This window comes from Thiobacillus denitrificans ATCC 25259, assembly GCF_000012745.1.
GTDB lineage: Bacteria > Pseudomonadota > Gammaproteobacteria > Burkholderiales > Thiobacillaceae > Thiobacillus > Thiobacillus denitrificans_B.
Genome location: NC_007404.1, coordinates 2532334 through 2645072 on the forward strand (window position 1 = coordinate 2532334; position 112739 = coordinate 2645072).

Here is a 112739-nt window from a genome sequence, read left to right on the forward strand (position 1 = left end):
TTCGGCGGCGGCATGGACCTGACCCCGTATTACGGCTTCGAACAGGATGCCCGCCACTTCCACCTCGCCTGCAAGAGCGCGCTCGATCCGTTCGGGCCCGGGCTGCATGCGCGCTTCAAGGACTGGTGCGACCGTTACTTCTTCCTCAAACATCGCAACGAGGCGCGCGGGGTGGGCGGCATCTTCTTCGACGACTTTTCCGAAGGCGGTTTCGATCACGCCTTCGCGATGACGCGGAGCGTCGGCGACGCCTTCATCGACGCCTACCTGCCGATCCTGGAACGCCGCAAGGACATCGCCTACGGCGAGCGCGAACGCGATTTCCAGGCCTACCGCCGCGGCCGCTACGTCGAATTCAATCTCGTGCTCGACCGCGGCACCCTGTTCGGCCTGCAGTCGGGCGGGCGCACCGAGTCGATCCTGATGTCGCTGCCGCCGCTCGTGAAGTGGCGCTACGACTGGCAGCCCGCGCCCGGCACGCCCGAGGCCGAGCTTTACACCGCGTTCCTGCCGGCGTGCGACTGGGTCTGACGATGCGCAAGATCCCGCGCCGCATTCTCGCCGCGCTCGGCATACTGCTCCTGCTGCTGCTCGTCGCCGCGCTCGTCGCCTACGAACTCGTGTCGTCGGCGGTCGAAGCGCGCTACCTCGTCAAGACGGCGCAGAAGATGACCTGGCGGGTCGAGCCGGGGCCGTCGGAACGCATCCGCTACCCGGGCGACGGTCCCTACGACGTGCGCCTCGGCTACAGCAAACTGCCGCAGTACCTGCCGCGGCTCGAAGCCGCCGGCTGGCAGGTCGACGCCCAGGCCAAGATCAGCGTACAGATGGCGCGGGCGAAGGATCTCGGCCTCTTCCTGCCCTATCACGAGAAGGATCAGGCTGGCCTGATGCTGCGCGACAGCGACGGCAAGCGACTCTATCAGGGCAAGCACCCGACGCGGGTGTACGCGCGCTTCGAGGACATCCCGCCGATCCTCGTCAATGCGCTGCTGCACATCGAGAATCGCGAACTCTTGACCGAGCAGTTCCCGACCCGCAACCCGGCCGTCGAATGGGATCGCCTCGCCCAGGCCCTGCTCGAGAAAGGCATCAGCCTGATCGATCCGGGCCGCAACGTGCCGGGGGGCAGCACACTGCCCACACAGATCGAGAAGTATCGCCATTCCCCCGAGGGAATGACCTCGAGCATGGGCGAGAAACTGCGGCAGATGGGGACGGCGAGCGTGCGCGCCTACCTCGACGGGCCGAACACGCTGCCGATGCGCAAGAAGACGGTCATGGCCTACCTCAATACCGTCCCGCTCGCGGCGGCGCCGGGATTCGGCGAGGTCAGCGGGGTCGGCGACGGGCTCTGGGCGTGGTACGGCCTCGACTTCGCCACGATCAATCGCACGCTCAAACAAGGCCCCGCGGCCAGGAACGGGCGCGCGAAAAAAAATGCCGCCACGGATGCCGCCTACGCGAGCGCGCTCAAGCACGTGCTCTCGCTCGTCGTCGCCGAACGGCGGCCCTCGTATTACCTCGCCGCCAACCGCAAGGCGCTTGACGCTGCGACCGACGATCACCTCGAACTCCTCGTCGGCGCCGGCCTGATCCCGCGCCCGCTCGCCGAGCGCGCCAAGGCGGTCAAACTGCGCAGCACGCGCCAGCGGATCGACCCGCCCGCGCCGCGCTTCGTCGACCAGAAAGCGACCAACGCGCAACGCATCCGGGTCGCGCAACTGCTCGGCGAAGAACGGCTGTACGACCTCGACCGGCTCGATCTCACGGTCGACACGACGATCAACCAGCCGGCGCAGAAAGTCGTCAGCGGCTATCTGCAAAGCCTGGCGCGACCGAGCGCCGCGGCGGCCGCGGGTCTGATGGGCCATCGCCTGCTGCGCCCGGAAAATCCGATCGAGAACGTGATCTACAGTTTCACGCTGTACGAAAAAGCGCCGACAGGAAACCTGCTGCGCATCCAGGCCGACAATCTCAACCAGCCCTTCGACATCAACAGCCAGGCGCGTCTCGACCTCGGCTCGACCGCCAAGCTGCGCACGCTCGTCACCTATCTCGAAATCGTCGCGCGGCTGCACGACGCTTACCGCTCGCTCGAGCGGCCGGCGCTCGTGGCCAAGGCGCGACCGCAGCGCGACGCCCTGTCGCAATGGGTCGCCGCGCGGCTGCTGGCCAATCGCGAGGAAGCGCTCGCGGTCACCCTCGATGCGGCGATGGCCCGCTCCTACTCCGCGTCGCCCGAGACCTTCTTCACCGGAGGCGGCCTGCACAACTTCGCCAACTTCGACCCCAAGGACAACAGCCGCGTGATGGATGTGTGGGAGGCGACGCGCAACTCGGTCAACCTCGTCTACATCCGCATCATGCGCGACATCGTGCGGCACTACGCGAGCGCCTCGCCCGGCGCCGCCGCGCGCATCCTCGACGACGCCAGCAACCCGATGCGCAACACCTACCTGATGCGCTTCGTCGACCAGGAGGGGCGCGTCTTCATCAACCGCTTCTACCAGCGCCACAAGCGCCAGACCGCGGCCGAAATGGCCGACGACCTCTACGACCGCGTCGACGGCAACCCGCGCCGCTTCACCTCGGCCTTCCGCTACCTGAATCCGCAGGCGAACTTCGCCGCCTACGCCGCGGAACTGAAAAAGCAGCTGCCGGCCGCGACGATACCGAACGAGAAGACGCTCGAGGCGCTCTACGAAGCGCATGCGCCCGAAGCCTACAACCTCGCCGACCGCGGCTACGTCACGCAGATCCACCCGCTCGAGCTGTGGGTCGTGAAAACGCTGCGCAGCGCGCCGGCGACCGACCTCGAGGCCTTGTACGAACAAGGCGCGGCGGCGCGCCGCGAAGTCTACAACTGGCTGTTCAAGACCAGCCGCAAGAACGCGCAGGACATCCGCATCCAGTCCCTGCTCGAAGTCGAAGCCTTCGACGGCCTGCTGAACGACTGGAAGCGTCTCGGCTACCCCTTCGACAACATCACGCCGTCGTACGCGACCGCGATCGGCAGTTCCGGCGACCGCCCCGCCGCGCTCGCCGAACTGATGGGCATTCTCCTCAACGACGGCGTGCGCGCCGGCAGCGTGAGCGTCACCGGCCTGCATTTCGCCGCCGACACGCCCTATGAGACCCGGCTGTCGCGCCGCGCGACCGCGCGCGAGCGGCTGCTGCCGGCCGAGGTCGCGCGCACCGTGCGCCGTGCATTGGCGCTCGTCGTCGAAGGCGGAACGGCGGCACGGCTCGCCGGCGCGCTCAAGACAGCCGACGGCAAGCCGCTGACCATCGGCGGCAAGACCGGCACCGGCGACCACCGCTTCGAGCGTTTCGGCCGCGGCGGCGAACTGCTCGAATCACGCGTCGTCAACCGCACCGCCACCTTCGCCTTCTATCTCGGCGACCGTTATTTCGGCACGCTGACCGCGCTCGTTCCGGGCGAGCAGGCCGGGCAATTCGGCTTCACCAGCTCGCTCACCGCGCAAATCCTCAAGAACCTGCTGCCGCAGCTGCAGCCCCATCTCTACCCGCTGGCGCCGGCGCCGAAGCAGGAAGCCGGGCCCCCGGCGGAAGCGCCGGCCGTGCCCGCTGCACCGGCGACGCCCGAAGCGCCTGCCCCCGCGCCGCTACCCGCGCCAGTGCCGGCCGAGCCCACCAAGCCGCGCGCGCCGGTGACGGAAAAACCGGACGGCGCGACGAGCCAAGCCGATCCGCCGGCCAAGGAACCGAAGGCCGAGGGTGGCTTCCCCGAGGACCTCGAACCGAGCGTCGTCGTCCCCGTCCCGGCCACGCCGGCGGCGCCGACGCCGGCGCCCTGACGGCGTTTGGCTTCATATGCGAATGGGAATATGCTGAAAGTCTCCGCAGCAGATCGCCTGATGAAAGACAACACCCATCCCCTCGTCCAACACCCCGCGCGCGACGCTGCCGAGGTCAGCATCCCGGCGCTGCGCGTCCTTTCGGAAATCACGACCAGCCTGTCGACCGACGCCAACGTCGAACAGCTGCTCGGACGATTCCTCTCGACGATGATCCGCCTTGCCGGCGCTCAGGGCGGGGCCGTGCGCGTGATCACCGACGACCGCACCCACCTGCGCCTGATCGCCTCGGTCGGCCTGCCACCCGACCTGGTCGAGCACGAGCACCTCGTCAGCGTCGACTGCGGGGTCTGCGGCAAGGCGGCGCGCGAGGTCTCGGTCAGCAGCTGGAACAACGTCGCGTACTGCAAGCGCCAGGCCAACGATCCCTACTTCAGCGGTACGTGCAGCACGGTCGTCGCCGTGCCGCTGATGCACAAGAACCAGGTCATGGGCGTCTACAACCTTTTCCTCGAAGAAGGCCACGTCGTCCCCGAGGACGTCCGCCTGCTGTTTCGCTCGATCAGCGAGCATCTCGGCATCGCGCTCGAGAATGCGCGGCTGACCCGCGAGAACATGCGCATTTCGCTCATGAACGAGCGGCAGATGCTGGCCAACCAGATCCACGATTCGCTCGCGCAGACACTCGCCTACGCCAAGATGCGGCTGACCGTGCTGTCCGACGCGATGCGGCACGAGGACTACGCCAAGGCCAACCGCTTCCTCGGCGACGTCGAGGAGGCGGTCGACCTCGCCTACGCCGACCTGCGCGACCTCATCACCCAGTACCGCGATCGCATCAACCCGCGCGGGCTGGTGCCCGCGATCCAGGAGCTCGCCAAGGGCTTCCGCAAGAAGGCCAATGCCGATGTCGATTTCCTCAACCTGGTGCAGGACGTCACGCTGACGCCCGACGAGGAAATCCAGGTCTTCCACATCATCCAGGAATCGCTCTACAACATCGCCAAGCACGCGCGGGCGCGCCACGTCGTCATCACCTTCGACCTCGAGAACGGGCAGTACATCGTCAACGTCGCCGACGACGGCGTCGGCGTGCAGAAGAAGCACGACGAGTCGTCGACCCTGGGCAAGAGCTTCGGCCTCACGATCATGCGCGAACGCGCTGCGCGACTGAACGGCAAGCTCGTCGTCGAGTCGCGACCCGCCGGCGGCACGGTCGTGCGTCTGGTCTTTCCGCAGCGCGCCGCCTCCCACCAAAACAGCGAGCACGCCGCATGAGCCTGACCCGCATCATCCTCGTCGACGATCACACGCTGTTCCGCAAGGGGCTCGCCGAGCTGCTCGAACAGAGCGGCGAAATCGAGGTCACCGCCTTCACGGGCAACCCCGACGAGGTCGCGATGCTGCTTAAGGCCCATCGCCCCGACGTCCTCATCCTCGATCTCAACATGCCCGGGACCGACGGCATCACGCTGATGCAACAGTTGCGCAACGCGGGCTTCGCGCTGCCGATCCTGATCCTGACGCTGTCGGAAACCGAAGACGACCTCGCGCGCGCGCTACGCGCCGGCGCGAACGGCTATCTGCTGAAAAGCATGGAACCCGACGAGGTCGTCGACGCGATCCTGCGCGCGCAGCGCGGCGAGACCGTCGTCGCGCCCGCGATGACCGCGAAGCTGGTCAAGCTCTACGACCAGAAGGGCCAGGACGCCGGTTCCCTGCTCGACGCGCTGACCCCGCGCGAACGCGAGATCCTCTCGCATCTGTCACGCGGCGAGAGCAACAAGGCGATCGCGCGCACCCTCGACATCAGCCACGACACGGTCAAGCTGCACGTGCGCCACATCCTCGCCAAGCTCAATCTGTCGTCGCGCGTCGAGGCCGCCGTATTCGCGGTCGAACACAAGGTCGCACCGGGCAGCCGCAGCGACGGCCGGTAAGCGTGCGCGCGGCCGTGCGCAAGCGCGGCCGGCCCCGAGATTCATCGCAGTCACAACAGGAGATACCGGATGTCCAGCGTTGGCTATCATGAACCCATCGGCGAACTCTCCGACGAAACGCGCGACATGCATCGCGCCATTGTTTCGCTCATGGAGGAACTGGAAGCGGTCGACTGGTACAACCAGCGCGCCGACGCCTGCAAGGACCCGGAGCTCAAGGCGATCCTCGCGCACAACCGCGACGAGGAAAAGGAACACGCGGCGATGGTGCTCGAATGGATCCGCCGGCGCGACCCCTGCTTTTCCGAACAACTGAAGGACTACCTCTTCACCGACAAGGCGATCGCGCACGAGGCGAAGAAGGACAGCTGACGCGTGCATGAACACGCCGCGCAGCGCGGTCGGGAGACGCTGCGATGGAGCGTGTTGCACTCGCATGCTGGGACGATTTCGAGGCCCAGCTCAAAAAGCTCGACGAAGAAGCGAACGCCGTCGAGGACGCCCGCGGCGACGTGCGTGCGTCGGGCTATCTGTTTCGCGGTCACGGCGACGCCGACTACCCGCTGCAGACCTCGCTCGAGCGCTTCTTCGCCAGGCCACTGAGCCTCGCCGACTATTACCGGCTCGCGCTGGTCGCCAAGCCGCGCCTCGAAGCCTTCACCGGCAGGCGCTGGGAGCTGCCGTCACAAGAGGCGTACGCGGCGTGGCTCGAAGGCGCGGCCGGATCCACGCTGGACGACTACCCGGCGTACGACTACCTCGCCTACCTGCGGCACCACGGCTTTCCCTCGCCCTTGCTCGACTGGACGCAGTCGCCCTACGTCGCGGCCTTCTTCGCTTTCCGCTACCCGCTGCCCGGGGCGAAAGCGGTCGCGGTGTACGCCTACCGCGATGCGCCGGATGCGAAAACGGCGTCGTCGGGCGCCGCGCGCATCCATCGCCAAGGCCCTTACGTGAGTTCGGACAAGCGCCACTTCCTGCAGCAGAGCCAGTACACCTTCTGCACGCGGACGGACGACGCGGGCGTCGTCGGCTACATCGGCCACGAGCAGGCGTTTCGCGACGTCTCACCGGCCGACCGCATACGCAAGTTCCTGATTCCGCTCAGCGCGCGGCGTCAGGCCTTGATGCAGCTCAATCGCATGAACATCAACGCGTTCTCGCTATTCGGTTCGGAAGACAGCCTGGTCGAGACGATCGCCATCTCCGACATCTATCTGCGCGGCGGCGACCTTTAGCGACTGCCCAGCGGTCCACGCGACCGCACGACCCGACGCGCGAGCCCCGAGCGCGCAGCCATCAGGTGCGCAGCGTCAGGACCACACGCCGGGCTGCGGCGAGAAGCTGTCGAGCACGCGCAGATAGGAGAGCCGCGCCATCGCTGCCGGGTCGAGCAGGTTCTTCTGACTCATGCTGCCCTTCAGCTGCGCGACCGACGCGTAGTCGCGCTCGCCCATCCAGCGCTCGATGTCCTGCAGTATCCGCGTCAGCCTGGCGGGGCCGTGCTGAAGCAGGCAGGACGCGAGGTGAATCACGTCAGCGCCGACCAGGAGCATCTTGAGCGCTTCGTCGTGGCTGTGGACGCCGCCGGTGGCGGCGAGCGTGAGGCCGGTGCGCCCGTGCAGGATCGACAGCCAGCGGATGCGCAAGAGCGCTTCGTCGGGATACGAGAGGTGCAGGCGGTCGACGACGCAGAGCGTGTCAAGGTCGATGTCGGGCTGATAGAAGCGGTTGAATAGCACGACCCCCTGCGCCCCCGCGTGTTCGAGCCGCTTGACGAAGTTCGGCAGCGACGAGAAGAACGGCGACAGCTTCATCACGATCGGCAGCTTCACGGCATGACGCAGATCGCGCAGCAGGCTCAGATAACGGGCCTCGACCGCCTCGCCGTTCTCCCACATCTCGGCGGCGACGTGATAGACGTTGAGTTCGAGCGCGTCGGCGCCGGCCTCCTCGAGCGCACGGCCGAGTTCGACCCAGCCCGAGCGCGACACGCCGTTGAGGCTCGCGATGACGGGGATGCCGAGCCGTGCCTTGAGCTTCTGCAGCTGCGACACATAGCGTTCGAGCCCGTCCTCGAACGGCGCGCTGGGCAGGAAGTTGGCCGCTTCGCTGTGGCCGAAGTCGGGGCAAGTCAGAAAGCGGTCGAGCATCGCGTCTTCCGCCCGCAGTTCCTCCTCGAACAGCGAATACATCACGAGCGCCGCCGCACCCGCGTCCTCGAGGCGCAGGGCGTTGTCGAGGTTGCGCGACAGCGGCGACGCCGAGGGCACGAGCGGATTTTTCAGTTTCAGGCCGAGGTAGTCGGTGGATAGGTCGATCATGTCAGGGTCCCGCTTGAGGTTTATTGTCTGGGTTTAACGTCATTTCCTGGTACAGCTTGAAGCGGCGCTCGGCGTCCTGCTGCGCCTGCGCGAGAAAACGCTGCGCCGCTTCGGGGTGACTGCGCGCGAGCATCGCGAAGCGCGTTTCCGACTCCATGAAGGCGCGGATCGGCTGGCTCGGCGGTGCCGAGTCGAGCTTGAACGGGTTGCTGCCCGACTCGGCAACGCGCGGGTCGAAGCGGAACAGCGGCCAGTGCCCGCTCTTGACCGCGAGCTCCTGCTGGCGCTGGTTGTAGAGCATGTCGTAGCCGTGCGCGATGCAGGGACTGTAGGCGACGATGAGCGAGGGTCCCGGGTAGGACTCGGCTTCGCGGAACGCGCGCAACGTCTGCACGTCCTTGGCGCCGTAGGCGACGGTCGCGACGTAGACGTGCCCGTAATCGCTCGCGAGCTTGGCGAGGTCTTTCTTCGCCGTGGTCTTGCCACCGGCCGCGAACTTGGCGACGGCGCCGAGCGGCGTCGCCTTAGAGGTCTGGCCGCCGGTATTCGAATAGACCTCGGTATCGAGCACGAGGATGTTGACGTCGTAGGGCAAGGCGAGCACGTGGTCGAGGCCGCCGTAGCCGATGTCGTAGGCCCAGCCGTCGCCGCCGATGATCCAGACCGAGCGACGGATCAGCCATTCGGCGACGCTCGCGAGTTCGGCGGCGCGCGGGTGTGCGGACTTCGCGAGCTTTTCGCCCAGCCGCGCGACGCGGGCGCGCTGGGCGACGATGCCGGCTTCATCGCGCTGGTCGGCGTCGACAAGTTCGGCCGCGAGGTCGCCGCCGACTGCGCCGGCAAGGTCGCGCGTCAGTTGCTTCGCGTAGTCCATCAACTGGTCGGCCGCGAGCCGCATGCCGAGGCCGAACTCGGCGTTGTCCTCGAACAGTGAATTGCTCCACGCCGGCCCGCGCCCCGCGCCGTTCACGGTGTACGGCGTGCTCGGCAGATTGCCGCCGTAGATCGACGAGCAGCCCGTCGCGTTGGCGATCAGCATGCGGTCGCCGAAGAGCTGGGTCGCGAGCCGGATGTAAGGCGTCTCGCCGCAGCCCGCGCAGGCGCCCGAAAACTCGAACAGCGAATCGAGCAGCATCGAGCCGGGGATGGTCGTCGGGTTAATCAGGCCGCGGTCGAACTCGGGCAGGCGCAGAAAGAACGCGAGGTTGTCGCGCTCCTGCTCGCGCAGCGGCCCGACCGGCGCCATGTTGACGGCGCGCCGCCCGATGTTTGACTTGTCGTGGATCGGACAGGCCTCGACGCAGTCGCCGCAGCCGGTGCAGTCCTCGGCGGCGACCTGGTAGCTCACGCGGGTGCCGGCAGGCAGTTCCTTGCTCTTCGCCGCGACGTGCTTGAAGGCGGGCGGCGCATCGGCCGCGGCCTCGGCGGGAAACGCGCGCGCACGAATCGCGGTGTGCGGGCAGACAAAGACGCACTTGCCGCACTGCGTGCAGAGGTCGGGCTCCCACACCGGGATCTCGAGGGCGATGTTGCGCTTTTCGTATTTCGCCGTGCCGAGCGGAAACGTCCCGTCGGCGGGCAGCGCCGAGACCGGCAGGCCGTCGCCGTGGCCGTGGTAGAGCGGCAGCGTGAGCTCGCGTACGAAGTCCGGCAGGTCTTGCGCCGGGGCGGCGGGCGCGCGCGGCGGCTGGACGGAATCGGCGGCCGGGATGTCGACCCGGTGCAGCGCGCCCAAGGCGCTATCGATCGCGCGGTAATTCAGTTCCACGAGGCGGCGGCTCTTTCTGCCGTAGGTCTTGTCGACCGCCTGCTTGATCGCTGCAATCGCCTCGTCCTTCGGCAGGACGCCGGAGATCGCGAAGAAACACGTCTGCATGATCGTATTGATGCGTCGCCCCATTCCGCTCTCGTTGGCGACCGCGTAGGCGTCGACGACCCAGAGCTGCAGCGCTTTTTCGCGAATCTGCGCGCGCATCGCGGCGGGCAGCGTGTTCCACACCGCGTCGGGCGCGGCGTCGGTGTTGAGCAGGAAGACCGCGCCCGGTGCGGCGTGCGCGAGCAGCTCATAGCGCTCGACGAACACGGGCTGGTGGCAGGCGACGAAGCCGGCCATGCCGGGCTCGACGAGATAGGCCGAGCGGATCGGTCCGGCGCCGAAGCGCAAGTGCGAGACCGTGACCGCGCCCGATTTCTTCGAGTCGTAGACAAAGTAGCCCTGCGCGTCGAGCGGCGTGGCCTCGCCGAGGATCTTGATCGAGTTCTTGTTCGCCGACACCGTCCCGTCCGAGCCGAGCCCCCAGAACACCGCGTGCTGCAGCGTGCGCGACGCGTCGGTGCGGAACTCGGCATCCCAGGGCAACGAGCGCTGCGTCAGGTCGTCGTGGATGCCGACTGTGAACTCGCGCATCCGGTCTTTCCCTGGCTTGGCGGGCTTCGGCGAGGAGCGGCCGAGTTCGTCGAAGACCGCCTTGACCATCCCCGGCGTGAATTCCTTGCTCGCGAGCCCATAGCGGCCGCCGATCACGCGCGGCATCGTGCGCATGCCATCGGCACTCGCCTGCGCGAGCGCCGTGACGACGTCCTTGTAGAGCGGCTCACCGTCGGCGCCGGGCTCCTTCGTGCGGTCGAGCACGGCGATGCCGGAGACGCTCGCCGGCAAGGCCGCCAGCAGTGCGTCCGCCGCCAGCGGTCGATACAGGCGCACCTTGAGCACGCCGACTTTCTCGCCCCGCGCGCACAGATGGTCGACGGTCTCGTGCACGCTCTCCGCGCCCGAGCCCATCAGCACGATCACGCGCTCGGCGTCCGCGCTGCCGACGTAGTCGAACAGACGGTAGCGCCGTCCGGTCAGCGTGGCGAAGCGGTCCATCGCATCCTGCACGTGCTGCGGGAAGGCGTCGTAGTAGGGATTCGCGCGCTCGCGCGACTGGAAGAAGACGTCGGGATTCTGCGAACTGCCGCGCAGCACCGGATGCTCGGGCGACAAGGCGCGCGCGCGGTGCGCGGCGATGTGCGCGGGGTCGAGCATCGCGCGCAGGGTCTCGGGGTCCACCGCGACGAGTTTCGCGACCTCGTGCGAGGTGCGGAAGCCGTCGAAGAAATGGATCACCGGAATGCGGCCGGCGAGCGTCGCGGCCTGGGCGATGACCGCGAAGTCCTGGGCCTCCTGCGGCGAATTCGACGCGAGCAAGGCGCAGCCGGTCGCGCGACACGCCATGACATCCGAGTGGTCGCCGAAGATCGACAGCGCGTGGGTCGCGATCGCCCGCGCCGCGACGTGCAGCACGAAGGGCGTCAGTTCGCCGGCGAGCTTGTATAGGTTAGGGATCATGAGCAGCAGCCCCTGGCTGGCGGTGAAGCTCGTCGCCAGCGCCCCCGAGGTCAGCGCACCGTGCAGCGCCCCGGCCGCCCCGCCCTCGGACTGCATCTCGATGATCTTGGGGACCGCGCCCCACAGGTTGGTGCGGGCCTGCGCGGCCCACTCGTCGGCCCATTCCCCCATGCTCGACGCGGGGGTGATCGGATAGATCGCGATCACCTCGTTGGCGAGGTAGGCGATGCGCGCGACCGCCTCGTTGCCGTCGATCGTGAGCGCGTGACTCATGGCAAACTCTTTATAGGACAAACTAATCCTTTATTGTAGACCTGCCGCGGAAATGAACCACCCTTGCCGGCGCGGGGGCGGCGGCGCCCGCGTTGCATCCGGTACACTCGGACGACCTCGACGAAAGGGTCTGGAATGCACGGCACGGATCTGATCACCACCATCGCCGCGGCTCTCGGGATGGCGCTCGTATTCGGCTTCCTCGCGGTACGCGTCAAGCTGCCGGCCTTGGCCGGCTATCTGCTCGCGGGCATCGTCATCGGCCCCTTCACCCCCGGTTTCGTCGCCGACACGGCGCTCGCGAGCGAACTCGCCGAAATCGGCGTGATCCTGCTGATGTTCGGCGTGGGGCTGCATTTCTCGCTCGATGACCTGCTGTCGGTGAAGAAGATCGCGCTCCCCGGGGCGATCGTGCAGATCGCCGCGGCCACCGCCATGGGCGCGGCGCTGGCGGCCTGGTGGGGCTGGAATCTGACGGCGGGGATCGTGTTCGGGCTCTCGCTCTCGACCGCGAGCACCGTCGTCCTGCTCAAGGCGCTCGAAAGCCGCGGCATACTCGCGACGCCAAACGGGCGCATCGCGGTCGGCTGGCTCGTGGTCGAAGACCTGGCCATGGTGCTCGTCCTGGTGCTGTTGCCGCCCGTGGCCGAAATCGCCAGCGGAAACAGCGCCGCGAGCCCCGGCTCGCTGGCAGGGACACTCGCGCTCACCGTGGGCAAGGTGGCCATGTTCATCGCGCTGATGCTCGTCGTCGGCCGACGTTTCTTCCCCTGGCTGCTGTGGCAGGTCGCGCGCACCGGCTCACGCGAATTGTTCACGCTCTGCGTCGTCGGCGCCGCGCTCGGCATCGCCTACGGCTCCTCCGCGCTGTTCGGGGTCTCGTTCGCGCTCGGTGCCTTTTTTGCCGGGATGGTGCTGCGCGAGTCGGCACTGAGCTACCGCGCCGCGGAGGAGTCGCTGCCCTTGCGCGACGCCTTCGCCGTCCTGTTCTTCGTTTCGGTCGGCATGCTCTTCGATCCACGCGTGCTGGTCGAACAGCCGCTGCAGGTCCTGGCAGTCGTCGCAATCATCGTGTTCGGCAAATCGCTCGCCGCGTTCCTGCTCGTGCTCGCCTTCCGCTATCCGCTCAATACCGCGTTGACCGTTTCGGCGAGCCTCGCGCAGATCGGCGAATTCGCCTTCATCCTGGTCGGCCTCGGCGTCGCGCTCGGCATGTTGCCGGTGCAGGGCCAGAGCCTGATTCTCGCCGGTGCATTGATCTCGATCGCGCTCAATCCGCTCGTCTTCCGCGCCGTCGAGCCGGTGCAGGCGTGGCTGCGCCGTCACTCTGCGCGGGCGCGCCGACTCGAGTCACCCGATGACCCTTTGGCCGAGCTTCCCGCAGACGTCGCCGCGGATACGCTGACCGATCACATCGTGCTGGCGGGATACGGGCGCGTCGGCCGGCGCATCGCCGACGCGCTCGACGCCGAGGGGCTGCCCTACATCGTCGCCGAACAGCAGCGCGAGGCGGTCGAGAAGCTGCGCGGCCGTGGGCACAAGGCCGTCGTGGGCGACGCCTCGGACCCCGGCGTGTTGATCCAGGCGCACGTCGCCCGGGCCCGGCTGCTCGTCATCGCCACGCCGGACAGCTTTCGCGCGCGCAAGATGATCGAGATCGCGCGCACCCTCAATCCTGCCATCCGCGTCGTGGTCCGCAGCCACAGCGTCGACGAAGCGGCGTTGCTGCGCCGCGAGCACGCGGCCGACGTGCTCGTCGGCGAAGAGGAGCTTGCGCAGAGCATGGTCCTCCGCGTGCGCGCGCATGCGCGGCAGGCGGGGGCCGACGTGTTCGCACAGCCATGAGCGCCAGCTCCGTGCGCGCCGCGCGGAGCAATGCCTGAGCTCTGCCGCGGGCTTGCGCCCCGCACACCCAGGAACGGATGAGGCCAGCGGGGAACGGAAGCATGGCGCCTCGCTTTCTCGGCGGCGCGAGAGAAAGCGCGCAGCCCCCGAATGAACACCGCATCGCGAGCACGCCGAGGCGTCATGCCCGGCCGGCGCGCCCCCGGCACTGACGCGCCAATTCACCGTAGCACGCGGTCTTGACGACGTCGCGGCGGCGTAGGGCGCGCGGAAGGCGGCGCGCGATCGCGACCCAGGCGGTGCGGCGCATCAGACGCGCGACACCGTCGCGGACCCGTGGCGTCTCGTTCGCCAACGCGGCCTCGATTTCCGCGCACAGTGTGGCCATATCGGTCTCGAAATAAACTGCGGTCGAGAAGAAATACGGTATCCAGTCGCGCATCTGCGCCTCGTCACGGCGCATGACGGCGAGCGGGTCGTCCTCGAAATCGATCGCGCCGAGCCCGCCCTCGGGCGACCAGACCAGATTGCGCGCGAAAGGCTGGCCGAGGTATTGGCCGGCCGCATGCACACCGTGGATATAGGCCGCACCCGTGCGCCAGTGCGCGAGGCGCGCCTCGCCGCTTGCGTGACGGAGCAGCGATTCGAGCGTGGTGCGGCCGATTCCCGATATCAGGAGCCAGTCCGCGCCGCGGGCGAGCACCTGCGGCACGTGGGCGCCGGCTGCGGCAAGCGCGTCGAGCCGGGCGGCCTCGTTGCCGATTCCTGCCGTGCCACCGCGCGGACGGACCGGCTGCAGCGCCGAGAGGCCGAGCAGGCGCGCGACGGCCCCCTGGATCTGGTAGCGCCAGGCCGGCGGCTCGGCGACGGCGAGCTTGAGCCACGCCGGCGCACCCTGCCAGGAAACCGGCGCGATGTGCCGCCCGTTCCCGCGCATGGCGGCGACCTCTGCTTCGATCTCCGGCCGGCTCTCGAGCCGCGGCGGATCGGTCGGCATCGCCGGGTCAGGCGAGGTGGTCGGGGGCTTCGAGCGGAGTGGCGGCGGCCGCTTCGCCGGCGGCCTGCGGCCGGTACCAGGCGAGCTTCTCGCGCAATTTGACGACGTTGCCGACGATGATCAGCGTCGGTGCCTTGAGGCCGGCCTCCACGGCGAGCGTCGGCAGCGTCGCGAGCGTGCCGGTGATGACACGCTGCGTCGGCAGCGTGCCGTGCTGGACGATCGCCGCCGGCGTGTCGGCGGTCAGCCCGTGCTTGATCAAGGCTTCGCACAGCATCGGCAAGCCCTTCAGCCCCATGTAGATGACGATCGTCTGGTCGCGGCGCGCGATGCCCTCCCAGTTCATGTTGAAGGTGTTTTCCTTCAGGTGACCGGTGACGAAGGCGACCGACTGCGCGTAATCGCGATGGGTCAGAGGAATGCCGGCATACGAGGCGACGCCCGCCGCCGCCGTGATGCCGGGGACGACCTGGAATGCCACGCCGTGCTCGACCAGCGTCTCGATCTCCTCGCCGCCGCGGCCGAAGATGAACGGGTCGCCACCCTTGAGGCGCAGCGTGCGCTTACCCTCCTTGGCGAGGCGCACGAGCATCATGTTGATTTCTTCCTGCGGCACCGCATGGTCGTCGCGTTCCTTGCCGACGTAGATGCGTTCGGCGTCGCGCCGGCACATGTCGAGGATGGGCTGCGAGACGAGGCGGTCGTAGACGACGACGTCGGCCTGCTGCATCAGGCGCAGCGCGCGGAAGGTCAGCAGGTCGGGGTTGCCCGGACCCGCGCCGACGAGGTAGACCTCGCCGCGCGCCGGCTCGTGCGCGGCGCTGTCCTTGATCATCGCCTCGAGCTGCGCTTCGGCCTCGCTGTCGCGCCCGGAAAACACCATTTCGGCGACCGACGAGAGGAAGACCTTTTCCCAGAAGGCGCGGCGCTGCCCAGGCTGGATCGCTTCGCGCACACGCGCCTTGTAGCGCGAGGCGAGCGCCGAGAGCCGGCCGTAGGCGGCAGGAATCAACGTCTCGAGCCGCGCGCGCAGCAGCCGGGCGAGCACCGGCGATTCGCCGCCGCTCGAGACCGCGACCATGATCGGCGAGCGGTCGATGATCGACGGCAGGATGAAGCTGCACAGCGCCGGCTTGTCGGCGACGTTCACGGGCAGGTGACGCGCGCGCGCAGCGTCGGCGACGATCTGCGCCGCCGCCGCATCGTCCTCGACGACGATGACCGCATCCTTGCCGTCGAGCAGCGCGGGGCTGAAGGTGTCGGCGACACGCGTGAGCCGCTGCCGGTCAGGCAACTGCTCGAAGCCCGCGTGCAGGGCCGGCGCGGCGACGGCGACGTGCGCGCCGGCGCGCAGCAGCAATTCGGCCTTGCGCGCGGCCGTCTCGGAACCGCCCACGACAAGACAGTGACGGTCGCGCAGGTCGAGGAAAATCGGCAGATAGTTCATCGCTTCACTCGGCAGGAGCGGCGGCGTCGCCGGAATCGGCCGAATACGGCGGAATGAAGATGAAGCGCATGTCGCCGGGGTTCATCTCGACGAAGTCGAGCGTGACCCCTTGCAGGTAAGGCGTGCTCTGCGGCGCGATCAGGAGCTGGATGCCGTTGACGATCAGATGCTCGTCGGCCTCTCGCTCGATGTCGAAGCCCATGCCGTAGTTCACGCTGCCGTCTTCTTCCTGATAGGCGGCTACCCGGAGAATCATCTCGAAGACGTCGGGATTGTTGTTGGCTGCGCGGATTTGCGCGGCAGCGGCGTCGGTGATCTTGATCATAAGGCGATCCTTTGCGTTAAGCGGAAACGCGCGCCTTGTGCGCGCGTACCTGATTCAGAAACGGGACGATCCAGCCGCGCGCCCCCGCGCCGCGGCGATGCACGTAGCCCGCGAGAAGATTGTATTGCTGATAGCCGTCGTGGCGGCCATCGATGCCGTGGCCACGCTTGACGTCGTAGGCAAAGCTCGCGTCGGCGGGGAGGTTTTCGAGGCTCGAATAATGGAACTCGTGCGCGGGAATCGCCGCCGATTCCTGCCAGTGGTCGGCGCCCGTGGGTTCGAGCCGGGCGTACCCGCGGCCGACCGGCCGCTCGTGCATGACCGTGTCGCCCGGCACCACGCCGACCATCAGCCGTGTCTGCCCCTGCCAACTCAGGGTCTTCGACAGATACATCAGCCCGCCGCACTCGGCGTAGGTCGGCAGGCCCGCCTCGACCGCCGCGCGCAACTGGGCACGAAATGAGGCGTTGTCCTCGAGTTCGCGCATGAACATCTCGGGAAATCCGCCGCCGATGATGAGCCCGTCGAGCGCGGGAAGGGTCTGCGCGTTCAGGGTGTCGATAGGGACGAGTTCGGCGTTCGCCGCACGCAGGGCGTCGAGGTCCTCGCTGTAGTAAAAGCCGAAGGCCTGATCGTGCGCGACGCCGACGCGGACCCGCTCCGCTGGCGCCGGCGCTTCCGCGGTCGGCGCGATGTCGAGCGGCCTCGCCCCGTCGGCGATCGCGAGCAGCGCGTCGAGATCGACCTGCGCGGCGATGCGCTCGCCGACCACGCGGATGCGCGCGCGCGCGGCGTCCTGCTCGTTGGCCGGGACGAGCCCGAGATGGCGCTCGGCGATCTGCAGTGCGGGGTCGTACTGCACCGCGCCGATGACGTCGACGTCGGTGTAATGCTCGATCACCGCGCGCAGCTTCGACTCGTGGCGGCTGCCGCCGAGGTTGTTGAGGATCACGCCTGCGATCTGGATGTCGCAGTCGAAGGCCTGGTAGCCGAGGATCAGCGGCGCGACGCCGCGCGTCATGCCGCGCGCGTCGATCACGAGAATGACGGGAATGCCGAGCAGCTTGGCGAGCGCGGCGTTGCTGTTGCTGCCGTCGAGATCGAGCCCGTCGTAGAGGCCCTTGTTGCCTTCGACCAGGCTGACGCGCGCATCCTGCGCGGCGCGCGCAAAGCCGCCCTCGATCTCGGCGCGCTCCATCATGTGGAAGTCGAGGTTGTAGCAAGGGCGGCCGGCGGCCATGCCGAGCCACAGGGGATCGATGTAGTCGGGCCCCTTCTTGAACGGCTGCACGGCGTGGCCGCGGGCGTGCAACGCCGCGCAGAGGCCGAGGGTCAGCGTCGTCTTGCCCGACGACTTATGGCCCGCGGAAATGAACACGCGGGGCATGGGGACCCCGCGTGCGCTTGTGTCGGTGGAAGAAAGGACGGCCCGGCTCATGGCTGGCTTTCCCCTGCGGGCCCCACTGGACCCGGCAGGATCATGCGCTCAATGTTCGAGCTTGGCGACCGTCGCGTCGTCGAGGCTGGCCGGCAGCAGGCGCAACACCTTGACCGCGAACGTCGTGACCAGCAGAGCGATCGCGACGCCGCCGAGTCCGAGGAAGAACTCCGGTACGCTCGGCGCGTAGGCGTGGATCTCGCCGTCGAAGAAGCTGCTCGTTTCGTCGAGGCCCGGGAACATGTCGAGCGGATACGCCTGGGCACCGATGATGGTGACGTACATCTGCGCGACGCCACCGAGGATCACGAGCGCGCAGGCGACGAGTATCCATGCGCGCTGCCTGCCGAGGCCGCTCAGCAGGATCACGAGCGGAACGACGCCGCCGATCACGATCTGGCCGACCCAGAACAGTGTCGTGAAGATCCCACCGTCGCGCAGGATGAACGCCTCGACTGCATGGTACTTGGTGAAGTACAGGTTGGTCAGGTGATGCACAACGACGAAGTACAGCACCGCGGCGACGAAGACCGCGAGCAGGCTCTTCAGGCGCATCATGACCGCATCACCCAAGGTGCGGCCGCTCCAGGCGTAGGCAGCAACCAGCACCATCAGGTAGATCGCGAGACCGTAGGCGAAGGACATGATGATGAACATCGGCGCCAGCATCGCGCTGCCGTAGAGTTCGCGCGCGACCAGAAAGCCGAACAGCGAGCCCGTACCAGTGGTCAGCAGCAGCCGCCAGATGAAGGCCGCGGTGCCCGCCGTCTTGGAATAGGTCTTGACATTGCGGTCGAGCATCGTCCACAGGTACACCCCGACCAGGGCGAAGAAGCCCGAGTAGAGGAAGACGTTCCAGGTGAACATCGACTTGAAGTTGAAGTTCGTCATCGCGACGATCAGACGGTCCGAACGCCCGAGATCGAGCACCAGAACCAGCAGGCCGCCGAGCATCAGCGCCAGCGCGAGAATCGCCGACAGCGGGGCGAGCGGCTTGTAGAGCGGCTTGTTGAACACCGAAGCGATCGAAGCGACGTTGAGCGCACCAGAGGCGGCGACGATCAGGAAAACCGCGAACACATGCGGCAGGCCCCATACGATCTGGTTGTCCATGCCGCTGACCACATGCCCGTGATGGTGCATGTAATTCCAGGACAGCGCCCCGAACAGGACGAAGAGGCCGAGGCCACCCAGGAGCAGCCAGTACTTGAGGCTGCTGCCCTCGACTTCGCGGAAGGTAATGCTTGCCATATTATTTTAGATTCCGTGATAGCGAACGCCGGTATTGAGCTTGAGGTCGGCACGCACCTGCTTGGTGGGCAGTTCGCGCAAACGCTTCGAGATCTCGCTATCGGGGTCGTTCAGGTCGCCGAAGACGATCGCGTTATGACCGGCCGCGGAGCAGGCTTCGGCGCACGCCGTGGTGCCGTCGCCGCGATCGACCTTCTGCACGCACAGTGAGCAGGACTCGACGCAACCGACGCCGCGCGGTACGTCGGCCTTCTGCGTGTCGTTGAGGGGCTCGTGCACGAGGGAGCGTGCCTTGTAAGGACACGCCATCATGCAGTAGCGGCAGCCGATACAGGTGTGGCGGTTGACGAGCACGATGCCGTCGGCACGCTTGAACGACGCGCCGGTCGGGCAGACGTCGACGCACGGCGGCTCGGCGCAATGCTGGCACATCATCGGCAGATTGGTTTCCATCTGCGTCAGCGGATCCTGCAGCTCGAGCTTGCGTATCCACTGAGGCGCCTGCCGCGGCTTGGCGCTCTCGGCGACCGGCGTCCAGCCGTTTTCGGTGCTGCACGCGGACACGCAGTCATCACAGCCGGTCGCACACTTGGTCGCGTCGACCAGCATGCCCCAGCGCACGGCGCTGCTCGCGCCCTGCTCCTCCGGACGTGCCTGTGCGACCTCGATCAGCTTGATCCCCGGCGCGATGGCAAGACCGGCCGCGGCGGCGGCGAGCCCGCCGATCACCCGGCGGCGCTCCGCCGACTCGGGCGTGTTGTCAGACATCGGTTTCAATTCGCTCATTGGACAATCCCGGCCATCTCTTCTGCGCTCACCTTGCTGTTGGCCTGGGCCGCCAGCTTGTGCCTGTAATGCGCGGTTTCCGCGTTCAGCGCATGCTGTGCCACCGAACCTTGCGGCTTGGTCGAATGGCATTCGAAGCAATCGATCTTCACGGCAGCGTAGCTGTGGCAGCTGACGCAGAAGTCGTCCTTCGCGGCCGCGACGCTACCGGTCTTTTCGCTGGCGTGGCAGTTGATGCACTCTTTCAGGCTGTACTTCTTGGTGCGGATGCCCTCGACCACGGTTTCGTCACGATGATGGTTCAGAAACTTCATGTGGTCGCGGCGCATGATGTCGGTATCCTCGACACATTGCTCGCCCTTGACGGCCTTGGTGATCACCGGCTTCGGTGCGCCCGCGACCTTGGTCGGGCTGCCGGCGTCGCTCCCGGCCCAGGCAAGGGCCGCCGTCGTCATGACGGCCGCACCCAATGCCAGCAGACGTTTGAACTTGGGCGTCACGCTCAGTCACCCATCCCCATGACGATGTAGCCGGTCGGGCAGACGTCGGCACAGATGTGGCAGCCGATGCACTTGCCGTAGTCGGTATCGACGTAACGGCCCACGGTCGGGTTGTCCTTCTTCTTGACCTTGAACACGGCCGTCTGCGGGCAGTACACCACGCAGTTGTCGCATTCGAAGCACTGGCCGCAGGACATGCAGCGCTTGGCCTCGGCGACCACGTCCTTCTCCGACAGCGCGTGCAGACGCTCTTCGAAGTTGCCGAGCGCACCTTCCTTGTCGAGCACCGTCACTTCACGGATGTGGCGCGCTTCGTTGGGGAAGTGGCCGAGGAACAGCTCGTTGTGCGGAATGACGTGACGCTGCGAACGGTCCTCGAAGTTGTGCAGGATGTCCTTGCGCTCGGACGTGCCCCAGATCTGACCCTTGACCTCGCTGTACTCGTGGCCGGATTCGAGCCACTTGCGGATTTCGTCGAAGTGGTGAACGTCGACCTTGGGACGCTTGTCGAGCTCCTTGCCTGCGAGGAAGGCGTCGATGCCGTCGACGGCGATCGAGGCGTGGCCGATCGCGGTCGTCAGCAGGTGCGGACGGATCACGTCGCCACCGACGAAGACCTTCTCGTTGTTGGGGAAGCGGTAGTTCTTGTCGGCCTTGATCAGGCCATTGTTGTTGTTGAACTGCTCGAGGCCGGTGAAGTCGACGCCTTGGCCGATCGCAGACACGATCAGGTCGGCCGGCAGATCACGCTCGGTGCCTTCGACGATCTTGGTTTCCTTGCCTTCCATCACGAAGTCGGCGACGCGCAGTGCGGTCGCACGGCCATTGGCGTCGACGACGACGGAGACCGGGGTCACGCCGCCGATGATTTCGATGCCTTCCTGCTGGGCGTGCTCGACTTCATGCTTGTTGGCGGCCATCTTGTCGACCGTGGCACGCGACACGAGCACCACTTCGGCACCCTCGCGGGCGGAAATCGACGCGACGTCGGAAGCCATGTGGCCCGCGATCACGGCTTCGGGACGGTCATCATGGGTGCCAGACTTTGTGACATTGCCGAGGCGGCGCGCAACGGTCGCGACGTCGATCGAGGTGTCGCCACCACCGATCACGACGACGCGGTTGCCGACGTGCTGCAGACGACCTTCGTTGAAGGCACGCAGGAACGCGACGGCGGTCACGCAGTTCGGCGCTTCGGCGCCGGGAACGGGCAGCGGACGACCCGCTTGCGCGCCCATCGCCATGAAGATGGCGTCGTAGTTCTTGTCGAGCTCATCGAAGCTGATATCCGAGCCGACGCGCGTCTTGAGGCGGGTCTCGACGCCCAGCGCGATGATGCGGTTGATTTCCGCGTCGAGCATTTCACGCGGCGTGCGGAAGCCCGGGATGCCGTAGCGCATCATGCCGCCGAGCTCTTCGTGCTCGTCGAAAATGGTCACGCCGTGTCCACGCAGGCGCAGCTGGTAGGCGGCCGCCAGACCGGCCGGGCCGGCGCCGATGATCGCGATCTTCTTGCCGGTTTCGGCAGCGGTCGACGTGTAGGCCATGTTGTTTTCGATGCCCCAGTCGCCGATGAAGTGCTCGACCGAGTTGATGCCGACATGGTCTTCGACCATGTTACGGTTACAGCCCGATTCACACGGAGCGGGACACACGCGGCCCATCACGCCCGGGAAGGGGTTGGCTTCGGTCACGCGGCGGAAGGCATACTCCTGCCAGGTCACGCCTGCTGGCGGCTTCTCGATGCCGCGCACGATGTTGAGGTAACCGCGGATGTCTTCACCGGCCGGGCAGGAACCCTGGCAAGGCGGCGTGGAGAGCATGTACTCTGGGCACTTGTGCGTCCAGCTCGACTGGAAAATGCGGTCCTGAGCCGAACGGATGTTCGCTTCCGACTCGCCATCCTTGTAGCGACGCCACGTCATGCCTTCGGTCTTTGCTGCTTTGTTCGTCGTGACAGCCATGTTGGTTCTCCTAACGCCTACGAATTGAATAAGTTGTCAAATATGGTCAGTCGAGCTTGATCGCCTTGCTGACCAATTGATGCACCCCGCCCACCATGCTCATATCGAAGCCGTACTTGGGCAGAACCTTGGTGAATTGCGCCTTGCAGATCGCGCAGATGGTCGCCATGAAGTTCACCTGGTGTTCCTTCACCACGTTGTTCAACGCCGTCATGCGCGGCATGGCGCCCTTGACGCGGACTTCCATCAGATCGTCGGTCAGCAGGCCGCCGCCGCCGCCACAGCAGAAGGTCGATTCGTAGATCGTCTCCTCGGCCATGTTGTGGAAGTTGTTCGCCACCGATTGGATCAGTTCGCGCGGGATCGCGAACTGCCCGCCGGGCTCGTCGCCCATGCGCGACGCACGCGCGACGTTGCACGAATCGTGATAGGTCACGACGAGATCGTCGTTCGCCGAGGGGTCGACCGCGATCTTGCCCTGCTTGATCAGATCGTTGGTCAGTTCGCAGATGTGCTGCGGCTGCGGGTAGTTCGGGTCGAGCTGCTTCTGCAGTTCGATCGAGAACGGATCGTTGCCGCCGTAGCCGATGCCGGTCAGCGTGTTCCAGAAGCTGTACGCGACGCGCCAGGCGTGGCCGCATTCGCCGACGACGATACGCTTGACGCCGAGTTCGAGCGCGGCGTCGCGGATGCGCATCGCGACCTTGCGCATGGTCTCGTAGTTGCCGTTGAAGAGGCCGAAGTTACCGGCTTCCGACGCGTGCGACGACAGCGTCCAGCTGATGCCGGCGGCGTGGAACACCTTGGCGTAACCGATCAGCGACTCGACGTGCGGCTCGGAGAAGAAGTCGGCAGACGGCGTGACCAACAGCACTTCGGCGCCCTGCACGTCGATCGGCAGCTTCACCGGCACGCCGGTGTCGGCCTCGATGTCCTCTTCCAGACCTTCGAGCGTGTCTTCCAGCGCGGGGCCGGGCAGGCCGAGGTTGTTGCCGATCTTCTGCACCTTGCCGAGGATTTCGTTCGAGTACTTCTGACCCATGCCGACGTGGTTGAGGATCTCGCGGCCGGCCATCGTGATCTCGGCGGTGTCGATGCCGTACGGGCAGAACACCGAGCAGCGACGGCACTCGGAACACTGGTGGTAGTAGCTGTACCAGTCGTCCAGCGTCTCCTTGGTCAGATCCTTGGCGCCGACCAGCTTCGGGAACAGCTTGCCCGGGGTCGTGAAATAGCGACGGTAGACCTGACGCATCAGATCCTGGCGCGCGACCGGCATGTTCTTCGGGTCCGACGTGCCGAGATAGTAGTGGCATTTGTCGGTGCAAGCGCCGCAGTGGACGCAGGCGTCGAGGAACACCTTGAGCGAGCGGTATTTGCCCAGCAGGTCGCCCATCTTGTCGATGGCGCGCTCTTTCCAGTCTTCGCTCAGTTCGTGGGGGTAACCCATGAAATCCTGAACGGGCTTCGGCGCGAGGAACGACTTGGCGTGCGCCATCGAGCCTTCCCTTATCTTGGGAACTTCGATGTCGTCCTTCAGTTCCGGAACGTCAAATTCAGCAGCCGCCACGTGAGAGTCCTTTGTCCTTGCTTAAATGCGCGTCGATCGCTCGACGACTCAATTGCCTTGATCCAGCCTCGCAGCCCAGGCCGCGACGTGGCGACGTTCGCGCGGATTGTCGGCCTGGTTGCGGGTCGGGCTGAAGAACAGGCCGGGCGCGTGCAACAGCTTGCTGATCGGAAAGATCACCATCAGCAAGGCCACCAGCGCGAGGTGGACCAGCAGCGCCGGGTCCTGCGGCAGGGGCTGGATGTCCAGATACATGAGCCCGAGGAAGAAGCCCTTCAACGCGATGATGTCGGTGTGCGTAACGAAGGTCATCATCATGCCGGAGAGGCCGATCGCGAGAAGCAGCACGAGCATCAGGTAATCCGACGGCGTCGAGATGTAGCGCACGCGATCGACCAGGAAACGCCGCGCGAGCAGGCCGCCCAAGCCGATGACCATCATGATGCTGGCGTATTTGCCGAAAGGCTGCAGGATGTCGACCCAGAACCAGACCGGCTGAGTGAAGTAGCGCAGGTGACGCAGCAGGACCAGCAACAGACCGAAATGGAAGAGCCAGCCGAACACCCAGATCCACTTGTTGGACTTGAACAGGGATTCGAACAGCACGACTTCCTTGGCCATCCGGTAGATGACGCCCTTCTGGGTGGTCGGCGCCGGCGTGGTCGGGATTTTCAGCGGCGCAGGCGTGCGGCTGTAATCAAAAATCTTGTAGACCAGGCCTGCCACCAGCAACAGCGTGGCGATGTAGAACATCCCGGCGTAAATGATCGTCACAGTAGACAAACCTATCCCCTAACAACGTTTTGTTTGCAAATCGAACGCGAACCGAATTCGATTTGGAAACAAGCCGGAATCGGCGCCGTCCGCTAAGCGGACGGCCCGATGGCTACAACTTCTTAGATACAGCCGGTCGGCTTGGGCAGGCCAGCGATCTTACAAGCCTGCTTGGCGGGGCCGTAGGGAAACAACTCGTACAGGTACTTGTTGTTGCCCTTCTCGGGGCCGAGCTTCTTGCCGATAGCCTTGGTCAGAACGCGGACAGCAGGTGCGATCTGGTACTCGGCGTAGTACTCACGCAGGAAGTTGACGACTTCCCAGTGGCTGTCGGTCAGTTCGACTTTTTCTTCGACGGCCATGTACTTGGCGATGTCTTCGTTCCACTGCGACAGGTCGACCAGATAGCCTTCTTCGTCGACTTCGACTTCCTTACCGGCGATGTTCACCATGGGCATAGCAATACTCCTTTTGTTAAGTTACAGCCAAGACTGACAGTTGCGGTGTTCTGCGACCAGATCCACAAAACCGCCGTAATCCACGACATTGACGCCGTCCAGTACGCGCCCGGCCATGCCGCGCGCCGCCAGATCGGGACCGAGTGCGTAAATCTTGAGGTCAGCTGCTGCTGCCTGGATTTTCGCCGCCACCGTGTTGCCCTTGGTTGCGGCGTAGACCGCGTCCTCGATCAGCAAAACGGCAGAACCCTTGGTGGCCAGGCGCAGGCAGCTTTCCAGCGAGCCGCGCTCAGAGGCCGATTTATTCACGATATGCAGCATGTCTGTCCCCTTAGAAGCTGATCACGACGTCTTGCTCGTCCATGAGATTCTTCATCTCATCGTCGGAGAGAACGCTTACGTCGACAATCAGATCATCCTCGGTCAGGCCACGCGCTTCCATCGAGGAGCGATCGACGTAGAGTTTCTCGATGTCGTAGCCTTCCAGCGCACGATAGGTCTTCGAGAAGTCCTTGACCTCGATGCCCTTGGTGTCGATGCCCTTCATCAACTGGTAGATCCCGTCGTCGGTGAACACCAGGCTGACGTCCTGATCGAAAGCAGCCGTAATCAGGACCACTTCCAGACCTTCCAGCGCGTACACGGTACCGTGAGGCGCCTTGCGGTTCAGGAACATGAATTTCTTGACGACGCCGGAGCCGTCTTCCATCTCATCCATATCGCTCATCTCGCTATCCCTTAATCACCGAACGTCACGAGACGATCGTACTGAATGCCCATCTCGACCAACTGACCCAGTCCGGAGATCCGGAATCCGGGGGCAAGGAGTTCGTCCTTGATGCCGCGACGCAACGCTGCTGCCACGCACACCACCAGATCGATCCCATGCTCTTCGGCCAGTTTGGACCAGCGCGTAGTGACGTTGCGATCGTCCTGCGGGGGCTCGCCCATGCGCGTGGAATTGTTCACGCCGTCATGGTAGAAAAAGATACGCGGTACTTTGTGACCCTTCTCGATCGCGGTGCGCGCGAAGAGGTATGCGGAGTCACTGGCCTGATGGTTGTAAGGCCCTTCGTTTACAAGAATGCCGAATTGCATGGCTACTCAAACTCCGAAAAATCCAGTCATTGTTATCGGGGACTCGCCGGAGCCACAATGGCTCCGGCGAGCGTGACTGCCTCCCAGCCCGCTCAGAAGCGGATGTGCGCAGACGCGTTCAGGTTGTAGCGGCCACCGCGCCAGTTATCGATGTGATACTTGGTGAAGGGCAGACCGGTCTTCTCGAAGAACGCGGGCCAACCGATACGGTCGATCCAGTCGATCATGCGCTCCCACGGCTTGCCGTCTTCCTTGTAGGTCGCGAGGATCTTCTTGACCACTTCGGCGACTTCGGGCCAACGCGGGGCGTTGTTCGGCAGGCCGGCAGCGACCAGCTTGTGGAAGGTCGGCTTGGAGCGGGCGTTCGAGTTCTTGCCGCCAACCCAGATCGCGATCTTCGAGTGCTCGGGATCGTTGATCTGCATCGGCGGGCAGGGCGGGAAGCAGGCGCCGCAGCAGATGCACTTCTTCTCGTCGACTTCCAGCGAGGGCTTGCCGTTCACCAGAGCGGGACGGATCGCAGCAACCGGGCAGCGGGCAACGACGGACGGACGCTCACACACGTTGGCGACCAGATCGTGGTTGATCTTCGGCGGCTTGGTGTGCTGGACGATGATGGCGATGTCAGCCTGGCCGCCGCAGTTGATTTCGCAGCAGGAGGTCGACAGCTTGACGCGGTTTGGCATCTCGCACTTGACGAAGTCGTCGTACAGCTCGTCCATCAGCGCCTTGACCACGCCGGAGGCGTCGGTGCCGGGGATGTCGCAGTGCAGCCAGCCCTGGGTGTGGGCGATCATCGACACCGAGTTCGCGGTGCCGCCGATGGGGTAACCCTTGTCGGAGAGCGCCTTGATCAGCGGCTCGACCTTGGAACCGTCGGCCACCATGTATTCGATGTTGGAACGCGCAGTGAAACGCACGAAGCCGTCGCCGTATTGGTCGGCGATGTCAGCCAGTTCACGGATCGTGTAGTGATCCATCTGACGCGCCGTACCGGCCTTGACCGTCCAGATCTCATCGCCGGACTCAGCACGGTGATACAGAACACCCGGCTTGGGGTGGCTGTGGAAAGCCCACTTGCCGTAGTTCTTCACCATCACGGGGTGCATGTAGGGCATCGGATCGGGCGCGCCGGATTCGATGGGCGGACGTAGTTCAGCCATGTTATATCTCCAACTGGTTAATGCACGGCCCCCGTGTCATCGGGGGCCGGGTTAGGCGAAAACTTAAGCAGCGGTCTGCTTGTACTCGTTCCACTTCTCGACTTGCTCGTCCCAGTCGTCCGAACGGAAGTAGGGGTTGGAACGCGGCGCGCTGATCATGTTGGGGTCGACCGGGATGTCCAGACCTTCGAGGAAGTTGGTCAGGCCGATACGCTCGATCATCTCGCCGGTACGCTCGTGCTCCAGCGCGTTTTCCGCGAAGAAGTCGATGATGTTGCGGGCCAGATCGTTCAGCTTCTCGAAATCCTCTTCCGACTCGAGCTTCATGAACGGGATCACGACGGTGCCCATGGTCGCACCGATCTTCAGCACACCCTTGCCGCCGACGAGGATGCTCACGCCCTTGTCGACACCGGGACGCAGGCCGCCGGGGATGACGTTCAGGCAGTGCATGCAACGCACGCAGTTCTTGTTGTCGATGCACAGCGTGTTGCCGTCACCCAGGTTGGCCGCGGACACGGTCTCGCTCGGCGCAAACTTGTCGCTCGCAACGAGGGTGATCGCCTTGGTCGGGCACTTGCTGATCACGTCGTTGACCAGGTCGTTCATGCCGTGGGCCTTGTAGTAGGCCTGGACCTGCTCTTCGTTGACGCGGATGTTGTCGCGCCAGGTGCCGATCGTCGCCATGTCGGAGCGCTGGATCGCGTTCACGCAGTCGTTCGGGCAGCCCGAGAACTTGAACTTGAACTTGTAAGGCAGCGACGGACGGTGCATGTCGTCGAGGTTGTTGTTGATGACGGTGCGCAGCGCCTTGGCTTCGTCGAAGCAGGACATTTCGCAGCGCGCAGCGCCGACGCAGGACATCGAGGTGCGGAGCGCGGGACCGGCGCCACCGAGGTCGAAGCCCATTTCGTTGAACTCGTCGAAGGCACGCTGCACATCGGCAGTCTTGATGCCCTGGAACATGATGTCGCCGGACTGGCCGTGGAAGGCGATCAGGCCCGAACCACCGGTCGCGGACCAAGTGTCACACATCTTGCGCAGCAGATCCGAAGTGTAGTGCATGCCGGCAGGCGGCTGGATGCGCAGGGTGTGGAATTCGGCAGCCTCGGGGAACAGGGGCTGGTGGTTTTCGTCCTTCAGTTCGGTGAAACGCGGGATCACGCCGCCGCCGTAGCCGAACACGCCGACCGTGCCGCCCTTCCAGTAGCCGAACTTGGTCTTGTACGACGTCTCGAGCTGACCCATCAGGTCGACCATCATGTCGTTGTCCTTGGCCAAACGCTTCAGCCCGGTCACGAAGCTGGGCCACGGGCCTTTCTCGAGCTCGTCCAGATTGGGCGTATCAATCATTTGCTTTGCCATTGTTCTCTCCTAGAAAATTTTCGAAATGCCCGCTCAGCCGGCAGCTCAACGGTATTCGAGCATCGTATTGGTTCGGGGACCGCGCGGCCATCATTCTCATGGGTAAACCTGCTAACCCCTTGCGGTAGGACGATACCTACCCGAAGGGAGTAGGCGGGTTTCCCCAACGCGGTAATGCCCTATTCCGGCGAAGAGTGCGACATTAGGCGCCGGTCGGGGGCAGTCCGCAGCAATCGATAAGAGTATTAAAATATTGTTGCACACGCAAGCCCCTGGCCCGAGCAGGGTCGAGGAGCCGGAGCATCGGCGGAACGGCCCGGAACAACGTGATCAACGAAGCGCCAACGCGAGACCCCATGCCTGAAATCACTCCTCTCGACAAGCTGCGACTGCCGTTCGGCGGCCAGGAAATCGAATTCCAGCACCTGACCCACGAGTCCGGCGGCGTGCCGTTTCTGCGCATCCGCATCCGCGAGAACAAACGGTTCACGATCTTCGACGTGGACCCGGTCAGCGCTCAGGCCTGGGCCGGGATCATGGGCGCCTGGGCAAAGGCGCACGCAGGGGAGGTGCCGTGACCTGGGGCGGCTGGCCGGAAGACAAGCCGGAAGAATATACGCCGCGCCTGATCGACCTGCAGTTCGAGCTGGCCGGCTCGACGATCCCGGCCGACAACGCGCAGATGCTCTGCGACGCGCTGCTCGGCGTGTTGCCATGGCTCGGTGAGGATCCGGGCAGCGGCATTCAGCACCTCAAGGGCGCCGCAACGAACAGCGGCGACACCGTGCTCAACATCAACCGGCGTACCCGGCTGTTCATGCGCGTGCCGAAGACCCGCGTCGACGACATGCAGCGGCTGATTGGCGAGCAACTCGACCTCGGCGGTCACGCCCTGCGGATCGGCAGCTTCAAAACGCGTGACTTCAGTCCTTTTGCCAACATTTACGCCCACTTTATTGACACCGGCAGCGCCACTGAAGAACAATTCGTGCAGGACGTGATGCGCGAACTGGACAGCCGCTTTCAGTTGCGTTGCGGTTTCATCTGCGGCAAACAGCAAACCCTGCAAAGCGCATCGGGGCCCCTGTTCGGCCACAGCCTGATGTTGCACGACGTCCCGCCGCACAAGTCGCTGCAACTGCAGGACGAGGGCCTGGGGCGAAACCGTCTGTTGGGCTGCGGGATCTTCATCCCGCATAAATCCATCGCGCCGGTCATGCCGGCAATTCTTTGAAAATCAATTACTCAACTCGAAAGGAGAGATCATGCCCTACGTTGTGAATGGCGAAGAACTGGAAACCGGCGAAGAGGACTTCCTGCTGGAAGCGAACTTCAGCGACGACGTCCCGCCCGTCATCGCCGCCAACGAGAAGATCACGTTGACCGACGACCACTGGATCGTCATCAACTGGCTGCGCGAGCGCTACAAGGAAGACGGCTCGACCCCGAACTTCCGCAACATGGTCAGCATGCTCGATGAGGAGTATCCGGGCAACGACTGGAAGAAAAAGCTCTACGAGCTGTTCCCCAACCAGCCGGCCCGCCAAGGCTGCCGCGTCGCCGGTTTGACCAAGCCCTACGGCAAGGGCGGCTACTGATCCAGGCGCCAGGATCTAGGGGCTAGGGGCTAGGGACAGGCATGCCTGTCCCATTATCCCTGGCCCCTAATTCCTGTTTCCTGATTACCGACCCATGTTCTCCAACACCCTCGTCAGCACGGAAGACCTGGCCGCGCATCTCGACGACCCGAACTGGGTCGTGCTCGACTGTCGCTTCACGCTCACGGACCCCGGAGCCGGTCGCGAGGCCTATGAGAAGGCCCATGTCCCGGGCGCGCGCTACGTGCATCTGGACGAAGACCTGTCCGCACCGCCCGGCGAAAAGACCGGCCGCCACCCCCTGCCCGACGCCGAGTTGCTGAACGAGAAGCTCTGCCGGTGGGGCGTCGGCGTCAACAAGCAGGTCGTCGTCTACGATGACAGCTTCGGCTCGATGGCGGTGCGCCTATGGTGGCTGATGCGCTGGCTTGGCCACCCGGGTGTCGCGCTACTCGACGGCGGCTACCCGAAGTGGACGCGCGAGAAGCGCCCGGTCAGCGCCGACGTGCCCGCGCCGCACAAGGCCGCCTGCGCCTGCCTGCCCGAACCGAGTCAGGTCGTCACGGCCGACGAAATCCTGCGCGCCTCGCAGACCGGCGAGCAGCTGATTCTCGACGCCCGTCCCGACCGGCGCTTCAGCGGCGAGTACGAGCCGCTCGACCCGGTCGCCGGCCACGTTCCTGGCGCGATCAACCGGCCGTTCGAGGACAACCTCGACCTCGACGGCACTTTCCAGCCGCCCGAGGCGCTGCGCGAGGAGTACCAGGCCCTGCTCAAGGGCCGCGCGCCCTGGCAGGTCCTGCACATGTGCGGCTCGGGCGTCACGGCGTGCCACAACGTGCTGGCGATGGAAATCGCCGGCCTGCCGGGCTCCCGCCTTTACCCCGGTTCGTGGAGCGAATGGATCACCGATCCGTCGCGCCCCGTCGCCACAGGAGAATAAACATGGTCAAACCCGTACGTGTCCGCACCGTTTGGTTCAAGAAGGACGGCGAGCGCAGCGCCGAGGAAATCGCCACCGCGGTCGCCTCGACCGTCTGGCGCGTCGCCGACAAGGCCGTCGACAACCTGGGCCGCGAGAACTACGACATCATCACGCCGGCGCGCGGCTTCAAACTCATCGCCGAATTCGTCGCCTTCCTCGCCCACTACTGCGACCGCATGGCCTATGCCTCGCTCGCGCCCGAGCGCCGCGTCGCGGTGCTGCAGGCGATCAGCACCCGCCTCGGCGAGGTCATGGAAGAAAACATCATTAGCGTCGTCGGCCCGGATCCGAGCCGCAACTACAAGGCCGAGTTCATCGACTTCCTCAATCGCCGCTTCGGCGACTACGCCGAATTCGAATTCCCTGACGACGAGAAGGCGAGCTTTCCAGCGCTGCGCTTCCTGGGCCTGCAGATCCGCGAGGAAATGGGCGACAACGACAAGACCTGGATCATGGACCAGATCATGGACATCGAAATGCCCGAAATGATGGGCACGGTGAGGAAGAGCTTCAAGGGCCTGCTGTCCGACGCGCCGGTCAAGCGCGGCTTCGGCTCGCCCGACATGCTGCCGCCGGAATAAGCTTGCGCGGCTCTCCCTTCGACCTCGGCAACGCGTCGGCCTACCGCGCCTGGCGCGACGCCAAGCTCGCCGCCTATCCGCGCAGCGCCGACGAACTCGTCGTGCCGCTCGCCGACCCGCGCCAGTTGACGGCGGCCGAGACCGCCGCACTCGCAGATCGCTGCGGACGCGCCAACATGGCGATCTACAGCGCGCCGCATCTTCCCGCTGCCGACAAGTCGCTCGCCAGCGAACTCGCGCGCCAACTCGGCCTGACCCGGCTCGAAGGCAATTACCTCGCCGACGAGGACGGGCTCTCGAGCATCACGCCGGCCGGCGACGAAGGCACCGTGCGCGGCGACTACATCCCCTACACGCACAAGCCGATCAACTGGCACACCGACGGCTATTACAACGCGCTCGACCGGCGCATCCTCGGCATGACGCTGCACTGTGCACAGGACGCCGAGGCAGGGGGCGAGAACGCGCTGCTCGATCACGAAATCGCCTACATCCAGCTGCGTGACACCGATCCCGACTATGTCGCCGCACTCATGCAGCCCGACGCGATGACGATTCCGGCGCGCATGGACGAGAACGACATCGCGCGTCCCGCGCAGAGCGGCCCGGTGTTCGCGGTCGACCCGGACCAGGGCTTCCTGTACATGCGCTACACGGCCCGTACCCGCTCGATCGTCTGGAAGGACGACGCGCTCACGCAATGCGCAGTCAAAGCGCTCACCGAGATCCTTGCCGGCTCGCCCTACATCCTCAGCGCACGGCTACGGCCCGGTATGGGCCTCGTCTGCAACAACGTGCTGCACACACGCAGCGCGTTTTCCGACTCGCCAGGGCGTCGCCGCCTGCTCTATCGCGGGCGTTACTACGACCGCCTCGACTTCGCCGCGCGCGGCCGGGGCCGCGGGTAAAGTAGAATAGCGGTCTCCTGTTTCGGCCTTCCGCCGTCGTCATGCAGCTGCTCACCCTCGGGGTCAATCATCACACCGCACCGCTCGCGATCCGCGAACAGGTAGCCTTCGGGCCCGACAAGCTCGTCCAGGCGCTGCATGAACTAACCCTGAGCAAGCGCGCGTCCGAAGCCGCGATTCTGTCGACCTGCAACCGCACCGAGCTTTACGTCAACACCGTGTCGCCCGACGCGCTCTCGCAGTGGTTCGCCGACTTCCATCATCTCGACGTGCGCGAACTCGCGCCCTATCTCTACACGCTGCCGCGTGAAAAAGCCGCGCAGCACGCGTTTCGCGTCGCGGCCGGGCTCGACTCGATGGTGCTCGGCGAGACCCAGATCCTCGGCCAGATGAAGCAGGCGGTCGCCGCCGCCGAGGAAGCCGGCACGCTCGGGCTGCTGCTGCACAAGTTGTTCCAGCGCACCTTTTCGGTCGCCAAGGAGGTCCGCAGCAGCACCGAAATCGGCGCCAACTCGGTATCGATGGCGGCTGCCGCGGTGCGGCTCGCCGAGCGCATTTTCCCGAGCGTCAAGGAACAGGCCTGCCTGTTCATCGGCGCCGGCGAAATGATCGAGCTGTGCATGACTCATTTCGCTGCCCAGCATCCGCGCCGCATGACCGTCGCCAACCGCACGACCGAGCGCGCGCGCCCGCTGGCCGAGCGCTTCAACGCGGGCGTGATCCCGCTGACCGCGCTCCCGGACGAAGTCGCCGCCTACGACATCATCATCACCTCGACCGCGAGCCCGCTGCCCATCCTCGGCAAGGGCATGCTCGAGCGCGCGATCCGGCAGCGCCGCCACCGCCCGATCTTCATCGTCGACCTCGCCGTGCCGCGCGACGTCGAAGCGGAAGTCGCCGACATGAACGACGTCTTCCTCTACAGCGTCGACGACCTCGGCCAGGTGGTGCGCGAGGGAATGGACAACCGCGTCGCGCAGGTCGCGCAGGCCGAGGCGATCATCGAGACCAGCGTCGCGAGCTTCATCCACTGGATGGAGGGACGCGAGCTCGTTCCGGTCATCCGCGGCCTGCGCGACGCCGCCGAGCGCCATCGCCGCCACGAACTCGACAAGGCCCACAAGGCGCTCGCGCGCGGTGACGATCCCCACGCGGTGCTCGATGCGATGAGCCACGGCCTCGCGAACAAATTCCTGCACGCGCCGACCCACGGCCTGAGCCACGCCACGCCCGAGGAGCGCGCCGAACTGGTCCGCCTGATCAGCCAGCTCTACGGGCTGCACCCGGAATGAAGGCGACGCTCGCCGACAAGCTCGCGCGCGCCGACGAGCGACTCGAAGAGCTCGACGCCCTCCTCGCGCAGCCCGAGGTCGCGGCGGACATGGACAGTTATCGCAAGCTCACACGCGAGCACGCCGAGCTGTCGCCGGTGGTGGGCCTGTACCGCCAGTACAAGCAGGTCGAGGCCGACCAGAAGACCGCGCAGGAGATGCTCGCCGACGCCGACATGCGCGAGCTCGCCGAGGCCGAGCTCGCCGACGGTGCGGCACGCATCACCGAGCTCGAAAACGAACTACAAACCGCGCTGCTGCCGCGCGACCCCAACGACGAACGCAACATCTTCCTCGAGATTCGCGCCGGCACAGGCGGCGACGAGTCGGCACTGTTCGCCGGCAACCTGCTGCGCATGTACACGCGCTACGCCGAGCGCCAGCGCTGGAAGGTCGAAATCGTGTCCGAGAGTCCCGGCGAAGTCGGCGGCTACAAGGAAGTCATCGTGCGGATCGTCGGCGAGGGCGCTTATTCGCGCTTGAAATTCGAGTCCGGCGGACATCGCGTGCAACGCGTGCCGGAGACCGAATCGCAGGGCCGCATCCATACCTCGGCCTGCACGGTCGCCGTGATGCCCGAAGCCGCAGAGGTCGGCGAGGTCGACATCAATCCGGCAGACCTGCGCATCGACACCTTCCGCGCCTCGGGTGCGGGCGGCCAGCACATCAACAAAACCGATTCCGCGGTCCGCATCACTCACCTGCCGACCGGCCTCGTGGTCGAATGCCAGGACGACCGCTCCCAGCATCGCAACCGCGCACAGGCCATGAGCGTGCTTGCGGCGCGGCTCAAGGACCGCGAAATCCAGGCCCAGCAGGCGAGTGAGGCGAGCACCCGCAAAAGCCTGATCGGCAGCGGCGACCGCTCGGACCGCATCCGCACCTACAACTTCCCGCAGGGCCGCATCACCGACCACCGCATCAATCTCACGCTCTACAAGATCGATGCGGTGATGGACGGCGACCTCGGCGAACTGCTCGACGCGCTCGCCGCCGAGCACCAGGCCGCGCAGCTGGCGACCTTGTCCGGCGAGGGCTGAGCGATGACCGGGCACGCGGCCACCGTCGCTGGCCTGCTCGACGTCGCGACCGACCGAGTCGGCCGCGCGCTCGGGCTCGACAAGCGCGAAGCCCGGCTCGAAGCCCGCGTGCTCGCCGCCCACGCCTGGCAGGTGACGCCGGCCTGGCTCATCGCGCACGACACCGATGTGGCGACGGCGCCGCAAACCGCCGCCTTCGACGCGCTGCTCGCCCGGCGCCTGGGCGGCGAACCGATCGCCTACATCGTCGGCGCGCGCGAGTTCTACGGGCGCAGGTTCGAAGTATCGCCCGCGGTATTGATTCCACGGCCGGAGACCGAACTCCTCGTCGAGTTGGCGCTCGCACGGATCCCGCCCGACGAGACGACCACGGTGCTCGACCTCGGCACCGGCAGCGGCTGCATCGCGATCACGCTGGCGCTGGAGCGCTCGCGGGCGCGCGTGACCGCGGTCGAGCGCTCGCCAGCTGCGCTGGCGCTCGCCCGCCGCAACGCGCAAACGCTCGGCGCCAGCGTCGAATTTTCGGCCGGCGACTGGTTCAGCGACCTGACGGGGCGCAGCTACGACCTCATCGTCGCGAACCCGCCCTACATCGCCGACGCCGACCCGCATCTCGCCCGAGGCGACCTGCGCCACGAACCGGTCGCCGCGCTGGCCTCTGGTGCGGATGGACTCGACGAGCTGCGGCGGCTGATCGACGGGGCGCGCGACCACCTGCGGCGCCCTGGAATGCTGTTGCTGGAGCACGGCTACGACCAGGCCGACGCGGTGCATGCGCTGCTTCGCAGCGGCGGCTTCGCCCGCCCGCGCTGCTGGCATGACCTCGCCGGCAACCCGCGCGTGAGCGGCGCGGAATTGTCGAAATAATTTACAGGTGCCCGGCATGGCTTGCGTCCAGCCCACCGCCCCGCACGCGCCCGCGGGCTTCGCCAGCCGGCATCGAGATGCTGGTGCGATTCTTGCTGGTAACCGGACGAATCCTAATAATGACTGAGGCTAGCCATGTCTAACCGCGACCCTGAGACCTCCAGCACTGCCCCTGCTGCCCCGCAGATCGACGCCGTCAACGAGTCCCGCCGCAGGCTGACGGGCGCAGCGCTGGGCGCATCGGCGATCTTCACGCTCGCGAGCCGTCCGGTGTGGGCGAACCAGTGCACGATTTCAGGCATGGCCTCGGGCAATCTGTCGCAGCCGGGCGGCGTCATCTGCGCCGGCTGCACGCCGGGTTACTGGCTGAACCACCCGCTGAACTGGCCCTCCGACTTCCGACCGGGAACCTGCCTGCAGTGCGAGGCGACGGGCAGCGGCAACGTCTGCAGCGAATGGGACAACGACGGCACGCGTTTCCCCTTCCCCGGCGCGCTGCGCGACGCGGGCAAGACGATGATGCAGGTGCTCGCGATGAACGGCAACGAGGATCCCTATCAACTCGGCGCCCACGCGATCGCAGCGCTGCTGAACTCGGCGGCCCCCTACCCGGCGAACTACAGCTACGGCTACAACACACGGGACATCTACGACCTCTGGAACCGATACGCGGCCACCGATCCCGAGGGCCTGAAGAACATGTTCCAGTCGCTCAATGAACGCGTCTGCCCGCTCGGCAACGAGGGCGACGCGCAGCAGTGCACGGTCAGCCTCGACGGGCCCAAGCCCGGCAAAAAGCGATAAACTCGGAACGCTTTGTCCGTACCGACCAAAAAAGGAGCCGCCGTTCACGCTGATGGCTGGCTCTTAAAATCCTGGGACAACGAGGCCGTTCTGTTCAATACCGCCTCGGGCGACACCCATTACCTGAGACCGCTGACGCTGGCGCTGTACGAGACCTGTCGTGACCATCCGGGCTACACCGTGAGCGAACTCACGAGCGCCCTGGCCGCGCGACTCGGCGTCGCCGAAAGCGCGTCCTTCCGCGAAGCGGCCGAAGACACGTTGCACCGTCTGCACGAAATCGGCCTGCTGGAAACCGCATGAAGCTGCTGCAACTGCCGCGCACCGAACTGCGCCGGCAGCTCGCGGGCCCGGGCGTATGGATGCGTACCGGCCCGTTCTCGCTCAGGCTGCAGTCGCGCGTGCCCTTCGTCGCGGAAGGACTCGCCGAGCTCTACGGCCAGTTCGAGGTGCGCAGCGCACACGAAGCCTTCGCGGATTTCCATGTCTCGGTCAACGCGCCCGCCGGCGTGCGCCGCTGGCTGCGTCCGCAGGTGAGCTTTTATTTCGACGGCACGCAGCCGTTCAAGCCCCTGCCCCGCGACCAGGCGTTTCCGATGCTCGAATGGGGCCTCAACTGGTGCGTCTCCACCCAAGCGCACCATTACCTCATCATTCACGCCGCCGTCGTCGAGAAGAACGGCCTTGCGGCGGTCCTGCCGGCCCCCCCGGGCTCCGGCAAGAGCACGCTGACCGCCGGCCTCGTTCTGTCCGGCTGGCGCCTGCTGTCGGACGAACTCACCTTGATCCACCGCAAGACCGGCCTGATCCAGCCGCTCCCCCGACCGGTCAGTCTGAAAAACACGTCGATCGATGTCGTCCGCCGCTTCGACGCCGAGGCGTATATCAATCGCGCCTCGCACGATACGGTCAAGGGCACGGTCGCCCACATGCGGCCGCCGCGCGACAGCGTGCTGCGGCAGCACGAGGCAGCCCGCCCGGGCTGGGTCATCTTCCCGCAGTGGCAGGCCGGTGCGGCGACCACGCTGACCCCGCGCTCGCGGGCGCAGACCTTCATGTTCCTCGCGCAGAACGCCTTCAACTACAGCCATCTCGGCGCCGACGGGTTCCGCGCGGGCACCGCGCTCGTCGACCAGGCAGCATGCTACGACTTTCGCTACAGCGACTTGCACGAAGCCGTGCGCGCGTTCGATCGCCTCGCCGAAAGCCGCCCGTCCTCGCTGTCATGAAACGCCCCCCGCGCCCGCTGCTTGCCCACATTCTTCACACGCCCGAGGCCGCCGGGCGGCTGTCGATGGCGGACTGGGATACGCTCGTGCGGCAAGCCCGCGCCGCCGGTCTGCTCGCGCGGCTCGCGCATCGCCTGCGCGAGCACGGCATGGCAAACAGTCTGCCAGGCGTCGTGCGCTGGCATTTCGACGCGGCCGAAACGCTGGCCGCGAAGCAGCGAACCGCGGTGTGCTGGGAGCTACGACAGATCGCAACCGCCTTGCGCAGGCTCGGCGCCCCGGTCATCGTTCTCAAGGGCGCAGCCTACGTCGCCGCGGACCTCCCGGCTGCGCAGGGGCGGCTCTTCAACGACATCGACATTCTCGTACCGCGGACGGCGCTCGCCGACGCCGAATCGTCGCTCATGCTCGCCGGCTGGCACGCGACGGGGCTCTCCGAGTACGACAAACGCTACTACCGGCGCTGGATGCACGAGATCCCCCCGCTCAAGCACGTGCAGCGCGATACGGTGCTCGACGTCCATCACGCCATCCTGCCCGACACCGCGCGCTATCACCCGGATTCTGGCCTGCTGCGCAGCCGCATCGTCGCGGTCGAGTCGCTGCCGGGAATCCATGTGCTGAGCGCGGAGGACCGCATCCTCCACGCCGCCACGCATCTATTCCACGACGGCGAACTGCCGCATAGCCTGCGCGATCTGAGCGATCTCGACCTGCTGCTGCGCGACGTCGCCGACGATTTCTGGCCGCGCCTCGTCGCCCGGGCCGAGCAACTCGAGCTCGGCCGCTCGCTTTTTTACGCCTTGCGCTATCTGCGCCATTTCCTCGACACGCCGATTCCCGAGAGCGCGATCGCCGCACTGGCGCCCGCCGCACCCTCGGCCGCAATGCTCGCCGTAATGGATCGCGTGTTCATGCGCGCGCTGGCGCCGACCCACGCGAGCTGCGCCGACGCCTTCACGCCGGCGGCGCGCTTCGCCGCCTTCGTGCGCGCGCACTGGCTGCGCATGCCGATGCACCTGCTCGTTCCCCACCTGCTCCACAAGGCCTTCGTCAGTCCCACTCGCCGCACGCCGAAGACCGCTTGACGGCGATGGCCGCGTGCGTATAATTCCCGAGTATTCCACTCAGGTATTCAGGAGCGCTTCATGACCCCCCTCGATCGCATCCGCGAGCAAGTCACCAACAACGCCATCGTTCTGTACATGAAAGGCACGCCGCAGTTTCCGCAGTGCGGTTTCTCGTCGCGCGCGGCGCAGGTGCTGCAGGCCTGCGGCGTCAAGGATTTCCTGGCCGTCAATGTGCTGGCCGACCCTGAAATCTTCGAGAACCTGAAGTACTACGCGAACTGGCCGACCTTCCCCCAGCTCTACGTCAAGGGCGAACTGATCGGCGGGTCCGACATCATGATCGAGATGTACCAGAAGGGCGAAATCCAGAAACTGCTCGAAGAAGCGCAAACCGCCTGACCCGCGCGACGCCGACTTGAAACGCCGACCCTAGGTCGGCGTTTTTCATGCCCTCACCCCGGCTGCTCCGGGCTCGGCTCGTCGCCCCCCGCGCCGTCGAGGCCGAGTTCATGAATCTTGCGCGTCAGCGTGTTGCGGCCCCAGCCCAGCAGATGCGCGGCTTCGATGCGGCGCCCGCCGGTGTGGCGCAGCGCGACTTCGATCAGCGTTCGCTCGTAGGCGCGCGTGAGTTCGTCGAGTATCGCGGCCTCGCCCTGTGCGAGCCGGGCGCTCGCCTCGGCCGCCAGACTCTGCAGCCAGTTTCCGGCCGCCGGCTCGGCGCCCGCCTGCATCAGATCCGCAGGCAGATCGCCGACTTCGACGACCTGGCCCGGCGCCATGACCGTCAGGTAATGCGCGATGTTTTCGAGCTGGCGGACGTTGCCGCTCCACGGCAGGCCGACCAGCGCCTTCATCGCCGTGTCCGCAATGCCTTTCACCTCGACGCCAAGTTCGCGCGCGCTTTTCTGCATGAAGTGGCGGACCAGCAGCGGAATGTCCTCGCGCCGCTCGCGCAGGGCGGGCAGGCGCAGGCGAATCACGTTCAGGCGATGAAACAGGTCCTCGCGAAACAGGCCCTGCCGCACGCGCTCCTCGAGGTCCTGATGAGTCGCCGCGATCACCCTGACGTTGACCTTCATCGGCGTGTGGCCGCCGACGCGGTAGAACTGCCCGTCGGAGAGCACGCGCAGCAGGCGGGTCTGCAGGTCGGCCGGCATGTCGCCGATCTCGTCGAGGAACAGCGTGCCGCCGTCCGCCTGTTCGAAGCGTCCGCGCCGCTGGGCCGCGGCGCCGGTGAAAGCGCCGCGCTCGTGGCCAAAGAGTTCGGATTCGAGCAGATCGCGCGGGATCGCCGCGGTGTTGAGCGCGATGAACGGCCCGCTCGCGCGCGGACTGTGGCGGTGCAGCGCGCGCGCGACGAGTTCCTTGCCGCTGCCTGATTCGCCGGTGATCAGCACGGTGGCGTGGGAGTGCGCGAGCCGACCGATGGCGCGAAACACCTCCTGCATCGCCGGCGCCTGCCCGAGCATTTCGGGCACCGGCACGTCGCTGCTCGCCGGCACGTCGCGGCTCGCATTTTCGGTCAGCGCGCGGTTCACCAGATCGAGCGCCTGATCGACGTCGAAAGGCTTGGGCAGATATTCGAAGGCGCCGCCCTGGAAGGCCGCGACCGCGCTGTCGAGATCGGAATACGCGGTCATGATGATGACCGGCACCTTCGGCAGTCGCTCCTTCAGCGCCTGCAGCAGCTCGAGTCCCGACACCCCTGGCATGCGGATGTCGGAGAGGACGACGCTCGGCTGACTGCGCTCGAGTTCGCGCAGCGCGTCCGACGCCGAGCTGAAGGTCATGCACGCGATCGCCTCGCGCAGCAGGGCTTTTTCGAGCACCCAGCGGATGGAGCGGTCGTCGTCGATGATCCAGACAGGATTCGGTTTGGCCATGGTTCAGACGGGCAGTGGGAGAAAGATTGAAAACACGGTCCGCCCGGGGCGGCTTTCGCAATCGAGCGTGCCGTGGTTCTGCGAGACCAGGGTCTGCGCGACGGCGAGGCCGAGGCCACTGCCGCCTTCGCGCCCCGACACCAGCGGAAAGAAGATCTGGTCGCGAATGCTGTCGGGAATGCCGGGGCCGTTGTCGATGATCTCGACGCGCAGGCCCAGTTGATAGCGCCGACTCTCGAGCGTGATCTGGCGCGCGACACGGGTGCGGAACACCAGCTCGCCCGCGCCGCGCCCGTGTCCATTACCATGTCCGGCCCCGTTACCGTGCATGGCCTGCACCGCGTTGCGCGCGATGTTGAGCGTCGCCTGGATCAGCTGCTCGGCGTCGCCGCGGATTTCGGGCAGGCTGACGTCGTAGTCGCGGCGCAGCGTGACGCCGGGCGTTTCGGCGAGAACGAGGCTGCGAACCCGCTCGAGCACCTCATGAATGTTCACTGCACCGAAATGCGGCACGCGGTGCGGCGTCAGTAGGCGCTCCATCAGCGACTGAAGGCGGTCGGACTCCTTGATGATGACCTGGGTGTACTCGCGCAGGCTTTCCCGAGGGAGTTCGTGTTCGAGCAGCTGCGCCGCGCCGCGGATGCCGCCGAGCGGGTTTTTTATTTCGTGCGCGAGGTTGCGCAGGAGCTCGCGGTTGGCTTCCTGCTGAAGCCGCGCCTGCTCCAGCCGCGCGATGCGCAACTGCGGGTCGACCGCGCGCATTTCAACCAGCACGCCGTAGCGCGGCCGCTCGAGCGGCGAGACGCTGCAGCCGACGCGTATCGGCGGATGCCCGCTGGCGACGACATCGAGTTCGTATTCGACGACGGTTTCCTGCTGGGTGCGCGCGGTCTCGATCGCTGCCAGCAATTCGGGGCTGCGCTCGAAGAGTGTGGACGCCTCGGCGCCGACGAGGAGCACCCCGGACACGCCGAGCAGCGTCTCGGCAGCGGGGTTCAGATAGACGACCCCGCCCGCGCCATCGAGAATCATGGCACCCGTGGACAGGCAGTCCAGTCCGGCATACTCGGGGTAAGAGGGCGACGGCATGCTCATGCGCTCTATCGAAGCACTGATTGTGCCAGAGCCGAGCAACGAAGCCTCGCGCGCCCGGGTGCGGCGGTGCCGGCCGCCTTCGCTTTACTTCAGGTTGGCGAGTTCGCGCTGGATCGCCGAAACGTTCTGCTCGTGTTGTTGCACGGCTGCGCGCAGTCGCTTGACGCGATCGAGATAGCTCGCGTCGGTCGCGCGCTCGCCCGGCAGCATGCGCTCGCCGAGCTTGAGCTGCCGGCGGGCTTCGTCGGCGCTGTTGCGCTCGCCGGCGATCTCGTCCTCGAGAACCCGGCGCCGGACGTCGTCGCGCCGCTTCTGCGTCCCCGCATCGATGCGCGGAAAGTTGGCAGGGCTCGGCGAATACGACGCGCGGCGCGGGCCTTGCGGGCGGGCCAGCGGCGCTGGCGCGCCAGGCAGGTCGATGCGTTTCGCACCTTTTCGGTGCACGTCGGTGAACGTCACGTGGCCGTTTTCGTCGACGAACTTGTAGATCTCGGCGTGCGCGGGCGCGGCGAGAAACAGGCACGAGAGAAGGGACAGGGCGGTTCGCATGGGGCTTCGAGTGTAGCGTACCGCCTTGTTAACGGAAGGCGACCGCTGAATCTTGAAGGCGGGACGCCGCCTCGCGGGCGCAAAAAAAAGGCGGCCGAAGCCGCCTTTCTCGAGCGCCGCGCGTTTACAGCGAGTAGTACATCGCGAACTCGACCGGGTGCGTGGTCATGCGGAACTTCGTGACCTCTTCCATCTTCAGCGTGATGTAGGCATCGATCATGTCGTTCGTGAACACGCCGCCACGAGTCAGGAACTCGCGGTCCTTGTCGAGCTCGTCGAGTGCCATTTCGAGGCTGTGGCAGACCTTCGGAATCTTCGCATCCTCTTCGGGCGGCAGGTCGTACAAGTCCTTATCGCCGGGGTCGCCGGGGTGGATCTTGTTCTGGATGCCGTCGAGGCCCGCCATCATCAGCGCGGAGAACGCCAGATAGGGGTTGGCCAGCGGGTCCGGGAAACGAACCTCGATGCGGCGTGCCTTCTCGCTCGCAGCGATCGGAATGCGAATCGACGCCGAGCGGTTGCGGGCCGAGTAGGCCAGCATGACCGGCGCTTCGAAGCCCGGCACCAGACGCTTATACGAGTTGGTGCCCGGATTGGTGATCGCGTTCAGTGCCTTGGCGTGCTTGATGATGCCGCCGATGTAATAGAGCGCGGTCTCGGACAGCCCGGCGTAGCCGTTGCCGGCGAAGGTGTTCTTGCCGTCCTTCCACAGCGACATGTGCACGTGCATGCCGGAACCGTTGTCGCCGACGATGGGCTTGGGCATGAAGGTCGCCGTCTTGCCGTAGGCGTGGGCGACGTTGTGCACGATGTACTTGAGAACCTGCGTCCAGTCGGCGCGCTTGGTCAGCGTGCTGAACTGGGTCCCGATCTCGCACTGGCCCGCGGTCGCGACTTCGTGGTGGAAGACTTCGACCGGAACGCCGGCTTCTTCCAGCGCAACGACCATCGCAGCGCGGATGTCCTGCAGGCTGTCGACCGGCGGCACCGGGAAGTAGCCGCCCTTGATGCCCGGACGGTGGCCGGTGTTGCCGTTCTCGAACTTCTCGGCGGACGACCAGGCGGCCTCCTCCGAATTGATCTTCACGCCCGAGCCCGACATGTCGTCGTGCCAGGTGATCGAATCGAAAATGAAGAACTCGGGCTCGGGTCCGAAGTAAGCCGTATCGGCCAGCCCCGTCGACTTGAGGTAGGCCTCGGCGCGACGCGCGACCGAACGCGGATCGCGCTCGTAGCCCTTGCCGTCGGACGGCTCGATCACGTCGCAGGTCAGGATCAGCGTGGGCTCGTCGAAGAAGGGATCCATGTAGGCCGAGTCGGGATCGGCCTTGAGCAGCATGTCGGACGCCTGGATGCCTTTCCAACCGGCGATCGAGGAGCCGTCGAAGGGATGGCCGTCCTCGAACCAGTCCTCGGTCACGATGCGGGCAGGAATCGAAACGTGCTGTTCCTTGCCACGCGTATCGGTGAAGCGCAGGTCGACGAACTTCACTTCGTCGTCCTGAATTCTCTTGAGCACATCGGCCACGGCCATGCTGGATCTCCTAACTGAAATGGGGGTTGAATTCGACTCAGGTGGCAGCATCCGCAACACCGGCGTCACACAAAGACTATTAGCAGCAACCGTGCCATGCACAAAAACGGGCGCGGAGCATTGTGCCACAAGGCGCGCGGCGCGGCATAGTCTGAAAGGCGCGGCCCGGGACGCTCCATTATAGGGCGGAGCGATTACGTCCGTGCCCCGTCTTGGTGCACACCTTTTTCGAGCCTTATGGCCGTATACGAGACGACAACGCGAATAGGCCCCGGGAACGCTAGAATACGCCCGCCATGACCGACCGCTACGCCGTATTCGGGCACCCGATCGCCCACTCCAAGTCGCCTCAGATCCACGCCGCGTTCGCCCGCCAGACCGGGCAGGACATGTGCTACGAGGCGATCCTCGCGCCGCTCGAGGGTTTCACCGAAAGCATTGCGCGGTTCGCCGCCCAAGGCGGACGCGGTGCCAATGTCACGGTCCCGTTCAAGGAGGAGGCCTTCCGTCTCGCCGATCGCCTGACGCCGCGCGCCGAGCGCGCCGGCGCCGTCAACACGCTCATGTTCGACGCCGACGGCATACTCGGCGACAACACCGACGGCACAGGGCTCGTCGCCGACCTGACGGGTAATCTCAAGCGCCCCCTCGCCACGAGGCGAATCCTGCTCGTCGGCGCCGGCGGGGCCGCGCGCGGCGTGATCGCGCCGTTGCTCGAGCAGGCGCCCGCCGAGCTCGTGATCGCCAACCGTACGGTCAGCCGCGCGGAGCAACTTGCCGAACTGTTCGACGGCCGGCTTCGGGCCTGTGGCTTCGACGCGCTCGACACGCCGTTCGACGTCGTCATCAACGCCACCGCAGCGAGCCTCGCCGGCGAGCTGCCGCCCCTGCCCCCGCAGGTCTTCGGCACCGGCGCGCTCGCCTACGACATGATGTACGGCCGCGACACGCCCTTTCTCGCGTTTGCCAGAGCGCACGGCGCGGACACCGCCGACGGCCTCGGCATGCTCGTCGAACAGGCGGCGGAAGCCTTCCACCTCTGGCGCGGCGTGCGCCCTGACACGGCACCGGTCATCGCCGCCCTGCGCGCGTGATGCGCACGCTATGGCGCTGGCTCGGCAAGGGCGTCGCGGCAGCCGTCGCGCTGGTGCTGCTCTACCAGCTCTGGATCTTTGCGCACGTGTTGTGGTGGATCGACCACGATCCCCGCTCCACGGCCTTCATGGAAACGGGCCTCGCGCGCCAGCAGGCGAAGAACCGCGACGCCGTGCTGCGCCACAAGTGGGTGCCCTACGACCGCATCTCCAATAATCTCAAGCGCGCAGTCGTCGCCGCCGAAGACGCGCGCTTCGTCGAGCACGCCGGCTTCGACGTCGCGGGCATCCAGAAGGCGTTCCAAAAGAATGTGAAAAAAGGCCGCCTCGTCGCCGGCGGCTCGACGATCACCCAGCAGCTCGCGAAGAACCTCTTCCTCTCCGGCGAACGCAGCTTCCTGCGCAAAGGTCAGGAAGTCGTCATCACGCTCATGATCGAGTCGACCTGGAGCAAGCGCCGCATCCTCGAGGTCTACCTCAACGTCATCGAATGGGGCAACGGCATCTACGGCGCCGAAGCCGCGTCACGCCGCTACTACAAGAAGTCCGCCGCGACCCTCAGCCGCGACCAGGCTGCACGCATGGCCGCGATGATCCCGAATCCGCGCTGGTACGAGAACCACCGCGGGTCGCGGCTGTATCAAAGGCGGGTGGTATTGATCAAGCGGTATATGGGGAGTGTGGCGGTGCCGCGATAAGTGCAGGCTTTCCGCTCCAACCCCCTATTGTGTGGACGAGAGCGCCTTCCAGTTCCCGACCGGCATAGACGAAGCTCTCACGCCAGACGCCAGATGCCCGGAGCCAACGTTCCGACTCGGTAGGCACCGGCCAGCCGCCTGCCCATGCTAGCGCGTTACAATCGCGGGGCTTTCCCCACCCCGCCCATGACCGAAAACCTCGAAAACCAGTCGCAGGACGACCTCGAGACGCATCTCGCGCAGGTGCAGAGCCTGCTCGCCCGGATGCGGCTGGTAGAGGAGCTCGTCCACCGGCAGGGGGGGCCGCGCCAGGATCTGGTCGAGAACCTGGTGCACAAGCAGAACCTCGCCGAGCTGCAGCGCAAGCTCGATCAACTTCACCCGGCTGACGTCGCCTACATCCTCGAAGCGCTGCCGCTCGACGAGCGTCTGCTGGTCTGGGATCTGGTCAAGGCCGAGCGCGACGGCGAGATCCTGCTCGAGGTTTCCGACTCGGTTCGCGAATCGCTGATCCAGACGATGGACAAGGCGGAGCTTCTGGCCGCCGCGGAATCCCTCGACACCGACGAGATCGCCGACATCGCGGCCGACCTGCCGCGCGACGTGATCGAGGAACTGCTGACGACGCTCGACGCGCAGAAGCGCGCGCTGCTGCAGTCGGCGCTCGCCTACCCCGAGGACACGGTCGGCGCGCTCATGGATTTCGAGATGGTGACGATCCGCGCCGACGTCACGCTCGAAGTCGCACTGCGCTACCTGCGCCGGCTCGGCGAACTGCCCGACCAGCTCGACAAACTCTTCGTCGTCGACCGCGACGAGCGGCTGATCGGGGTGCTGCCGCTCAAACGCCTGTTGACGACCGATCCCGAGGCGTCGGTCGCGGCCGTGATGGTCGAGGACGTCGTGCAGTTTCACCCCGAGGACGAGGCGCAGGAGGCGGCCCAGGCCTTCGAGCGTTACGACCTCGTGATGGCGCCGGTCGTGGACGCCGTGGGCCGACTGATCGGGCGGCTCACGATCGACGCCGTCGTCGACTACATCCGCGAGTCGGCCGACGCCGACATGCTGTCGATGGCCGGCCTCAAGGAAGAGGAAGATCTTTTCTCTACCGTCTGGCGCGCCGCGAAGAACCGCTGGATGTGGCTCGCGATCAACCTCGCGACGGCCTTCGTCGCATCGCGCGTCATCGGCGCGTTCGAAGGCAGCATCGAGAAACTCGCCGCGCTCGCCGCGCTGATGCCGATCATCGCCGGCATCGGCGGCAACTCGGGCAACCAGACGATCACGCTGATCATCCGCGGCCTCGCGCTCGGCCACATCACGCCGTCGAACGCACGCCGGCTGGTGCTCAAGGAAATCGGCGTCGCGCTGCTCAACGGTTTGGTTTGGGGCTCGGCGGTCGGCGTCTTCGCCTGGCTGCTCTACGACAACCCCGCACTCGGCGGCGTCATGGCACTCGCGATGCTGCTCAATCTGCTCGTCGCCGCACTCGCCGGCATCTTCATCCCGATGACACTCGAGCGCGTCAAGCGCGACCCGGCGATCGGCTCGTCGGTGCTGCTGACCTTCGTCACCGACAGCATGGGCTTCTTCATCTTCCTCGGGCTCGCGACCCTGCTGCTGCTGTGAGCGCGCCGACTAGCCGTCATCTCTACGGGCGCCTGCTCGGCTACGTGAAGCCGCACTGGCGCATGTTCGCGCTCTCGATTGTCGGCCTGATCCTCACCGCCGCGACCGAGCCGATGCTGCCGGCGCTGTTCAAACCGCTGCTGGACGAGGGCTTCGTCGCCAAGGACCAGGACTTCATCCGCTGGGTGCCGCTCTTGCTGCTGGGCCTGTTCGTCCTGAGGGGGGTCGCGAGCTTCATCAGCACCTACAGCATGGCCTGGGTCGGCAGTCGCCTCGTGATGGACCTGCGCGCGGCGATGTTCGACAAGCTGATGGCGTTGCCGACGCGTTACTTCGACCAGAACCCCAGCGGCCAGCTGATTGCGCAGCTCGCGTTCAACGTCACCCAGGTCACGCAGTCGGCGACGAGTTCGCTGACGACGCTCGTGCGCGACACGGTCACCGTTCTGGGGCTGCTCGGCTATCTCGTGTGGCTCAACTGGCGGCTCACGCTGATCGTGTTCGCGCTCGTGCCGCTGACCTTGTGGGTCGTGCGCGTCGCGAGCAAGCGCCTGCGCGGCCTCTCGCGCAAGGCGCAGGAGAACATCGGTGACCTCACGCAGGTGGTCGACGAGGCCGTCGGCGGCCATCGCGTGGTCAAGCTCTATGGCGGCGAAACCTACGAGCAGGCGCGTTTCCATCGCGCGGCGAACCTCGCGCGCCAGTTCGAGATGAAGCGCGTCGCGGCCAACGCGGTGTACGAGCCGGTGATCCAGTTCATCGCCGCCATCGCGCTTGCGATCATCGTGTTCATCGCGGCCGGGCAGGCGAGTGCGAACACGACGACGGTCGGCGGCTTCGTCGCCTTCTTCATGGCAATGCTGCTGCTGTTCGCGCCGCTCAAGCGCCTGACCGCGGTCAACGACCAGCTGCAGCGCGGCCTCGCGGCGTCGGAGACGATCTTCGCGCTGCTCGACCAGGACGCCGAGCGCGACACCGGCACCCGCGAACCGGCGCACATCGAAGGCCGCCTCGCGTTCCGTGACGTGGGCCTGACCTACCCCGGCAAGCAGACGCCTGCACTCGCGCGCATTTCACTCGACATCGCGCCGGGCGAAACGGTCGCACTCGTCGGTGCGTCGGGTTCGGGCAAGACGACGTTGGCGAACCTCGTGCCGCGTTTCTACGACCCGGATGCTGGGAGGATCGAGCTCGACGGCGTCGACATCCGCGACGTCAAGCTGCAAAGCCTGCGCGGCCACATCGCGCTGGTGTCGCAGGACGTCGTGCTGTTCAACGACACGCTCGCGCACAACATCGCCTACGGCAGCAAGCGCGAGGCGAGCCCCGACGAGATCCGCGCGGCCTGCGTCGCGGCGCATGCCTGGGATTTCATCCAGGCGATGCCCGACGGCCTCGACACGTTGATCGGTGAGAACGGCATGCGCCTGTCGGGTGGCCAGCGCCAACGAATCGCCATCGCGCGCGCGATCCTCAAGAACGCGCCGATCCTGATTCTCGACGAAGCGACCTCGGCGCTCGACAGCGAGTCCGAACGCCACGTCCAAGCAGCACTCGAGACGCTCATGCAAAACCGCACGACGCTCGTCATCGCGCACCGGCTGTCGACCATCGAGCGCGCGAACCGCATCGTCGTACTCGAAGGCGGACGCATCGTGGAAACCGGCGCCCACGCCGACCTGCTCGCGAAGCAGGGCCGCTACGCGCAACTCCACGCGCTGCAGTTTTCGCAATGAACGACGCGCCGCAAACCGCCTGGATCAAGCCTTCGCGCTCGCTCGTCACCGCGGCTGGCCGCGCGATCGGCGACTACCGCATGATCCGCGATGGCGACCGCATCCTGCTCGGCCTCTCGGGCGGCAAGGACTCGCTGTCGCTCTTGCACGCACTGCATCACCTGCAGCAGAAAGCCCCGGTCAAGTTCGAGCTGCTGGCGTGCACGGTCGACCCGCAGTCCGACCAGTTCGACCCCTCGCCGCTTGCGCCCTACATGGCCGCGCTCGGCGTGCCGTATTTTCTCGAGTCCCAACCCATACTCGAAGATGCGCAGAGGACGCTGACCAAGGACACCGATTCCTACTGCGCCTATTGTTCCAGGATGCGCCGCGGCATTCTCTACCGCGTCGCCCGCGAGCAGCGCTGCAACGTGATCGCGCTCGCGCAGCATCTCGACGATCTCGCCGAGACGCTGATGATGTCGATGTTCTTTGGCGGCAAGCTGAGGACCATGTCGCCGCATTATCTGAACGACGCCGGCGACCTCAGGATCATCCGCCCCCTCGCCTACGCGCGCGAACGCCAGACCCGCGCATTCGCGGCGGACGCCGGCCTGCCCGTCATTTTCGAGAACTGCCCGGCCTGCTTCGCCAAGCCGCAGCAGCGCTACGCAATGAAGCAGATGCTGGCCGAGCAGGAGAAGCAGCATCCGCGCATTTTCAACAGCCTGCTCACGGCAATGCGGCCGCTGATGGGAGAGCCGCCCGCCTAGCGCGGCCGGTTGCGATCCGGCGCCAGAAACGCGCCGGAGCTCGGACGGGTTTTGGTCGCACCGCTTTAGCCGTAAAATCAACCCTTTGTTTTATTTGACGTTTTCCACATCGAGACCAAGGTTATGACGGCTTCCTTCCTCCCTCCCAAGCGCATCCTCATGGGTCCCGGCCCGTCCGACGTACCGCAGCGCGTGCTCGACGCGATGGCGCGTCCGACGATCGGCCACCTCGACCCGGCCTTCGTCGACCTGATGGAGCAGATCAAGGCCATGTTGCGCATGGCGTTCCGGACCGAGAACGCGCTGACCTTCCCGGTTTCGGCCCCCGGTTCGGCAGGGATGGAGATGTGCTTCGTCAACCTCGTCGAGCCCGGCGACAAGGTCATCGTCTGCCGCAACGGCGTGTTCGGCGGACGCATGCTCGAGAACGTCAAGCGCACGGGCGGCGTGCCGGTGGTCGTCGATGACGCCTGGGGCGCAGCGGTCGACCCGCAAAAGGTGCGCGATGCCTTCAAGTCGAACCCGGACGCCAAGGTGCTCGCCTTCGTGCACGCCGAGACGTCGACCGGCGCGCAGTCCGACGCTGCGGCCCTGGCGAAGATCGCGCAGGAAGCCGGCGCGCTCACGATCTTGGACTGCGTCACGAGCCTGGGCGGAACGCCCGTGCTGCTCGACCAGTGGCGCATCGACGCCGCTTACTCCGGCAGCCAGAAGTGCCTGTCGTGCACGCCGGGCCTCTCGCCGGTCTCGTTCTCGGAACGTGCCATCGAAAAGATCAAAGCACGCAAGACGCCCGTGCAGAGCTGGTTCCTCGACCTCAATCTCGTGCTCGGCTACTGGCAGTCGGCGGGCAAACGCACCTATCACCACACCGCGCCGATCAATCCGATGTATGGCCTGCACGAGTCGCTGGTGATGCTCGAGGAGGAAGGCCTGGAGAATTCCTGGGCGCGCCATCGTGCGATGCACGAGAAGCTGAAGGCTGGCCTCGAAGGGCTCGGCCTGCGTTATGTCGTCGAGGAAAGCGCCCGCCTGCCGCAGCTCAACTCGATCTACGTGCCTGAAGGCGTCGACGAAGCCGCGATCCGCAGCCGGCTCCTGAGCGAGTTCAATCTCGAAATCGGTGCCGGACTCGGCGACATGGCCGGCAAGATCTGGCGCATCGGCCTGATGGGCTATTCGGCCAAGCAGGCGAACATCGACCTTTGCCTGCAGGCGCTGAGTGCCTGCCTCGAGAAAAGCGCAGCCGGGGCTTGAGGTCGGCCCGGCGGCGCGTCGCTATTCAAGCGGCGAATGAGGACGGCCCCTGCGCGGGGCCGTAGTCATATCAGCCCCATCAGCAGCAGCACGATCAGAATGATGACGAGCAGACCGATGCCGCCGGTTGGGCCATAGCCCCAGCTGCGGCTGTACGGCCAGACGGGAATTGCGCCGATCAGGATCAGGATCAGCACGATCAACAGTATGGTTCCCACACTCATGGCTTACTCCTCGTGACGTTGCGAGAGGGGCCCACCCGCGCGGGCCCTTGGTCCTGACTTGTGCGACGGGCGCCCGACGCCGAGCGCCCGAGCCCGAACGGGCGCTGGCTGGGCTAGCCGCCGTGGCCGCCGCCCGCAAAGTAGCCGAGCTTCTGCTTGTCTTCCTCGGTGCAGGCGTCGTTGAGACACATGAACTGCTTGCCCTCGTGGTCGAGCGTGGCGATCGAATCAGGCTGCTCGAAGCCTTCGGCGTCGGTGAAGATGAAGTGATAGGCGCCGGCGACGTCGAGTTCGATCTCGCCTTCGTTGGCTTCACCGTAGTCGTGCCACCGGTCCCCTTTGCCCCCCGGGATGTCAGGCGCGAACTTGCCGCTGGTGTCGTCCTTCCACGCGACGATCACGGGCTGATCAAGCATTTGGCCTGCTTTGTCCACGGCTGCGCGCCGCGCCTGAACGAAATTGTTGACGGGAGTGTCCGATAAGGCGATTCGCTGCATGGTGTTCTCCTGAGCTTTCGTTGACAAACAAAATAGGTTCAGAGCCGCCGCCGCTCCCGAAAGAACGGCGCCGCTTTGATTCTGGCAGCGACAGCGGGAAAAAACGGTAGGACAAGACCTATCCCCGCGAAGGCACAGGCTGAAACCCGTCCGGCAAACCCGGCGGGGGCTTGGCGCAAGCGGCGGCGCACGATATGACCGATACTTCACAGGGCACGCCTCCGAGGAGATACGCCATGAAAGCCTATCTGATCGACGCCAACCAGAGGACCGTCAGCCCAGTTGATCTTGCCGACGGACTCGATGGCATACGCCGCTTGGTCGGCTACGAGTCGATCGACTCGGAGGAAATCGACGCCAGCGGCGACCGCCTGTTCTTCGACGAGAGCTGCTTCCTGCGCGATCAGTCCGGCAAGGGGCGTTTCAGGCTCGACAATCTGGTGCCGCTCGCAGGCAAGGCGGTCGTCGTGGGAACAACGGCGGACGGTGCTGGTGTGAAGGCCGCCACTGTCGAATTGACGAACTTGCAACGCCGCATCACGTGGTTGTGACGCCGGTCCATACCACGGAGGCGGCCCCACAGCACAGTGTGCTGCCGGAACGTCGCGCTACTGGTAGATGATGACCTGCTCTTTCTTTTCCGCCCGCGTTTCCGAGTAGCGACGCGTCGCGTCTTTAGATCTCGGCTCGCCCGGACGGTACTGTTCGTCGAGCTGACGTACCACATCAGCCCCGAGGCTCTTCGACGCTTCGGACATGACACGGCCGCGATTCAGAACGACTTTCGCGGCGCGCGAGCCGAGCAGCTTGACATCTTGTCCCTCGCCCAACGCGCTGAATCCAGCTTTCACTTCAAAGGTGCGGGTATTCACCAGGCTGAATTCGGCGAGCACTTCGAGACTCAGCGTCGCGGAATAGGCGCTGCCATTCCCCACCGGGTTGATCTCGTCACGGAACTGGGCGCTGCTCAGCGTACCAAACAGGACGTAATCGGCATTCGGGAAATAGCCCTTCCTGATGCGATCGATCACGTCATGGATCCGTTCGTTCTCCTTCGCCGTATAGGGTTTCGGCTGGCTGACGCGATAGCCCGCCTTGATCATCTCGCCCTTGATGTCGGCAACCAGCTTACGCACCTCGCCACGGTCGATCCGCTCTTCGACGCCGGATTCGAGCAAAAAACTCGATTCGTGCCGCGCGTCGACCGAATCGCGGGCCGTCGCGCGGGATGCGGCGTCGCTCTCCGAGACGCGCTCGCGACTCGAAGCGCGCAAGGATGATTTCTCGCGTGCGTCGATCCTGATATAGGGTTGGACGACCTTTTCCTCGTAGGTCAGATCGGTGACTGCAATACGCGGGCGGTCGGCGTGGGCTGCGGTGGCGACGAGACCGGTGGCAAGTAACATGCCGAGCAAACGCGATGCGCTCATGACTTCTCCCTGTATGGATTTATAGAGGCGCGCCAAATTAGCGCACGGACGTCTTGCGGATTTCCTTCTCGTCTGCCCATTCGAGGACGCCGGATTCGATGTCGACGAGGACAAGACTGAATTTGTAATACACGTCCTTCACGCTGCTGGAACGTTTCACGATCGAGGTGATGTTGCCCTCGAGCCGATAATCCGCACCTTGCATCCGGCCGATTTTCTTGGTGGCACTCTTTTTATACAGGCCCGTTTGATTTTGCCGGATCAGCTCGTCCGTCTGTGCCTGCATCGCGTCGTGATCCACGGCAAAACGCACGGCGCCGCTTTTGAGTAATTGCGCACGAATCGAATCGGTAACCGAGCGGGTGTCAATGTATTCGCTGGTCTTGTTCTTCACGTCCGCGACCGTGACGAGCGGCCGCCCGCCGCGCGCAATCACCTGTGACTGCAACAGCGAGCGGGTCATGGATTCCGCGATCGTCTGCAGGTCGGTCGAGCCGAACTCGTTGGTCACGGTTTCCACGGCCTTGGAGTCGCCATACTGCACGTTGCCGCCGACGACCGGACTGCCGGTCGAGGCACAACCACCGAGAAGCGCGACGACGCCCAAGACGAACGACACCCTGGCAAGCGATGAGGAGAGGGATAAGGGCATTACAGAATTCCTTTCTTTGTTTGCGGTTTACCAAGTGGAAGCGGGCGCAGTGCTGTTTTCAGGGCTCTGCACGACGAGACGGAAATCGGTCGCTCGCGGTGTCGGCGCGACCGCCTGGATCACCTGCCGGCCCTTGCCGTGAAAGAGCAGCGGCTTCCAGGCTTCGTCGTCCCACACGCTGAAACCGTCGGCGTCGAGCCAGCGGAAGCGGTAATACAGGGTTTGTTGGCCCTCATTGTCATTGGCGACCTCTGCTTGGATCGTCAACAGCTCATTGCGCACAGCCTGACGCAAACCGGCGACCTTGAGGTAGGTCATCTCGCCCTGAGCCTCGATCTTGGAGGCGATGGTATCGGCAGCGGCCGGCGTAACCGAGACGGCAGCCGACCAGAGACTGAGGGCGGCGAGAGCTCCGCCCAAGGGTTTACGTAGGGTCATTGCGGTCTCCTTAAGATGGTTTGGCGACTTTGATCGGCGTTGCGGACTTGACCGCAGGTGCGGAGTTCTTCTTCGCTTTCTTGGACCTGCCATTGGCCGTACCGTAACCCATCCTGGTTCCGGCACGAGTCGAGGGTTTCGCTTCCGGGGCAGTCCACGCCGCCAGTTGTTCTGGGCTGTAGCGGGTCTGGGCCACATAGACATTGCCGCCTACGACGCGCACGGGCACGACGGCGTGCTTGCCGGCGACGACGAAGCGTATTTGTTGCTCTCCCTGCTTGGTCGGGACGGTCAAGGTGTGCTCGCCCACAGGCAACATCGCGCGCCCGAGGGATATATGGCTCGGTAGGGTGCGCCAAACGCGCTCGTCTGCGCTTTCCGTCGCAACGGTGGCGATCGTGACCAGCAACCCTGCCATGAGCCCGCCCCGGTCGTACGCGACCTTCTGCGCTGCGGTCTTCGCGACCGCGCGAACCGTTCCACGCAGAATGATGCCGGGCATCTCATCCCGCAGTTGCCGCCGCGCCAGCGCGTCGACGTTGGTGACAAGCGCGAGCGGCAACGCGCGCTTGCCGTCGTCGATGGTCAGCGTCGCCGGTACCGCGCCGCTCGTATCCGACTGGATGATCGGGAAGGAAATCGGCGTCAGTCCAATGGGGCCCCCCAAAGGAACTGGAATAGGGATAGAAATCGATTTTTTTGCCGGCGCAAAACCGCTTTCAACAACGAACAGGGTGTCGGTCAGGCCGGGCGTGGGCCGTCGCCGACGGTCGAGATTCTTCAGGCCGTCTTCCAGCAGCGGTATATTCGGACGCAGTTCGATCGCGGTGCGATAGCCCGGCGCAGCCAGGCTTGCCTCACCGAGCGCCTCGTAGATGAAACCGGCCAGGTAGTGGCTGATTGCGCTCTGGTAGGCATTCTTCAGCGCGACGACGTCGGGATCATCGAGGGTCTCGACCGGATAGCCCTTGAGATCCTTGATGGTCGTCGTGACATTGCGCTTCTTCGCTTCCTCGGCCTCTTTTTCGAATTGCTTGGCGCGCAGTTCGGAAATTACGGCCTCGCGTTCGTGCGTCTTTTTGATCTCGGTGCGTGCGTTGGCCCAGTCGCCGAGGTTGATATGATCCAGGGCAAGCATCGTGGTCAAGAGGACTTTTTCGTAGTCGGCTCCCTCGTACAACCGGCCCTTGTCGTTGACGACGACGCTGCCAACATTGCCGAGAAACTTGGCCGGATCGGTCTTGACCGCTTCTTCCCAAGCCTGGATTTTCTCGTCGGCAGCGAACCATGCATCGCGGCTCTCCGCGAAGCGGCCGTCCAGGCGCAAGAGCTGTCCCTTCTCGAAGTAGTAGAGAAGATCCTTGTCTTTCGACGGATTGTTCTTTTCCAACTGTTGCAGGGCCTGCGTCGTGTTACCTGCGCCGACGAGACTGACGGTCTGTTGCAGTTCTCCGTCATAACTGCGCATGGTGCCGGCACAGCCGACGAGCGTGAGCGGCACGACGATCGTCGTGGCCACGAAACGGACCAGCTTATTCATTTTCTCCCTTTCTTTTGGCCTTCGCGTGAGGCTCTCATGCCCGACCGGCGAAATTCCGACACAAGCGCCGGAATGTCCAATCCATCGCATCACGATCCGTCTGCGGATCGCTCGATGCCCGCGCAAGACATGCAGGCAGCGTAAGTCGCTGCGGTTATCACGGCAGATGGGCAAGTGAGGGATCGGCAAGTGAAATCTGTCGACCGGTCGCTCGTTGATACCTTCCCCGCCGCGAGGCATGAGGCAGCAAGAACGATGCCGGCGGCAGTGTTGGGCTGCGCGCCGACGGCGGTGGCGCGACGGGCCCGCGGATTATCTGGAAGTAGGGAGAGATTTTGCGGCTCGGAGAAAACACGACGGCGGCCCGGCACGGGACCGCACGGCCACGCGTGGCACATGACCGCGCGTCCGGTACCTGAAATGGCGCCGCGGGGCTCGCGTGGCGATGTGTGCCGTGGGTGAAACGCGCGGGACCTAGGGCGGGCCTAAGTCAGCGCCCCTGCCTCAAAGCCCGAGCCGCTGCCAGATCGTCGTGCTCGGCCCGGCCTGATTCATCGTGTAGAAGTGCAGTCCCGGTGCGCCGCCGGCAAGCAGACGGTCGCACAGGTCGGTGACGACGTCGAGGCCGAATGCGCGGATCGAGGTCAGGTCGTCGCCGTAGCTTTCGAGCTTCTTGCGCAGCCAGCGCGGAATCTCCGCGCCGCAGGCGTCGGAAAAGCGCGCGAGTTGGACGTAGTTGCCGATCGGCATGATGCCCGGAACGATCGGGATCGAGACACCGAGCGCGCGCGCGTCGTCGACGAAACGGAAATACGCGTCGGCGTTGAAGAAATACTGCGTGATCGCGGCGTTGGCGCCGGCGTCGACCTTGCGCTTGAAGTTGGCGAGGTCTTCGCCGTAGGAGCGCGCCTGGGGATGGACCTCAGGATAGGCCGCGACCTCGATCTCGAACCAGTCGCCCGTCTCCTTGCGGATGAATGCGACGAGTTCGTTCGCGTAATTGAATTCGCCGGCGTCGAAGGTGCCCGAGGGCAGGTCGCCGCGCAAAGCGACGAGGTGGCGGATACCTTGGTTCTTGTATTCGCCGAGGATGTCGCGCAGGTTGTCCGCGGTGGAACCGATGCACGACAGATGAGGCGCGGCCTCGCTGCCGTCGGCCTGGATCTCGCGCACGGTCTCCAGCGTGCGGTCGCGCGTCGACCCGCCTGCGCCGAAGGTCACCGAAAAGAATTTCGGATGGAGTTGCGCGAGCTGTTTACGCGTCGCGCGCAGCTTCTCGACGCCTTCCGCAGTCTTGGGCGGAAAGAACTCGAAGCTGAAGGTACGTTCGGTCATGCTTCAACCTTTGGAATTGGGAATGAGGGCCGACAACAGCCAGGCGATCACGCCGTAGAGAAGCGCGCCGAGAAGCGCGGCGCCGAATCCCTGCACGTGGAATCCCGGAAGCAGCGCACCGGCCAGCCAGAACAGCAGGCCGTTCAGCACGAGATAAAAAATGCCGAGCGTCAGCAGCGTGATCGGCAGCGTCAGGAGCGTCAGCACCGGCCGCACCAGCGTGTTGATGAAGCCGAGGCCGAGCGCCGCGAGCAGGGCCGAGCCGAAACCTGCGAGCACGATCCCCGGCAAGAGCCAGGCGACCGCGAGCAGCGCGACGGCGTTCAGTATCCACAGCAGTAGCAGGCGCATCGTCGGCTCCCCGGGTCAGCGATCAGTAGCGGTAGTGATCGGCCTTGTACGGCCCCTCTTTTGGCACGCCGATGTACGACGCCTGCTGCTCGGTCAGCTCGGTCAACTGGGCGTTGAGTTTCTTCAACTGCAGGCGCGCGACCTTCTCGTCGAGGTGCTTGGGCAGGGTGTAGACACCGACCGGATACTTGCCCGAATCGCGCTCCTGCCAGAGTTCGATCTGCGCGATCGTCTGGTTGGCGAACGACGAACTCATGACATAGGACGGGTGGCCCGTGGCGCAGCCGAGATTCACGAGACGCCCCTTGGCGAGCAGGATGATGCGCTTGCCGTCAGGCTTGTCCGCGGACGGGGGAAAAATCACGTGGTCGACCTGCGGCTTGATCTCCTCCCACTGATACTTCTCGACCGACGCGACGTCGATCTCGTTGTCGAAATGGCCGATGTTGCAGACGATCGTCTGATCCTTCATCTTCGCCATGTGGTCGTGCGTGATGACGTGATAGTTGCCGGTCGCGGTGACGAAGATGTCGGCCTTGTCCGCAGCGTATTCCATCGTCACGACGCGGTAGCCTTCCATCGCAGCCTGCAGCGCGCAGATCGGGTCGATCTCGGTCACCCACACCTGCGCAGAGAGCGCGCGCAGCGCCTGCGCCGAGCCCTTGCCGACGTCGCCGTAGCCCGCGACCACGGCGATCTTGCCGGCGACCATCACGTCGGTCGCACGCTTGATGCCGTCGACGAGCGACTCGCGGCAGCCGTAGAGATTGTCGAACTTGGATTTCGTCACCGAGTCGTTGACATTGATCGCCGGGAACTTCAGTTCGCCCCTGGCATGCATCTGGTAGAGGCGGTGCACCCCGGTCGTCGTTTCCTCGGTCACGCCCTTCACCTGTGCGAGGCGCACCGAATACCAGGTCGGATCGGTCGCGAGCTTGGCCTTGATCGCGGCGTAGAGCACCTGCTCTTCTTCGCTCGTCGGGTTGCCGATCACCGCGATGTCCTTCTCGGCGCGCGCGCCCAGGTGCAGCAGCAGTGTCGCGTCGCCGCCGTCGTCGAGGATCATGTTGGAGTAGCCGCCGTCGGCCCACTCGAAGATGCGGTGGGTGTAGTCCCAGTAGTCCTTCAGCGACTCGCCCTTGACCGCGAACACCGGAATACCCTCGGCCGCGATCGCCGCGGCGGCGTGGTCCTGGGTCGAGAAAATGTTGCACGAGGCCCAGCGCACCTGTGCACCGAGCGCGGTCAGCGTCTCGATCAGCACCGCAGTCTGGATCGTCATGTGCAGCGAACCGGTGATGCGCGCGCCCTTCAAGGGCTGGCTCTTCGCGAATTCGTCGCGAATCGCCATGAGGCCGGGCATCTCGGTTTCGGCGATGCGGATTTCCTTGCGGCCCCAGTCGGCCAGCGCCAGGTCGGCGACGACGAAATCGGAAGTGGGATTGAGTGCGGCGTTCATCACGCCCTCCTTTCTGTGCAGAAAAAGAAAACGTGAGCGCCGTTGAAAGGAAGCGTCCCGAGCCTGGCGGGTGAACCGTCGCAGCGCTCCTCGGAACCGAGGCGGCATTCTACTCCCGTCGGCGCCAAATGCCGAATGCGAATCCTCTAGTCCGCTGCAGGCCGCCTTCGCACAAAGCTGACCACCAAGGTCACCACCGTAAGCGGCATCACGTAGCTCAGCATGATGCTCGAATACTCCGGCAGGACGTCGTGCTGCTGCGCGGCGAGAACGAGATACCCGACGTAAGCCGCGTAGTAAGCGATGAACACCGCGCCTTCCCAGCGCGCGATTTCCCGGCCCGTGAGCAGGATGGGCAGGCACGCGAAGGCGACCGCGAGCATCACCCAGAGATCGAAGTTGCGCGCGGCATCGGGCACGCCGAGACCGCTCCCCGACAGGACGCCCGCGGCGCCGAGGACGGCCAGCAGGTTGAAGATGTTGCTGCCGACCACGTTGCCGACCGCGATGTCGCGCTGGCCACGCCAGGCCGCGATCAGGGAGGTGGCGATTTCGGGCATCGAGGTGCCGACGGCCACGACCGTGAGGCCGATCACGAGGTCGCTCACACCCATTACTCGCGCGAACGCGACGGCTGCGTCAACGAGCCAGTTCGCCCCGAGCACGAGCAAGCCTAGGCCGACGAGCACCATCGCGACCTGCACGCTCCAATGGCGGTCCCACCGGCTGCGCGGGATTTCGCCGGCGAACTCGTCCGAAGCCGACTGCGAGGCGCGGCGCGACTGAACGACGAGAAACACCGTGTAGGCGACGACCAGCACGAACAGCAGGGCCGACTCGACGCGGCCGATCGCGCCGTCGAGCGCCATCGCCACGACGATGAGCGAGGCGCCGATCATGATCGGAATCTCCTGCCGGATGATCTGTTCATGCACCACGAGCGGCGCGATCAGTGCCGACAGGCCGAGGATCAGCAGCACGTTGGCGATATTGCTGCCGACGACGTTGCCGATCGCGAGGCTGGCGGAACCCGAGAGCGCGGCGCCGACCGACACCGCCATTTCGGGCGCGCTGGTGCCGAACGCGACCACGGTGAGTCCCACGACGAGAGGCGAAATGCCCCACGACACTGCGAGCCGCGAGGCGCCGCGCACGAGTGCTTCGGCGCCGGCGATCAGCGCCACCAGACCGAGCAGGAACATCAGCACCTGCATCAGCATGTCTTACAGCCCCGCAGCCGCCTTGAGTTCGGCCGCCTTGTCGGTGACCTCCCAGGTGAATTCCGGCTCGTCGCGGCCGAAGTGGCCGTAGCTCGCCGTGCGCGTGTAGATCGGGCGCAGGAGGTCGAGCATGTTGACGATGCCCTTGGGGCGCAGGTCGAAATGGGCCTGGATCAGTTCGACGATCTTGGCTTCCGGGATCTTGCCGGTGCCGAAGGTGTCGACCATGAGCGAAGTGGGCTTGGCGACCCCGATCGCGTAGCTGACCTGGACCATGCACTTGTCGGCAAGGCCCGCGGCGACGATGTTCTTCGCGACGTAGCGCCCGGCATAGGCGGCGGAGCGGTCGACCTTGGACGGGTCCTTGCCCGAGAAGGCGCCGCCCCCGTGCGGCGATGCACCGCCGTAGGTGTCGACGATGATCTTGCGGCCGGTGAGGCCGGCGTCGCCCATCGGGCCGCCAACGACGAAGCGGCCGGTCGGGTTGACGAGGTAACGGGTGTCGGCGGAGAGCATGTCCTTCGGCAGCACGGGCTTGATGATTTCCTCGATCACGGCTTCGGAGAGCTGGGCGTGCGACACCTCGGGATCATGCTGGGTCGAGAGCACGACGGTGTCGATCGAGTGCGGCTTGCCGTCCACGTAGCGGATCGACACCTGCGACTTCGCGTCGGGGCGCAGCCATGGCAGGCGGCCGTCCTTGCGCAGCTCGGACTGGCGCTCGGTCAGGCGGTGGGCGAGGTGGATCGGCATCGGCATCAGCACCGGCGTCTCGTTGCAGGCATAGCCGAACATCAGGCCCTGGTCGCCCGCGCCCTGGTCGAGGTAGTCGTCATGGGCGCGGTCGACGCCCTGCGCGATGTCGGGCGATTGCTTGCCGACGGTGACGAGCACCGAGCAGGTGTTGTAGTCGAAGCCGATATCGGACGAGTCGTAGCCGATGCGCTTGATCGTCTGCCGCGCGATCTGGTTGTAGTCGATGACCGCGGTCGTCGTGATCTCGCCCGCGATCACGCACAGACCGGTCGTCAGCAGCGTCTCGCAGGCGACGCGCGCGTGTTTGTCCTGGGTTAGAATCGCGTCGAGAACCGCGTCCGACACTTGATCCGCCATCTTGTCGGGATGCCCTTCAGACACCGACTCAGACGTAAAAATGAAATCCTTCTGCATGACCGCTCCTGTTGTCCCGGTTAGCGACTGCGTAACCGGCTCCGGGGACACACTGAGCGGTGACGCTTTAGCTGTATTTGTATCCCGCCCGCAAGTTGTCAACGTTAACGCGGCGGCTGCCGCATTGTGCCGCGGTGCTTCCTCCAGAGTCAATTCCCAGGACAGGACTTCGATCCACAACGGCGGCTTGCCCCCCTCGGGACGCAAGCCCGTGTCGCGTCGCATCGCGGCGTGATGCTGTTGCTGAAGCTGATCGCCCGCGTGCCGCTGCCGCTGCTGCATAGCTTCGGCATTCTGTTCGGCTGGCTCGTCTATCTGGCGCCCGGGCGCCACGCGCAGCGCATGCGCGACAACCTGTCCGCCAGCGGGCTGTGTCGACCCGGTACGGAGTGCCGCCGCCTGCTGCGGCAAACGATCGGCGAATCGGGCAAGGCCGTGGTCGAGTTGCTGCCGGTGTGGCTGCGTCCCCACGAGGGGGTGCTCAGATTGGTGCGGGACACGCGCGACTGGGAACACATCGACGCCGCGCTCGCGGCCGGCCGTGGCGTGATCCTGATCGCGCCGCACCTCGGCTGCTTCGAGATCATCAACCTCTATTACGCGGCACGTCATCCGTTCACCGCGATGTACAAGCCGCCGCGCCAGCCAATGCTCGCCAGGCTCATGCTCATGGGCCGCCAGCGCGGCCAGGCGACGCTCGTGCCGACTGACCTTTCCGGCGTGCGCGCGCTGCTCGCGGCACTCAAGCGCCACGAGGCGATCGGCATCCTGCCCGACCAGGTCGCGACCGGCGGCGACGGGGTATGGGCGCCCTTCTTCGGCCGCCCGGCCTACACGCCGACACTCGTCGCCAGCCTGCAGCGCAAGACCGGCGCGGCAGCGTTCTTCGTCGCGGCGGAGCGCCTGAGCTGGGGCCGCGGCTACCGCCTGCACGTGACCCCGGTCGGCGACACGCTGCCCGATGACAAGACCGCAGCGGCCTTGCGGATCAACCAGGGCGTCGAAGCCTTCGTGCGGCGCTTTCCGGCGCAGTACATGTGGAGCTACAACCGCTACAAGCGCCCCGGCGGGGCCCCGCCTCCGGACGCAACGACGTGAAGCAATCGCGCGCGCAGCTCCTTCATCCCTCGCTTTTCGGCGTCTGGCTCGGCGTCGGCCTGCTGTGGCTGCTGCACTGGCTGCCTCTGCCGCTGCTGGCCGCGCTGGGCAACGGTCTCGGCTGGCTGCTCGCGATGCGGCCGGGCAAACGCAAGCGCGTCGTCGCGACCAATCTTGCGCTGTGTTTTCCCGACGTCGCCGAGGCGACGCGCCGGCGCTGGCTGCGCCAGACCTTCCAGGCGTCGATGCGGGCGGCGCTCGAATACGGCGTGCTGTGGTGGGGATCGGAGGCGCGGCTGCGCCGCGTAGTGCGCATCGACAATCCCGAAGCCGCGCGCGGCGACGGCAAGCGTCCGGTGATCTGGCTCGCGCCGCATTTCGTCGGCCTCGACATGGGCGGCGTGCGGCTGACGCTCGATCACGCGATGGCGTCGATATACGCGCCCGCCAAGGACCCGGTCAGTGACAGATTCATCCGCCGCGGGCGCACGCGCTTTTCCGACATCGTGCTGATCGCGCGCCACGAGGGCTTGAAGTCGACGCTCAATGCGATCAAGTCCGGGCGCCCGTTCTATTACCTGCCCGACCAGGACCACGGCCGTCACAACGCAGTGTTCGTCCCCTTCTTCGGCGTGCCCGCGGCGACCGTCTCGGCCTTGCCGCGGCTCGCCAGGCTGACGAACGCACAAGTCGTCCCGGTCGTGACCCGGCAACTGCCGTGGGGACGCGGCTACGCCGTGCATTTCTACCCGCCCTGGGACGACTATCCGAGCGGCGACCTCGACGTCGACGTCGCGCGCATGAATGCCTTCATCGAAGCCCGCGTCCGCGAGATGCCGGCGCAGTACCTGTGGCTGCATCGCCGCTTCAAGACCCGGCCCGCAGGCGAGCGAAGCGTCTATGAGTAAGACGCCGTTCGAGGTTTCGCGCCTGGCCGAGGCGGACGTCGACGCCGTGCAATCGCTGGCGCGCACGGTGTGGCAGGCGACCTATCCGGCCCTGATCTCGCAGGCGCAGATCGACACCATGCTCGCCGCACGCTACGCGGCGCCAAGCGTTCGCGAGCAGCTCGAAAGCCCGCGCGACGCCTGGTGGGTCGCGCGCCAGGACGGCCGCGTGGTCGCCTTCGCCCACGCGCAGGCGACGCCGCCCGACTGCAAACTCGACAAGCTCTACGTCGACCCGACGCGGCAGCGCAGCGGCATCGGCGCCGCGCTTATGGATACGGTGGTCGCCTGGGCGCGCACGCAGCAGGCAACTCGGCTGTGGCTGCAGGTCAACCGCGGCAACGCGCAGGCGATCCGGGCCTACGAAAAATACGGCTTCCGCATCGTCGAGGCACGCGTGTTCGACATCGGACAGGGTTTCGTGATGGACGACTACATACTGGAGAAGGCGTTGTGAGCTTCGAAAACCCAGATGACGACACGCTGCGGCGCCTGCTCGATGACATCAAGACGATCGCCGTGGTCGGCCTTTCGCCGCAGCCTGCGCGCCCGAGCTTCCGCGTCGCGCAGGCCATGCAGGGCTACGGCTTTCGCATCGTGCCGGTGCGCCCGGCCGTCGAGCAGGTGTTGGGCGAGAAGGCCTACGCGCGCCTCGACGACATTCCGTTCAAGGTCGACCTCGTCAACGTCTTTCGCGCGGCCGAACATGTGCCGGCTATCGTCGAGCAATGCCTGGCGCTACACTTGCCCGCAATTTGGATACAGGAAGGCATCGTCCACGTCGAGGCCGCCGAAACCGGGCGCGCGGCCGGCATGACCGTGGTGATGGACCGCTGCCTTCTCAAGGAATACATCAGGCTCAGAACCGCATGAACAGCCAGGACCGAACCCCCGACGCGCGCACGCGGCTGCGCTTCACCAAGATGCACGGCCTTGGCAACGATTTCGTCGTGTTCGACGGCGTCAACCAGACCGTCACGCTCACGCCCGAACGCTGCCGGCGCATCGCCGACCGCCATTTCGGCGTCGGCTGCGACCAGATCCTCGTGGTCGAAAAACCGACGCGGCCCGACGTCGATTTCCGCTACCGCATCTTCAACGCCGATGGCGGCGAGGTCGAGCAATGCGGCAACGGCGCGCGCTGCTTCGTCCGCTTCGTGCACGACCACGGCCTTACCGACAAGACCGCGATCCGCGTCGAAACCGCGTCGGGCGTGATCGAGCCGCGCCTGCTCGCCGACGGCCGCGTCACGGTCGACATGGGTGCGCCGCGCTTCGCCCCAGCGGAGGTCCCCTTCGTCGCCGAAGCCGAAGCCCTGACCTACCCGCTCAAGATCGGCCAGCATCGCCTCGACATCGCCGTGGTGTCGATGGGCAATCCCCATGCCGTGCTCCGCGTCAACGACCTCGACAGCGCGCCCGTCGACATTCTCGGCGCGGTGATCGAATCGCACAGCCGCTTTCCGCAACGTGTCAACGCCGGGTTCATGCAGGTGCTCACGCCGCACGACATTCGCCTGCGCGTCTTCGAGCGCGGCGCCGGCGAAACGCTGGCGTGCGGCACGGGCGCCTGCGCCGCCGCGGTCAGCGGCATCCGCCAGGGCGCGCTCGCGAGCCCGGTCAGCGTCCACACCCGCGGCGGCGACCTCGTCATCGAATGGGCCGGCGCAGGCGCGCCGGTGCTGATGACCGGGCCGGCCGAAACCGTATTCGAAGGAGAACTGGAACTCACATGAATGCCATCAGCGACATGCAGCCCGAGCAGATTGCCGATTACCTGACGCGGCATCCGAATTTCTTCAACGACTTCCCGACGTTACTCGCCGACATCCACATCCCGCATCCGCATGGCACGCACGCGGTGTCGATGAGCGAACGGCAGCTGATCGCGATGCGCGACAAGGTGCGCATGCTGGAAAACAAGCTCGCCGAACTGATCCAGTTCGGCGAGGAGAACGACGGCATCTCCGAGAAGCTGCACGCGCTGACGCTCGCCCTGCTCGCCGCGCGCACGCCGCAGGAGGTCGTCGCGGCACTCGCGCTCCACCTGCGCGAAGGCTTTGCCGTGCCGCACCACGCCCTGCGCGTCTGGAACCTCGAGGCCGAGGCGCCGACGCTCAGCGAGCCCGTGTCGCCGGACCTGCGCGACGCGGTCACGACGCTCGCGCAGCCGGCCTGCGGCCCCTTGACGATCGACGAAGCCGGCGCGTGGTTCGGCGAGATCGCACCGCACCTGCGCACCTTCGCCTTCATTCCGCTGCGCCCGGCCGCGACGGTCGCGCCGATCGGCCTGCTGGTGCTCGCCTCCGAGGAAGCGCGCCGCTTCTACCCGGGCATGGGCACGCTCTATCTCGAACGACTCGGACAGATGCTCGGCGCCGCGCTGGTGCGGATGCAGGATTGAATCCTTTCGCACCCTATCTGCAACACCTCGCCGCCGAAAGGCGGCTGTCTGCCCACACGCTTTCCGCCTACGCGCGCGACCTCGAAAACCTCGCCCGGCTGACCGACGGCAAGCCACTCGACACGCTGACGAGCCACGACATTCGCGGCGCCATCGTGAAGCTGCGTGCCGGCGGCCTGGCCGCGGCGAGCGTCGCGCGTCAACTGTCGAGCTGGCGCGGCTTTTACGCCTTCGCGTGCCGGCGGCTCGGCTACCCCGACAACCCTTGCGCCGGCCTGCGTCCGCCGAAGGCGTCGCGCGCGCTGCCGGACATTCTTTCGCCGGACGCCTGCGCGCGGCTTCTCGACGCACCCGACGGCGACGAGGATCTGCTCGCGACGCGCGACCGGGCGATGTTCGAACTGTTTTATTCGTCCGGCCTGCGCCTGTCCGAACTCGTCGGCATCGATCTGCCCGACCTCGACCTCGCGAGCGGCGAGGCCCGCGTGACCGGCAAGGGCAAGAAGACACGGCTGGTCCCGGTCGGCCGGCAGGCGGTCGCGGCGATCACCGCCTGGCTACCGTTGCGGCTCACGCTCGTGCGCACGCCGACCGAGGCGCTTTTCGTCGGCCAGCGCGGGGCGCGCCTCACCCCGCGCAACGTGCAATTGCGGCTCGCGCGTTGGGCGCGCGCGTCGGGCCTCGGCCAGCACGTCCATCCGCACATGCTCCGCCACGCGTTCGCCACGCACGTCCTGCAGTCCTCGGGCGATCTGCGCGCGGTGCAGGAAATGCTCGGCCACGCGAGCATCAGCACGACCCAGGTCTATACCCATCTCGACTGGCAGCACCTCGCCAAGGCCTACGACCAGGCGCATCCGCGCGCGCGCAAGAAGGACTGAGGAAGCCGACTCGAGCGCCCGCGCCCCGCGACGGCAGCGAGACGGGCGGCCGAGCGGAGCCCGGTCGAATCAGATGATCGGTGTCCCGGCAACGCCGGCGACCGGTTCGGGATACCGCATGTCGAGGCCCTCCAGGGCCTCGATCAGCAGCGCCGAGACGATCAGGTTGCGCGCGAGCTTGTCGTCGGCGGGGACCACGTGCCAGGGGGCGTGGCGCGTGCTCGTCGCGGACAGCAGAGCGTCGTAGGCCGCCCGGTAATCGTCCCACTGCGCGCGCACGGCGAGGTCGCCGGGCTGGAACTTCCAGCGCTTTTTCGGCGTGTCGCGCCGCGCTTCGAGGCGCTTCTTCTGCTCGTCCTTTGAAATGTGCAGGTAGAACTTGCGGATCGTCGTGCCCGTTTCGCTCAGCATGCGTTCGAAGTCGTTGATCTGACGGTAGCGGCGCTCGCACTCGGCGTGGCCGATCGCGCCGTTGACGCGCGGCACGAGCACGTCCTCGTAGTGGGAGCGGTTGAAGATGGCGATCTCGCCGGAAGCGGGAACGTGGGGATGCACGCGCCAGAGATAGTCGTGCCTGAGCTCGTGCGTGCTCGGCACGCCGAAATTCGCCACCCGGACGCCAAGCGGATCGACGCCGCGGAACACGTGACGTATCGTCGAATCCTTGCCGGCCGTGTCCATCGCCTGCAGCACGACGAGCAAGCGATGCTTGCCTTCGGCATACAGAAGCTCCTGCAATTCCTCGAGCCGCACCCGGTCGTCGTCGAGGCGCGCCATCGATGCCGCCTTGTCCTTGCCGACGAACGCGTCGCCGTCGGTATGCCAGTCGGCGAGGCTGACACGGCTGCCCGGCTTGACTCGCGTGTCGCGCGGCTTCATGCGCGTTCTCCGGGCGGTAGGAGCGTCATCCACCCCCCGAGCGCGCCGCGGATCTCCGCGAGCGTGAGGTGGCGCATCAGATGGCGGTTGCCGGGCGCCATCTGGTTCCACGCGCAGCGCATCCCCCGCAGCGCGGGCTGGGCCGGGTCGCGCAGGCGAAACGCGGTGACGAAGTAGAGAAAGCTCGGATCGCCATCGTCCTCGATCAGCCGCGTGCGTACCCAGGGCGTCGCCACCGCCGCGCTGACCGGGTCGACGCTGCGCGTGACGCGCCGTACCTCGAAGCGCCCGGGCTGCAGCGTCTGCGCGGCCTCGCTCACGGTCTCGAGCTCGACGATGCAGAACGGGTCGTGTTCCTGAACGCTGTTGCGCGGGACGATGCGTCCGTACTGCAGGCGCACGGTCGCTTCCCCGGCGGGGATCGTCAATGGCCGCTCGAGCCGCACGCTCCAGCCCGTCGACCAGGCGTAATACGGCGACGCCGGGTCGCCGGACTGCAGCGGCACGCAAGCGCCGAGCACGACCAGTCCCAGCAGGGCCACGAGTCTCATAGGCTTCCTCCGTTCGTTCCCGGGTTCGCGGCTACGCCCGCTTCACGCGGAACCATGCGGCATAGAGGGCGGGCAGGAAAAACAGGGTCAAAAGCGTCGCCGCGATCAGCCCGCCCATCACGGCCACGGCCATCGGCCCCCAGAAAATCGATCGCGACAAGGGAATCATAGCCAGTACGGCGGCCGCCGCGGTCAGGCTGATCGGGCGCATGCGCCGCACCGTCGATTCGACGATCGCGTCCCACTGCGACAGACCGCGCGCGAGGTCCTGGCGGATCTGGTCGACGAGGATGACCGAGTTGCGCATGATCATGCCGGCGAGCGAGATGATGCCGAGCAGCGCGACGAAGCCCATCGGCCGGCCGCTCACGAGCAGCGCGATGGCCACGCCGATCAGCCCGAGCGGCGCGGTCAGCACGACCAGCAGCGAGCGCGAAAAGCTGCCGAGCTGCAGCATCAGCAGCGTCAGCGTCGTGATCACGATCAAGGGCCACGACGCGCCGATCGCGGCGTTCGCCTTGGCGCTGCTCTCGACCGGGCCGCCGACCTCGAGCCGGAAACCGGGCGGCAGCTGCGCCTTGAAGGCGGCGACCTGTGGCGCGATCGAATCGATGATTGTCGCCGGCTGGACCGTTCCGATCGGATCGCCGCGCACCGAGATCGTCGGCAGCCGGTCGCGTCGCCAGATCACGCCGTCCTCGAAGCCGGGCTCGAAGGTCGCGACCTGGCCGAGCGTCACGCTGCGGCCGTCGAAGCGGCCGACCGGGATCGCGCGCAGCGCGTCGACGTCGCGATGCTCGGCGCGCGGCGCGCGCAGCACGACGTCGATCAATAAATCGTCCTCGCGGAACTGGGTCGCGACGAACCCCGACAGCTGCAGCGCGACGAGCCGGCCGACCGCGTTGGAGCTGAGGCCGAGGGCCTTGAGCTTGTCCTGGTCGAGCTCGACCTTCACCGCGAGCGCCTGTTCATTCCAGTCGAGGTTCACGGCCGTCGTCTGCGGCTGCGCGACGAGGATGCGGCGCAGCTTTTCGGCCTCCGCCTTCAGCCGCGGGATGTCGCTGCCCGAGAGCCGGTACTGCACCGGATAGCCCGACGGCGGTCCGTATTCGAAGCGCACCGCGCGGCCGCGCACGTTCGGGAAATCGCTTTCGAAAAGGCCCCGGATGCGCGTGATGACGCGCTCGCGCGCTTCGACGTCCTGCGCGATCACGACAAGCTGGGCGAAGTTGCGGTTGGCGAGGCGCTGGTCGAGACCGAGCACGAAGCGCGGGGCGCCCTGGCCGATGTAGTTGAGCACGTGGGCGACGTCCTTGTCGGAACGCAACAGCGTTTCGAGCCGCACCGCGGCCGCGTGCGTCGCGTCGTAGGACGCCCCTTCCGGCAGCCACATCTCGACCAGGATCTCGAGCCGGTCGGAGGCCGGGAAGAATTGCTTCTCGACACGCTGCATCGCCGCGACGCCGACGACCAAGGCGACCAGCGTGAGCCCGATCACGGTCCAGCGCCGCGTGACGCACCAGCCGACCGCGGCGCGGAAGCGCCGGTAGAAGGGTGTGCGGTAGGCATCGGCCTCATCTTCGACATGGTGCGTCGGCTTCAGCAGGGCATGGCCGAAGTAAGGGGTGACGACCACGGCGACGAGCCAGGACGACAGTAGCGCGATCGTCGTGACGGCGAAAATCGCGAAGGTATATTCTCCGACGACCGACTTGGCGAGCGCGATCGGCAGGAAAGCCGTCGCCGTGAGCAGGGTCCCGGTCAGCATCGGGAACGCGGTCGACTGGAAGGCATAGGTCGCCGCCTCGAAGCGGCTCCAGCCCGCCTCGAGCTTGTGCGCCATCATCTCGACCGCGATGATCGCGTCGTCGACCAGAAGGCCGAGCGCGATGATCAACGCGCCGGTCGAAATACGATGCAGGTCGATGTTGAAGAACCACATCGCGGTAAAGGTGATCGCGAGCACGACCGGGATCGAAAGCGCGACGACGAGCCCCGCGCGCCATTTCAGCGCGAGGAAGGTCACCGCCAGCACGATCGCGACCGCCTCGGCGAAGGCCTTCATGAAGAGGCCGACCGCGCTCTCGACGATCTGCGGCTGGTCGTGGATCTTGCGGATCTCGAGGCCGAGCGGCAGGTTTTTCTGCAGTGCGGCGATCGCCGCGCCGACGTCGCGGCCGAGCGCGAGCACGTCGCCGCCGTCGGCCAGCGACACCCCGAGCAGCACCGCCGGCTCGCCCTGCGAGCGGATTTCGTTCGCGGGCGGATCCTCGTAGCGCCGCTTCACCTCGGCGATGTCGCCCAGGCGCAGGCTTTGCGCGCCCGCGCGCAGCACGGTTTCGCGCACCCGCTCGACGTCGGAATACGACCCCGACAGACGTAGCGGAATCGACAACCTGTCGTTCTCGACGCGGCCGTTCGCGACGATGCCGTTCTGCGCCTCGATGGCCGTGCTGATCTGTTCGAGCGTCAGCCCCAGCGTCGCGAGCTTCTGCGTCGGAATGTCGACGTAGATCTTCTCCGGAACGACGCCGAACAGCTCGACTTTGCCGACATTGGGCAGGCGGCGCACTTCGCGCTGCGCGTCTTCGGCGGCCCGCCGCAGCTCGGCGCGGCTGAAGCCGTCGCCGGTGAAGGCGTAGATCGAGCCGAAGGTGTCGCCGAATTCGTCGTTGAAGAAGGTGCCGCGCACGCCAGCGGGCAGTTGCGGCGCGAGGTCGCCGATCTTCTTGCGGACCTGGTACCAGGCGTCGGCGACGTCGCGCCCGCGCACGGTTTCCTTGAGATTGACGAAGAGCGCCGTTTCGCCCGGCTTGGCGTAGCTCTGCACGTAATCGAGTTCGGGCATCTCCTGCAGCTTCTTCTCGATGCGCTCGGTCAGCTGCTCCGAGACCTCCTGCGCGCTCGCGCCGGGCCATTCGGCCTGGATCAGCATGGTCTTGAAGGTGAACGGCGGGTCCTCGGCCTGGCCGAGCTGGAAATACGACCGCACCCCGAGCAGCAGGATCAGCACGACGAAGAACCGGACCAGCGCGGGGTGTTCGATCGCCCAACGCGACAGGTTGCCGGCGCCCGGCACGAAGCGCGGCGCCGGGCTCATGAACGCGCCGACTCGACCAGGCGCACCTCCTGCCCGGGCGCGAGCTTGTGCACGCCCGCGGTCACGACCCACTCGCCCGCAGCGAGGCCCGCGCGGATCTCGGCACGGTCCGCCTTCAGTTCACCGAGTTCCACGCTGCGCGTGGCGACCTTGCGCGTCGCGGGGTCGACGACCCAGAGCTGGGGGCGGCCATTGACCCGGAACAGCGCGCTTTGCGGGACCGTGAGCGCAGGCGAGGCGCTGCCGAGGACGTCGACCGTCGCGGTCATGCCGAGGCGCACCGCGGCGTCCGGTTCGGCGAGGCTGATGCGCGCGCGGTAGGTCCGCGTCGCCGCATCGGCCATCGGTGCAAGTTCGCGCAGGCGACCCCGGTAGACCTTGCCCGGCACCGACCACAGGCGCACGTCGAGCGTGCGCGCCGTACGCAAGGCGTCGAGCCCGTTCTCGGGGACGTCGACGCGGACTTCGAGTTCGCCGCTGCGGGCGAGCTGCGCGAGCGGCTGCCCCGCCTCGACGACCTGGCCGGTCTCGAACGAGATCGCCGTGATCACGCCGGCGTGCGGCGCGGTGAGCCGGGTATAGGCCTGCTGGTTGCCGAGCCGCGACGCCTCGGCGCGCAGCGCCTGCACCCGCGCCCGCGCAGCGTCGGCGAGCGCTTCGCGGCGATCGAGCTCGGCCTGGGAAATGAAATTCTGCGCCCGCAAGGCGCGGAAGCGCTCGATGTCGGCCCGCGCGAGCTTCGCTTCGGCTTCGGCGGCGGCGAGCTGGGCACGCGCCGCGGCCGTGTCGAGCGCGTAGTCCCGCGGGTCGAGCGTCGCGAGCACCTCGCCCGCCCGGACCCGCGAGCCGATCTCGGCCGTGCGGCTTTGCACCCGGCCGCCGACGCGGAATGCGAGGTCGGTCTCGTAGCGTGCGTGGACGGTGCCGGCGTAGCGCACGACCGGTGCCTCGGCGGCGAGTCCGGCGCGTTCGGCGCGCACCGTGCGGACGTCGGCGACCCGTGACGCCGCCGACTCGTCGCCGCCACAGCCCCCGAGTGCGAGCAGGGCGGCAAACAGGGGGAGAAAAGCTTTCATCGGGCGATTATCGCCGATCCACCCGGATTTCGCGGGGATGTTCCGGGCCGCCGAGGCGGGGTTATGATGCGGGACGCATCGCGTGGCAACCGGCTTCCGGTTGTCGGCCGGATCCCTATTTGGCCCTGCTTTAACCTTTATATCCGTACGGAGTTGTCCCATGCCCAGTTCGTCGAAGCCCCTCACTGAAGCCGCCCTGCTGAAGATGCCTGCGTCCGCCTACATGAACGCCGCGCAACTGGCATTCTTCCGCGAGCGGCTCGAAGCCCTGCGTGACGAGATGCTGAGCAACGCCGCCGACACCGGCGAGCACCTCAAGGAAAACGAGAATTTCGCCGACCCCAACGACCGCGCGACGGTCGAGGAAGAGCACATGCTCGAGCAGCGCGTGCGCGACCGCGAACGCAAGCTGCTGAAAAAGATCAACAGCGCGCTCACCCGCATCGAAACCGGCGAATACGGCTGGTGCCTTGAGACCGGCGATCCGATCGGGCTGCCGCGCCTGCTCGCCCGGCCGACCGCCGAGTACTCGATCGAAGCGCAGGAGCGGCACGAACGCAAGGAAAAGCTGCACGCCTGACGCGCGCCCCTCTCGTCCGGGCGCCGTTCAGGCCGGCGCTCGGCCGCCCCGCCGACATCCGCTTCCGCCGTGATCCCGCCAGAACCCATTCCCGTCACCCTGCTCACCGGTTTCCTCGGCAGCGGCAAGACCACGGTGCTCAACCAGATCGTGCGCCAGCTGCCGCGCACGGCGATCCTGATGAACGAGTTCGGCGAAGTCGCACTCGACCACCAACTGCTGCAGGAGATGGAGGGGCCGCTGGCCCTGCTATCCGGCGGCTGCGTCTGCTGCACGATCTCGGGCAGCCTGTCGCCGACGCTGAAGAATCTCTGGATGGCGCGCGACCGCGGCGACATCCCGGCCTTCGAGCGGGTCGTCATCGAGACGACCGGCATCGCCGACCCGGTGCCGGTGCTCGACAACCTGCTGCACGACAACTGGGTGCGCGCGCGCTTTCGCCTCGACGGCGTCGTCGCCACGGTCGACGCGCTGGTCGGCATGGGCCAGCTCGACGAACACGCCGAGGCGGTCAAGCAGGTCGCGGTCGCCGACCGGCTGCTGCTGACCAAAACCGACCTCGCGCCGGCCGCGACGACCGCCGCGCTCCGCGAAAGGCTGGCGGCGCTCAACCCGGCGGCCGACATCCTGACGGTGACGCACGGCGCGCTCGATCCGGCGGCGATCCAGAACCTCGGCTTGTGGAACGCCGCGACGCGAACGCTCGAAGTCGCACGCTGGCTGAAGCCCGAGCGCTACCGGCAGGCCGTCGCCGGGCGACTCGGCGGCAAGCCGCGGACGGCACTGCACGACAGTCGGATCGAGGCGTTTTCGGTGCTGATCGACACGCCGCTCGATCGCTACGGCCTGCAGTCGGCGCTGTCGATGCTGACCGCATTTCGCGCCGAGAATCTGCTCCGCTTCAAGGCGATCGTGAACCTCAAGGGCGAAGCGCTGCCGGTCGTGCTCCACGGCGTCCAGCACGTGCTCTATCCGGAAGTCCAGCTCGACGCCTGGCCCGACGACGACCGCCGCAGCCGCTTCGTCTTCATCGTGCGCGATCTCGAACCGCAGTTCGTCGCCAAGCTGTTGGCCGATTTCTCCGGTGCCGCCCGGATTCCGGACCCTGCGACGCCGTGAACTTGGCGCAGAAATGCCTCGTCGGCGCGATCCGCGTCTACCAGCTCGCGCTCTCGCCCTGGCTGGGTCGGCAGTGCCGCTACCTGCCGACCTGCTCGGAGTACGGCAAGGAGGCGATCGAAAAGCACGGCGCGCTCAAGGGCAGCTGGCTCGCCGCGAAGCGCATCGGCCGCTGCCGTCCGGGCTGCAGTCACGGCTACGATCCGGTACCGCCGGTCGACCCGCGCAAGTAAAATGGCGGCCATGTCGCGCCGCCACCTGATTTCCTGGCTGTTCACGCTGAGCCTGCTGCTGGGCCAGGCGAGCGCGTTCGCGCACGCGATCGGTCACCTGCACAAATCCGAAGGCGGCGTTCCCGACCGCGTATGCGAAGTCTGCGTCGCGCAGGCCAACCTCGGCAGCGCGCCCCCGCCCGCGCCGCTCTGCCTGCCGGGCGCCGCCGCCGTCCACCTCGCGACAACGCCGATTTCCGCGGCCCCGACCCCGGACTTCCACGCGCGCCCCCAGGCCCGCGCCCCGCCCCCCACCGTCTGAAATCGCAATCTGTCGACCCTCCCGCGAGGCGCGTCGACCGTTTCCCTTTTTTGACGGAGTTCAAACATGTTACGTCCCGCCCTTGTGGCGGCCGCGCTCGCGGCCGCCTTTCCGGCCCACGCCGACAGCGAGGTCGACGCCTTGCGTGCCGAACTGAAGGAATTGAAAGCAAGCTACGAGGCGCGCCTGCGCGCCCTCGAAGCCCGCCTCGAGGCCGCCGACGCCGCGCCTGCTCCCGCGCCTGCCGTCGACACCGCGCAAGCCGACGCACCTGCCGCGCCGAAGCTCAACCCGGATATCTCGCTGATCCTGCAGGGCCGCTATGCCCAGCTCGACGATATCGAGCATCGCGCCATCAGCGGCTTCCTGCCGGCCGGACACGCGCACGAGACCGCGCGCGGCTTTTCGCTCGACCACACCGAACTCGTGATGTCGGCCAGCATCGACCCGTATTTCCGCGGCTATTTCAACCTCGCCCTGCAGGACGACGAAGTCGACATCGAGGAGGCCTGGTTCCAGACGACGAGCCTCGGCGAGGGCTTGTCGATCAAGGGCGGCCGCTTCCTTTCCGGCCTCGGCTACCAGAACGAGCAGCACCCGCACGCCTGGGACTTCGCCGACAACAGCCTGATGTATCGCGCGCTGTTCGGCGAGGCTTACGGCAACGACGGCCTGCAGCTGAAATGGGTCGCGCCGACCGAGCTGTACATGGAGTTCGGCGCCGAGGCCGGACGCGGCGCCAACTTCCCGGGCACCGACCGCAACCGGAACGGCGCCGGCAGCTACACGCTGTTCGGCCACCTCGGCGGCGATCTCGGCGTCTCGCACAGCTGGCGCGCCGGTCTATCCTATCTGCACGCCAGGGCGAGCGCGCGCGAAGGCGAACTCGACGACGTGGACGACGTCGAAATCGAGACCCTGTTCTCCGGCACGAGCAAGACCTGGCTCGCGGACTTCGTCTGGAAGTGGGCGCCCGAGGGCAACGCGCGCGAACGCAACTTCAAGTTCGCGGCCGAGTACTTCCGCCGCGAGGAGAGCGGCGAGTTGTGCGGCTTCGACGGCGTCAGCTCATGCACGGCCGGCACCGACGACGCGTACCGCGCGCGCCAGTCCGGCTTCTACGCGCAGGGCGTCTACCAGTTCATGCCGCGGTGGCGCACCGGCTACCGCTACGACCGGCTCGACCCGGGTTCGGTCGATTTCGGCGCGAATCCGCTCAGCCTCGCAAAAAGCGACTACAAGCCGACCCGCCACTCGCTGATGCTCGATTACGCACCGTCGGAGTTTTCCCGTCTGCGGCTGCAATACTCGAAGGACCAGTCGATGGCCGAGGTAAGCGAGAACCAGTGGTTCGTGCAATACATCCACAGTCTGGGCGCGCACGGCGCTCACAAATTCTGAGGAGACCGCCATGAAACGACTGCTTCTTGCGCTCGCCCTGTGGCTGCCCGTCGCCGCCTACGCGAGCCTCAACGTCTTCGCCTGCGAGCCCGAGTGGGCCGCGCTGGCGAGGGAAATCGGCGGCGACGACGTCAAGGTCTACGCCGCGACGACCGCGACCCAGGACCCGCACCGAATCGAGGCGCGGCCGAGCCTGATCGCGCAAATGCGGCGCGCCGACCTCGCGGTGTGTACGGGAGCCGAACTCGAAATCGGCTGGCTGCCGGTATTGCTGCGCGAGTCCGGAAACGCCCGCGTCCAGCCCGGGCGGCCCGGCTACTTCGAGGCCGCACGTTTGGTTCCCCTGCTCGACAAGCCGCGCCGGCTCGATCGCGCCGAGGGCGACGTGCATGCGCTCGGCAATCCGCACATCCACACCGACCCGCGCAACATCCTGCGCGTCGCCGAGTCGCTGACGGCGCGCATGGCCGAGCTCGATCCCACCAAGGCCGCGGCTTACCGCGCGCGAGGGCAGGCCTTCGGCACGCGCTGGCAGGCCGCGATCGCGCGCTGGGAAGCGCGCGCCGCCACGCTAAAGAGTGTCCCGGTCGCGGTTCAGCACAAGTCGTTCAGCTACCTGCTCGCCTGGCTCGGACTGCGCGAGGTCGCCATCCTGGAGCCCAAGCCGGGGGTCGACCCGTCGGTCGCCCATCTCGCGCGCGTGGCGGCGCAGCTCGAAACGACCCCGGCGCGGATGGTGCTGCGAACCGCCTATCAGAGTCCGCGTCCGGCGGCCTGGCTCGCCGACCGCGCAGGCATTCCGGCGCTCGCCTTGCCGTATACCGTGGGCGGCAACGCGCAGGCGAAGGATTTGTTCGCGCTCTTCGACGACACGCTGGACCAGCTGCTGAAGGCGGCACGATGAACGCGGCGTTCGCCCCCGACCTGCTGGCCTGGCCCTTCGCGGTCGGGCTGCTGGTGCTCGCGACCCACGTCCCGCTCGGGCGGCGGGTGCTCGCGCGCGGCATCATTTTTCTCGACCTCGCGATCGCGCAGCTCGCCGTCCTCGGCGTAGTCGCGGCACACGCCCTCGATCTCGCCGCCAGCGACTGGGCCACGCAGGCCGCCGCGGCGACGGCCGCGCTCGCGGGCGCCGCGCTGCTCGCAGGCTTCGAAAAGCGCTGGCCCGCGATCCAGGAAGCGCTGATCGGTTCGAGCTTTGTCGTCGGCGCCAGCCTCGCCGTCCTGCTGCTGGCGGGCGACCCCCACGGCGGCGAGCATCTGGCCGAACTGCTGACCGGCCAGCTTTTGTGGGCGACGCGTTCGCAGGCGCTGTGGATCGCCGCGCTGTACGCGCTGCTGCTCGCGGTAATGGCATGGCGGCGCGAGCGCCTCACAGGTCTCCCCTTCTATCTCGTCTTCGCGCTGGCGATCACGGCGTCCGTGCAACTGGTCGGCGTGTATCTGGTGTTCGCGAGCCTGATTCTGCCGGCGCTGGCGGTGCGCGGGCTGGCCCCAGCCCGCGCCGTCGCGAGCGGCTGGCTGCTCGGTGCCGCGGGCTACGGTGGCGGCCTCGCATTCTCGGCCGGCTACGACCTGCCGGCAGGGCCCGCGATCGTCGTCGCGCTGGCCGTCATCGCCCTCCTGGGCGGCGCCCTGCTTCGGGTTGCCGCAGCGGGTGGAGAGCGCTAGTATCTGCTGACTCCGCCCCCGACGCTCGCATACCCTTCCGTGGCTCTCCCGTTTTTCAAAAAAGGCAAGGACAAGCCCAGCGCGCCCACGCCCAAGCAGCCCGCGCCGATCGCCGACCCGTTTACCCAGCCCATGCTCACGATGGGCCGCGCGGGCGGCAGCGGCATCGTGGTCGAAGAGACGAGCGGAGCGCCGCAGTCGCCGATCGACGAGGCCGCGATCCTCTACGCGAGTGCGCAGCCCGACATGGCCGAGCGCATGCTGCGGGACGTCCTCGCCGGGGGCGATCGCCGCGCCTGGTACATGTTGTTCGACCTCTATGCGCTGCAGAACCGCGAAAAGGACTTCGATCAGCTTGCGCTCGATTACGCGCGCCGCTTCGAGTCCTCGCCGCCGGTCTGGCACAAGCCCGCTGCCACGGAGGCCAGCGGCAGCCTGCCGCAGCAGCAGTCGGCCCAGCTCGAATTGCCAAGCCTGCTCGATAAAGCGGCGGCTGCCATGCTGCACGAAGGGATCGGCGGCGCCGCCAAGAATGCGGTCGTGCGCATCGACTTCTCGCGGATCGAGATGGTCGACGAGTCGGGCGCCGAAGAATGCGCCAGGATCCTCGGCGCCGCGCGCAAGGCCCGGCGCAAGCTCCAGGTCAGCGGGGTCGACCGCCTCATCGCCCTGCTGCAGGATCTGCTGCGCGCAACGCACAGCCGCGCCGTCCACTGGCTGCTGCTGCTCGAGCTCTACCAGACCCTCGGACAGCAGGAGCGCTTTGAAGATCTGGCCGTCGACTACGCCGTGCGTTTCGAGGTGTCGCCGCCTTCCTGGAGCGAGGTGCAGGCCGCCGAGGTGGTCCACGCCGAGCCAGCCGCGCCGGTCGACGACGCAGTGCGGCTGAGCGGCGAAATCACGCCCGCCGACGACAGCGCGCTGCAACAACTGAGCGCCCATGCCGCCAACCACAACGAGGTGCTGGTCGACCTCAGCGAGGTCGCACGCGTCGATTACGGCAGCGTCAGCCAGTTCATCAGCGTGCTGATGCAGTGCCTGGGCAGCGGCAAGAGCATCACCCTGCGCGGCCACAACGCGCTGATTCACGAACTTTTCCGCGTCATGGGGATCGATCAGCTGGCGCAGCTGCTGCCACGTCACCCCGACTGAGCAGGCCGGGCCCCGCAGGACGCATCGGCAGGTCGCGACCGGCTCACTACGCCGGTCGCGCAAACGCTTTTCAGGATCATCATGGAACAGTATCGAGGCACCACCATCCTTTCAGTCCGTCGCGGCGCCGAAGTCGCGCTCGGCGGCGACGGCCAGGTGACCTTGGGCAACATCGTCATCAAGTCCACCGCGCGCAAGATTCGCCGGCTCTATCAGGAAAAGGTCCTCGCCGGTTTCGCCGGCGGCACGGCCGACGCCTTCACGCTGTTCGAGCGCTTCGAAGCGAAGCTCGACAAGCATTCGGGGCATCTATTGCGCAGCGCGGTCGAGCTCGCCAAGGACTGGCGCACCGATCGCATGCTGCGCCGCCTCGAGGCGATGCTCGCGGTCGCCGACCGCGAGCATTCGCTGATCATCACCGGCAACGGCGACGTACTCGAACCCGAGCTCGGCATCGCCGCGATCGGCTCGGGCGGTGCGTTCGCCCAGTCGGCCGCGCGGGCGCTGCTCGAGAATACGGATCTCGCGCCCCTTGAAATCGTCAAGAAGAGCCTCACCATCGCAGGCGACATCTGCATTTATTCGAACCAGAATCACGTGATTGAAGTGCTAGGGGACAGGGGTCAGGATTCAGGGGTCAGGGAATGAGCGGCCTCCGGCCGCGCCCCTAAAAGAAGCCGCGAAGCGACAACGCCCCCCTGATCCCTGAATCCTGAATCCCGGCCCCTAAAATGACTCCCAAGGAAATCGTCCACGAACTCGACAAGCACATCGTCGGCCAGGCCGCCGCCAAGCGCGCGGTCGCCGTCGCGCTGCGCAACCGCTGGCGGCGCCAGCAGGTCGCGGAGCCGTTGCGCCAGGAAATCACGCCCAAGAACATCCTGATGATCGGCCCGACCGGGGTCGGCAAGACCGAGATCGCGCGGCGCCTGGCGCGGCTTGCCAACGCCCCGTTCATCAAGATCGAGGCGACGAAGTTCACCGAGGTCGGCTACGTCGGGCGCGACGTCGACACGATCGTCCGCGACCTCATGGAGACGGCTGTCAAGCAGATGCGCGAACAGGCGACCGCGAAGGTGCGGTTCCGCGCCGAGGAAGGCGCCGAGGAGCGCATTCTCGACGCGCTGCTGCCGCCGTCGCGCGGCTTCGGCGAAACCGAACCGCCCCGCAGCGACGGCGCGGCGCGGCAGCGCTTCCGCAAGATGCTGCGCGAGGGTCAGCTCGACGACAAGGAAATCGAGATCGAGGTCGCAGCGGTCACCCCGAGCATGGAAATTTTCGCACCGCCGGGCATGGAAGACCTGTCGCAGCAACTGCAGGGCATGTTCCAGAACCTCGGGCAGAGCCGCAAGCAGATGCGCAAGCTCAAGGTGCGCGAAGCCGTGAAGCTCGTGACCGAAGAGGAAGCCACCCGCCTCATCAACGACGAGGAGACGAAGCAACAGGCGCTCGAGGCGGTCGAGCAGAACGGCATCGTTTTCCTCGACGAGATCGACAAGATCGCCACGCGCAGCGACGCGCACGGCAGCGACGTCTCGCGCCAGGGCGTGCAGCGCGACCTGCTGCCGCTGATCGAGGGCACGACGGTCTCGACCAAGTACGGCATGGTCAAGACCGATCACATCCTCTTCATCGCGAGCGGCGCGTTTCACCTCTCGAAGCCGTCGGACCTGATTCCGGAACTGCAGGGGCGGCTGCCGATCCGCGTCGAATTGCAGGCGCTTTCGGTGGACGACTTCGAGCGCATCCTAACCGCGACCGACGCCTGCCTGACGCGGCAGTACGAAGCGTTGCTGGCGACCGAAGGCGTGGCCCTGCGCTTCACCGAAGGCGGCATCCGGCGGATCGCCGAGATCGCGTTCGAGGTCAACGAGCGCACCGAGAACATTGGCGCCCGCCGCCTGCACACGGTCATGGAAAAGCTGCTCGAGGATATTTCCTTCGACGCCGGGAGCGTTACCGGCGAGCACGTCATCGATGCCGAGGCGGTCAGCAGCCGGCTCGCGGCGCTCGCCGCACGCGAGGACCTCGCCCGCTACGTGCTGTAGGCAACTGCTGTTAGCATAGGCGGCCGCCGTGACGCCGCGCGTGCGGCTACGCCTGACGCCGCGGCCCCTACCGATTCACTTTTCTTGTTCAGCGTAATCCACCCGATGAAATCCGACGCCGTTCCCCGCCAGCCGATCGAAGCCCGCGGCAAATTCCTCTCCACGATCCTGTTCGGAAGCCGCTGGCTTCAGGTCCCGCTGTATCTGGGCCTGATCGGTGCGCAACTCGTGTACGTCGTCCATTTCATGGTCGAACTCGAGCATCTCGTCGTCGGCACCTTCACGCTGTCCGAAGAGGCGATCATGCTGATCGTGCTCGGCCTGATCGACGTCGTCATGATTTCGAACCTGCTGATCATGGTCATCGTCGGCGGCTACGAGACCTTCGTCTCGCGCCTCAACCTCGAGGGCCATCCCGACGAGCCCGAGTGGCTGTCGCACGTCAACGCCAACGTGCTGAAGGTCAAGCTCGCGACTGCGATCATCGGCATCTCGTCGATCCACCTGTTGAAGACCTTCATCAACGCGCCCAACCTTGCCGACAAGGTGCTGCTCTGGCAGACCGTCATCCACATGGCGTTCATCGTCTCGGCGGTCGCGATCGCCTACATCGACAAGCTGATGCCGCAGACCGGCAAGCACTAACTCCGCCCGGGGGAACCGCCCGCTCAGTGCGCTTCCCGTACCTCGTCCATGATCTCGACGACGTCCTTTTCCCAGCGCTCGAAAAGCGGCCTGAGTTCGGGGTCCGGGAAAAACTCGCGCAGCATCTTCGGATGGCCGGTCACGAGTATGGCCTGGTCGCCTTCGGCGAAGATCGTGATGTTGAGCGGCAGAAACGGAATCAGGCCCGGCTCCTTCGCAGTCGCGCGCCGGACCTCGTCGTGCTTGCCGAAGTACACCACGCGATACATGTCGCTCTTGTAGGCGCGGCGCTCGAGGTTTTCGTTGACCTGCTGAAGGCGCGTGACGGCGTAGCCGCGCGAGGAGATGGCCGACTGCAGCAGCGTCATCGCTTCGGGGAACTGGGTGTCGACGCGCGTCATCATGAGGTCGGCCGCCGCAGCAGGCGCGCTCAGCAGCACGCTCAGGCAAGCGGCGCCGAGCCAACTCAGCGATGTCTTCATAAGGTGGCCTCCTCGAGGATCGCGGTGTAACTCTTCGTCATCTCGTCGCACAGCCGGTTCAGTTCCGAGTTGTTGAACAGGCGGCTCAGCACATTGGGATTGACCGACATCACCTGCACCTTGCCCGCGTTTTCCAGGATCGTGACGCGGCACGGCAGGAACATGCCGACCCGCGGGTCGATGGCCAGCGCCTGGTTGAGCATGCTGATGTTGCAGAAATAAACGATCACCTGCTTGGGATTTTCGTTTTCAGGCTTCGTCAACCCGTATTCCAGGGTCTGCACGCGCCCGTAGAAGAAGTTGTTGTTGCTCACCGCGCGCTTGACGTTCTCGACCGTCGTATCGAAGTCGTAGTCCGAATCGCGGACGATCACCGGGCTCCCGACTTTGAGGATCTTCGCGCTTCCCGGCAGCGGCTCTTTTTCAAAATTGCGGACATGGCTGACGATGTCGTCAATGTCCTTTTCGGTGAGCCCTTGCTTGAGGAAGGACACCATCGGCGTACCCTCGCGGCCGTGCATCAGCGTGGCCTTGATCATCGCGTCGCTGGCGGCCTTGAGGAAGCCCGGGTTGTGCAGGGCGGGCGCCATGATCAGCAGATCGCGCGGGCGCGAGAAGGTGACGCCCGTGCCTTTTCCGCCTTCACCGTCGGCGCCGTGGCAGGCCGCGCAGTGCTTGGCGAAAAGCTGCTTGCCGCGCGCAGGGTCACCTTTCACCGGCTGCTCCGAAAACACGGCCGTGCCGCCCTTATTCCAGCCGCGCACGTGGCGCACGATCGCCTCGACTTCGGCCTTGTCGAGGTGCGCAAACGCGGGCATCACCCGGCCGGGCCTGCCGTAGCGAATGGTCTTGCGCAGGTAGTCGTCGCTGACGGCCGCCTGGAAGGCCGGCAGCGCGAGCGGAACCCCGATCCCACCGGTGCCGTTGACCCCATGGCAGGCCGCACAATTGCGGCCGTAGAGCCGGGCGCCGTCGACGGCGGCCGCCTGGAGCATGGACGGGGCGAGACCCGCCACGAAGCTTGCAAGCAGTAACAGACGCATCAGCATGATCTTCCCATCCATCCGATCGGACACGATTTAATATATTATTATATTAATATATATTTAATAAGCGCGATAGCGCGAATTTCCGTCACTCCTGCCGCCAAATATAGCCGACATCCCGCGCGCCGCTCGGGACTTTCGGCAGGGCCCGGCTAATAGCGCCATCGACATTACTTATTGGCTGCGATCGGTACGCCGACGGAAAATCGCGGAACCTCTTTTCATATCTTTTTTTCGGAGACACCCCATGGCGACCCGCGACACTCTCGCTTCCAAGGAAGGGCAATGCAGCAGCGGCGCCGAATACGCGGCCCTTGCGCTCGAAGCGCTGCAGGAGCCGACCGACGCGGCCTATGCGAAGGAGCTGATGGACCGCGTCGCGGACGACTGCCAATTCACCAAAGACCTGGCTGCCTGCGCGATCGTCTACCAGGCGCTGGGCGAGCAGGCCCGGGCCGAGGAACTGCTGCAGACCGCGGAAGACTACTGCATGAGCGGGGACGAGCAGGTCGCGCTGGCGGAAGCCAAGTTCAAGATCTCGGGCGACAAGGCCGCCGCGATCGGCGCCTATGAAAAAGCGCTCAAGGAAACCGGCAATCTCGACCCGCTGATCGATCTTGCGAGGAACGTCATGGGCGTGATCGCCGACCCGGCCTTCGCCAAGAAGGTCCTCGAGAAGGCCGAGGCGAAGATTTCGCGCGCGGTCGAGTACAGCAAGCTCGCTGCCGCCTCGGCGGAACACCTGCTGGACAAGGAGTACGCCGCGGCGATCTTCAGCAAGGCCGCCGAGAAGCTTTCCGCAGTGCCAGATCTGCTGGCGCTCGCCGCCGAGGTGACCAAGACTCTCGGTGACCCCGAAAAAGCGCGTGCGCTCTACCAGCGCGCGCTCGAGGGTGCGACCGACTTCAACGCCGCGAAGACGCTGATCGAGTCGGCGAAACAGGCGGGGGACGCCGCATTCACCCAGGCCGCGCTCAAGAAGGCGGGCGATCTCGCCAGCGCGACCGGCGACTACATCGAACTCGCCGCCGGGCTTGCCGGCGTCGGCGACAAGTCCGGCGCCGCCGCCCTGCTCGACAAGGCCGAAGACGCGGTGGCGGGGCTCGACGAGATGCAGAAGCTCGTCAGCGCGGTCGAGGCCCATCTCGCCGACGACGCCGAGCGCCTCGCGCGGGTCAAGGCCAAGCTCGAGAAGCGCCAAGCCAATCACGCGCGCTACATGGAATTCCAGCAACTCGAAAAAGATGCGGTCAACGTCAAGCAGTTCCTCGCCCTCGCCGAACGCGTCCGGCTGGAACTGGAAGACCCCTTCTATTCGGCCAAGCTGATCGAGTCGGCGGAAACCCTTCTCGACGGCACCGGCTATCAGTTCTCACGTTACAAGCCGATTCTTCTGGCGGTCGACAAGAACCTCGACGACACGGCCTGGCTCGAACGCCTGCTCGACCGCGCCGCCGAAAATGCGGCCGACTTCGTCGCCTTCCGGGATCTGGTCGTGACCGCCGCGCATCTTCAGCATCGCGAACTCGGCGTGTCGAAGGCGCGCGCCTACCTCGCCGCGCGTGAGGCCGAACTCGCCGCCGATTCCGAGACCTCGGTTTACGACATCGCCAAACTCGCCGAGGCGAGCTACGCGGCGACCCGGGACAGCGCCGAGGCCGGCCGCCTACTCGAACTCGCGCGCGCGCAGGCGAAGGACCATTTCGCGCTGACCCACATCGGCCGCCTGTACGGTTCGATGGGCGACGAGGCCAAGGCCGACGAACTCTATGCGGCCGCGGCGGCGGCGTGCCCGAGCGGCGACGCCTGCATCCAGTTCATCGACCGGCTCAAGGGCTTCGCGCTGCCCACCGAGGCATTGAAAAAATGGTACGTGCAATGCGGCGCCCACCTTTCCGCGCCGGCCGACAAGCTGCGCTGGGCCGAGGGCATCGCCGACGCCCTCAACGACAAGCGCTGGGCGACCGAGGTTTACGGCGAACTGGCGGGCCAGTTCAGCGGAGCGGACGCCGCGCGCTTCGAATTCAGCCGCCGCACGCACGCCGATCTGGGTTATTTCGGCGCCACGCGCCGCCATTGAGGACGCGTGATGCCCCTGAATACGGCCCGGTTATTCGGGCCGTATTTGTTTGTACACTGCGGAGTGAAGCTGTTGCAGGAGCCCCTCCATGGTCGAAAACCTGTCCGCCCTGATCGACACCGTACAGAAGAACTGCACCATCGCGGATGCCCGTCACGCCCGTGACATGACGATGTGCACCTTCCTGCTCGAAATGCGCGAGTACTACCGCTGGGAGATGGAAATCCCCTATGGGGCGCGGCTGCCCCGCGACGAGCTCGGCGACTGGCTGAACGCTCGGGAAAGCCTCTGGGATACGGTGGAAGAAGAGGAATTCGCCCGACTCCCGCTCAACGAAGGCGAAATCGACCCCTTCGAGACCGACGACGTCAACCGCGCACTGATCCCCCAGGGCCTCGTCTACAGCAGCGGTCTCGGCCGCTTCCGCAAGCCGCATTTCGTGCTCGCCGAACTGAAGCGCGCCGAAGTCCGCGAAGGCGTCAAGGTGCTCGTCGCAGGCTGCGAATACGCGCGCGACCTGATCGCGCCGCCGGCCGCGATGCGCGACGGCGCCATCTTCTTGCGCACGGACGCGGTGCGTCGCCTGCTGTGGAACAAATACGAGGAATGGCAGTGGAAGGAAAAGGACACGGCGCTCGGCCGCGCCTTCGCCCACTACGGCTTCGACGGCGACAGCGAGCGCGCGCTCGACCGCATGGCTGAAGCCGAAAGCGAGGCCATGATCCTGCACGAGATCGGCGAGGCGCGCGCCGAAGTCTTGCTCGGCGAGGACTGGAACACGATGCTGGGCCAACTCGGTTCGCGACACGCCGAACTGCTGGCGCGCGCGGTGCGAGATCACCTCGCCGACTGCCTCGTGACCTTGCCCACGCTGATCGAGCGTGGGGCCGTCGGCTCGCTGCACTTCTACGTCGCGAATCTGTCCGGGTTACGACGCGCCCTGTTTCCGGCCCTGCAACAGGCCTACGAGACTTGGCTCGCGAGCCGCGACGGCGGGCCTTTCGTCGACGTCGTGGCGGGCGCGCAAGGCCACTGGCTCGACGCGGCGCGCCAACTGACGACGACTTATCTGCGCGATCCGGACACTGCCGATGCCAGGATCGCCCGCCTCGCCGACGCCGACCTGGGCAAGCTCAGGCTCTGACCCGAGCGCCCTCCGCTTCAGCCCTTTTATCAGGCCGGTAGCGAAACGGTCTGACCGAGTTGTTCTGCGATCGCGTCGAGCAGCTGCTGCTCCTGATAGGGCTTGCCCAGGTACACGTTGACGCCGATTTCGAGCGCGTGGTTGCGGTGCTTGTCCGCAGTGCGCGAGGTGATCATGATGATCGGCACCGACGCGAGGCGCGCGTCCGCGCGCATGACCCGCGCGAGCTCGAAGCCGTCCATGCGCGGCATCTCAACGTCGAGCAATACGACGTCCGGGATCAGGTCGTGCATTTTCTCGAGCGCATCGACGCCGTCCTTCGCGGCGTCGACGCGGAAACCCTCGCGACTCAGCAGGCGCGTCGTGATCTTGCGCACGGTCAGCGAATCGTCGACTACGAGCACCAGCGGCGGCTGCGGCGCCGCGCTGACCTCGACCGGCGCGACCGGCGCGCTGCGTCCCGCCGCGCTCCGCGACTGGCTCGCCTGACGCAGCGCCAGCGGTACGGGATTGAGGATCAGGATCACGCGCCCGTCGCCACGCACGGTCGCGCCGGCGACGCCCGTGATCCGCGCGATCTGCGGGCCGATGTTCTTGACCACGATTTCGCGCGTTCCCTCGATGAGGTCGACCAGCACCGCCGCCTGGCTCGCGCCGCTGGCGACGAGCACGACCGGGTTGTAGCGCTGCACTTCGTGCACCGCGTCGGGGTCGCCGAGCAGGTGAGGTAAATAGGCGAAGGGGTAACGCGCGCCGCGCCAGTTGACTTCTCCGCTGGCCCTGGCCTGCTCGAGCTCGTGCGGCTTCAGTTCGAGCACCTGCTGGACGAGCGGCGCCGGCAGCGCGTAGTCGTGCTTCGCCGCCTGGACCATGACCGCCTGCGTCATCGCCAGCGTCAATGGCAGATAGATCTCGAAGCGCGTGCCCCGGCCCGCGGTCGAGGCGATGTCGATGCGGCCGCCGAGCGCCGAGATCTCGCTTTTCACGACGTCCATGCCGACGCCGCGTCCGGCGACCTGACTCACGGTTTCGGCCGTGGAGAAGCCGGCGGCGAAGATCATCTGCGCGAGCAGACTTTCGGTCGGTTCGGCGCCTGGCAGCAGGAGACCGTTTTCCTCGGCCTTCTGTCGAATGCGTGCGTAATCGAGGCCGGCACCGTCGTCCGTCACCGTGATCAGCATTTCGTTGCCCGACTGGCGCGCCGACAGCACGATTTCGCCGAACTCGGGCTTGCCCGCGGCGCGGCGCACTTCGGGCGCCTCGACGCCGTGGGCCAGTGCGTTGCGCAGCAGATGCTCGATCGGCGCCGTGACTTTTTCCAGCACCGAGCGGTCGATTTCCAGGTCGCCGCCCTGGATGTCGAGCTGCGCACGCTTGTCGACGTCGCGCGCAGTCTGCCTCACCGTGCGATACAGTCGCTCAGCGACCGAATAGAGCGGCACCATGCGCACGCGCAGCAGGTCCTGCTGCAGTTCGCGGTTCAGTCGCGTCTGCTGGATCAAGGCGGCGTCGGCCTCGCCGAGCCGCGCGAGCAGGATGTGCTGCACGGTCGAGATGTCGTTCACGCTTTCAGCGAGGAAGCGCGTGACCTCCTGGAAACGCGTGAAACGGTCGAATTCGAGCGGGTCGAATTGTTCCGCGACGCCTTGGGTCTGGAACGTCGCCTGCATCTGCGACTCGGCCTGGATTTCGACTTCGCGGATATGGCCGCGCAGCCGCGCCAGCGCGTCCGACAATTCGTTGACGTGACGCTTGAAGGCAAACACTTCGCTCTCGATCCGCGACCGTGCGATCGCGACCTCGCCCGCCTGATTGACCATGCGGTCGACCCAGTCGGCGCGGACGCGCAAGGTAAGCGCATTACTGTCGCGGCTGGCTGCTTGCGCCGGCGCGAGCGGCTCGGCCGCAGCGGCCGTCGCCGCGGCTTCTTCCGGCCGCAGCACGGGCTCGGTCGGCGCGGCGAGCGGTGCGTCGTCGATCGGCGGCGCAAGCTCGCCCTGCTTGAGGCGCTCGACGGCATCGGCAAGACGGTCGAGCTGCGCTTCGAGCGTGTCGAACACGGCCTCGGTCGCACTGAGCTGGCCCTCGATCACCGCGATCACCCGCGATTCCATCACGTGGGTCAGCTCGCCGAGACGCATCGCGCCGACCATGCGCGCGCTGCCCTTGATCGTATGCAGGTTGCGGCGCAACGCGTCGCGCGGGCCCGACGCCGCCGGGTCGGCCTTCCACACGCGGAGCTGAACACTGGTATCGGGGACCAGCACGTCGGCCTCCTCGAGGAAAATCGGCAGCAGCTGCTGGTCGATTTCGTCGGCGACCTCGCGTCGTTCGAAGACGGGCGCCGGTCCCGCAGCGGGGCTCTCGGGCACGAATGTGCTGACGTCGGGCAGCGGGGCGCGCGTATCGCCGCGGGCCGCCGTGTCCAAATCCGGCGCAACGATCCCGGTTGCGTCCTCGCCGCCGCTCGCCTCAGCGGTCGGCGCGAATGCCTGGGCGTCGAGCTCGGACTGTTCATCCTCGAGTTCGCCGAGCGCGGCGATCAGGTCGTGCGCGGGTTCGGGCAACTCGCCGCCCTCGACCGACGCCATCATGGCGTGCAGGCGCGCGACCGTATCCTGGACCAGCGGCAGATGCGCCGGAGGAAGCGGCAAGTGGGCAAAGCGGTTCCAGTACTGCTCGAGTGCGAGCGACAACTCGGCGAGAACGCCGAGCCCCGCGGTGCCCGCGATGCCGCCGAGCGTATGAACGGCGCGCCGCGCATCCTCACCGACCGCACGATGCACCGTTTCGGCGTGCCGCGCACTTTCTTCCTGCAGCACCGCGAGGCGCTGATGCGCCTCAGTGACGAAAATCTCGTAGAGACCGCTCGAAACGCAGACGCTGCCGATGCACACTTCGTCCGTAGCGTCCTGCCCGGCCGGCACGCGGGCGTATTCGACGACGGCGCCATGCGCCGCGTCGTTGTCGGACACGGGCTGCACTTCGGGCTGCGCCGGCGGCGCGACGAAGGCGTCGCCCGTGGTCTCGGGCAGCGAGAACGCGGGTTCGACTTCGAGCACCGCGGGCTGGACAGGCGGCGCATCGACGCCGCAGGAGTCCGCCTCGGCGGCAGGAGAATCCGCGGCCACGCGGCCCGGCTCGGTCTCGTCGAGGCCGGGCCATGCATCGATCGTGGCATCCGATTGCGCCGATGGCGTCACGTCGTCCGCCGCCTTGAGGCTGATGTCGAGCGATGGCAGTTCAGAGGTCGGCCCGCTCGGCGCCACGGCCACAAATTCGACGACCGGCGCGTCGAACGGAAGGCCTTGGGCGACGCGGTCGACCGCGTCGAGCAAGGCAGGGACCGGAAGCAGCGGCGTCCGCTTGGTCTTGAGGGCGTCGACCCAGTCGTGGAATACCGAACGCGCTCGGCCGACGAGATGGATCAGGTCGGCGCTGACGGGTTTTTTCTCGGCGAGCCAGCCGTTCAGCAGCTGTTCATGGCGCCACGCGGTCTCACCGAGGTCTTCGAGCCCGACCATGCGGCCACTGCCCTTGAGCGTATGGAAGGCGCGGCGCACGACGGTCAGCGACTCGCGGTCGTCCGGCTGGCTCTGGCAGCCCTCGCAGGCCTCGCCCATCGTCGCAAGCACCTCCTCGGCCTCCTCGAGAAAGATATCGAGCAGTTCGGGCTCAGCCCCTTCGGGAATCACGACGCGAAGCATAGTGTCCGTCGCGCTTGTACCGGTGTCCGCCGATGCTGATGCCAGCTCGGGCCCGAGCTCGACCTCGGGCAGCCCCGCGAGGAGAGAAACCGGCGGGGCTTCGACGTCCGCTGAGACCTCGAGTCCGGTGACGGCAAACGCTTCCAGGGGATCGGCAGGCGCCTCTGCGACGGGCTCGGATTCATCCGGCTCCGTGACGGCGTCGTCATCGACGGCGATCGTGGCGGTCGCACGTGCGGGTAACGCGAGTCCGGTGAGCGCGGCGATGTCGGCGTCGAGTGCGACGGGTGCCGCCGCTGCCTCCCGGCAGGCAGCGAGCGCCGATCCGGTCTGCTGCTTCAGTCGGACGTCGTCGATCAGCTCGGCATCGCGGCCGAGCTCGCTCAGCGCGTCAAGGAATTTTTTTTTTGCCGCGCCGTCCGGGTCGTCCCGCCACACAGCATAAGTGTCCCGGACCTCGGTCTTGCGCCCGGGGAGCCCGGATTCGACGGTGTCGTCAAACCCGCCTTCGTCCGCGCCGTTCGACGCAGTGAGACCGAACTCGGCCAGCACCGGGCGCAGGATGCGCGCCGCATCGGCGCGGCCGGCGCAGTAGGCTTCGATGTACAGCCCGAGGCTCGAGAACGCGTCGGCCAGACGCTGCTGCGCCGCTTGGTCAGGATAGCCGCTGTCGATGAAGGGCTGCACGCTGGCGCTCGCGGCGATCAGCAATGCGGCCGCGTCGGGCAGTTCGAGCATGGTCAGCGCGCCCTGGGCCTGCTGCGCCAGCGCGGGCAAGCCCGCGAGCGCCTCGCGCTCGTTCTCGTCACGGAAGAAGGCGTCGAGGGCCTCCTCCATCTGCTTCAGATTTTGTCCGACCTCCTGCGCCATGTGCGTCAGCATGTCACGCTCGGCTTCGCGCTGGGCGGCGGCGTCGGGTGCGCCGGCCGGCATCTCGCGGCCTTCGATCAGGGCCATCAGGCGTGCATGCTGGGCAGCGGCGCGGGCGGCGAAATCGGCATGCAGCACGTCTTCCTGCGCCACCCCGTTCTGCAGGAAGAGCAGCGTCGCCGCCACTTCGAGTTCGGCCTGTTCGCGGGCTTCGCCCGTACGCGTGCCGGTCGCCGCGGCAAGTGCCGAGAGGCCGTCGAGCAAGGCCTTGAGGCCACTTTCGGCGAGCATCTGCGTCTGGGGCTGCATGCGTTCGAGCTGGGTCTGGAATTGCACCAACTGCGCTGCGTCGCCTTCGACATAGGCGCGCCAGTTGTCGTGCGCGGCCTTCAGGCCGGCGTTGAGCGCGTCGAGCACCGGGCGCATGCGCGCCAGCGCCTCGGGATCGAGCATGCCGCGCCCTGGCAGGTAGCGATCGAGGCCGAAGGTGGCGCGGACTTCGGCCGCACGGCCGTCGAGGCTCTGGCTCTTCGCGACGAAGAAGAGCGCGTCGCGCAGCAGACGTTCGGCAACCTGCGGCGAGCCTTCCATGAGCCGCCGCATCTGCAGGTCGACGCGGGCGAGCAATTGCTTGACGTGGAAGTCGGCTTCGACGCCGTGCGCGATCAGACTGTCGACGAAGCCCACACAGGCCCACCAGAAGGTGCGCGAGGCCTGCGAGGGCGCGACCTGCTCGATCGCCGCAAGCGCGTCGCGCATGCGGCGCAGACCCTGCTCGGCGTCGACGTTGCGCAGAAAGGCCAGCAGCCCGCGCTGGAACGTCGCACGCGCGGACTTGACCTCGGCCGCGAGCGCTTCGGGCGCCAGTGCCACGGCGGGGCCGGGCGACACCCGGCTGCGCATGTCGGGGAAGAACAACTCGCCTTCGAACACGCGCTCGGCGCCCTGCAGTTCGCGCAAACGCTTGTACAGCGGAAACAGCGCGAGTTCGCCGGTGCCGCGGCCGTCCGCGAGATCCCGCACCCAGCGCTGCAGGCCCTCGATGGCGTTGCGCAACGCCCGCACGAGCGCGTCGTTCGGCTGTGCCCGACTTTCGTCGAGGTCGCCGAGCAGCGACTTCAGCGCATCGGCGAGCGTCGCAGCGCCTTCGAGGCCGACCATGCGTAGCGCGCCGGCGACCTGATGGGCGTCGTCGCGCGCCAGGCGCATGGCATTGGTGAGATCGCCGTCGGCGCTGTAGGCCTGGATACGCCCGAGCGCGGCCTGGAGGGCTGCGTCGATGTCCGCGCGCACCCAATTCAGGGGACCGGTGTCGTAATCGAGTAAGGCACTCATGATGTTATTCCTGACGTTGGTTGCGGCCTTGTCGGCAGTGTCCGGCGACGCGGTCAGGCGAGCTTGAAGCCTGCGATCGAGTTCTTGAGGTCCTGGGCCAGCTGTTTCATGCCGCCGATCGAGTCCGCCGTCTGCTGGGTGCCTTCGCTGGTCTGTGCGGAAATCGTCTTGATGTCCTGCATGGTCTCGGCGACGAGCGCCGTCGACTCGGCCTGGTTCTGGGTCGCCGAGGAAATGTCGGCGATCAGGCCGGCGAGCTTCTTCGACACGTCGCCGATCTCGGCCAGCGTCTGACCCGCCGCGTCCGACAGCTTCGCCCCCTCGACCACGCCCTGGGTCGAGACCTCCATCGCCGCGACCGTGTCGTGGGTGTCGGACTGAATCGTCTTAACGATCGCTGCGATCTGCTTGGTCGCGTCGGCCGAACGTTCCGCCAGGCGTTGCACCTCTTCCGCGACGACCGAGAATCCGCGGCCGGCCTCGCCCGCCGACGCCGCCTGGATCGCGGCGTTGAGCGCCAGCACGTTGGTCTGTTCGGTAATGTCGGAAATCAGCTCGACGATTTCGCCGATCTCCTGCGACGACTCACCGAGACGCTTGATTCGCTTCGACGTTTCCTGAATCTGTTCGCGCAGCGTGTTCATGCCGGTGATCGCGTTGGCCACGGCCTGCTGGCCTTTTTCGGCGGCCGCGAGCGACTGCTCCGCGACCTTGGCGGATTCGGCGGCGTTGCCCGACACCTGCTGCACGGACTGCGCGAGACGCACGACCGCGACCGACGTCGCTTCGATTTCATCGGTCTGGCGGCGTGCCGCCTGCTGCAGCGACTCGGACACCTTGCCGGCTTGGCTCGCCGCCTGGTCCATCTGCTGGGTCGCGTTGTTGATCCCGCGCACCAGGGTGCGCAGCTCCTCGACCGTGTAGTTGATCGAGTCGGCGACCGCGCCGGTGATGTCTTCGGTCACGCTCGCGTTGATCGTGAGGTTGCCTTCGGCGAGTTCGCCGAGTTCATCCATGAGACGCAGGATCGCCTCCTGGTTACGGCTGTTCTCCTCTTCACTCTTGCGCGCCCGCGACTTGGTTTCGTTGATGTTGACCAGGCCGAGCATGACCAGCGCGCCGATCGCAAGCACGCCGAACACCGCCGCGAGCAGATAGCCCGCGCCGCCGACCGACTGGTAATCCTGAGACAGCTGGTCGGTATCCTGCAGCAGCGCGTCGCTGCCGACGAAGAGGTTGTTGGCGGCGAGCTTGGCCTGCAGCAGCGGCTGGGTGTTGGCGAGCACGGCGCCGACCGCCTCGACCATGTCACCCATGTTGGCGCCGAGATCCTCGAGCGTCAGCATGCTGCCCTCGCTCTGGCTCGCCGCGCCTTCCATCAGGGCCTGCACCGTGTCGCGGAACGAGGTCGTATCCTTCTCGAGCTGCAGCACGACCTCGGGGTCGATCAGGTCGGCGGAGAGCAGCAGGTTCGCGTTTTTCGGCAGGCGCTGGCTCAGCATGACGAGGTGGTTGGCGCGCGATACTTCGCGCACGCCCGACCCGGAATCGGCGAGTTGGCTCGCGAGCTGCTCGGAAACCTCCTGCAGATCGATACTGAGGGCGTTGATGCGCTTGACGCTCTCGCTCATCGCGACGAGGTTCTTCTGCTGCGACAGGATCTGCTTCACCTGCGGGTCGAAGGTCTTCCACTGTGCGCCGATCTTTCCGAGCGTGTCGCGCGCCGCCCCACCCGACGCAGGCACCTCGTCGTCGCCGTCGGTGAGTTGTTTCAAGGTCGCTTCGAAGGCCGCATTGCCTTCGGACAGTTTCTTGAACGCGATCGCGTTGCCGAGCACCGACTGCTGCGCGGTCAAGGGCAGGCGCTGCGACAACACCTTCAGTTCGCCGGCGCGCGCTTCGTAGCCCGCGCGGTTGTCGAGCTGGATCGCGCCGTAGATGGTGAAGCCGGCGGCGAGCAGCAGCGATGCGATCAGCGTGCCGCCGGTGTAGAGATATTGCTTGTCGACCGGCAGATGCCCGATCAGCGGAGCACGGCCCGGCTCCTTGTCGGCGAGCTTGCGCACCGTCTGCATGATGAGCGTCGTATGCTCGCCCCGGCCGCCGCCCGTGCTGGCCCTGCCGGTCATGCGGCCCGCCAGCCCCTTGAGGCCGTTCATCGTGATTGCCATGTTCATTGCTCCAAACCTCCACTCGTGGGCGCGAGGGCGCCTTGTTTTTTCAATGCGGATCAGTTCCCGACCTGCGCCTCGACCATGAGGAATTCGGGGTTGCCGAGAAGCTGCGCAACATCGATGTCGCACCAGGCGCCGCCGCCTTCGTCGACATACTCGCGCGCGACCCATGGGTGCGTCGCGGTCCGCTCGCCGCGAGCCTGATAACGGCCGACGTTCTTGAGACCGAGCGTGCCCTGCACCAGCAGCGCGGCATTGACGCCGAAACTGTGATGCGGAATCAGCAGCCGGCAGTCGCCGTGCTCAGGCGTGACTCCCTGCCCCATGAAGTCGGAAAGGTCGCTCACCGCGAACAGGTTGCCGCGAATGTTGGTGACGCCGCGAAACCAGCGCCGCGCGCCCGGAACCCTGACGACCGGCGGCACCGGGATCACTTCCTCGGTATCCGACAGGGCCACCAGCCAGTTGACGTCGCCAGCGCGAAAGCCCAGGCGCGAACCGGTGTTGTCGCGGCTCGCGGCCGCCTGCAGCTGCTGCGAAAGCGCGGTCTGAAATTCACGCAGATTGAATTTCTTCGCCATGCCGGTCGGCTCAGCCCAGGGCCTTGATCTGCGAGAGCAAGTCTTCGGGTTTCACGGGCTTCACCAGATAGGCCTTGGCGCCCTGGCGCATGCCCCACACCTTGTCGGTTTCCTGGCCCTTGGTCGTGCACATGATGACCGGGATGTGCTTGGTCGCTTCTTCCTTGGAGATCATGCGCGTCGCCTGGTAGCCGTTCATGCCCGGCATCACGACGTCCATGACGATGAGGTCGGGGAGCGTCTGCTTCGCCTGCGCCACGGCCTCCTCGCCGCTTTCGGCCATGCTGACCAGATAGCCGTTCTTGACCAGAAGCTCGGACAGGAAAAAACGCTCGGTCGGAGAATCGTCCACTACCAGAATTCGGCTGATCGCCATGATTCGCTCCTTGTTTCTTTGAAAATTCAGGCGCCGGCGCTGGCGTGCTCGCGCACGGCGGTCAGCAAGGTGTCCTTGGTGAAGGGCTTGGTGAGGTATTCGTCGGAGCCGACCATGCGGCCGCGGGCGCGGTCGAAGAGCCCATCCTTGGACGAGAGCATGATCACGGGCGTGCCGCGGTATCGCGCGTTGCGCTTGATCAATGAGCAGGTCTGGTAGCCGTCGAGCCGCGGCATCATGATGTCGACGAACACGACGTCGGGCTCGTGGTCGGTGATCTTCGCCAGCGCGTCGAAGCCGTCCTGGGCGAGAATGACCTCGCAGCCCGCCTGGTTCAGGAAAATTTCCGCGCTCCGGCGTATGGTGTTGCTGTCGTCGATGACCATCACCTTGACGCCTTTCAAAGCTTCGTTGTCCACACGTTTCTCCAGCAGAATCGTCGGGCGGGCGGCTGTCGCCACGCCTCCTGTGTGGTAAGCATTACGGCAGCGGCTCCCGCTTCTTTAGCGCGCTGCAGCGCCGCTTCCGACGAAGAAAAAGGGGCGTCGCAACGCCCCTCTGGCCGCCCGCTCGGCGGGTTTTTTACTGCCAGGCTTCGCTGCTCGACTTCTTTTCGACGCCCGCCACCGCGCTCATCGTTTCGAGTATCGAGTTGGGCAGTGAGGAAATGCGCATGAACTGCCCCATGCCGACGTCGGGGAAGGCGAGCGCGATGCGGAAGCGGCCGTGCGGGGAGGCGACCTGATTGTCGACGACGTAGACCTCGTAAGGCAGACCGGCGACGTTCTCCTGCATGTCGATCTTCTTGAGCCATTCGCCGTCGGCGTCCTCGCCGTTCATCGCGATGCCGAAAACCGCGATCTTCTGCTTGGGCAGAACGACCTCGTAGACCTTCGCAGTCTTGCCGGCACCCTTGGCGAGATTCTCGCGCACGGTCTTCAGCGCCTCGGCGAAGCTGCCATACTCGGCGAGCCGATTCTTCGGCGAATCGAGCCGCTCCATGCCGATCATGTAACGGTAGTTGGCCAGGTTGCCGGGGGGTTCGTCGCCGCCCAGACCCTTTCCAGCGCCCAGCGATACGGCCAGGCGCTCCTGCAGCGCCTTGACCGATCCCTCCTTCTTGGCGAAGGACTTGCGGAAATAGGCGCGGTACCAGTAGTCGGGGTTGGTGTAGCTCACGCTGCCGTCGGCCTTGACGCCGACACGGATCGCCGCGCCGAGGACGGCGTTGCCGCCGACCGACGCGATATCGTCGAGCATGGCCTCGTCGGTCGCGACGACGACGCCGTAGCCGGGGAGGTTTTTCGGAAAATACTTGCCGACGACCTTGAACCCGCCGCCCTTGAGCTTGGTTTCGACCGCCGCCGCGGCCGCCTGGACGTCGCCGCCGCGCACGGTATCGCCCTGGATGTAGGGCGCGACCGCCCAGGCACTCACCGAAAATACGAACAAACCGAATGAAGAAAGCCACCGCGTAATCATTATTGTCTCCTTGTCAGAGGGTCGCGGCCCGCCCGGATACCCCGGGGACGCCGCCGGGTCGCGGGAATGGCCGCGACGCCAAGGCCGAACCATCGGCTCTACCTCGCAATAACGCCGGCTTTCGGGCTTTCTTGAGCGGTCGGAAGGCGGCAGACCGCCTACAGCGTGACCATCAGAAAATCGTCCTTGCGCGCGCCGCAGTCCGGGCAGGTCCAGTTGATCGGCACGTCTTCCCAGCGCGTGCCGGGCGGGATGCCGTCGGCCGGCGCGCCCGCTTCCTCGCGATAAACGTAGCCGCAGATCAGGCACATCCAGGTCTTGTATTCGGCGTTTTCGGGCATTGCGGCAGGGGGAATCGGCTAAAATCGGGGATTGATTTTAAAGCAGCGCCGCCATGCCGCCTATCTTCGCCCCCAAACCAACGCCGCCGCTGGTGTTGAGCTTCGCCGCCTCCGACCCGAGCGGCGGCGCGGGCCTGCAGGCCGACGTGCTGACGCTCGCGAGCATGGGCTGCCACCCGCTGTCGGTGGTCACCGCGATCACCGTGCAGGACACCGCCGGGGTCGACGAGGTGCTGGCCATCGACGCGGAGTGGGTCGCCGACCAGGCGCGCATGCTGCTCGAGGACGTCCCGGTATCGGCCTTCAAACTCGGCATGCTCGGAAGCGCAGAATCGATCGCGATGATCGCCGAGATCCTCTCGGATTACCCGGACATCCCGGTCATCCTCGACCCGGTCCTCGCCTCGGGCCGTGGCGACGAGTTCGCGAACGACGACATGATCGCCGCGATGCGCGACATGCTGATCCCGCAGACCAGCATCCTGACGCCGAACAGCCACGAGGCGCGCCGGCTGGCGCTGTTCGAGTCCGACGAGGACGATATGGACCTCGCGGCCTGCGCGCGCCATCTGACCGACCTCGGCTGTGAGTATGTCCTGATCACCGGCACGCACGAGGCAACGCCGCGTGTGCTCAACAGCCTTTACGACGCCAACGGACACGTGCAGACCGACGCCTGGGATCGCCTACCAGGCAGCTACCACGGTTCGGGCTGCACGCTCGCCGCGGCCATCGCGGCGACGCTCGCCTACGGCCAGGACGTGCCGGCCGCCGTTCGCGAAGCGCAGAACTTCACCTACGAAGCGCTCAAGGCGGCATTCCGCCCCGGCATGGGGCAGTACATCCCCGAACGCTTCTTCTGGGCGCAGGACGCACAGGCGGAAGGGAACGGCTGATTGCGCACCTTCCCCGGCGGCGTATACGCCCTCACCCGCGAGACCCCTGACACCGAGCGGCTGCTCGCCGAAGTCGAAGCCGCGCTCGCGGGCGGCGTCGCGGCAGTCCAGTACCGCGACAAGTCCGGCGACGTCGCGCAGCGGCACGCGCAGGCGAGCGAACTCGCCGCCCTGTGCCGGCGCTTCGGGGTGCCGCTGATCGTCAATGACGACCTGCGGCTGGCCGACCTCGCCGGCGCCGACGGCGTGCATCTCGGGCGCGACGACGCCAGCATCCGCGAGGCGCGCATCATTCTCGGACCGGCGAAGTTCGTCGGCGCATCGTGTTACCAGAGCCTCGACCTCGCACGCGCGGCGCAGACCGCGGGCGCGGACTATGTCGCGTTCGGCAGTTTCTACCCCTCGCCGACCAAGCCCGCCGCGGCGCGCGCCGACGTCGCGCTGCTCGCGCGGGCGAGCCGGCACATCGCGCTGCCGGTCGTCGCGATCGGCGGCATCACGGCGGCCAACGCCGCGCCGCTCATCGACGCGGGCGCCGACAGCCTTGCGGTCCTCAGTGCACTGTTCGACGCGCCCGACGTACGCCGCGCCGCAGCCGAACTGAATCGATTATTTGCAGCCGAACCTGAAGAGTGACCGACCCATGAGCCGTAACGAAGCCCTATTCGAAGCATCGCAAAAAGTCATCCCGGGCGGGGTGAATTCGCCCGTGCGCGCGTTCCGCAGCGTCGGCGGCACGCCGGTGTTCTTCAGCCGCGCCCGGGGCTCGCGCGTGTGGGACGCGGACGGCCGCGAGTACATCGATTACGTCGGCTCCTGGGGTCCCGCGATACTCGGCCACGCCCATCCGGGAACGGTCAAGGCGGTCCAGGACGCCGCTGCGAACGGCCTGTCCTTTGGCGCACCGTCGGAGGCCGAACTCACGATCGCGACGCGCATCACCGAGCTTCTGCCGAGCGTCGAGAAGGTGCGCCTCGTATCCTCGGGCACCGAAGCGACGATGAGCGCGATCCGGCTCGCCCGCGGCTTCACCGGTCGCAGCAAGTTCATCAAGTTCGAAGGCTGCTACCACGGCCACGCCGACTTTCTGCTGGTCAAGGCCGGTTCGGGCGCACTGACCTTCGGCAATCCGACTTCCGCCGGCGTGCCGCCCGAGGTCGCGGCGCAGACGATTGTTCTCGACTACAACGACGTCGCCGGCCTCGAGCGCACTTTCGCCGAGATCGGCGACGAGATCGCCTGCATCATCGTCGAGCCCTTCGCCGGCAACATGAACCTCGTCAAACCTAGCGCGGAGTTCATGGCCGCGATGCGCCGTCTTTGCGACGAGCACGGCGCGCTGCTGATCTTCGACGAAGTCATGACCGGTTTTCGCGTCGACCTCGGCTGCGCGCAGAAACTGCTCGGCATCCGCCCCGACCTCACGACGCTCGGCAAGGTCATCGGCGGCGGCATGCCCGTCGGCGCCTTCGGCGGGCGCGCCGACGTCATGGACGCGCTCGCGCCGGTGGGCCCGGTGTATCAGGCCGGAACGCTGTCGGGCAACCCGGTCGCGGTGGCGGCGGGCCTCGCGACGCTCGCCTCGGTGTCCGAACCGGGCTTCTACCCCGCGCTCGCGGCGCGCACCGAAAAGCTCGTCAAGGGCCTGACCGCTGCCGCGCGCGAGGCCGGCGTGACCTTCTGCGCCGACTCGGTCGGCGGCATGTTCGGCCTCTATTTCGCGGCCGAGCCGCCCGCGAGCTTTGCCGAAGTCATGCGCTGCGACAAGGAGAAATTCAACCGCTTCTTCCATGCCATGCTCGACCACGGCGTTTATCTCGCGCCCTCGGCCTTCGAGGCCGGATTCGTTTCGGCCGCCCACAGCGACGCCGACATCGACGCGACCGTCGCCGCGGCGCGGGAAGTGTTCCGCACGCTATGAACGACGCGCTGTCCCCGGAAGACGAGCTCCGCCTGCACGTACTCTTCAACACCGAGCTGCGGGCGGTTCGCATCGACGAGTCGAGCATGACCCTATGGGCGCTCACGCCCGAAGGTGAGGCGAGCGTGCCGCTCAAGCCGACCGAGCGCGCCGACCGTTATCTGAAAAAGGTGCGCGAGATGCTGTCCGGTTACGCGCTCGGTTCGCCGGGCGGCTACCCGGTGCATCTGACGCGCTGGACGCGCCAGTCGCAGGCCGGGCTGTCGGCCCAGCATCTGGCGCAATTGCTGCTGATCGCGGAGGAGGAAGCGGTCGTCGCTGTGGTGCACTCGCCCGCGCTGACCGACGAGCTCGCGCACTATGCCTGGTGGTGCATGCCGACGATCGAAAACGCCCGCCTCATGCTGATGCGCGACGTCGTCTGCAAAGGCCGCATGGGCCGCGTGCTGGCCGGCTTCCTGGTTGAGCACCTCGCCTTCCTGCACGAGGACGACGTCGGCATCCTCGACACGGTCGCCGTCATGCTGCATTCGGGGGTGCTCAACGAGGCCGAGCGGCTCGCGATCTGGAAGCGCGGCAGCAGCCGCAATTCCTACTACGTCGCCTTCCTCGAACTGCAGCCCGACGATCTGCCGAATCCACGCGATGCGCGGAGCGACCATGCTGACGTTCCGGCCGTGCCCGACAACCCCTACAGCGCGATGCTGCAAAAGGCCTTGTCGGGCCAGGGCCAGACCTTTCTCGCGACGGTCTCGACCATCCTCGACCGCCCGGAGATCCAGGAAGTCGTCAACCACACGCTCAACGCGCTCGCGCGCTGGTGCGCGCCCTTGCGCGACGCGGACGCCGCGGCGCGCGCGGCCGCACGCGCCGCCCTGATCGAAGCCGCGCCGCAGTTCTATGCCGATTGCACAGCGCTGGATACGCTCGCCGCGGCCGACAGCGAAAGCGTGCGGCCGATCTTCCTCAAGACGACCGCGATCGGCTCGCTGATGCGGCGCAAGATTCAGCCCGTCGTCACACCGCTGCTCGACGCGAGCGCGACCCTGCGGCGTCAGCCGTAACTCGCGGCCTCAGGTCCCGAGCGCGGCGTCGACGCTGGCGAGGAATTTCTCGGCCTTCTCGAAGCCGATCACCTTGTAGTCCGACTGGACGCCGGCGCTGTTCCAGAAAATCAGGCCCGGCGGGCCGAACAGGCCGAAGCGCTTGAGCAGCGCCTTGTCGGCCGCGTTGTTGGCGGTGACGTCGGCCTTGAGCAGCACCACGTCCGCCAGACGCGCCTGGACCTTGGGATCGCTGAACGTGAAGCGCTCCATCTCCTTGCACGACACGCACCAGTCCGCATAGAAATCGAGCATCACCGGGCGCCCCTCGGCCTTTGCCGCGGCGAGCCGCGCATCGAGTTCGGCGACGTCCTTCACCTTCTCGAAGCGCAGTCCGGCCGGAACGGCGGCGGCCGCGCTTCCGCCCGCGCCGGGCGCGCCGCGCTTGAAGACGTCGAGCGGCTGCAGCACGTCGCGGCTGCCCGCGAGCATGCCGAGCAGCATGGCTAGGCCGCCGATCAGCAGCACGACGCCGAGTCCCTTCCACAGCCGGGACCAGCCGCTCGCGTGCTGCGGCAGCGGATCGAGCGCATGCAGATAGATCGCCGCGGCGATCAGCAGCAGCGCCCACAGGAGCATGTGGATCCAGGACGGGATGATCGGCGAGATGAGGTAGATAGCGATCGCGAGCATGAGCACGCCGAAGAAATACTTCACCGCGTTCATCCAGCCACCGGCGCGCGGCAACAGTGCGCCGGCCGACACGCCGACCAGCAGCAAGGGCACGCCCATGCCGAGCGCCAGCACGAAGAGCGCGACGCCGCCGAGCGTCGTGTTGCCGGTCTGCGCGATGAAGGCGAGCGCGGCCGCGAGCGGCGGCGCGACGCACGGCCCGACGATGACCGCGGACAGCGCGCCCATGACGAAGACGCCGAGGAAGTTGCCGCCCTTCATGCGATTGGACGCGTCGGAAAACTTGCTCTGCAACGCGCTCGGCAACTGGATCTCGAAGAAGCCGAACATCGACAGCGCGAGCAGCACGAAAATGCCGGCGCCGATGCCGAGCGCCCAGGGGTTCTGCAGCGCGTTCGACAGCAGCGTGCCCGACAGCGCCGCGGCGACGCCGGCGAGTGCGTAGGTGATCGCCATGCCGAGCACGTAGGCGAGCGAGAGCAGGAAGCCGTTCGCCTTGGTGAGCGTCTTCTTCTGCCCGGCGATGATGCCGGACAGGATCGGAATCATCGGAAACACGCAGGGGGTGAAGGCGAGCAACAGGCCGAAACCGAAAAACGTCGCGACGACGGCCCAGGAACTGCCGCTCTTGAGCACGCGCTCGATGCGCGAGGTGTCCGATTCCCCGGCGCCAGTTCCGCTCGGTGCAGCGTCGGCCTTGCCGCCGGACGCGGACAGCGAGAACTCGCGCTTGATCGGCGGATAGCAGACGCCGACCTTTTCGTTGCAGCCCTGCCAGCCCGCCTCGACGACGAGGGTTTCGCCTGCGGCGAGCGCACGCGAAAGCGTCAGGTTCGCGGAGAGGTCGCGGTGATAGACCTCGGTGCGACCGAAGGTGGGGTCGTCCTTGACCTCGCCCGGCGGCAGTTCGTTCTTGCTCACCGACACGCCGGCCGGTGCCTTCACCGTGTATACGAACTTGTCGCGATACAGATAGGTGTCGGCGGTCAGCGTGTAGTCGAATCTGACCGTCGTCGCCGTCGGCATCGTCGCCTTGACGAGGAAGGCCTCGTCGGGCGGAAGCAATTGCGGCGCGCCGCCGTCGCCCATCAGGCTGCCCAGGCCGCCGCTCGCGGCCTGCGCGGTCGCGACTGGCGCGAGGCTCGCCGGTGCGGCGACGGGCGGCGCCGGCAGTTCAACCTTCGCGCTGACGGTCTGCGGCGTGTAACAGAGTCCCGCGTCGGCGCAGCCTTGCGAGACGGTCTTCAGGGTGACCGTTTTCGTCCCCGGCGCAGCTTTGATCGGCAAGGCGATGCGTACGTCCTTGGTATAGGTTTCGACGCGGCCGAAGTACTCGTCTTCCTTGACTTTGGCGGGCGGCAGGCGCGCCTCGCCGAGCGTCGCGCCTTCGAGTTCGAACCTGAACTTGTCGCGATACATGTAGTAGCCGTCGGCGATCTGCCAGCGCGCCTCGAGCGTGTCGGCGTCGAGCGCGCGCGCCGAGAACTTGAACGCGACTTCGGGGTCAAGAAATTCTTCGGCCTGCGCGCCCGGCAGATGCACGAGCGCGGCCCACAGAAGCGGAATGGCGCCGAGCAGTCGGGTCCACTTAATCATGCTTTTCGGTCTCCTTTGCTACCCAGTCGAGATAAGCGGGCAAGCCGTGCGTGATCGGTACGGCGACGAGTTCCGGTACCGCGTAGGGATGCTGGGCACGGACCACGGCTTCGACCTCGGCATAGGCCGCGGCCGTGGTCTTGATCAGCAGCGGGATCTCGTCGGCCGTCTCCACCGCCCCCTGCCAGCGGTAGATCGAGCGGCAGCCGGGCAAAAGGTTCACGCAGGCCGCGGCGCGACGCTCGACCAGCGCGCGGGCCAGTTTTTCGGCCGACGCGAGATCGGGTACATTGGTCAAGACTAACAAAGGTTCCATGTCATGCGCTTTAGTTGGATCGTTCTACTCGTTCTGTCGTTTCCCGTGCTCGAGGCCATCGGCATCTTCTGGGTGGCCAACGCGATCGGCGCCTGGGTGCTGCTCTGGTTGCTGCTCGCCGCGATCGCCGGCGTGATGCTCGTCCGCGTCGAACGTGTCGCCTGGAGCGCGCGCCTGTTGTTCTCGGTGCAGTCGGGAAGCCATCCGCTCGCCGCGCTGCTCGCGAGCGGCCGTATTCTGCTCGCCGGCGCGCTGCTTGTCTTCCCGGGTTTCATCAGTGACGCAGTCGCGCTCGTTCTGTTGTTGATGCCGACGACCTGGAAGGGACGCAAGCCGCCTCCCCCCGCGGGGCCGCGCGACGGCGTGCTCGAAGGCGAGTTCAAGCGCGAACCCGACGATCTGTTGCGCTGATCAGGGCGTGCGCGCGAGGCGCCTCACTGCGCGACGCGCGCGCGCCCGATCTCGCGCAACAGTGCGTCGGACGTTGGATAGCGATACTTCATGCGCAGTTCGCGCGTCGTGCGGGCGTTCGAAAGCTGCCGCGATTCGCGCAAAAATGACAGCAGCGCCTCCGACAAGACCTTCTCCGCCTCGGCGCGTTCCACCCGCGGCGGGCGCGGCAGCCCGAAGGCGTCGGCACAGCTGTCGAACCAGTCTCCCATTTTGAGCGGATGCGCATCGACCGCGTGGTAGATGCGCTGGTCGCGGCCGCGGAATAGCGCCGCCCAAGCGAGGCGCGCGAGATCGTCGGCGTGGATGTGATTGGTGTAGCTGTCGTCCTGGCTCAGCAGTGCCGGCGTGCCGCGCTGGATGCGCGCGAGCGGCAGGCGGTCCGCCGCGTAGATGCCGGGGGCGCGCAATATCGTCACCTGAACGTGACGCTGCCGCCCCCAGGCGCGCAGGCGACGTTCCGCATCGACCCGACGCACCGCCCGCGCATTGACCGGCGCGACCGGTCGGGTTTCGGCGACCCAGTTTCCGCCGCAGTCGCCGTAGACGCCGCTGGTGCTGATATAGACAAGCGCCCCCGGCTTGTGCCGTCCGAGCGCATGCAACAGATGCGCGGTTCGCGAGTCGCTGCGCCCGTCGGCCGGCGGCGGCGCGAAATGAAACACGGCGTCGGCGCGCGGCAGCCGTTTGAGAGTCGCCGGGTCGTCGAGGTCACCGAGATAGGGGCGCACGCCGAGCGCGCGCAAAGCCGAGACTCGCTCGGCGCGGCGCACCACGCCGATGAATTCGGCCTGCCCCAGATAGGCCCGCACCAGACGTTCGGCGACGTCGCCGAACCCTACGATCAAAATCCTTTTCATGCCTTACCTGTCGTCGCCGCGTGAGACCCTGGCTCGGCAAGGGTGAAAACCGTGCTGCGCCGGGCGATAATTGCTGGCTGTTCCCGCATTCTAAGCTCACGCCATGTCGCATCAAGTCACGATTCAGCCCAGCGGACACCGGTTCACCGTCGAGGACGACGAAACGATACTCGAAGCCGCGCTGCGGGAAGGCTTCTCGCTGCCCTACGGCTGCCGCAACGGGGCGTGCGGCTCGTGCAAGGGCACGGTCCTGCAGGGCGAGCTCGATTATGGCGTCTATCAGCCCAATGCGCTCAAGGACGAGGAGAAGGCGCGCGGACGCGCGCTCTTCTGCCGGGCGAAGCCGCTGTCCGACATGGCGATCGAAGTCCGCGAGATCGGTGCGAGCAAGGACATCATCGTCAAGACGATGCCGTGCCGCGTCGAAAAACTCGAGAAGCTCGCCGACGACGTCATGCGCGTGCGCATCAAATTGCCGGCCAACGAGCGCCTGCAATTCCTCGCCGGGCAGTACATCGATTTCCAGCTCAAGGATGGACGGACGCGCAGCTATTCGCTCGCCAACGCCCCGCATGACGATGCCCTGCTCGAACTGCACATCCGTCACGTCCCCGGCGGTCTGTTCACCGATCAGGTTTTCACCACGCTCAAGGAACGCGACATCCTGCGGCTCAAGGGCCCGCTAGGCAGCTTCTTCATTCGCGAGGATTCCGACAAGCCGATGATTTTCGTCGCCGGTGGCACCGGCTTCGCGCCGATCAAGAGCATGCTCGAGCACGCGTTCGCCACGCATACCGACCGCGAGCTCGTGCTTTACTGGGGCGCGCGTGCGCGCAAGGACCTCTACCTCGCCGAGTTGCCGCAGCAGTGGCTCGCCGAACGGCCCAATTTCAGCTTCATTCCGGTCCTGTCGCAGGCCGAGCCGGACGACGCCTGGCAAGGCCGCACGGGCTTCGTGCACGAGGCCGTTCTCGCCGATTTCGCCGACCTTTCCGGCTATGAGGTGTACACCAGCGGCGCCCCGGCGATGGTCGACAGTGCGCGCGAGAGTTTCGTGAATACGCGCGGGCTGCCCGAGGACGCGTTCTTCGCCGACGCCTTCGTCTACGCCGCGGACACCCTCGCGGCGACGTCCGCGTAAGGACTACCGCGCCTTACTGCTGCCGCGGGGCCTTACAACGCGCCCTTGGCGCCGGCCTGCATGATCTCGATCAGGCCTTCGCGCACGGCCTTGATGCGCGTCGTCAGGCGCTCCTGGAGTTTCTTCTCGGCAGCGACCATGTCGACGTCGATGTCGGTCATGACCAGCCAGCCCTGGCCGTCGGCCGCCTCGATCAGCGCGATGCGGCAGGGCATGTAGATCGCGAAATCCATGTTCATGTCGATCAGTTCCTTCGCCGTGACGGCGTCGCAGAACTGGAAGATCGTGATGACGCGTTGCGGCTGCCCGGTCACCGCCTCCACCTGCTCCGACAGCGGCAGCTCCGAGACGAGCTTGAGATTGAGGGCATTGGCGCGCAGCCGCATCGATTCGGCGGCCTCGTCGAGGCTCACATTGCGGTCGATCGGGATCTTGTAGACACCGCTCTGCGTACTCTTCGGCGCCGGCTCGACACGCGGCGCCATCGCATGCGCGGGTAGGGCCAGCAGTGAGGACAGCATGACGAGGCCCGCGACAAAGGTTCTGATAAACATACGACGCCTCCATTGGACGAAGGATGGGGGCAGGGCACCCGACCCGGCACGCCCTGCGCTACGACATATATATCAGCCGCGCACGCGGCGCCCTGTCGTCACTCGCTGCGACACAGGGTCAGCGCCTTCTGATAATGCTGGCAGGCGTCGCCGGTCTGGCCGCTTTGCGTCTTCAACTCGGCCATGCGGATATGCCCCTCGGCGGTCGGGGCGATGGCGAGGCTCGCCTCGAGATAGCTTTGCGCCTTCCCCCACAGCTGCTGCACGCTGCACAACTGCGCCAGCGCCAGCAGCAGCCGGGCATCCCGCGGGTGGGCGTGCAGCCACTTTTCCGCCCGCTCGATCTGGCGGCGCGGATCGCTCGCGCGCAATTCACCGTAGAGCGCGACGAGTTCCTCGTTCCACTCGCGATCGAGCGCAGCTTCGAGCACGTCGAGCGCGGTGTCGTCCCCGCCGCGTTGCAGGAAGGCGCGCGCGGCGGCACGGGCAACCCACGGATCGACCTTGAATTCGCTCGGAACCTTCTTCCAGTATTCGAGCAGCGCGCGGTCGTCTTCGGCGCGCCGCTTAAGGTTTTCCGCATAGGCCATGCGCCGGTTCTGCGCGGCGACCCCTGGCTCGAGTGCGTTGGTCCGCATGAGCAGGTCAAGCAGCCGGTCGACTTCGTCCCACTGCCCGGTCATCTGCCTCGCCCTGAGCTCGAGGCGCAACAAGGCGGTGTGTTGCGGCGCGATCTCCTTGGCGTGATTGATCGCGACGAGTGCGGCGGCCGCGTCCTTGGTCTCGAGGCGCGCTTCGGCTTCGAACAGCTCGGCGGCGAGTTCGCTGCCGTGCTCGACCGCCTCCTGGATATGGCGCTCGCGCTGCAGCACTGCGCGCATTTCCTGTGCGGCGCGCGCGGCGAACACGCGGGCAACGCCGACGCGCGCGGGTTCTCCCTGCCAGCCGCCGAGAGATTGTTCGGCATCCTGATAGCGGTATTCGACGAAGGCCTTGAGCCCGCCGAGAAAATTCTCGTCACGCCTTCTCGCGGCCCGGCGCTCGCGCTGTTCGCGCACGATGCTCGGCAGATTGAGCGTGAGCGACGCGAGCCGCAGCAGAACGACCCCGCCCACCACGAGCCCGACGACGGCGAGGACGAAGCTGATGAACGAGATCTCGAGCCGCCACGGCGGATAGACGAGGACGACATAGCCGGGGTCGTAGCGGCCGGCCATCGCCAGCGCGATCGCCAGCACCGCGACGATGACGATCGAGATCAGCCAGCGCATTACAGGTTCCCCTTGTACGCGTCGAGCGCGGCGAGGCTCGCGTCGATGCCGGGCAGCTTGGTGACGATCTGCAGGCTCGCGAGTCGCTTGACTTCTTTCTGCGCGGCGGCGACGCCGGCGTCGCGCGTGTTGAAGTAGCGCGCGAGCATCTGTGCAACCGCGTTGAGGTCGGCGCGGAACCCGGCTTGGTCCTGCGCGAGCAACGCAAGACGCGCCGAGAGCAGGCGCAGGCGCAGGTTCTCGCGCAGGAAATAGGCCTGATCCGGCGGCAGCAGAATCGCCTCGTTGCGATCGACGCGGCGAATCTGAACGATGTGCTTGAGTTCGGTCCAGAGCTCCTGGCCCAGATCGCGGCTTCCCTCCGCGCGCAGCGCGGGCTTGGCTTCGGAACTCTGCGCGCTCGCCAGCGGCCAGCTGGCGTGGCGCGCCACGAGCGCCTCGATGCGCGCGCTCGCGCCGACCTCGTCGACGGACGGCACGGCCTTCAGCTGCGCAAGATCGGAGGCGATCGCGCGCCGCAGCGCCGTGAACTGCGGCTTGTTGACACGCTGCAGGCGGGTGTCGGCGCCCTCGAGCGCGATGATCGCGGCCTTCACGTTGCCCGCCAGCTGCAACTGCTGGGCCGCGGTCAGGAGCACCTGCTCGATCTCGGCCAGGGTCCACTGGTCGCGGCCTTGCACGAGATCCTTGTAAAGCGATTCGAGCGCCAGCTGCTGCTGTTGCGCCCCCGCCATCTGGCTTTCGATGTGCGCCACGCGCTCGCTCACCTGCCGCATTGCGTCGTCGGCGTTGCGCGCGAGCAGGCGGCTTTCGCTGATCTCCTTGCCGCTGTCGGCGAGACGCCGCCCGAGTTCTGTCTTGAGTTCGCGCACGCGCTCGCGGCTGTCCGACCAGGACCAGATCGCGACGGCGATCGACAGCACGGCGATCAGCAGCGAAACCAGGGAAAGCGCGTGCCTGGGGGCCGGTGCCGGTGCGTGGGGGATCGCTGCCGGCGCGGCGACGGGGGGCGTGTCGTGGGGAGTGCTCATGCGGTATTCCTGAACCAGTTGACGAGACCCGCGACGAGTCCGGCGTCGCCGCCGGGCGTTGCCGTGGCCTGGGCGACACCGAAGCTGCGCGCAGCGGCGGCGATTTTCTCATACGGCGCGAAAAGCGGCGTATGTGCAAGCAGCGGCGCCCCGGCCTCGCCAAGCAGCGCGGCCAGATTGTGCAGCGTCTCGGCGCTCGCCACGGTGACGGCGTCGATCCCGCCGGCTTGCCAGCGCGCGATCAGCGGCGCCGCATCGGCCGTCGGCGCTAGGCGCCGGTAGCACTCCATGTAATGGACCTCGGCGCCGCGCGCGGCGAGCGTGTCGCCCAGGAGCGCGCGCCCGCCGATGCCGCGCACGATGACGACGCGTTTGCCGTCGACGTCGAGCAACTGCGGGAGCGCGAGCAAGGCCTCGCTGTCCTGGCCGTCGGGCGTGATCACGGCATCGAGCCCTTGGGCCGCGAGGGCGCGCGCGGTTCCCGGACCGACGGCGAGGACGCTGCGCCCGGCGGCCAAGCTGCCGATCGCGGCCATGCCGAATTCCGCCGCATTCGGGCTGACGAAAATCACGAAATCGGCGGCGACGACCTGCGCGAGCGACGCTTGCAAGCGGTCGACCGGCACGGCTTCGAAGGCGAGCGCGGGGAACTCGAACGCGCTGCCGCCGGCCGCGCGGATCGCCGCGCTCAAGGCGGCCGCCTGGCGCGGCGCGCGGGTGACGAGGATCGTGCGCCCGGCCAGGGGCTGGGTCATGCCGGCAAGGCGTCGAGGACCGCGCGCGCACCCTGCGCCAGCAGCTTGTCGGCCAGCGCCTGACCGACCGCCTCGGGATCGCTCGCGTCGCCCTCGGCACGGTCGACAAGGAAGCGGCTGCCGTCGGGCTTGGCGACGAAGCCCTCGAGCAGCAGGCGCCCGTCCTTGTATGACGCGTGCGCCCCGAGCGGCACCTGGCAACTTCCGCCAAGCACGCGGCTGACTTGGCGCTCGGCGCGCACGCAGGCTGCGGTTACGGGATCGTTCAACGGCGCCAGCATCGCCGCCACGGCCGTGTTGCCGCTGCGGATTTCGATGCCGAGCGCGCCCTGGCCAGCGGCCGGAATGCTCTCCTCGACCGACAGCAGGCTCTTGATGCGGGCGCCGAGCCCGAGCCGCTTGAGACCGGCCGCAGCGAGCAGGATCGCGTCGAACTGGCCTTCGTCGAGTTTTTTCAGCCGCGTGCCGACGTTGCCGCGCAGCGGCTTGACCGTGAGGTGCGGATAGCGCGCGCGCAACTGCGCTTCGCGGCGCAGGCTCGACGTGCCGACGACGCTGCCCGGCGGCAGGTCCGAGAGCCGCGCGTAGCGATTCGACACGAAGGCGTCGCGCGGGTCCTCGCGCTCGCCGATCACGGCGAGCTCGAAACCGGGCGGCAATTCCATCGGCACGTCCTTCATCGAATGCACCGCGAGGTCGGCCTCGCCCGCCGCGAGCGCGACCTCGAGTTCCTTGACAAACAGGCCCTTCCCGCCGATTTTCGACAGCGTCACGTCGAGAATCTGATCGCCGCGCGTGGTCATACCAAGGATGTTGACCTTACACTCCGGGTGCAATTCGCGCAGGCGGTCACGAATGTGCTCCGCCTGCCACATGGCGAGGGCACTTTCACGAGAGGCGATGGTCAAGGTGTGCATGTCGGTAGACGCGGTAAGAAAAGACTGTTTGATTGGAATCGGCGGGTCGCGAGACTAATGGCTGGGATGCCTGCGTATTCATCTGAAGGGACTCCAACAATGATGCGATCGATCGCAGCCTGGGCGCTGATTTTAGCATGCGGCCTCGGCGTCGCTGGCGGCGCCGGCGCGGCCGAAGGCCTGGTGAATGCGAAGGATTTTCAGGCAGACGCGCGGACCGCGGCGAAACGGCGCGTACCCATCCTGGTGTTGTTCAGCAGCCCCGATTGCCCCTACTGCGACCGCGTCAAACGCGAATACCTGGTACCGATGCACAAGGATCCGGCCTACCGCGACCGCGTCGTCATACGCGAAGTCACCGTCGATGCCGGAACGCCGCTCAAGGGCTTCAAGGGCGGTGCCACCACGCAGGGCGAGTTTTCCGCCGACCACAAGGTCTTCATGGTGCCGACCGTGAAGGTCTTCGACACGCAGGGCGACCCAGCCGGGGATGCGATCGTCGGCCTGCTCTCGGCCGACTACTATTTCGGCTATCTCGAAAACGCGATCGACGAGGGCGTGCGCAAGGTGCGGGGCAAGTAGCCGCACGCACCCGCAAAGCCCAGGGGCTGGCGTACACTAATGCCCCTGTCATCATGCAGGAGCGCGCAGTTGAAAACCCTGTTGGCCGACGACCACCCGCTCATGCGCGAGGGCGTGCGCCAGGTTCTGTCGCAGCTCGAGCCGCCGGTCGAAATCATCGACGCGCACGACTACCCGAGTCTGTTCGCGCAGACCGCCTTGCATGCCGATCTCGACCTCGCCGTCGTCGACCTCAACATGCCCGGCTTCGTCGGCGTGCAAGGCATCAGCCAGTTCCGCGCGCGCTTCCCGGACGTGCCGCTGGTCGTGCTTTCCGCATCCGAGTCCTCGCACGACATCCGCAGCGTGCTCGAAGCCGGCGCGCTCGGCTACATCCCCAAGGCGGCGTCGAGCGCGACCATGCTCGCGGCGCTGCAGCAAGTACTCGCCGGCGATATCTACATCCCGACATGTCCGCCCGCCGTGCGTGAAGACGGCCCGCGCGGCGCACGCACGGCCGATTTCGACGCGCTGCAGCACAGCGGGCTCACCGCGCGCCAGCTCGAGGTCGCCCGCCTGCTCGCGCAGGGCTGCGCGAACAAGGCCATCGCGGGAAGCCTCGCCATGTCCGAAAGCACGGTCAAGGTGCACATCGCGGCGATTTTTCGTGCCTTGAGCGTCACCAACCGCACCGAAGCCGTGCTGGCGATCCAGCGCCTCACGCAAGGCTCGTGACCCGACTGGGCGCCCTGCTGCGTCGACTCTCGGTCTCGAGCATCCGCAGCCGGATGCTCGTGGTCGCGCTGCTGCCCGCACTGCTCGCCGAATTCGGCATGGCCACGTATTTCACGACTCAGGCGCTGCGCACCGCCGGCCGCGATGTCGAAGCGCGCGCCGCGGCGGCGGCCCGCCATCTGGCAGCAGCGCTGCCGCACGCGCTGGCCAACGGCGATCTCGCGCTGGCCCGCGACTTGCTCGAGAGCGAAGCGCGGAATAATGGCCTCGCATTTGCCCACCTGGTCGACGCTACCGGAAATGTCGTCGCCCGCGGCGGCGACGCCGCCGACCCGGGCGACACCGAACATTACCGGCAACGCGTCGCGCTGCGCCCCCCGGCCGCCGACGGGCGGCCGAATCTTCAGCCGGCCAGCGCGGCCGGCGCCGGTTCGCTCGCCTACGTCGAGGTCGGGGCGACGCTCGGGCAAAGCAGCGCGCTCCGGCGCGACGTGCTGCTGCACGCGGCGCTGCTGATGGCCATCGCGCTCGCCCTCACCGGTGCCCTGGCCTGGCGGCTGTCGAGCCGGCTGGCGAGCCAGCTGCGCCACGTCGGACAAGTCGTCGAGCGGCTGGCGTGCGACGACCTGACCGTCCGCACGCGCCTGCCGCCCGACGGTGAGGTCGGCG

111 protein-coding genes and 1 riboswitch (2 of these 112 only partly in view) are annotated in these 112739 nt (G+C 66.5%); of the genes, 57 read left to right on the forward strand and 54 right to left on the reverse strand.

The genetic code is table 11. The annotated features are described in order from the left end of the window. The 6 genes from hemF to TBD_RS14360 form a co-directional block, all read left to right on the forward strand. Positions 1–531, forward strand: the 3' portion of a protein-coding gene (hemF, locus tag TBD_RS12355; protein ID WP_011312973.1) for an oxygen-dependent coproporphyrinogen oxidase. Its footprint begins 381 nt before the window's first position; only the last 531 of its 912 coding nucleotides appear in the window; its start codon lies beyond the left edge, outside the window; the stop codon is at positions 529–531. Between the two features lie 2 nt (positions 532–533). Further along, entirely contained in the window at positions 534–3821 is a 3288-nt protein-coding gene (locus tag TBD_RS12360; protein WP_011312974.1) for a transglycosylase domain-containing protein, read from the forward strand. Between the two features lie 60 nt (positions 3822–3881). Then, positions 3882–5099, forward strand: coding sequence for a GAF domain-containing sensor histidine kinase (locus TBD_RS12365; RefSeq protein WP_041432764.1), 1218 nt, complete (start codon positions 3882–3884; stop codon positions 5097–5099). Continuing rightward, on the forward strand, positions 5096–5761 hold the full coding sequence (locus TBD_RS12370) for a response regulator (RefSeq protein ID WP_011312976.1): 666 nt from the start codon (positions 5096–5098) through the stop codon (positions 5759–5761). The genes TBD_RS12365 and TBD_RS12370 overlap by 4 nt, the downstream gene beginning before the upstream one ends. Before the next feature lie 69 nt (positions 5762–5830). Then, a complete protein-coding gene (locus TBD_RS12375) occupies positions 5831–6133 on the forward strand; it encodes an encapsulin-associated ferritin-like protein (RefSeq protein WP_011312977.1) in 303 nt (100 codons plus the stop codon). Between the two features lie 44 nt (positions 6134–6177). Beyond that, positions 6178–6999, forward strand: coding sequence for an FRG domain-containing protein (locus TBD_RS14360; RefSeq protein WP_011312978.1), 822 nt, complete (start codon positions 6178–6180; stop codon positions 6997–6999). A 75-nt stretch (positions 7000–7074) separates the two neighbouring features. Here TBD_RS14360 and TBD_RS12385 read toward each other — a convergent pair whose 3' ends face one another. Further along, positions 7075–8085 carry a dihydroorotate dehydrogenase-like protein gene (locus TBD_RS12385; protein WP_011312979.1) on the reverse strand — a complete coding sequence of 337 codons (1011 nt, stop codon included), beginning with the start codon at positions 8083–8085 and terminating at the stop codon, positions 7075–7077. A 1-nt stretch (position 8086) separates the two neighbouring features. Beyond that, entirely contained in the window at positions 8087–11689 is a 3603-nt protein-coding gene (gene nifJ / locus TBD_RS12390) for a pyruvate:ferredoxin (flavodoxin) oxidoreductase (protein WP_049750257.1), read from the reverse strand. Positions 11690–11824: 135 nt separating this feature from the next. On the opposite strand from nifJ, the gene ybaL reads away from it, so the two are divergent. Further along, on the forward strand, positions 11825–13534 hold the full coding sequence (gene ybaL / locus TBD_RS12395; RefSeq protein ID WP_011312981.1) for a YbaL family putative K(+) efflux transporter: 1710 nt from the start codon (positions 11825–11827) through the stop codon (positions 13532–13534). Positions 13535–13715: 181 nt separating this feature from the next. On the opposite strand, the gene TBD_RS12400 is transcribed toward ybaL, so the two are convergent. From TBD_RS12400 to dsrA, 16 genes are all read right to left on the reverse strand, one after another. Then, positions 13716–14531, reverse strand: a complete 816-nt coding sequence (locus TBD_RS12400; protein WP_011312982.1) for a hypothetical protein — start codon at positions 14529–14531, stop codon at positions 13716–13718. Between the two features lie 7 nt (positions 14532–14538). Then, a complete protein-coding gene (gene cysG / locus TBD_RS12405; protein WP_011312983.1) occupies positions 14539–15978 on the reverse strand; it encodes a siroheme synthase CysG in 1440 nt (479 codons plus the stop codon). 4 nt (positions 15979–15982) lie between these two features. Further along, the gene (locus tag TBD_RS12410) at positions 15983–16303 is read right to left on the reverse strand and encodes an iron-sulfur cluster biosynthesis family protein (protein ID WP_011312984.1); all 321 of its coding nucleotides are present in this window, start codon (positions 16301–16303) and stop codon (positions 15983–15985) included. Positions 16304–16319: 16 nt separating this feature from the next. Continuing rightward, a complete protein-coding gene (locus TBD_RS12415) occupies positions 16320–17690 on the reverse strand; it encodes a cobyrinate a,c-diamide synthase (RefSeq protein WP_041432766.1) in 1371 nt (456 codons plus the stop codon). 99 nt (positions 17691–17789) lie between these two features. Beyond that, positions 17790–18992 carry an NrfD/PsrC family molybdoenzyme membrane anchor subunit gene (nrfD, locus tag TBD_RS12420; RefSeq protein ID WP_011312986.1) on the reverse strand — a complete coding sequence of 401 codons (1203 nt, stop codon included), beginning with the start codon at positions 18990–18992 and terminating at the stop codon, positions 17790–17792. Positions 18993–18998: 6 nt separating this feature from the next. After that, positions 18999–19778 (reverse strand): sulfate reduction electron transfer complex DsrMKJOP subunit DsrO, encoded by a 780-nt coding sequence (gene dsrO, locus TBD_RS12425; protein WP_011312987.1) that lies wholly within the window; start codon positions 19776–19778, stop codon positions 18999–19001. Further along, the gene (locus tag TBD_RS12430; protein WP_011312988.1) at positions 19775–20278 is read right to left on the reverse strand and encodes a hypothetical protein; all 504 of its coding nucleotides are present in this window, start codon (positions 20276–20278) and stop codon (positions 19775–19777) included. The genes dsrO and TBD_RS12430 overlap by 4 nt, the downstream gene beginning before the upstream one ends. Positions 20279–20280: 2 nt before the next feature. Then, positions 20281–22242, reverse strand: coding sequence for an NAD(P)-binding protein (locus TBD_RS12435; RefSeq protein ID WP_011312989.1), 1962 nt, complete (start codon positions 22240–22242; stop codon positions 20281–20283). Positions 22243–22288: 46 nt separating this feature from the next. Continuing rightward, positions 22289–23812, reverse strand: a complete 1524-nt coding sequence (gene dsrK / locus TBD_RS12440; protein ID WP_011312990.1) for a sulfate reduction electron transfer complex DsrMKJOP subunit DsrK — start codon at positions 23810–23812, stop codon at positions 22289–22291. 48 nt (positions 23813–23860) lie between these two features. Continuing rightward, a complete protein-coding gene (locus tag TBD_RS12445) occupies positions 23861–24586 on the reverse strand; it encodes a respiratory nitrate reductase subunit gamma (RefSeq protein ID WP_238376456.1) in 726 nt (241 codons plus the stop codon). Between the two features lie 122 nt (positions 24587–24708). Further along, positions 24709–25044, reverse strand: coding sequence for a TusE/DsrC/DsvC family sulfur relay protein (locus TBD_RS12450; RefSeq protein ID WP_011312992.1), 336 nt, complete (start codon positions 25042–25044; stop codon positions 24709–24711). A 21-nt stretch (positions 25045–25065) separates the two neighbouring features. Further along, complete coding sequence (gene tusB / locus TBD_RS12455) at positions 25066–25365, reverse strand: sulfurtransferase complex subunit TusB (RefSeq protein ID WP_011312993.1); 300 nt, start codon at positions 25363–25365, stop codon at positions 25066–25068. A gap of 10 nt (positions 25366–25375) precedes the next feature. After that, positions 25376–25771: a sulfurtransferase complex subunit TusC gene (gene tusC / locus TBD_RS12460; protein ID WP_011312994.1), complete on the reverse strand. Its 396-nt coding sequence runs from the start codon at positions 25769–25771 to the stop codon at positions 25376–25378. 11 nt (positions 25772–25782) lie between these two features. Then, entirely contained in the window at positions 25783–26142 is a 360-nt protein-coding gene (gene tusD / locus TBD_RS12465; RefSeq protein ID WP_011312995.1) for a sulfurtransferase complex subunit TusD, read from the reverse strand. Between the two features lie 92 nt (positions 26143–26234). Then, the gene (dsrB, locus tag TBD_RS12470) at positions 26235–27305 is read right to left on the reverse strand and encodes a dissimilatory-type sulfite reductase subunit beta (RefSeq protein WP_011312996.1); all 1071 of its coding nucleotides are present in this window, start codon (positions 27303–27305) and stop codon (positions 26235–26237) included. 63 nt (positions 27306–27368) lie between these two features. After that, positions 27369–28670, reverse strand: coding sequence for a dissimilatory-type sulfite reductase subunit alpha (gene dsrA, locus TBD_RS12475; protein ID WP_011312997.1), 1302 nt, complete (start codon positions 28668–28670; stop codon positions 27369–27371). A 356-nt stretch (positions 28671–29026) separates the two neighbouring features. Between dsrA and TBD_RS12480 the strand changes: the two genes are divergently transcribed. From TBD_RS12480 to grxD, 14 genes are all read left to right on the forward strand, one after another. Beyond that, the gene (locus tag TBD_RS12480; protein ID WP_011312998.1) at positions 29027–29248 is read left to right on the forward strand and encodes a DUF6967 family protein; all 222 of its coding nucleotides are present in this window, start codon (positions 29027–29029) and stop codon (positions 29246–29248) included. Next, positions 29245–29904, forward strand: coding sequence for a type I-MYXAN CRISPR-associated protein Cas6/Cmx6 (gene cas6 / locus TBD_RS12485; protein ID WP_011312999.1), 660 nt, complete (start codon positions 29245–29247; stop codon positions 29902–29904). Before TBD_RS12480 ends, cas6 begins: the two co-directional genes overlap by 4 nt. Before the next feature lie 31 nt (positions 29905–29935). Beyond that, a complete protein-coding gene (locus tag TBD_RS12490; protein ID WP_011313000.1) occupies positions 29936–30268 on the forward strand; it encodes a TusE/DsrC/DsvC family sulfur relay protein in 333 nt (110 codons plus the stop codon). A 94-nt stretch (positions 30269–30362) separates the two neighbouring features. Then, complete coding sequence (locus tag TBD_RS12495) at positions 30363–31211, forward strand: sulfurtransferase (protein WP_011313001.1); 849 nt, start codon at positions 30363–30365, stop codon at positions 31209–31211. Positions 31212–31213: 2 nt separating this feature from the next. Then, positions 31214–31834 (forward strand): hypothetical protein, encoded by a 621-nt coding sequence (locus tag TBD_RS12500; RefSeq protein WP_011313002.1) that lies wholly within the window; start codon positions 31214–31216, stop codon positions 31832–31834. A gap of 2 nt (positions 31835–31836) precedes the next feature. After that, positions 31837–32742 (forward strand): TauD/TfdA family dioxygenase, encoded by a 906-nt coding sequence (locus tag TBD_RS12505; RefSeq protein ID WP_011313003.1) that lies wholly within the window; start codon positions 31837–31839, stop codon positions 32740–32742. A gap of 41 nt (positions 32743–32783) precedes the next feature. Continuing rightward, entirely contained in the window at positions 32784–34034 is a 1251-nt protein-coding gene (gene hemA / locus TBD_RS12510) for a glutamyl-tRNA reductase (protein WP_011313004.1), read from the forward strand. Beyond that, positions 34031–35113 (forward strand): peptide chain release factor 1, encoded by a 1083-nt coding sequence (gene prfA / locus TBD_RS12515; protein ID WP_011313005.1) that lies wholly within the window; start codon positions 34031–34033, stop codon positions 35111–35113. The genes hemA and prfA overlap by 4 nt, the downstream gene beginning before the upstream one ends. Before the next feature lie 3 nt (positions 35114–35116). Beyond that, entirely contained in the window at positions 35117–35980 is an 864-nt protein-coding gene (gene prmC, locus TBD_RS12520) for a peptide chain release factor N(5)-glutamine methyltransferase (RefSeq protein ID WP_011313006.1), read from the forward strand. 135 nt (positions 35981–36115) lie between these two features. Then, positions 36116–36784, forward strand: coding sequence for a hypothetical protein (locus TBD_RS14365; RefSeq protein WP_011313007.1), 669 nt, complete (start codon positions 36116–36118; stop codon positions 36782–36784). 12 nt (positions 36785–36796) lie between these two features. Continuing rightward, complete coding sequence (locus tag TBD_RS12530) at positions 36797–37087, forward strand: HPr-rel-A system PqqD family peptide chaperone (RefSeq protein WP_011313008.1); 291 nt, start codon at positions 36797–36799, stop codon at positions 37085–37087. Next, the gene (locus tag TBD_RS12535) at positions 37084–38013 is read left to right on the forward strand and encodes an HprK-related kinase A (RefSeq protein WP_011313009.1); all 930 of its coding nucleotides are present in this window, start codon (positions 37084–37086) and stop codon (positions 38011–38013) included. The genes TBD_RS12530 and TBD_RS12535 overlap by 4 nt, the downstream gene beginning before the upstream one ends. Beyond that, entirely contained in the window at positions 38010–39101 is a 1092-nt protein-coding gene (locus TBD_RS12540) for a nucleotidyltransferase domain-containing protein (protein WP_011313010.1), read from the forward strand. The genes TBD_RS12535 and TBD_RS12540 overlap by 4 nt, the downstream gene beginning before the upstream one ends. A 60-nt stretch (positions 39102–39161) precedes the next feature. Next, the gene (gene grxD, locus TBD_RS12545; RefSeq protein ID WP_011313011.1) at positions 39162–39482 is read left to right on the forward strand and encodes a Grx4 family monothiol glutaredoxin; all 321 of its coding nucleotides are present in this window, start codon (positions 39162–39164) and stop codon (positions 39480–39482) included. Positions 39483–39535: 53 nt separating this feature from the next. Here the strand turns inward: grxD and ntrC are convergent, their stop codons facing one another. The 4 genes from ntrC to glnA form a co-directional block, all read right to left on the reverse strand. Then, on the reverse strand, positions 39536–40966 hold the full coding sequence (gene ntrC / locus TBD_RS12550; RefSeq protein ID WP_011313012.1) for a nitrogen regulation protein NR(I): 1431 nt from the start codon (positions 40964–40966) through the stop codon (positions 39536–39538). 3 nt (positions 40967–40969) lie between these two features. Continuing rightward, complete coding sequence (glnL, locus tag TBD_RS12555) at positions 40970–42061, reverse strand: nitrogen regulation protein NR(II) (RefSeq protein ID WP_011313013.1); 1092 nt, start codon at positions 42059–42061, stop codon at positions 40970–40972. A gap of 84 nt (positions 42062–42145) precedes the next feature. After that, positions 42146–42610, reverse strand: a complete 465-nt coding sequence (locus TBD_RS12560; protein WP_011313014.1) for a DUF4124 domain-containing protein — start codon at positions 42608–42610, stop codon at positions 42146–42148. A gap of 124 nt (positions 42611–42734) precedes the next feature. Then, positions 42735–44144 (reverse strand): type I glutamate--ammonia ligase, encoded by a 1410-nt coding sequence (gene glnA / locus TBD_RS12565; protein ID WP_011313015.1) that lies wholly within the window; start codon positions 44142–44144, stop codon positions 42735–42737. Between the two features lie 296 nt (positions 44145–44440). Here glnA and aroE point away from each other — a divergent pair, with 296 nt between their 5' ends. From aroE to TBD_RS12595, 6 genes are all read left to right on the forward strand, one after another. Next, a complete protein-coding gene (aroE, locus tag TBD_RS12570; protein WP_011313016.1) occupies positions 44441–45238 on the forward strand; it encodes a shikimate dehydrogenase in 798 nt (265 codons plus the stop codon). Continuing rightward, positions 45238–45936: a monofunctional biosynthetic peptidoglycan transglycosylase gene (mtgA, locus tag TBD_RS12575; protein ID WP_011313017.1), complete on the forward strand. Its 699-nt coding sequence runs from the start codon at positions 45238–45240 to the stop codon at positions 45934–45936. Before aroE ends, mtgA begins: the two co-directional genes overlap by 1 nt. A 186-nt stretch (positions 45937–46122) precedes the next feature. Then, complete coding sequence (mgtE, locus tag TBD_RS12580) at positions 46123–47565, forward strand: magnesium transporter (protein WP_041432769.1); 1443 nt, start codon at positions 46123–46125, stop codon at positions 47563–47565. Further along, entirely contained in the window at positions 47562–49301 is a 1740-nt protein-coding gene (gene msbA / locus TBD_RS12585; protein WP_011313019.1) for a lipid A export permease/ATP-binding protein MsbA, read from the forward strand. Before mgtE ends, msbA begins: the two co-directional genes overlap by 4 nt. Beyond that, positions 49298–50053, forward strand: coding sequence for a tRNA 2-thiocytidine(32) synthetase TtcA (locus TBD_RS12590; RefSeq protein WP_011313020.1), 756 nt, complete (start codon positions 49298–49300; stop codon positions 50051–50053). Before msbA ends, TBD_RS12590 begins: the two co-directional genes overlap by 4 nt. A 123-nt stretch (positions 50054–50176) precedes the next feature. Then, the gene (locus TBD_RS12595; RefSeq protein ID WP_011313021.1) at positions 50177–51310 is read left to right on the forward strand and encodes a pyridoxal-phosphate-dependent aminotransferase family protein; all 1134 of its coding nucleotides are present in this window, start codon (positions 50177–50179) and stop codon (positions 51308–51310) included. A gap of 65 nt (positions 51311–51375) precedes the next feature. Here TBD_RS12595 and TBD_RS14645 read toward each other — a convergent pair whose 3' ends face one another. Together TBD_RS14645 and TBD_RS12605 are read right to left on the reverse strand one after the other, a co-directional pair. Next, positions 51376–51534: a DUF3309 family protein gene (locus TBD_RS14645; protein ID WP_011313022.1), complete on the reverse strand. Its 159-nt coding sequence runs from the start codon at positions 51532–51534 to the stop codon at positions 51376–51378. Between the two features lie 113 nt (positions 51535–51647). Then, positions 51648–52031, reverse strand: coding sequence for an AF1514 family protein (locus TBD_RS12605; protein ID WP_011313023.1), 384 nt, complete (start codon positions 52029–52031; stop codon positions 51648–51650). Positions 52032–52267: 236 nt separating this feature from the next. On the opposite strand from TBD_RS12605, the gene TBD_RS12610 reads away from it, so the two are divergent. Further along, positions 52268–52582: a hypothetical protein gene (locus tag TBD_RS12610; protein WP_011313024.1), complete on the forward strand. Its 315-nt coding sequence runs from the start codon at positions 52268–52270 to the stop codon at positions 52580–52582. A 57-nt stretch (positions 52583–52639) separates the two neighbouring features. On the opposite strand, the gene TBD_RS12615 is transcribed toward TBD_RS12610, so the two are convergent. The 9 genes from TBD_RS12615 to metK form a co-directional block, all read right to left on the reverse strand. Further along, positions 52640–53461: a hypothetical protein gene (locus tag TBD_RS12615; RefSeq protein WP_011313025.1), complete on the reverse strand. Its 822-nt coding sequence runs from the start codon at positions 53459–53461 to the stop codon at positions 52640–52642. A 37-nt stretch (positions 53462–53498) separates the two neighbouring features. Further along, positions 53499–54113 (reverse strand): penicillin-binding protein activator LpoB, encoded by a 615-nt coding sequence (gene lpoB / locus TBD_RS12620; RefSeq protein WP_011313026.1) that lies wholly within the window; start codon positions 54111–54113, stop codon positions 53499–53501. Positions 54114–54140: 27 nt separating this feature from the next. Then, positions 54141–54551, reverse strand: a complete 411-nt coding sequence (locus TBD_RS12625; protein ID WP_011313027.1) for a YcfL family protein — start codon at positions 54549–54551, stop codon at positions 54141–54143. Positions 54552–54561: 10 nt separating this feature from the next. Continuing rightward, on the reverse strand, positions 54562–56091 hold the full coding sequence (locus TBD_RS12630; RefSeq protein WP_011313028.1) for a COG3014 family protein: 1530 nt from the start codon (positions 56089–56091) through the stop codon (positions 54562–54564). 504 nt (positions 56092–56595) lie between these two features. Further along, on the reverse strand, positions 56596–57426 hold the full coding sequence (gene metF / locus TBD_RS12635) for a methylenetetrahydrofolate reductase [NAD(P)H] (protein WP_011313029.1): 831 nt from the start codon (positions 57424–57426) through the stop codon (positions 56596–56598). A 3-nt stretch (positions 57427–57429) separates the two neighbouring features. After that, positions 57430–57777 carry a phage holin family protein gene (locus tag TBD_RS12640; protein WP_011313030.1) on the reverse strand — a complete coding sequence of 116 codons (348 nt, stop codon included), beginning with the start codon at positions 57775–57777 and terminating at the stop codon, positions 57430–57432. A gap of 22 nt (positions 57778–57799) precedes the next feature. After that, positions 57800–59236 carry an adenosylhomocysteinase gene (gene ahcY / locus TBD_RS12645; protein ID WP_041432771.1) on the reverse strand — a complete coding sequence of 479 codons (1437 nt, stop codon included), beginning with the start codon at positions 59234–59236 and terminating at the stop codon, positions 57800–57802. Positions 59237–59263: 27 nt separating this feature from the next. Then, a riboswitch (S-adenosyl-L-homocysteine riboswitch) is annotated at positions 59264–59334 on the reverse strand. 48 nt (positions 59335–59382) lie between these two features. Beyond that, the gene (locus TBD_RS12650) at positions 59383–60456 is read right to left on the reverse strand and encodes a calcium/sodium antiporter (RefSeq protein ID WP_011313032.1); all 1074 of its coding nucleotides are present in this window, start codon (positions 60454–60456) and stop codon (positions 59383–59385) included. 3 nt (positions 60457–60459) lie between these two features. After that, positions 60460–61626 carry a methionine adenosyltransferase gene (gene metK / locus TBD_RS12655; protein ID WP_011313033.1) on the reverse strand — a complete coding sequence of 389 codons (1167 nt, stop codon included), beginning with the start codon at positions 61624–61626 and terminating at the stop codon, positions 60460–60462. A gap of 234 nt (positions 61627–61860) precedes the next feature. Between metK and TBD_RS12660 the strand changes: the two genes are divergently transcribed. From TBD_RS12660 to xerC, 7 genes are read left to right on the forward strand one after another with little or no spacing between them, the layout of a single operon-like run. Continuing rightward, positions 61861–62724, forward strand: coding sequence for a lysophospholipid acyltransferase family protein (locus tag TBD_RS12660; protein ID WP_011313034.1), 864 nt, complete (start codon positions 61861–61863; stop codon positions 62722–62724). Then, positions 62721–63632: a lipid A biosynthesis acyltransferase gene (locus TBD_RS12665; protein ID WP_011313035.1), complete on the forward strand. Its 912-nt coding sequence runs from the start codon at positions 62721–62723 to the stop codon at positions 63630–63632. Before TBD_RS12660 ends, TBD_RS12665 begins: the two co-directional genes overlap by 4 nt. Next, complete coding sequence (locus TBD_RS12670) at positions 63625–64128, forward strand: GNAT family N-acetyltransferase (RefSeq protein ID WP_011313036.1); 504 nt, start codon at positions 63625–63627, stop codon at positions 64126–64128. The genes TBD_RS12665 and TBD_RS12670 overlap by 8 nt, the downstream gene beginning before the upstream one ends. Next, positions 64125–64544, forward strand: a complete 420-nt coding sequence (locus tag TBD_RS12675; RefSeq protein WP_011313037.1) for a CoA-binding protein — start codon at positions 64125–64127, stop codon at positions 64542–64544. Before TBD_RS12670 ends, TBD_RS12675 begins: the two co-directional genes overlap by 4 nt. Beyond that, positions 64541–65407, forward strand: a complete 867-nt coding sequence (dapF, locus tag TBD_RS12680) for a diaminopimelate epimerase (protein WP_011313038.1) — start codon at positions 64541–64543, stop codon at positions 65405–65407. Before TBD_RS12675 ends, dapF begins: the two co-directional genes overlap by 4 nt. After that, positions 65404–66075, forward strand: coding sequence for a DUF484 family protein (locus tag TBD_RS12685; protein ID WP_011313039.1), 672 nt, complete (start codon positions 65404–65406; stop codon positions 66073–66075). The genes dapF and TBD_RS12685 overlap by 4 nt, the downstream gene beginning before the upstream one ends. Next, positions 66072–66956, forward strand: coding sequence for a tyrosine recombinase XerC (xerC, locus tag TBD_RS12690; RefSeq protein WP_011313040.1), 885 nt, complete (start codon positions 66072–66074; stop codon positions 66954–66956). The genes TBD_RS12685 and xerC overlap by 4 nt, the downstream gene beginning before the upstream one ends. A gap of 69 nt (positions 66957–67025) precedes the next feature. Here the strand turns inward: xerC and TBD_RS12695 are convergent, their stop codons facing one another. From TBD_RS12695 to TBD_RS12710, 4 genes are read right to left on the reverse strand one after another with little or no spacing between them, the layout of a single operon-like run. Then, a complete protein-coding gene (locus tag TBD_RS12695; RefSeq protein WP_011313041.1) occupies positions 67026–67835 on the reverse strand; it encodes a polyphosphate kinase 2 family protein in 810 nt (269 codons plus the stop codon). Further along, positions 67832–68386: a hypothetical protein gene (locus TBD_RS12700; RefSeq protein WP_011313042.1), complete on the reverse strand. Its 555-nt coding sequence runs from the start codon at positions 68384–68386 to the stop codon at positions 67832–67834. Before TBD_RS12700 ends, TBD_RS12695 begins: the two co-directional genes overlap by 4 nt. Before the next feature lie 31 nt (positions 68387–68417). Continuing rightward, positions 68418–71486 (reverse strand): efflux RND transporter permease subunit, encoded by a 3069-nt coding sequence (locus tag TBD_RS12705; RefSeq protein ID WP_011313043.1) that lies wholly within the window; start codon positions 71484–71486, stop codon positions 68418–68420. Beyond that, positions 71483–72562: an efflux RND transporter periplasmic adaptor subunit gene (locus tag TBD_RS12710; RefSeq protein WP_011313044.1), complete on the reverse strand. Its 1080-nt coding sequence runs from the start codon at positions 72560–72562 to the stop codon at positions 71483–71485. Before TBD_RS12710 ends, TBD_RS12705 begins: the two co-directional genes overlap by 4 nt. A gap of 160 nt (positions 72563–72722) precedes the next feature. On the opposite strand from TBD_RS12710, the gene dksA reads away from it, so the two are divergent. The 11 genes from dksA (at position 72723) to TBD_RS12765 (ending at position 81712) form a co-directional block, all read left to right on the forward strand. After that, positions 72723–73142, forward strand: coding sequence for an RNA polymerase-binding protein DksA (dksA, locus tag TBD_RS12715; protein ID WP_011313045.1), 420 nt, complete (start codon positions 72723–72725; stop codon positions 73140–73142). 69 nt (positions 73143–73211) lie between these two features. Next, positions 73212–74261 carry a CobW family GTP-binding protein gene (locus tag TBD_RS12720; RefSeq protein ID WP_011313046.1) on the forward strand — a complete coding sequence of 350 codons (1050 nt, stop codon included), beginning with the start codon at positions 73212–73214 and terminating at the stop codon, positions 74259–74261. Beyond that, complete coding sequence (gene yidD, locus TBD_RS12725) at positions 74258–74494, forward strand: membrane protein insertion efficiency factor YidD (RefSeq protein ID WP_011313047.1); 237 nt, start codon at positions 74258–74260, stop codon at positions 74492–74494. Before TBD_RS12720 ends, yidD begins: the two co-directional genes overlap by 4 nt. Positions 74495–74504: 10 nt before the next feature. Then, positions 74505–74795 (forward strand): hypothetical protein, encoded by a 291-nt coding sequence (locus TBD_RS12730; RefSeq protein ID WP_041433263.1) that lies wholly within the window; start codon positions 74505–74507, stop codon positions 74793–74795. A 66-nt stretch (positions 74796–74861) separates the two neighbouring features. Next, the gene (locus TBD_RS12735) at positions 74862–76196 is read left to right on the forward strand and encodes a TonB-dependent receptor (protein ID WP_011313049.1); all 1335 of its coding nucleotides are present in this window, start codon (positions 74862–74864) and stop codon (positions 76194–76196) included. A 10-nt stretch (positions 76197–76206) separates the two neighbouring features. Next, on the forward strand, positions 76207–77100 hold the full coding sequence (locus TBD_RS12740) for a metal ABC transporter substrate-binding protein (protein ID WP_011313050.1): 894 nt from the start codon (positions 76207–76209) through the stop codon (positions 77098–77100). Beyond that, positions 77097–77867: a metal ABC transporter permease gene (locus TBD_RS12745; RefSeq protein WP_011313051.1), complete on the forward strand. Its 771-nt coding sequence runs from the start codon at positions 77097–77099 to the stop codon at positions 77865–77867. The genes TBD_RS12740 and TBD_RS12745 overlap by 4 nt, the downstream gene beginning before the upstream one ends. A 39-nt stretch (positions 77868–77906) precedes the next feature. Beyond that, complete coding sequence (locus tag TBD_RS12750; protein WP_011313052.1) at positions 77907–79019, forward strand: STAS domain-containing protein; 1113 nt, start codon at positions 77907–77909, stop codon at positions 79017–79019. 81 nt (positions 79020–79100) lie between these two features. Further along, complete coding sequence (gene hslV / locus TBD_RS12755) at positions 79101–79667, forward strand: ATP-dependent protease subunit HslV (protein ID WP_011313053.1); 567 nt, start codon at positions 79101–79103, stop codon at positions 79665–79667. Between the two features lie 83 nt (positions 79668–79750). Continuing rightward, complete coding sequence (gene hslU, locus TBD_RS12760) at positions 79751–81067, forward strand: ATP-dependent protease ATPase subunit HslU (protein ID WP_011313054.1); 1317 nt, start codon at positions 79751–79753, stop codon at positions 81065–81067. Positions 81068–81172: 105 nt separating this feature from the next. After that, a complete protein-coding gene (locus TBD_RS12765; protein ID WP_011313055.1) occupies positions 81173–81712 on the forward strand; it encodes a TIGR00645 family protein in 540 nt (179 codons plus the stop codon). A 23-nt stretch (positions 81713–81735) separates the two neighbouring features. Here TBD_RS12765 and TBD_RS12770 read toward each other — a convergent pair whose 3' ends face one another. Then, on the reverse strand, positions 81736–82194 hold the full coding sequence (locus TBD_RS12770) for a DUF302 domain-containing protein (RefSeq protein WP_011313056.1): 459 nt from the start codon (positions 82192–82194) through the stop codon (positions 81736–81738). Further along, a complete protein-coding gene (locus TBD_RS12775) occupies positions 82191–83243 on the reverse strand; it encodes a c-type cytochrome (RefSeq protein ID WP_011313057.1) in 1053 nt (350 codons plus the stop codon). Before TBD_RS12775 ends, TBD_RS12770 begins: the two co-directional genes overlap by 4 nt. Before the next feature lie 244 nt (positions 83244–83487). Here TBD_RS12775 and TBD_RS12780 point away from each other — a divergent pair, with 244 nt between their 5' ends. Both TBD_RS12780 and TBD_RS12785 read left to right on the forward strand, forming a co-directional pair. Further along, positions 83488–85320: a hypothetical protein gene (locus TBD_RS12780; RefSeq protein ID WP_011313058.1), complete on the forward strand. Its 1833-nt coding sequence runs from the start codon at positions 83488–83490 to the stop codon at positions 85318–85320. Positions 85321–85408: 88 nt separating this feature from the next. Then, positions 85409–86464, forward strand: coding sequence for an Sfum_1244 family protein (locus TBD_RS12785; protein ID WP_011313059.1), 1056 nt, complete (start codon positions 85409–85411; stop codon positions 86462–86464). Positions 86465–86493: 29 nt separating this feature from the next. Here TBD_RS12785 and TBD_RS12790 read toward each other — a convergent pair whose 3' ends face one another. From TBD_RS12790 to TBD_RS12820, 7 genes are all read right to left on the reverse strand, one after another. After that, positions 86494–92376 carry an Hpt domain-containing protein gene (locus tag TBD_RS12790; RefSeq protein WP_011313060.1) on the reverse strand — a complete coding sequence of 1961 codons (5883 nt, stop codon included), beginning with the start codon at positions 92374–92376 and terminating at the stop codon, positions 86494–86496. Between the two features lie 53 nt (positions 92377–92429). Then, positions 92430–94553: a methyl-accepting chemotaxis protein gene (locus TBD_RS12795; RefSeq protein ID WP_011313061.1), complete on the reverse strand. Its 2124-nt coding sequence runs from the start codon at positions 94551–94553 to the stop codon at positions 92430–92432. 53 nt (positions 94554–94606) lie between these two features. After that, positions 94607–95131 carry a chemotaxis protein CheW gene (locus tag TBD_RS12800; protein ID WP_011313062.1) on the reverse strand — a complete coding sequence of 175 codons (525 nt, stop codon included), beginning with the start codon at positions 95129–95131 and terminating at the stop codon, positions 94607–94609. Positions 95132–95141: 10 nt separating this feature from the next. After that, on the reverse strand, positions 95142–95507 hold the full coding sequence (locus TBD_RS12805) for a response regulator transcription factor (protein WP_011313063.1): 366 nt from the start codon (positions 95505–95507) through the stop codon (positions 95142–95144). A gap of 26 nt (positions 95508–95533) precedes the next feature. Then, positions 95534–95893: a twitching motility response regulator PilG gene (gene pilG, locus TBD_RS12810; protein ID WP_041433266.1), complete on the reverse strand. Its 360-nt coding sequence runs from the start codon at positions 95891–95893 to the stop codon at positions 95534–95536. A gap of 196 nt (positions 95894–96089) precedes the next feature. Further along, positions 96090–96989: a hypothetical protein gene (locus TBD_RS12815; RefSeq protein WP_011313065.1), complete on the reverse strand. Its 900-nt coding sequence runs from the start codon at positions 96987–96989 to the stop codon at positions 96090–96092. Between the two features lie 158 nt (positions 96990–97147). After that, positions 97148–97330, reverse strand: a complete 183-nt coding sequence (locus TBD_RS12820) for a rubredoxin (protein ID WP_011313066.1) — start codon at positions 97328–97330, stop codon at positions 97148–97150. A 53-nt stretch (positions 97331–97383) separates the two neighbouring features. On the opposite strand from TBD_RS12820, the gene thiD reads away from it, so the two are divergent. From thiD to TBD_RS12840, 4 genes are read left to right on the forward strand one after another with little or no spacing between them, the layout of a single operon-like run. After that, positions 97384–98226: a bifunctional hydroxymethylpyrimidine kinase/phosphomethylpyrimidine kinase gene (gene thiD / locus TBD_RS12825; protein ID WP_011313067.1), complete on the forward strand. Its 843-nt coding sequence runs from the start codon at positions 97384–97386 to the stop codon at positions 98224–98226. After that, on the forward strand, positions 98227–98862 hold the full coding sequence (gene thiE, locus TBD_RS12830; protein WP_011313068.1) for a thiamine phosphate synthase: 636 nt from the start codon (positions 98227–98229) through the stop codon (positions 98860–98862). Between the two features lie 7 nt (positions 98863–98869). Then, entirely contained in the window at positions 98870–100147 is a 1278-nt protein-coding gene (gene hemL / locus TBD_RS12835) for a glutamate-1-semialdehyde 2,1-aminomutase (protein ID WP_011313069.1), read from the forward strand. Beyond that, complete coding sequence (locus tag TBD_RS12840) at positions 100144–101211, forward strand: hypothetical protein (protein ID WP_011313070.1); 1068 nt, start codon at positions 100144–100146, stop codon at positions 101209–101211. The genes hemL and TBD_RS12840 overlap by 4 nt, the downstream gene beginning before the upstream one ends. Positions 101212–101220: 9 nt before the next feature. Here TBD_RS12840 and dsbD read toward each other — a convergent pair whose 3' ends face one another. Both dsbD and cutA read right to left on the reverse strand, forming a co-directional pair. Beyond that, the gene (dsbD, locus tag TBD_RS12845; RefSeq protein ID WP_011313071.1) at positions 101221–103479 is read right to left on the reverse strand and encodes a protein-disulfide reductase DsbD; all 2259 of its coding nucleotides are present in this window, start codon (positions 103477–103479) and stop codon (positions 101221–101223) included. Then, positions 103472–103795, reverse strand: coding sequence for a divalent-cation tolerance protein CutA (gene cutA / locus TBD_RS12850; RefSeq protein WP_011313072.1), 324 nt, complete (start codon positions 103793–103795; stop codon positions 103472–103474). Before cutA ends, dsbD begins: the two co-directional genes overlap by 8 nt. Positions 103796–103798: 3 nt before the next feature. On the opposite strand from cutA, the gene TBD_RS12855 reads away from it, so the two are divergent. Next, positions 103799–104206, forward strand: coding sequence for an FxsA family protein (locus tag TBD_RS12855; protein ID WP_011313073.1), 408 nt, complete (start codon positions 103799–103801; stop codon positions 104204–104206). A 23-nt stretch (positions 104207–104229) separates the two neighbouring features. Here TBD_RS12855 and TBD_RS12860 read toward each other — a convergent pair whose 3' ends face one another. Next, entirely contained in the window at positions 104230–105105 is an 876-nt protein-coding gene (locus tag TBD_RS12860) for an SDR family oxidoreductase (protein ID WP_011313074.1), read from the reverse strand. A gap of 103 nt (positions 105106–105208) precedes the next feature. On the opposite strand from TBD_RS12860, the gene TBD_RS12865 reads away from it, so the two are divergent. After that, positions 105209–106246, forward strand: coding sequence for a CDP-6-deoxy-delta-3,4-glucoseen reductase (locus TBD_RS12865; RefSeq protein ID WP_011313075.1), 1038 nt, complete (start codon positions 105209–105211; stop codon positions 106244–106246). Positions 106247–106278: 32 nt separating this feature from the next. Here the strand turns inward: TBD_RS12865 and TBD_RS12870 are convergent, their stop codons facing one another. The 5 genes from TBD_RS12870 to hemC form a co-directional block, all read right to left on the reverse strand. Further along, on the reverse strand, positions 106279–106800 hold the full coding sequence (locus TBD_RS12870; RefSeq protein ID WP_011313076.1) for a DUF302 domain-containing protein: 522 nt from the start codon (positions 106798–106800) through the stop codon (positions 106279–106281). Positions 106801–106898: 98 nt separating this feature from the next. After that, on the reverse strand, positions 106899–108071 hold the full coding sequence (locus TBD_RS12875) for a heme biosynthesis protein HemY (RefSeq protein ID WP_011313077.1): 1173 nt from the start codon (positions 108069–108071) through the stop codon (positions 106899–106901). After that, entirely contained in the window at positions 108071–109102 is a 1032-nt protein-coding gene (locus tag TBD_RS12880; protein ID WP_011313078.1) for a uroporphyrinogen-III C-methyltransferase, read from the reverse strand. Before TBD_RS12880 ends, TBD_RS12875 begins: the two co-directional genes overlap by 1 nt. After that, entirely contained in the window at positions 109099–109857 is a 759-nt protein-coding gene (locus TBD_RS12885) for a uroporphyrinogen-III synthase (protein ID WP_011313079.1), read from the reverse strand. Before TBD_RS12885 ends, TBD_RS12880 begins: the two co-directional genes overlap by 4 nt. Then, the gene (gene hemC / locus TBD_RS12890) at positions 109854–110774 is read right to left on the reverse strand and encodes a hydroxymethylbilane synthase (protein WP_011313080.1); all 921 of its coding nucleotides are present in this window, start codon (positions 110772–110774) and stop codon (positions 109854–109856) included. The genes TBD_RS12885 and hemC overlap by 4 nt, the downstream gene beginning before the upstream one ends. Positions 110775–110873: 99 nt before the next feature. On the opposite strand from hemC, the gene TBD_RS12895 reads away from it, so the two are divergent. The 3 genes from TBD_RS12895 to TBD_RS12905 all read left to right on the forward strand — a co-directional run. Continuing rightward, positions 110874–111356, forward strand: a complete 483-nt coding sequence (locus tag TBD_RS12895) for a SoxW family protein (RefSeq protein ID WP_011313081.1) — start codon at positions 110874–110876, stop codon at positions 111354–111356. A gap of 69 nt (positions 111357–111425) precedes the next feature. Then, a complete protein-coding gene (locus TBD_RS12900; RefSeq protein ID WP_041432776.1) occupies positions 111426–112070 on the forward strand; it encodes a response regulator in 645 nt (214 codons plus the stop codon). Next, positions 112067–112739 carry the 5' portion of an ATP-binding response regulator gene (locus tag TBD_RS12905; protein ID WP_011313083.1) on the forward strand. The gene runs 1232 nt beyond the window's last position, so 673 of the gene's 1905 nt are visible here — the first part of the coding sequence; the start codon lies at positions 112067–112069; the stop codon falls past the right edge of the window. Before TBD_RS12900 ends, TBD_RS12905 begins: the two co-directional genes overlap by 4 nt.

Bases quoted from the DNA above. Each gene is read 5' to 3' on its own strand.
- TBD_RS12360 (WP_011312974.1), top strand. From the start codon at position 534: ATGCGCAAGATCCCGCGCCGCATTCTCGCCGCGCTCGGCATACTGCTC.
- TBD_RS12365 (WP_041432764.1), top strand. From the start codon at position 3,882: ATGAAAGACAACACCCATCCCCTCGTCCAACACCCCGCGCGCGACGCT.
- TBD_RS12370 (WP_011312976.1), top strand. From the start codon at position 5,096: ATGAGCCTGACCCGCATCATCCTCGTCGACGATCACACGCTGTTCCGC.
- TBD_RS12375 (WP_011312977.1), top strand. From the start codon at position 5,831: ATGTCCAGCGTTGGCTATCATGAACCCATCGGCGAACTCTCCGACGAA.
- TBD_RS14360 (WP_011312978.1), top strand. From the start codon at position 6,178: ATGGAGCGTGTTGCACTCGCATGCTGGGACGATTTCGAGGCCCAGCTC.
- TBD_RS12385 (WP_011312979.1), bottom strand. From the start codon at position 8,085: ATGATCGACCTATCCACCGACTACCTCGGCCTGAAACTGAAAAATCCG.
- nifJ (WP_049750257.1), bottom strand. From the start codon at position 11,689: ATGAGTCACGCGCTCACGATCGACGGCAACGAGGCGGTCGCGCGCATC.
- ybaL (WP_011312981.1), top strand. From the start codon at position 11,825: ATGCACGGCACGGATCTGATCACCACCATCGCCGCGGCTCTCGGGATG.
- TBD_RS12400 (WP_011312982.1), bottom strand. From the start codon at position 14,531: ATGCCGACCGATCCGCCGCGGCTCGAGAGCCGGCCGGAGATCGAAGCA.
- cysG (WP_011312983.1), bottom strand. From the start codon at position 15,978: ATGAACTATCTGCCGATTTTCCTCGACCTGCGCGACCGTCACTGTCTT.
- TBD_RS12410 (WP_011312984.1), bottom strand. From the start codon at position 16,303: ATGATCAAGATCACCGACGCCGCTGCCGCGCAAATCCGCGCAGCCAAC.
- TBD_RS12415 (WP_041432766.1), bottom strand. From the start codon at position 17,690: ATGCCCCGCGTGTTCATTTCCGCGGGCCATAAGTCGTCGGGCAAGACG.
- nrfD (WP_011312986.1), bottom strand. From the start codon at position 18,992: ATGGCAAGCATTACCTTCCGCGAAGTCGAGGGCAGCAGCCTCAAGTAC.
- dsrO (WP_011312987.1), bottom strand. From the start codon at position 19,778: ATGAGCGAATTGAAACCGATGTCTGACAACACGCCCGAGTCGGCGGAG.
- TBD_RS12435 (WP_011312989.1), bottom strand. From the start codon at position 22,242: ATGGCTGTCACGACGAACAAAGCAGCAAAGACCGAAGGCATGACGTGG.
- TBD_RS12450 (WP_011312992.1), bottom strand. From the start codon at position 25,044: ATGCCCATGGTGAACATCGCCGGTAAGGAAGTCGAAGTCGACGAAGAA.
- tusB (WP_011312993.1), bottom strand. From the start codon at position 25,365: ATGCTGCATATCGTGAATAAATCGGCCTCTGAGCGCGGCTCGCTGGAA.
- tusC (WP_011312994.1), bottom strand. From the start codon at position 25,771: ATGAGCGATATGGATGAGATGGAAGACGGCTCCGGCGTCGTCAAGAAA.
- tusD (WP_011312995.1), bottom strand. From the start codon at position 26,142: ATGCAATTCGGCATTCTTGTAAACGAAGGGCCTTACAACCATCAGGCC.
- dsrB (WP_011312996.1), bottom strand. From the start codon at position 27,305: ATGGCTGAACTACGTCCGCCCATCGAATCCGGCGCGCCCGATCCGATG.
- dsrA (WP_011312997.1), bottom strand. From the start codon at position 28,670: ATGGCAAAGCAAATGATTGATACGCCCAATCTGGACGAGCTCGAGAAA.
- TBD_RS12480 (WP_011312998.1), top strand. From the start codon at position 29,027: ATGCCTGAAATCACTCCTCTCGACAAGCTGCGACTGCCGTTCGGCGGC.
- TBD_RS12490 (WP_011313000.1), top strand. From the start codon at position 29,936: ATGCCCTACGTTGTGAATGGCGAAGAACTGGAAACCGGCGAAGAGGAC.
- TBD_RS12495 (WP_011313001.1), top strand. From the start codon at position 30,363: ATGTTCTCCAACACCCTCGTCAGCACGGAAGACCTGGCCGCGCATCTC.
- TBD_RS12500 (WP_011313002.1), top strand. From the start codon at position 31,214: ATGGTCAAACCCGTACGTGTCCGCACCGTTTGGTTCAAGAAGGACGGC.
- hemA (WP_011313004.1), top strand. From the start codon at position 32,784: ATGCAGCTGCTCACCCTCGGGGTCAATCATCACACCGCACCGCTCGCG.
- prfA (WP_011313005.1), top strand. From the start codon at position 34,031: ATGAAGGCGACGCTCGCCGACAAGCTCGCGCGCGCCGACGAGCGACTC.
- prmC (WP_011313006.1), top strand. From the start codon at position 35,117: ATGACCGGGCACGCGGCCACCGTCGCTGGCCTGCTCGACGTCGCGACC.
- TBD_RS14365 (WP_011313007.1), top strand. From the start codon at position 36,116: ATGTCTAACCGCGACCCTGAGACCTCCAGCACTGCCCCTGCTGCCCCG.
- TBD_RS12535 (WP_011313009.1), top strand. From the start codon at position 37,084: ATGAAGCTGCTGCAACTGCCGCGCACCGAACTGCGCCGGCAGCTCGCG.
- TBD_RS12540 (WP_011313010.1), top strand. From the start codon at position 38,010: ATGAAACGCCCCCCGCGCCCGCTGCTTGCCCACATTCTTCACACGCCC.
- grxD (WP_011313011.1), top strand. From the start codon at position 39,162: ATGACCCCCCTCGATCGCATCCGCGAGCAAGTCACCAACAACGCCATC.
- ntrC (WP_011313012.1), bottom strand. From the start codon at position 40,966: ATGGCCAAACCGAATCCTGTCTGGATCATCGACGACGACCGCTCCATC.
- glnL (WP_011313013.1), bottom strand. From the start codon at position 42,061: ATGAGCATGCCGTCGCCCTCTTACCCCGAGTATGCCGGACTGGACTGC.
- TBD_RS12560 (WP_011313014.1), bottom strand. From the start codon at position 42,610: ATGCGAACCGCCCTGTCCCTTCTCTCGTGCCTGTTTCTCGCCGCGCCC.
- glnA (WP_011313015.1), bottom strand. From the start codon at position 44,144: ATGGCCGTGGCCGATGTGCTCAAGAGAATTCAGGACGACGAAGTGAAG.
- aroE (WP_011313016.1), top strand. From the start codon at position 44,441: ATGACCGACCGCTACGCCGTATTCGGGCACCCGATCGCCCACTCCAAG.
- mtgA (WP_011313017.1), top strand. From the start codon at position 45,238: ATGCGCACGCTATGGCGCTGGCTCGGCAAGGGCGTCGCGGCAGCCGTC.
- mgtE (WP_041432769.1), top strand. From the start codon at position 46,123: ATGACCGAAAACCTCGAAAACCAGTCGCAGGACGACCTCGAGACGCAT.
- TBD_RS12590 (WP_011313020.1), top strand. From the start codon at position 49,298: ATGAACGACGCGCCGCAAACCGCCTGGATCAAGCCTTCGCGCTCGCTC.
- TBD_RS12595 (WP_011313021.1), top strand. From the start codon at position 50,177: ATGACGGCTTCCTTCCTCCCTCCCAAGCGCATCCTCATGGGTCCCGGC.
- TBD_RS14645 (WP_011313022.1), bottom strand. From the start codon at position 51,534: ATGAGTGTGGGAACCATACTGTTGATCGTGCTGATCCTGATCCTGATC.
- TBD_RS12605 (WP_011313023.1), bottom strand. From the start codon at position 52,031: ATGCAGCGAATCGCCTTATCGGACACTCCCGTCAACAATTTCGTTCAG.
- TBD_RS12610 (WP_011313024.1), top strand. From the start codon at position 52,268: ATGAAAGCCTATCTGATCGACGCCAACCAGAGGACCGTCAGCCCAGTT.
- TBD_RS12615 (WP_011313025.1), bottom strand. From the start codon at position 53,461: ATGAGCGCATCGCGTTTGCTCGGCATGTTACTTGCCACCGGTCTCGTC.
- lpoB (WP_011313026.1), bottom strand. From the start codon at position 54,113: ATGCCCTTATCCCTCTCCTCATCGCTTGCCAGGGTGTCGTTCGTCTTG.
- TBD_RS12625 (WP_011313027.1), bottom strand. From the start codon at position 54,551: ATGACCCTACGTAAACCCTTGGGCGGAGCTCTCGCCGCCCTCAGTCTC.
- TBD_RS12630 (WP_011313028.1), bottom strand. From the start codon at position 56,091: ATGAATAAGCTGGTCCGTTTCGTGGCCACGACGATCGTCGTGCCGCTC.
- metF (WP_011313029.1), bottom strand. From the start codon at position 57,426: ATGACCGAACGTACCTTCAGCTTCGAGTTCTTTCCGCCCAAGACTGCG.
- TBD_RS12640 (WP_011313030.1), bottom strand. From the start codon at position 57,777: ATGCGCCTGCTACTGCTGTGGATACTGAACGCCGTCGCGCTGCTCGCG.
- ahcY (WP_041432771.1), bottom strand. From the start codon at position 59,236: ATGAACGCCGCACTCAATCCCACTTCCGATTTCGTCGTCGCCGACCTG.
- TBD_RS12650 (WP_011313032.1), bottom strand. From the start codon at position 60,456: ATGCTGATGCAGGTGCTGATGTTCCTGCTCGGTCTGGTGGCGCTGATC.
- metK (WP_011313033.1), bottom strand. From the start codon at position 61,626: ATGCAGAAGGATTTCATTTTTACGTCTGAGTCGGTGTCTGAAGGGCAT.
- TBD_RS12660 (WP_011313034.1), top strand. From the start codon at position 61,861: ATGCTGTTGCTGAAGCTGATCGCCCGCGTGCCGCTGCCGCTGCTGCAT.
- TBD_RS12670 (WP_011313036.1), top strand. From the start codon at position 63,625: ATGAGTAAGACGCCGTTCGAGGTTTCGCGCCTGGCCGAGGCGGACGTC.
- dapF (WP_011313038.1), top strand. From the start codon at position 64,541: ATGAACAGCCAGGACCGAACCCCCGACGCGCGCACGCGGCTGCGCTTC.
- TBD_RS12685 (WP_011313039.1), top strand. From the start codon at position 65,404: ATGAATGCCATCAGCGACATGCAGCCCGAGCAGATTGCCGATTACCTG.
- TBD_RS12695 (WP_011313041.1), bottom strand. From the start codon at position 67,835: ATGAAGCCGCGCGACACGCGAGTCAAGCCGGGCAGCCGTGTCAGCCTC.
- TBD_RS12700 (WP_011313042.1), bottom strand. From the start codon at position 68,386: ATGAGACTCGTGGCCCTGCTGGGACTGGTCGTGCTCGGCGCTTGCGTG.
- TBD_RS12705 (WP_011313043.1), bottom strand. From the start codon at position 71,486: ATGAGCCCGGCGCCGCGCTTCGTGCCGGGCGCCGGCAACCTGTCGCGT.
- TBD_RS12710 (WP_011313044.1), bottom strand. From the start codon at position 72,562: ATGAAAGCTTTTCTCCCCCTGTTTGCCGCCCTGCTCGCACTCGGGGGC.
- dksA (WP_011313045.1), top strand. From the start codon at position 72,723: ATGCCCAGTTCGTCGAAGCCCCTCACTGAAGCCGCCCTGCTGAAGATG.
- TBD_RS12730 (WP_041433263.1), top strand. From the start codon at position 74,505: ATGTCGCGCCGCCACCTGATTTCCTGGCTGTTCACGCTGAGCCTGCTG.
- TBD_RS12735 (WP_011313049.1), top strand. From the start codon at position 74,862: ATGTTACGTCCCGCCCTTGTGGCGGCCGCGCTCGCGGCCGCCTTTCCG.
- TBD_RS12740 (WP_011313050.1), top strand. From the start codon at position 76,207: ATGAAACGACTGCTTCTTGCGCTCGCCCTGTGGCTGCCCGTCGCCGCC.
- TBD_RS12745 (WP_011313051.1), top strand. From the start codon at position 77,097: ATGAACGCGGCGTTCGCCCCCGACCTGCTGGCCTGGCCCTTCGCGGTC.
- hslV (WP_011313053.1), top strand. From the start codon at position 79,101: ATGGAACAGTATCGAGGCACCACCATCCTTTCAGTCCGTCGCGGCGCC.
- hslU (WP_011313054.1), top strand. From the start codon at position 79,751: ATGACTCCCAAGGAAATCGTCCACGAACTCGACAAGCACATCGTCGGC.
- TBD_RS12765 (WP_011313055.1), top strand. From the start codon at position 81,173: ATGAAATCCGACGCCGTTCCCCGCCAGCCGATCGAAGCCCGCGGCAAA.
- TBD_RS12770 (WP_011313056.1), bottom strand. From the start codon at position 82,194: ATGAAGACATCGCTGAGTTGGCTCGGCGCCGCTTGCCTGAGCGTGCTG.
- TBD_RS12775 (WP_011313057.1), bottom strand. From the start codon at position 83,243: ATGCTGATGCGTCTGTTACTGCTTGCAAGCTTCGTGGCGGGTCTCGCC.
- TBD_RS12780 (WP_011313058.1), top strand. From the start codon at position 83,488: ATGGCGACCCGCGACACTCTCGCTTCCAAGGAAGGGCAATGCAGCAGC.
- TBD_RS12785 (WP_011313059.1), top strand. From the start codon at position 85,409: ATGGTCGAAAACCTGTCCGCCCTGATCGACACCGTACAGAAGAACTGC.
- TBD_RS12790 (WP_011313060.1), bottom strand. From the start codon at position 92,376: ATGAGTGCCTTACTCGATTACGACACCGGTCCCCTGAATTGGGTGCGC.
- TBD_RS12795 (WP_011313061.1), bottom strand. From the start codon at position 94,553: ATGAACATGGCAATCACGATGAACGGCCTCAAGGGGCTGGCGGGCCGC.
- TBD_RS12800 (WP_011313062.1), bottom strand. From the start codon at position 95,131: ATGGCGAAGAAATTCAATCTGCGTGAATTTCAGACCGCGCTTTCGCAG.
- TBD_RS12805 (WP_011313063.1), bottom strand. From the start codon at position 95,507: ATGGCGATCAGCCGAATTCTGGTAGTGGACGATTCTCCGACCGAGCGT.
- pilG (WP_041433266.1), bottom strand. From the start codon at position 95,893: ATGGTCATCGACGACAGCAACACCATACGCCGGAGCGCGGAAATTTTC.
- TBD_RS12815 (WP_011313065.1), bottom strand. From the start codon at position 96,989: ATGATTACGCGGTGGCTTTCTTCATTCGGTTTGTTCGTATTTTCGGTG.
- TBD_RS12820 (WP_011313066.1), bottom strand. From the start codon at position 97,330: ATGCCCGAAAACGCCGAATACAAGACCTGGATGTGCCTGATCTGCGGC.
- thiD (WP_011313067.1), top strand. From the start codon at position 97,384: ATGCCGCCTATCTTCGCCCCCAAACCAACGCCGCCGCTGGTGTTGAGC.
- hemL (WP_011313069.1), top strand. From the start codon at position 98,870: ATGAGCCGTAACGAAGCCCTATTCGAAGCATCGCAAAAAGTCATCCCG.
- TBD_RS12840 (WP_011313070.1), top strand. From the start codon at position 100,144: ATGAACGACGCGCTGTCCCCGGAAGACGAGCTCCGCCTGCACGTACTC.
- dsbD (WP_011313071.1), bottom strand. From the start codon at position 103,479: ATGATTAAGTGGACCCGACTGCTCGGCGCCATTCCGCTTCTGTGGGCC.
- cutA (WP_011313072.1), bottom strand. From the start codon at position 103,795: ATGGAACCTTTGTTAGTCTTGACCAATGTACCCGATCTCGCGTCGGCC.
- TBD_RS12855 (WP_011313073.1), top strand. From the start codon at position 103,799: ATGCGCTTTAGTTGGATCGTTCTACTCGTTCTGTCGTTTCCCGTGCTC.
- TBD_RS12860 (WP_011313074.1), bottom strand. From the start codon at position 105,105: ATGAAAAGGATTTTGATCGTAGGGTTCGGCGACGTCGCCGAACGTCTG.
- TBD_RS12865 (WP_011313075.1), top strand. From the start codon at position 105,209: ATGTCGCATCAAGTCACGATTCAGCCCAGCGGACACCGGTTCACCGTC.
- TBD_RS12870 (WP_011313076.1), bottom strand. From the start codon at position 106,800: ATGTTTATCAGAACCTTTGTCGCGGGCCTCGTCATGCTGTCCTCACTG.
- TBD_RS12875 (WP_011313077.1), bottom strand. From the start codon at position 108,071: ATGCGCTGGCTGATCTCGATCGTCATCGTCGCGGTGCTGGCGATCGCG.
- TBD_RS12880 (WP_011313078.1), bottom strand. From the start codon at position 109,102: ATGAGCACTCCCCACGACACGCCCCCCGTCGCCGCGCCGGCAGCGATC.
- TBD_RS12885 (WP_011313079.1), bottom strand. From the start codon at position 109,857: ATGACCCAGCCCCTGGCCGGGCGCACGATCCTCGTCACCCGCGCGCCG.
- hemC (WP_011313080.1), bottom strand. From the start codon at position 110,774: ATGCACACCTTGACCATCGCCTCTCGTGAAAGTGCCCTCGCCATGTGG.
- TBD_RS12895 (WP_011313081.1), top strand. From the start codon at position 110,874: ATGATGCGATCGATCGCAGCCTGGGCGCTGATTTTAGCATGCGGCCTC.